The organism is Sphaerotilus microaerophilus, assembly GCF_023734135.1.
Classification (GTDB): domain Bacteria; phylum Pseudomonadota; class Gammaproteobacteria; order Burkholderiales; family Burkholderiaceae_C; genus Sphaerotilus; species Sphaerotilus microaerophilus.
This window is the reverse complement of sequence record NZ_AP025730.1, coordinates 787,803-898,364: the sequence shown is the minus strand read 5'-3', so window position 1 is coordinate 898,364 and position 110,562 is coordinate 787,803. Positions and strand designations below refer to the sequence as shown.

Here is a 110,562-nt window from a genome sequence, read left to right as displayed (position 1 = left end):
CGCTTGAACACCTCCTCGCGCGGCGTCCCAGCCGGCCGCCAGGGGTAGGGGCGCTCGCGCATCAGCTGGGCCGCGAAGGCGATGCTGACCTGCGTGGCACCACCGGTGCGCACCGGGTTCTGGCCCTCGAACATCTTCGTGCCGAAGGGGATCTCGCGGATCATGTCCTCGAACAGGTCCGACAGCTCGCGCTCGGTGCGCAGCGTGTCCAGCCGGCGCTGGTAGCTGCGCCCGTCCGGCGAGGTCTTGGCCATCGCCAGGTCGAACATCACCTTCGGGATGCCGTAGCGCTCGCGCTTCTTGTCGAGTTCGGCCTTGGCGATCTTCGACAACCCGGCCACCGGCGGGTCGGCCTGCCAGGTGGACTCCTGCTCGATGATGGCCGCCAGCGCGCAGACCTTGTGTGGCTGGGCGGGAATCGACAGCGCCGCGAAGCTGGTGGCGATGTCCTCAGCCCAGCCGCGGCGCTGGGCCAGGTTGGGCGGCAGCACGCGCAGCGCCACCTCGAGCACGTCGAACGGGCTGACCTGGGCCGGCGGTGCGGGAGGGGGCGGCGCGGGCGGGAGCGGAGGCAGGGGCGGTGGTGCCGGCACGGGCACCGGAGCGGGCGCTGGCAGCGGGCCCGGGACCGGCGGCGGAGGCAGCGGTGCGGGGGCTGGCGCCGGCACGGGCTGCGGCCCCGGCGGGGGCGGCAGCATCGGCGGCGTGCTGCAACCCGCCAGCACGGCCAGGGCGGCTACAGCGGCCGCAACCGCCCGCAACCTCACGCCAGGCCTTCGGCCTTCAGCGCCGCCTGCACGGCAGGACGCGCACCCACGCGGGCCTGGAAGGCCTGGATCTGCGGGTACGGCGCGAGGTCGAACCCGATCGGCGCCATCCAGCGCAGCACGGTGAAGAGGTAGCCATCGGCCACGCTGAAGCCCTCGCCAAGCAGGTAGGCGTTGCCGGCGCCGAGGTGGTCGTCGACGTGGCGCAGCCGGCGCTCCAGGTTGGCGCGGGCGGCGGCCTTCCAGTCGTCCCGGCTCATCGGGTTGAAGAAGGCGCTGCAGGACTTGTGCAGCTCGGTGCCGATGTAGTTCAGCCAGCCCTGCAGGCGGTAGCGCTCGATCGTGCCGTTGGCCGGTGCCAGCTGGCTGGCCGGCGCCTGGTCGGCGATGTACTGGACGATGGCCGGGCCTTCGGTCAGCAGCTCGCCGGAGTCGAGCCGCAGCGCCGGCACGTAGCCCTTGGGGTTGATGTCGAAGTAGTTGCCGCCGGTGGCGGTGACCTTCTTGGCCAGGTCGACCGACTCGGTCTCGTAGGGCAGGCCGGCTTCCTCCAGCGCGATGTGGGGGCTCAGCGAGCAGGCGCCGGGTTTGAGGAACAGCTTCAGCGTCATCGGGACCATCCTTGTCTCTGGAAATGGGGCCGAATGATTTCACAGGCGCGAAGACCCGGCGCCGGGGTGGACGATGAACGATGGGCAATGGGCCGTGCGCCCCGCGCGTCAGCCGGCCAGCATCGGCTGGCCGTCCTTCAGGCGCAGCCAGCCGCGCGCGACGCGGTAGATGGCCCACAGGCCCAGCAGGAACAGGCCGAGCACCCAGGTGGCGATGCCGACCACGATGATCGCCAGCGGGATCGACACCAGCGTCACCGCCAGGGCCCAGGCCAGCGCCAGCCAAAAGGTGCGGATCGCCCAGGCGTAGTGCGACTCCAGCCAGGTGCCGCGGGCATCGCCGCGCTTCAGGTAGCTGAGGATCACCGCGATGATCGACGGCCAGCCGAACAGGAAGGAGCCCACCACGCTGGCCGCGCCAAAGGCGCCGATGACCAAGCCCAGCGCGTGCAGTGCGTAGATGATGTGCATCGTGCGCAGCGTGCCCTCGGGCGCATCGGTGGTGACGAGCGGGTTCATGGCGGTGTGCCTCCTGGCGCTGTGGAACGGACGTCGGTCTGACGGTACCGGCCAGATGGGGCCGGCGTGCAGATTTCACAAGGTTACGTCATCGCCGGGCGCGTTGAAGCACGCATCCACGCCCGCCTCAACGCCCTCACACGGGCACCTGTGGCTCAGGTACCGCAGAAGGTCTGGTACCGCGCCGTCACGGCCGGTGGGGCCGGCTCGGCGTAGCGCGCGTACGCCGGCCGCTCGTCGAAGGGCTGGCGCAGTGCGGCCAGCAGCCGCTCGAAGGGGCCGAGGTCGCCGTGGTCGGTCGCCGCCTCCAGCGCCTCCTCGACGCGCTGGTTGCGCGCGATCACCCAGGGGTTCACGGCGCGCAGCCGGGCCGCCCGGGCGGTGGCCGCCGCCGCGGGATCCGTCAGGCCCGCTGCCAGGTCGTCCTGCGCGCAGCGTGTGCGCCAGCGCGCCAGCCAGGGCTGCAGCGCGGCCGGCTCGGCCAGCAGCGCGGCCAGAGGTGCATCGCGGCCCTCGGCGGCATCGGCCAGGTGCCGCCAGGCGAGCGTGAAGTCCGCCCCCTGCGCCTGCAGCAGCGCCAGCCAGTCGCGCGCCAGGGCATCGTCCGCCTCGTCGCCCACCACGTCATCAGCGGCGGTGGCCACCTGCAGCCCCAGCTTGGCGCGCTGGCCCTGCCGCAGCGCCTGGGCGTGCCAGCCTGGAAAGGCGTCGATCACCGCCATCGCCTGCGCCGCGGCGCGCTGCAGGGCCGCCTCGTCATCAAGGTCCCTGGGGGCATCCACCAGCAGCGGCAGCAGCGCCTCGGCCAGGCGCGCCAGGTTCCAGCGCGCGATGTGCGGCTGGTTGCCGTAGGCGTAGCGCCCACCATGGTCGATGCTGCTGAACACCGCCGCCGGGTCGAAGGCCTCCATGAAGGCGCAGGGGCCGAAGTCGATCGACTCACCCGAGATCGCCATGTTGTCGGTGTTCATCACACCGTGGATGAACCCCACGTTCAGCCACTGCGCCACCAGCGCCGCCTGGCGCTGCGCCACCGCGCGCAGCAGCCCCAGGTAGCGGGCCGGGCCCTCGTCCATCCCGCCCAGATCGGCCAGTGCCGGGTCGTGGCGGGCGATGGCGTAGTCCGCCAGCCGGCGCAGCGGCTCCACCGCACCGCGCGCGGCGAAGAACTGGAAGGTGCCCACGCGCAGGTGGCTGGCCGCCACGCGGGTCAGCACCGCGCCGGGCAGCGGCCGATCCCGCCAGACCTCCTCGCCGGTCGCGGCCACCGCCAGCGCCCGCGTGGTCGGGATGCCCAGGGCGTGCAGCGCCTCGCCGATCAGCACCTCGCGCAGCATCGGGCCGATCGCCGCCTTGCCGTCGCCGCCCCGCGAGAAGGGCGTGCGCCCGGAGCCCTTGAAGGCCACGTCGCGCCGCTGGCCGCGGCGGTCGATCAGCTCGCCCAACAGCAGCGCCCGCCCGTCGCCCAGCTGCGGCGAGAAGCCGCCGAACTGGTGCCCGGCATAGGCCTGCGCGATCGGCTGGGCGTCCTCGGGCAGCGCATTGCCGGCAAACAGCGCATCCCCCACCGCGCCGCGCCAGGCGGCAGGGTCCAGACCCAGCTCCTGTGCCAGCGGCTCGTTGACGTAGAGCAGCCGCGGTGTCGGCACCGTGGCGGGCTGGCAGGACACAGAGGCGCCCGGCAGGTCGCGGGCGTAGGAATGGTCGAAGCCGAAGCGGGGCATGGGGCAGCCAGAAGGAGAAGGAAGCGGGTGCTGGCAGTGTGCCGACGATCCCCGCGCCGCGCAGGGACACGGTTACTGCGGATCCCACCACCAGGGCTCCCCCCCCGCCGGGCGGCCCGCAACTTGCAGCACGCTGGCACCCACGGCATCGGCCCGACCGGGTGGGACCGTGGGCATCCCAACGAATCCGCACACAAGCGGATCCCCCTGGAGACGACACCATGGTTCTCACCGACGACCTGCCGACCGACTCCGTGCTGCACCGCCACGCCCTCACGGAGCGCAACCGCCGACTCGGCCTGCCGCCCACCGATGCGGTGCTGCGGCGCCACTACGATCAGCTGCAGGCGGCCCTGCTGCAGGGCGGCCGAGCGGTGGACACAGCCACCCGGAACAGCCAGGCGCCGGCCTCGGCGCCAGCGCGGGCGGCGGCCGTGGCCGCAGCGCCGGCTGCCCAGCGGACCGCGCCACCCCGCTCGGCGGCGACCCATGTCACCCCGACCACCACAGCGCCCGCTGCCCCGGCGCCACGCGGCGGTCTGTTCGGCTGGCTGCGCCGGCTGCTGGGCGCCTGAGAGGCCCGACACCGCGCCCTGGGCATCCGTAACACTCTGTGTCGCCTTTGGCGCACAAAGTCATGCCCCCCGGTCGTGGCCGTCAACCCGGACGAGGCGGCAGACATGCCCGCCGTGCCCGATCCGCCCCAGACCAACGTCAAGCCCCTGGCGCGGCCGCGTGCCTGTTCGCTTCCGCACCACGTCGGTGCACGCACACGGGCGCCGTGCTGCCCTTCAGGCAGCGCCCGAACCGGTTGGCGCAGCGCTCAGATCCACCATCCACTCGTTGGCCAGCGCCTCGAGGGCCTGGCGCAGCGTGTGGTCATCGAGCCCGGGCGGCAGCTGCAGCAGCGCACGGGCCTTGAACATCGCCTCGCCCGAGAACGAGCCGCTCGTGCGCTCGGTCTCGAAGTCGGTGATGCTGACCTGCTGCTCGGCCAGCACGCGCGAGATGTCGCGCACGATGCCGGGGCGATCCTGGCCCAGCAGTTCCAGCCGCAGCGTGGTGCCGGCGGTCGCAGCGGCGGCATCCGCAGCGCTCTTCTCGACCACTAGGCGCAGTCCCTGCAACGCCTGCAGGGACTCGACGAGCGCATCGGCCCGCTCCTCGCTCACGCTCACCAGCAGGATGCCGGCGAACTGGCCGGCCAGGCTGGCCATGCGCGCGTCGAGCCAGTTGCCGCCGCCAGCGGTGATGGTGTCCGACAGCAGGCTGACCAGACCGGGGCGATCCGCGGCGATGACGGTGAGCACGAGGTGGATGGACATCGGAATGACTCCTGGAAAGTGCGAGGTGCGCAGTGTGCCGCCGCCTCAGATTGCTCAGATCGGATGGGCCAGGATAAAGGACGCCACCGCCTGCGGGTCATTCAGCGGCAGGACCGGCAGCGGGCAGTCGATGGGGCCGTCGGTGGCCACCGCGACCACATGCGGATTCTCCGGCCACAGCGCAGGGCGACCGAAGGACGGGCGGTGGATCTCGATCTTGGGCACCGCGGCGGCCTTGTAGCCCTCGATCAGCACGAGGTCGCAGGGCGCCAGCAGGCGCAGCTGCTCTTCCAGCGTCGGCTCGGGCGCGCCGCGCAGCTCGTGCATCAGGATCCAGCGGTCGTTGGACAGCATCAGCACCTGCGTGGCGCCGGCCTCGCGGTGCCGCCAGGAGTCCTTGCCGGGCCGGTCGAGGTCGAAGCCGTGGTGGGCATGCTTGATCACCGACACGCTCAGAAGGTGTGAACGAACGTTGGGTCTGAATCGTTAAGCGGGGCATGAGCGCAGCGACGACAAGACCGGAAGAAGAACAACAGGCCCAAACGGGGCTGTTCGGCGAAGGGGAGCTGCTCGAGGTGGCTGCGCAGCAGCCCAGGCAAGAGGCACCGCGCGCCGCGCGGGTGATGTCGGCACAGCGCGATCAGGTCGAATTGCGAGCGTGCGATCTGGATTCGGTACTGGCAGATGACCATGCGGCGCGCACCGTGTGGGCCTTCGTGCAGTCGCTGGACCTGGCGCCGCTGTATGCGCGCATCAAGTCGGTGGACGGGCGCGGGGGCGCGCCGGCCATCGATCCGGCGATCCTGGTGGCACTGTGGCTATGGGCCACCATCGACGGGGTGGGCTCGGCGCGCGAAGTCGACCGGCTGTGCGAGCGCGACGATGCCTACCGCTGGATCTGCGGCGGCGTGGGGGTGAACTACCACTCGCTGGCGGACTTTCGGACCCAGCACGAGGCGTGGCTGGATGCGCAGCTCACGCGCTCGATTGCCGCACTGCTCGATCGCCGGCTGGTCACGCTCAACGTGGTGGCGCAGGACGGACTGCGCGTGCGTGCCTCGGCCAAGGCGTCGAGCTTTCGTCGGCGCGACAAGCTCGCGCAACTGCATGCCCAGGCCCAGGCGCAGGTCCAGGCCCTCAAGCGCGAACTGGCCGAGGACGCCGGGGCCAGTTCGCGGCGCAAGCAGGCCGCCCAGGAACGCGCGGCACGTGAGCGCGAGCAGCGCCTGGCTGCCGCGCTGGCGACGATGGAGCGGATCAAGCCGGCGGCCGAGCCCAAGAAGGCCAAGCCCTCCAAACGACGCGGGCGCGACCACGACGGCGATCCTCCCGCGCCGCCCGCCCCCGAACCCAAGGTGCCGCCCGAGCCGCGCGTGAGCAGCACCGACGCCGATGCGCGCGTCATGAAGATGGCCGACGGGGGCTTCCGCCCGGCCTTCAACGCCCAACTGGCTGTCGATGCGGCAACGCAGCTCATTGCCGCCGTGGACTTGGTCAACAGCGGCTCGGACATGGGGCAGATGGACCCCCTGCATCAGGCCGTGCAGCAGCGCTACGGCCTCACGCCCGACCATTGGCTGGCCGATGGCGGCTACACCAAGCTGGCCGCCATTGATGCGCTCACCGAGCGCGGCACGCAGCCCGTGCTGCCCGCTGCGCGCAGCCGCAACCCCGATATCAATGCACTGGCGCCCAAGCCCTCGGATTCCCCGGCGCAAGCCCAGTGGCGCAGCCTCATGGCCAGCCACTGGGGCAAGGACCTGTACGTCTGGCGCGGTGCCAGCGTGGAGTGCGCCAACGCGCAGCTGCGACGGCGCGGCTTCACGCGCCTGAACGTGTGCGGCCTGGTCAAGGCGCGTGCGGTGCTGCTCTGGCACGCCCTGGCGCACAACCTGATGCGCATGCGAAGCCTGAATTTCGCCTTCATGGCCTGATCTGGCCGCCCAGCAGCACCTGCGCGGCGCGCCAGCCCTGGCTGCCGCGCGCACCCACACGCCCAGCGCGCGCTGCCCACCGCCGTCCGCGCCGCACCGCCCATCTCGCGAAGGCCACGTCTTGCCTGCGTCGGGCTTGCCTCTCTGTGGTTCGTTCACGGCTTCTCAGGCCCCGACCGGTGAACACCGGGATGAGCCGCTCGACCAGCGTGGTCTTGCCCGAGCCGGACCAGCCGGCCATGCCGAATACTTTCATTGCGTCCGTCTCGCGCTGCGCCTGAAGAATGGGCGCCATCATGCCGCGGCACAGGCCGATCGGGCAGCGCCGTTCACAGGGTTAACAAACTCGACCAGACCGGCACAAGACCGCTCATGCCGTTGCAGCTCGCTTCCTAGGATGCCCTGGAGCCGATTCGATCCCTCGATGGCACTTTCCAAGGAGTACCCACCATGAGCATGACGAGAAGAAACCTCCTGAAGACCTCCGTGGCCACTGCGGTGGCTGCCAACGGCGTGGCCTGGTTCGGCGCCAACGAGGCCTTCGGCGCCGACACCACCCTGATCCCCAGCGCCAGCCACTGGGGGCCGTTCAAGGCGGTGGTGAAGAAGGGCGTGCTGGTGGGCGTGCAGCCGCTGCAGGACATCGACGCGATGCCCACCACGATGCTGACACAGGGCCTGATGAGCCGCGTCTACAGCAAGACGCGGGTGAAGTACCCGATGGTGCGCCGCTCCTACCTGGCCAACCCGAAGGGCGACACGCGGCGCGATCTGCGCGGCAAGGAACCCTTCGTGAGAGTGAGCTGGGATGAGGCCCTGGCCCTGACCGCCGACGCCATCCTGCGCACCGCGGAGAAGTACGGCAACGAGGCCCTGTTCAGCAGCAGCTACGGCGGCTGGTCGCACGCCGGCCTGCTGCGTCCGCAGGTGCTGCAGGGCCGCCTGTTCGGGCTGATCGGTGGTCACTCGGTGACCACCGGTGACTACTCGGGTGGCGCCTCGCAGGTGAGCCTGCCGCACATCATCGGCGACATGGAGGTGTATTCGCCTCAGACCTCCTGGGAGGTCATGGCCGAACACACCCAGGTGATGGTCTGGGTGGGCTGCGACCCCTTCAAGAACAACCGCATCGAGTACACGGTGGCCGACCACCAGATGGTCCCGCGCTGGAAGCAGATCAAGGAACGCGGCGTCCAGTTCATCTCGATCAACCCGCAGTACACGCCGACCGACGAGGCGCTGGGTTCGGAGTGGGTGAAGATCGTGCCCAACACCGACACGGCGCTGTTCCTGGCCATGGCGTACCACGTCTACAGCACCGGCAAGCACGACCGGGCCTACCTGGACAAGTACACGGTGGGCTTCGACAAGTTCCTGCCCTACCTGCTGGGCCAGGACGCCGACGGCTCCCCGCCGAAGACCCCGGAATGGGCCGCGAAGATCACCGGCATCCCGGCCGGCAAGATCGTCGAGATGGCCAACCTGTTTGCCAGCAAGCGCACCCAGTTCGCCGGCGCCTGGTCACTGCAGCGCGCCCATCACGGCGAGATGACGCACTGGGCCATCATCAACTTCGCCGCGATGCTGGGCAAGATCGGCAAGCCGGGCGAAGGGGTGGGTTTCTCCTGGCACTATGGCAACGGCGGCATGCCGCAGTCCAACGCCATCGTGCCGGTGGGCCTGTCGCAGGGGCGCAATCCGGTGAAGGCGCGCTGCCCGGCCTCGCGCATCAGCGAAATGCTGCTCAACCCCGGCAAGACCTACGTGCGTGACGGCGCGACGCACACCTACCCGAATGCCAAGCTGATCTACAACGCCGGCAACAACTTCATGTCGCACCAGCAGGACACCAACGAGCTGCTGCGCGCCATGAACCAGCAGGTCGACACCGTGATCTGCCAGGACCCGTGGTGGTGTGCCTCCTCGCGCTTTGCCGACATCGTGCTGCCGGCCACATCCGCGCTGGAGCGCAACGACATCAGCTACGGCGGCACCTACAGCAACGACAAGATCTACGCGATGCGCCAGGTGATCGCGCCCTACGGCGAGAGCCTGGACGACTTCGAGATCTTCCGGCGCCTGGCCGCCCTGATGGGGGTCGAGTACGGCTTCACCGAAGGGCAGACGGTGATGCAGATCCTGGAGAACTCGTACAAGGCCACCGGCCACAAGGTGCCCTTCGCGGAGTTCTGGTCCAAGGGCCTGGTGACCATGCCCATCCCCACCGAGATGCGCCGCTGGGTGCGCCACGGGGACTTCTACACCGACCCGGTGAAGCACAAGCTGCACACCCAGTCCGGCAAGATCGAGCTGTACTGCAGCCAGATCGCCAGCTTCAACATCCCCGACTGCCCGCCGATCCCGAAGTACCTGGAGCCCGCCGAGTTCCTGGGCAACGCCCAGCCCGGCCAGGTTCATGTGGTCAGCCCGCACCCCTACAACCGTGTGCACTCGCAGATGGCACAGGCCGACGTGCGCTTCGAGCAGAACGTCAAGGGCCGCCAGCACATCCGCATCAGCGTGGAGGATGCGCAGGCCAAGGGCATCGTCAGCGGTGACCTGGTCGAGCTCTACAACGAACGCGGGCGACTGATCGCCGGTGCGGTGGTGACCGGCCAGATCATGAAGGGCGTGGTCAGCCTGGAGGAAGGCAACTGGATCTCGCTGGACTCGAAGGGCCGGTGCAACAGCGGTGCGATCAACATCATCACCAGCAGCCGGGCCTCCAGCGGGCTGAGCCAGGCCACCACGGCCAACACCTGCATCGCCAGCCTGAAGAAATGCCTGGACGCCGAAGGCGAGAACCGCGCCTACGAACCACCCGCGGTGGTCAACCGTGCCGGCAAGCTGGGACTGGACATCGGCGCGATGAAGCTGACCGAACGCGCCCAGAAGATCAAGGGCGCCACGCTGGCCACCATGGGCCCGGGCGAAAAGCTGTTCTACGAGCGCTGCACGCTGTGCCACGTGCCACGCGAGCCGGGCGACTTCTCGAAGAACCAGTGGCAGGGCATCACCCCGACGATGTTCCAGCGTGCCGGCCTGGACGAGGCCCAGCGCAAGACGGTGCTCGACTTCCTGCTGAAGAACGCGAAGGACGCCGCCGCGGCTCAGTGACCCGTCGCTCCAGCGACCGCCCGGGCGGGCCCACTCTCAACGCGCCGGCTCGACGCGGAACAGCGGTGCGAAGTTGCTCGGGGGCAGCGAGTCGTCGATGTCCGCGTCGGTCAGCCGGTCCCGGTCGACGATGCGGATCACCGGCCCGACGTGCCGCGCCACGGGCCGCCGCTCCAGCAGGTCCACCGCCTGGTCGATCGACAGGCGGCCCTGCAGCACCGGGGCGTCGGTGGGCGCGGCCAGCACCCGCCCGCGCAGGATGCCGCGGTAGACATCGGGCGTGAAGTAGGTCGAGACGATGCCCACCTGCTCCTGCAGGCCGCGCTCGCGCAGCACACTCACCGCGGCCTCGGCCATCGGCGCGTTGCCGACGAGGTAGCGCAGCTGCGGATGTTCATCGAGGCTGCGCTGCACCAGGTTGCGCTGCACCGCCTTGCCGGTGTCCCCCCAGGCGGTGTGGCGGATCTGGATGCGGCTGCCGGCAATCGCCTCACGAAAGCCCCGGTCCACAAAGGGAACCCAGCCCGCACCGCGCGGCCCCGGGAACCAGGCAATCGGCACCAGCGACATGCCCGGCCCCACCTCTTCGACCAGCCGCCGGCCGGCCGCACGGCCCATCTCCACCCAATCCACCCCCACCTTGGCGGTGATGCCAGGCGGGGCAATGTCGTTCACCGTCGCCAGCACGGGGATGCGCCGGGCGATCTGCGCCAGCAGCGGTGACAGGCCGTCGAAGGACACCGTGCCGATGATCAAGGCATCGACGCGAGGGTCGGCGCCGCAGGCGCGCGCCTGTTCGCGCTGGATGGCCAGGTTGGGGTAGCCACCGGCCTCGAAGAACTGCAGCGCCAAACCCAGCTTGCGCGCCTGCTCGGCCATGCCGTAGTTGACGCCCAGCCAGTAGGCGTCCTTGATGTGGGGGAAGAGCACACACAGCCGCCAGGGGCGCGTCGCAGGCCGCGTCGGCGGCAACCTCACCGGCCGCGCCGTGGTGGCGGCCAGGGGCGGCTCCCAGCGCATCACCTCCCGGGCCGGGAGCGACTCGGCCCCTGCGGATGGGGCCGCCGCGCCCTCCTGCGCTGCAGCGACCCGACCTGCCGGGGCAAGCCCCAGGCCGAACCCCAGCGCCAGCAGCACCGCGGGCGTCGACCGGGAAAGGAACCGTCTTGAGATCACGCCCGGATTGTCGCCGGACCGTCGGCTCCGCCCCTCCCCATCCGAGCTGAACCGACCTGATCCGGCCTGACCCAGGCGCCTGCGGCGGGCACAATGACCTGGCCCGCCTCCTCCTCCGATGGACACCCCGACCGGCCTTTCCCCGCCACGCCCAGACAACGGCGTCGAGCCGGCTTCGCACGCAGCGTCGACCGTTCGGCCAGCCCCTTCGCTGACCGGCTGGCGCCGGGGCCTTGGCAGCGTCCTGGAGCGCCTGGACCAGCGCCTGGGCCTGGGCGGCAAGCTCGCGCTGGTCATGACCGGCGGGGCGTTGTTGACGCTGGCGGTGGCCCTGACGGCCTGGCTGAGTTTCCGCGGGGTGGTTGCGGCGCAGCACGACATCTTCGATGAAGCCCTGCCGGCGATGGAGGCGGTGCAGGCCATGGCGCGGCTGAACACAGGGGTGGTGGCCCTGGTCGAACAGCTCGGCCGTGCCGAATCGGCCGAGGAGGTGACGCAACTGCGCCTCTCGGGCCGCAGCCAACTGGCCGCGCTGAACGGGGTGATGCAACGGCTGCAGGGCCAGCGCTTCGAGCCCCCCCTCACGGCCGAAGCCGGCCGGACGCTGCAGGCCATCGGCGCCAATCTGGAGCAGCAGGCCACCGCCATCGACACCCTGCTCAGCCTGCGCCGGCAGCAACAGTTGCAGCTGGCCGAACAGCGCCGGGCCCTGGACGCACTGGGCAATCTGGCCGAATCGCTGGCCGCCAATGCCTCCACCGCCACCTCGACCACCCTCGCGGCCCTCTACCCCCTGGTGCAGCGCGGCGGGGCGCACGAGCCGGTGCTCGAGTCGCTCGACCGGCTCGCCGAGGTGGATCTCGACCGCATGGAGCGCATGTCCGAGCTGCAACTGCTGTGCTTCACCCTCAAGACCCAGCTGGAACGACTGGAAAGAGAGGAGGTCGCAGCCTCCATCGAAGCGATGCGGCAGTCGTATGGCGAGCAGCTCGGTGTGCTGCAGCGGCGCCTGCAGGACGTGCGCGACCCCCAGCGACGTGCCGATGCGCTGGCCAGGCGGCAGGTACTGCAGCAAGGTGTGGCGCCGTCTGGCGTGTTCGCGGTGCGCAGCGACACCCTGGCACTGGATCGGCGGCTGGCGGCCCTGCGCGGGGAAGGGGCCGTGCTGGCACAGCGACTGGGGGAACTGGGGGCCCTGCTGCTGGGTGCGGGCAGCCGTTCAATCGAGGACGCCACCGGCGCCTCCCGCCTGGCGGTGGACCGCGGCATGGCCGGCTTCCTGGCGGTGGCGGGGCTGTTGTTCGCCGCCCTGCTGCTGTCGCTGTGGCTGATCCTGCGTTCCCACCTGGTCGGTCGGCTGCAGGAGATGGAGTCGCTGGTGCGGGCGCTGGGCCGCGGTGACCTGGACGCGGTGATCCGTCCGCACGGACCGCGTGACCCTCTGGCACCGCTGGCCGATGCGCTGGAGCAGTTCCGCCGCAACGCCCGTGAGCGCGCGCGCCTGGAGCAGGCCCTGCTCGACCACCAGCAGGCCCTGGAGCAGCAGGTGCAATCACGCACCGCCGAACTCAGCCGCAGCAACCTGCTGCTGGAGCGTGAGGTGGCCGAACACGCAGTCGCGCGCCACCAGGCCGAGGAGGCCAACCGGGCGAAGAACGAGTTCCTCGGCACCCTCAGCCACGAGCTGCGCACCCCGCTGGCCGGCGTGGACGGCAGTGTGCAGCTGCTGCGCGACACCCCACTGGACAGCCGCCAGCAGGAGTACCTGCGCATGATCGGCTACGCCAACTCGACGCTGCTGGAGATCCTCGACGACATGCTGAGCTTCTCCCGGCTGGAAGGCGGGCGCGTGAGCGTCGACCCCCTGCCCTTCGACCTGCGCGAGGCGGTGGACGACATGCTCTCGCTGCAGTGGGTCACCGCCCGCGCCAAGGACCTGGCCCTGGTGCGTGACATCGCCGAGGACCTGCCGCAGCGCATCGTCGGCGACCGGCGCAAGCTCAACCAGATCCTGCTCAACATCATCGGCAATGCGGTGAAGTTCACCGACGAAGGTGAGGTCACGGTGGCGGTGTGCAGGCTCCCGGACAGCGAGCCGCCGCAGCTGCGCCTGCGTTTCGAGGTCAGCGACACCGGCATCGGCATTCCCGCAGCCCAGCAGGAGTCGGTGTTCCAGCCCTTTGTGCAGGTCGAGGACACGGCTCACCGGCGCCATGGTGGCACCGGCCTGGGCCTGGCGGTGTGCCGGAGGTTGGTGGCGCTGCTGGGGGGCCGGATCGGGCTGGACAGTGTGGTCGGCCGGGGCACGACCGTGCACTTCGAGCTGCCTTTTGAACCGGCGGAACCGGCACCCGAGGCGGGGGATCCGGTCCCAGCGACTGCGGTGAGTGCAGCGATCACCACACCCGGCTCGGCCGGGCCCGAACTCCGGCGGCCCACACCACTCGACGTGCTGGTCGTCGAGGACGACGAGGTCAACCGCATGGTCTGCCTGCGCCACCTCGAATTCCTCGGCCATCGCCCCCATGCAGCGGCCGACGGCGAGGCGGCCCTGGCGTATCTCCAGCAAGGTGAGCGGCCGATCGACCTGGTGCTGATGGACATCAGCCTGCCCGGCGCCTCTGGCATCGATGTGGCGCGCACGATCCACACGCTCGACGGCGGGCGGTGGCGGTCATTGCCGATCGTGGCGATGTCGGCGCACCTGCCCGAGGGGGCACGCGAGGAGATGGCAGCCGCGGGCCTGGTGGGCTTCCTGCCCAAGCCCTTCCACCGTGCGCTGCTGGCACGGGCCCTGGCCGAAGCCATGGTCGCCGGGCGCACGCCATCGGCCGCGCCGTTGGCACCAGCGGATGCACGGGTGGCCCCAGCACCCGCCGACACCCTGCTGGACGAAGCCTTCCTCGCCGAGGAGCTGGCCAGCCTGGGGGAAGCCACGCTCGCCAAGCTGTCAACGCTGTACCGCGGTACCGCTGAAGAGGCCTTTGCGGCCTTCGACGATTCGCTGGCCGTCGGCGATCGCGCAGAGATCGCCCGCCGCGCCCACAAGCTGGCCAGTGCCGCGGCCAACCTCGGCTTCCAGCACACCGTGGCACTGGCTCGCCAGCTGGAGCGGGACGCGCCGGTGGTGGACGTCACCCCGCCGGCCGCACTGGCCGCCGCGGTCCACACCCTGCGCAACAGCAGCGAGCGCTCGGTGCAGGCACTGGAGCACCGTCTCCTGCCGCCGAAGGGTCAGACGCCTGGGGATTCGGACGCGAGCAGGTAGCCCTCGCCTCGCACGGTCAGGATGCGCTCGGGCTGGCGGGCATCGTCCTCGACCTTCTCGCGCAGTCGCGAGACCAGCACGTCGATGCTGCGGTCGTTCGGGTCCCAGCTGCGATGGCTCACCGCCGGCGCCAGGCGTTCCCGGCTGAGCACGGTGCCGCGGTGGCGCAGCAGCATCTGCAGCAACTCGAACTCGCCGCGCGTCAGGGTCTGCCGCCGGTCTCCCGGGCCCACCAGACGGCGGTGCGCCACATCGAGTGCCCAGGGGCCGATCTGCAAGCCGTCGGGCTGGGGCGACGGCGGACGATGGCGCAGGCCACGCAGCACGATCTTGACCCGCGCCAGCAGTTCTCGCGAGTTGAAGGGCTTGGTGACGTAGTCGTCCGCTCCCGACTCAAGGCCGACGATCTTGTCCACGTCGTCGCTGCGCCCGGTCACCAGAATGATGCCCAGGTGCTCGTCATGCGCACGCAACTCGCGCGCCAGCTCCAGCCCGTCCTTGCCCGGCAGGCCGACGTCCAGCAACACCACGTCCACGCGCTGGCCACGCAGGAGGGGCCACATTTCGCTGCCACTGGCCGCGGCGAAGACGGTGTAGCCCTGCTGCCCGAAGTAGCTCTCCAGGCGAGCGCAGGTGACGGGGTCGTCATCGACGACCAGCAGGCAGGGAGGACGTTCCGCGTTCACGGCAATCTGGCGACACCCGCTCGAAGGAGCTGACTGAAAGTCAGTCGGATTCTAGGGGGCGCCCCGTGGAGCGGGGCGAGCGCGGGAGCGCGCAGGGCGCAAATCACCCCACGCTCCCGTCACTTCACGCTCACTCCACCGTCACGCTCTTGGCCAGGTTGCGCGGCTTGTCCACGTCCGTACCCCGCGCGCAGGCGGTGTGGTACGCCAGCAGCTGCAGCGGCACCACGTGCAGGATGGGGCTGAGCGCACCGTAGTGCTCGGGCATGCGGATGACGTGCACGCCCTCGCTGCTCTCGATCTTGGTGTCGGCGTCGGCAAAGACGTAGAGCTGGCCGCCGCGGGCGCGCACTTCCTGCATGTTGCTCTTGAGCTTTTCCAGCAGGTCGTCGGCCGGGGCGATGGTGACCACCGGCATCTCGGCATCGACCAGCGCCAGCGGGCCGTGCTTGAGCTCGCCAGCCGGGTAGGCCTCGGCGTGGATGTAGCTGATTTCCTTGAGCTTGAGCGCGCCCTCCAGCGCGATCGGGTAGTGGCGCCCGCGGCCCAGGAAGAGCGCGTGCTGCTTGCTGGTAAAGCCGTCGGCCCAGGCCATGATCTGCGGCTCCAGCGCCAGCACGGACTGCACCGCGGCGGGCAGGTGGCGCAGGTTGCGCAGGGCGGCGACTTCGCCCTTTTCCGGCAGGGTGCCGCGCTGCTTGGCCAGCACCAGGGTCAGCAGGAACAGCGCCACCAGCTGGGTGGTGAAGGCCTTGGTGGAGGCCACGCCGATCTCGACGCCCGCATGGGTGATGAAGGCCAGCTCGCATTCGCGCACCATCGCGCTGGTAGACACGTTGCAGATGGTCAGCGTGTGGGTCATGCCCTGGGCGCGGGCGTGCTTGAGCGCGGCCAGGGTGTCGGCGGTTTCGCCGCTCTGGCTGATGGTGATGACCAGCGTGCGCGGGTCGGGCACGCTCTCGCGGTAGCGGTACTCGCTGGCGATCTCGACCGCGCAGGGGATCTTGGCGATGCTCTCCAGCCAGTACTTGCCGGTCAGGCCGGAGTAGCTGCTGGTGCCGCAGGCGAGGATGAGCACGCGGTCGATCTGCGGGAAGATCGCCGCGGCCTTGTCGCCGAACAGCTCGGGCGTGATGGCCTCGATGCCTTCGAGCGTGTCGGCGATGGCGCGCGGCTGCTCGAAGATCTCCTTCTGCATGTAGTGGCGGTAGGGGCCCAGCTCGGCCGCGCCGCTGTGCGCGTGCACGGTCTTGACCGGGCGCTCGACGCGCACGAACTGGTCGCCCGCCTGGCGCGTGGTGATCCAGTACTTGCCCTGCTGGAGGTCGACCACGTCGCCCTCTTCCAGGTAGACGATCTGGTCGGTGACGCCGGCCAGCGCCATCGCGTCGGAGGCGAGGAAGTTCTCGCCCTGGCCCACGCCCAGCACCAGCGGCGAGCCCTCGCGCGCGCCGACCACGCGCTGCGGCTCCTCGCGGCAGAACACCGCGATGGCGTAGGCGCCCTTGAGCTGGACGATGGCGCGCTGCACCGCGTCGAACAGGTCACCCTGGTAGATCGAGTCGATCAGGTGGGCGATGACCTCGGTGTCGGTCTGGCTGGTGAACTCGTAGCCGCGGGCCTTGAGGTCGGCGCGCAGCTCGTCGTGGTTCTCGATGATGCCGTTGTGCACCAGCGCGATGCGGCCGGCCTTGGCGGACTTGGCGTCGTTGCCGGTGCCGTGGCTGAAGTGCGGGTGGGCGTTGTGCACCGCCGGGGCGCCGTGGGTGGCCCAGCGGGTATGGGCGATGCCGACGAGACCTTCAACGCCGTCCTGCTGCACCAGCGCGTCCAGCTCGGCCACGCGGGAGGTGCTGCGCGAGCGGCGCAGTTCGCCCCCCTGGTGCACGGCCACGCCGCAGGAGTCATAGCCGCGGTACTCCAGCCGCTGCAGGCCCTGGATGAGGATGGGGACGATGTTGCGCTGACTGACGGCGCCGACGATGCCACACATAGGAGGGGAGTCCCTTGAACTGCGGTTGGAGGGGGATGCGCAGGCAGCGCATCAGGCTGGGCGCGATGGTAGAGAGCCTCGCATGAAATGAATCATCCAAATGTCACGATTGGCGCAATAATCAGCCACCAAGACGTCGATATGGCGTTATTGTTCTTTGAGTGACGAATTTCGGAATTTTCTTTCATGACACTCTCCATCACGGTGGACGCCATTGACCTGCGCCTATTGGCTGAGCTGCAACAGGACGCTGCCCGCTCCAACCAGGCGCTGTCGGAGGCGGCCCATGTGTCGCCCGCCACCGGGCTGCGGCGCATCCGCCGGCTGGCCGAGGCCGGGGTGATCGAGCGCACGATCGCGGTGCTGTCGCCCGAGGCGCTCGGCCACGGGTTGACGGCGATCGTGGAGGTGACGCTGGACACGCAGTCCGCCGAGCGGCTGGCCGCGTTTGAGGCGCGCGCGGTGGCCGATGCGGGCGTGCAGCAGTGCTACCGCACCAACGGCGGGCCGGACTTCGTGCTGATCGCCCAGGTGGCCGACATGCCGGCCTACCAGGCGCTGGCGCGGCGGCTGTTCACCGACGACGCCAACGTACGCAACGTGCGCTGCTTCTTCAGCGTGCACCGCGCCAAGGCGGGGTTGGCGATCACGCTGCCCGCGCCCGGTCCGGCGGGCGATTAGGCCGGCGCAACTGGACCAGCGCCCTCGCCGCGGTCAGCGCTCCAGCCAGAGCCAGGCCAGGCCCACCGCCAGCAGCGCCACCGGGATGAGCAGCGGCAGCCAGCGCAGCGCCAGGCGCAGCTGGCGGCGCAGCCGGTCCGCCGGCCGGCTGGGCGCCACCCGGGCGAGCCAGCGGCGCTCGCGCACCAGCCAGGCGTCGTAGACGGCCCGGCGCAGCGGGTCACCCAGCACCGCTGCGGCCAGCCGGCGCGGATCGGGCGGCGCTGCCACCGCGGCGGAGGCCGCGGGCGGCAGGGTCAGGTGGTCAACCACCTGCGCGATGGTGACCGCATCGGCGTGTTCGTCCAGTCCCAGCACCGCGTAGTGGGTGGGGTCGAGCGGCACCGGCAGCGTGAGCGGCGCATCTTCGGCCACCGGGCCGTCGGGCAGCGCGCCGCGGTGGCGCTCCACCTCGGCGACGACGTCCTCGGCCTGCGGGCGCAGCGCGGGGTCGATCAACGCCACGACCGCCCCTTGCCGGCACGGCCCGGGCGCGCGCTGCGGCCGCAGCCGCCGTGCCACCCAGGCGCAATCCGCTCGGTCGCCGTCATCACTCGGCCGGCTTCTTCGGCGCCTTGGCCGGGCGGGTCCAGCCGTTCAGGCAGGCCTGGCGGCCACGGGCGACAGCCAGCTGGCCGGCGGGCACGTCCTTGGTGATGGTCGAGCCACCACCGATGGTGGCGCCCGCGCCCAGCGTCACCGGGGCCACCAGCACGCAGTTGGAGCCCACGTGCACATCCGCCTCGATGGTGGTGCGGTGCTTGTTGGCACCGTCGTAGTTGGCGGTGATGCTGCCGGCGCCGTAGTTGACGCGCTCGCCCACCACCGCGTCGCCCAGGTAGGCCAGGTGGTTGGCCTTGGCACCCTTGGCCATCGTCGAGTTCTTGACCTCGACGAAGTTGCCGATGTGCACCTCGGCGCCCAGCTTCGCGCCGGGACGCAGGCGAGCAAACGGGCCGATCAGCGCACCCTCGCCGACCTCGATGCCGGCGGCTTCGCCGTCCATGTGCGTGAAGGGGTGGATCACCGCGCCCGCGGCGATCTTCGCGTTGCGGAGCACGCAGTTGGCGCCGATGCGCACCTCGTCGCCCAGCTCCACGCGACCCTCGAAGACGCAGTTGACGTCGATCTCCACGTCCCGGCCGCAGACCAGCTCGCCACGCAGGTCGAAGCGGGCCGGGTCGCGCAGGCGCACGCCGGCCTCCATCAGCTCGTCGGCGCGCTGGCGCTGGTAGCGGCGCTCCAGGTCGGCCAGTTGCACGGGGCTGTTGACGCCCAGCACCTCGGTCTCGCCCGAGGCGATGGTGGCCACCACCGGCACGCCCTCGGCCTCGGCCATCGCGACGATGTCGGTCAGGTAGTACTCCTTCTGGGCGTTGTCGTTCTTCAGGTTGGCCAACCAGCGCCGCAGGTGCGCGGTGGGCGCGGCCATCATGCCGGTGTAGCCCTCGTTGATGGCGCGCTGTTCCGGCGTGGCGTCCTTGTGCTCGACGATGGCCAGCACGCGGTCACCCTGCACGCCGCCACGCACGATGCGCCCGTAGCCGGTCGGGTCGTCCAGCACGACGGTGAGCAGCACCAGCTTCTCGCCGCCGCAGGCCTCGATCAGCGCACGCGCCGTCTGCGGGCGCACCAGCGGCACGTCGCCGTTGAGGATCAGCGTGGTGCCCGCGTCGGCCAGTTCGGGCACGGCCTGCTGGACGGCATGGCCGGTGCCCAGCTGCGGCTCCTGGCGCACGAAGGCCAGCGGCGCGGCGGGCAAGGCGGCGCGCATTTCGGTCTCGACCAGTTCGGCACCGTGGCCCGTGATCGTGATCAGACGCTCGGCACCCAGGCCGGCACTCATCTCCAGAACATGCTGCAATAAGGGGCGGCCCGCCAAGGTGTGCAGCACCTTCGGCCGGGCCGACTTCATCCGGGTCCCTTTGCCGGCGGCCATGATCACGACGTCGAGGCTCATGCGTTCTTCCTTGGAGTGCGAGCAGATGGTGAAAGTCGCAATTATCGAACCGCGGCGTGTCACCCCCCTGACGCTGCTGCAACGCAGCGTGATCGGGGTCGCATTGCTGCTGGCCGTGCTGCTGCTCACGGGCTGCAGCAATCTGCGCCTGGCCTATGGCCAGGGCCCCACCCTGGCCTACTGGTGGTTGGACCGGTATGCCGATTTCGATGAGACCCAGAAGCCACGCGCCCGGGCCGCGGTCGACCAGTGGTTTGCCTGGCACCGTCGCCAGCAGCTGGCCGAAGACGCCGCGCTGCTCGACCAGATCGCCCAGGAGGCGCTGAAGGACGCCAGCGGCGCCCAGGTCTGCCAGTGGGTGACGGTCTACGAGCGCAAGCGCGACCTGTACCTGACCCAGTTCGCCCCCGCGGTGGCTGACATCGCCGCCAGCCTCGGGCCGGAGAACCTGAAGCAGATCGAGGCGCGCTTTGCCAAGGTCAACGAGAAGTGGCGCGACGAGCACGTCCAGGGCGACCTCAGCGAGCGCGAGGCCGAGGCGGTCAAGCGGGTGCTCGACCGCGCCGAACTGGTCTACGGCCGGCTCGACCGGGCCCAGCGGCAGTTCATCACCCAGGCGGTGCGCCAGTCCCCGCTGGACCCCGAGCGAACCTTTGCCGAGCGCCTGGCCGACCAGCGCGAAGCGCTGGCCGTGCTGCAGCAGCTGGGCCAGCGCACCCTGAGCGGGCCGCAGCGCCAGGAACTGGCCCGCAGCGGCCTGCTGCACCTCGCCCAGGCCAGCGACGAGGCCCAGCGCCAGCTGCGCGACCGGCTCTACCGCTACCAGTGCCAGTTCACCGCCGAGCTGCACAACCGCACGACGCCGGAGCAGCGCCGCCACGCCAACGAGCGCCTGCACGGCTGGGCGCAGGACCTGCGCAGCTTCCTCGGCACGCCCTGAGCCGGGCCGGCCCCAGGCGAACCGTGTCAGTCCGTCACTTCGACGCCGCCGGACTGGCGGCGGGAGCGGCCTCGGGAGTGGGAGTGGGAGCCGGTGTGAGTGCCACGGTAACACGGCGCTCGCCGGCCGGCAGGTTCGGGAAGCCCTGCAGGGCCGCCTCGTACAGCGCCGGCAGCACGTTGTCGCTCACCATGCGGGCCTCGTAGCGCACATGCACCTCGACCAGCGGCTGCCGGGTGGCCCGGTCGAGCAGCTGCAGCGCCACCTCGCGGTAGTCGCGCGTGGCGTCCACCGGCCAGGCGCCGCCGATCGACCAGCCGAAGCTGCCACCGCGGTGCGGCCAGGCCGGCCCGAAGCCGCGCCAGCCGCCGACGCGCCAGCCCCAGTTGAAGTCCGTCCAGGGGTCCACGATGCGCCCCTCGCGGGCACCGACCTGCACCAGCACGTCGGCCACCACCGCACTCGCCGCCGGCTGGAAGCCCGCGCGGCCCAGTGCCGCACGCGCCGCGGCCTCCAGCCGCAGCTGCTCGACGCTGCCCTGGGCCTGCGACAGCAGGCGTTCGAAGGCAAAGCTGCCCGGCGCCCGGCCGGCGGGCCAGGTGCCGAAGCTGGCAACGTCCACGGTGATCTGGTTCATCGCCGCACAGCCGCCCAGCGCCATCAGCACAGCAGCGAGCGCCCCCGCGCCCAGGGTGCGCCGGCGCAGCAGGCCGGGGGCCGTGGACTCCGGCCGATCGGTGGGGGAAGGCAGCGCAGCGGTGTCAGTCATGGCAACTCCTGGAAACCCGGAAACGGAGAGAAACCGGCGGCAGCCGAAAGAGCGCGCCGCCGCCGTCAGCGGCGCGGCATGAAGGCGATCGGCGCCTCGGCAGGCAGCTCGGCGGCCTCGCCGCCAGGCAAGGGGGCGCAGTTCTCGTCCTCCTCCTCCTCGTCGAAGGCGTGGTCGCCGGCCGGATCAGCCACCCCGGTGGGTCGGATCGTCGTGAAGGGGTAGAGGTTCCGGTCCATGAGGTGCGAAGGCACCAGGTGGGAGAAGGCGCGGTGCATGTTGTCGATGCGCCCCGGGTGCTTCTGGTCCCAGTCGCGCAGCATCTGCTTCATCTGCACGCGCTGCAGGTTCTCCTGGCTGCCGCACAGGCTGCAGGGAATGATCGGGAACTGCCGGTGCGCCGCCCAGCGCTCCAGGTCGGTCTCGGCCACGTAGGCCAGCGGGCGGATCACCGTGTGGCGGCCGTCGTCGCTCACCAGCTTGGGCGGCATGCCCTTGAGACGCCCGCCGAAGAACATGTTCAGGAAGACGGTGCCCAGGAAGTCGTCGCGGTGGTGGCCCAGCGCGATCTTGGTGGCCCGGAGCTCGTCGGCCACCCGGTACAGGATGCCCCGGCGCAGGCGCGAGCACAGGCTGCACATCGTGTTGCCCTCGGGGATCAGGCGCTTGACGATGCTGTAGGTGTCCTGGTTCTCGATGTGGAACTCGACACCGCGGCCCTGCAGGTACTCGGGCAGGATGTGCGCCGGAAAGCCCGGCTGCTTCTGGTCGAGATTGACCGCGACGATGGAGAACTGGATCGGCGCGCGCTGCTGCAGGCCCAGCAGGATGTCGAGCAGGCCGTAGCTGTCCTTGCCGCCGGAGAGGCAGACCATCACACGGTCGCCCTCCTCGATCATGTTGAAGTCGGTGATGGCTTCGCCGACCTGGCGGTGCAGGCGCTTGCTGAGCTTGTTGATCTCGTGGGCGGCTTTGCGGGCAGCGACCTTGTCGGCGACCGGCTCGGCAGCGGGATCGGCCACAGGGGCGAGGGACTCGTTGATCGCGTTCATCTCGGGCACTTCGGGGCGGTGTGAGAGCAGAGTGAGGGCAGTCCGGCTCAGGCGGCCGGCTTGATCTGGAAGACTTCCACGCCGACGCTCTCGCAGTCCGGGTAGACGTCGGGCTTCTCGGTGGACACGCGCACCGCACGCACCTTGGGGTGGGTCAGCATCAGCGCGGCGACATCGTCGCACAGCGTCTCCTGCAGGTGGATGTGGCCGTGCGACACGCGCTCGGCGATGCTGCGACGCATGAAGTCGTAGTCGACCACCTCGTCGAGCTGGTCCTTGGCCGGGGTGGTCTCGGCCAGCGCGACGTAGAGGTCCACGTTGATCAGCACGCGCTGCTCGCCACGCTTCTCGAAGTCGTGCACGCCGATGTTGATCCACACCTCGTAGTTGCGCAGAAAGAGGCGGCGGCAGTCCCTCAGCGAGGGATGGGCGAGCAGGCTGAGCATGGCGGAACTTCTTTCAGGTGGCGTGGGGGCAGAGGGGCCGGGGCCGGAATCAGGGTCGGGGTCGGGGTCAGGCCACCGGCACGGCGCCGCCGCCCGCCTGCACCAGGTAAAGCACATCGCGCGGTTGGCCGAGCAGGTGCTGGCCTCCGTCGACCACCAGTATCGTGCCGGTCAGCGCCGGCGATTCGAGCGCGAAGCGCACCGCGCGGGCGATGTCGCGGGGCGTGGAGGAGCGGCCCAGCGGCGTCAGGCGGCGGGCGGCGGCGAACTCGGCCTCGGTCATCGGGCCGGAGGCCAGCGTCACGCCCGGCGACACACCCACCACGCGCAGGCGCGGCGCCAGCGCCAGCGCCAGCATCTGGGTGGCGGACTGCAGGGCGGCCTTGGACAGCGTGTAGGAGAAGTAGTCCGGGTTGAGGTTGGCGAGCTTCTGGTCCAGCAGGTTGACCACGCAGCCCTCGCTGCCCCACTCGGCCAGGTGCTGGTGCAGCGCCTGCGCCAGCAGCACCGCCGGCGCGGTGTTGGCGCGCCAGTGGCGCTCCATCGCGGCATGGCCGAAGCTGGCCGCATCGTCGTACTCGAAGGTGGCAGCGTTGTTCACCACCGCATCCAGCCGCCCGGACCAGGCCAGCACCCGCGGCACCAGGTCGCGGCAGGCCGCCTCGTCGGCCAGGTCGGCCTGGAACAGCTCGACGTCGCCACCGAAGGCACGCAGCTCGGCCGCGGTGGCCTCGGCCTCGGCCTGGGCGCCGCGGTGATGCAGGGCGATGTCGTGGCCGGCGCGGGCCAGTTCGAGCGCGATCTCGCGGCCCACGCGCCTGGCCGCGCCGGTCACCAGGGTGCACGGGCGCAGGGCGGGCGAAGCGGGTTGCGCAGAAGGATCGGCGGGACAGTCGGCAGGACGGTCGGCGGTGGGGGTCAAGACAGGGGGCTCCCTACAATCGGCGGGTGAACCAACAGGCAATCCATCAAGCGTCTCAAGAGCAATCCGCCAGTGTAGCCAGCGCCCCAGCGCCGGCGGATGTGCTGTCCCCGCTCATCCGCAGGGAGATCGCGGCCGGCGGCGGCTGGCTCGGCTTCGAGCGCTTCATGGAGCTGGCGCTCTACGCCCCCGGGCTGGGCTACTACAGCCGCGGCGACCAGCAGTTCGGCCTGATGCCGCGCGCCGACGGCAGTGGCGGCGACTTCGTCACCGCGCCGGAGATGTCGCCGCTGTTCGGTCGCGCGCTGGCACGCCAGGTGGCGCAGGCGCTGCGCGACACCGGCACCAGCGAGGTCTGGGAGTTCGGCGCCGGCACCGGCGCACTGGCGGCTCAGCTACTGACGACGCTCGACGAGCTGGGCTGCGCGCCCGAGCGCTACACCATCGTCGACCTCTCCGGCAGCCTGCGCGAGCGCCAGGCCCGCACGGTGGCCGAGCGCGCGCCCGCACTGGCCGGCCGGCTGCGCTGGGTCAGTGAACTGCCCGCGGCGGTCGAGGGCGTGGTGGTCGGCAACGAAGTGCTCGATGCGATGCCGGTGGCGCTGCTGCACTGGGACGGCGAGCACTGGTTCGAGCGCGGCGTGACGGTGGGTGCGGACGGATCGTTCGCCTGGGCCGACCGCCCCACCGAGCTGCGCCTGCCGGTCGAAGGCCCCTTCGTGCCCGGCACCGTGACCGAGCTGCCGCGCATCGCCGCGGGATTCATCCGCACGCTGGCGCAGCGGCTGCGGCGCGGCGCGGCCTTCTTCATCGACTACGGCTTCCCGGAGCACGAGTTCTACCACCCGCAGCGCACCGGCGGCACGCTGATGTGCCACCGTGGCCACCAGGCCGACGCCGATCCGCTCGTGGCCGTGGGCCTCAAGGACCTGACCGCCCACGTGGACTTCACCGCGATGGCGCTGGCCGCCCAGGACGCCGGCCTGCCGGTGCTGGGCTACACCAGCCAGGCGCGCTTCCTCTTCAACTGCGGCCTGATGGACGACCTGCAGGTGGCCGACCTGCGCGAACGCGCGATGGCGATGAAGCTGGTCACCGAGCACGAGATGGGCGAGCTGTTCAAGGTGCTGGCCCTGGGCGCGCCGGGCAGCGACTTCGAGCCGATCGGCTTCGCGCAGGGCGATCGGTGCCACACGCTCTGAGCCGAGCTCCATGCGCTGGCTGCTGATCACCCTGGCCGCCTTCGTGGTGTTCAACGGCCTGCGCGGCTGGCTGGAGAAGATCGGCCTGGGCCGGCTGCCCGGCGACTTCAGCTTCCGCGTCGGCGGGCGGGAGTGGTACTTCCCGTTCGGCTCGGCGGTGCTGATCAGCCTGATCGCGACGCTGATCGGTCGCTGGCTCTGAACTCGGCTGCGGCCGCAGCCACCGCCTCGCTGCGCGCGGCGTGCAGAGCCTGGCCAATGGCCGGGCCCCGCTGGCCACGGGCCATCACCGCCGCTGCAATCGCCGCGGTGTCGACGCTGCGGGCCGCGGCAAAGGCCGCGCGCAGAAATTCGGCCTGCGGATAGGGCTGATCGGCAAAGCCCAGGCGGCCGCGGGCGTCGCACTCGCAGGCCTGCAGCATCTGCTCGAAGCGCTCCGGCCGGCGCCAGGCGTCGCAGCGGTCCAGCAGGCGCACCTGCGCCGCCGCGCCAATGCCCTCGCAGCGGTGCACGTGGCTGTGCTCGCGCGCCACCAGCTCGGCCAAGCCCTGGCAGTCCACCGGCACACGCAGGCGCTGCGACAGCGGGCCGAGCAGGTCCAGGCTGCGCTGCTCGTGGCCGATGTGGCGCGGCAGCACGTGCGCGGGCGTGGTGGCCTTGCCCAGGTCGTGCACCAACGCAGCCCAGCGCACCGGCAACGCCGTCTGAAGCTGCGCCGCCATGTCGATCACCATCAGCGTGTGCACGCCGGTGTCGATCTCGGGGTGGTAGTCGGCCCGCTGCGGCACGCCGAACAGCGCCTCCACCTCGGGCAGCAGGCGCGCCAGCGCGCCGCACTCGCGCAGCACCTCGATCATGCGCGAGGGCCGGGGCTCCAGCAGCCCGCGCGAGAGCTCCTGCCAGACACGCTCGGGCACCAGCGCGTCGGCCTCGCCCATCGCCACCATGTGGCGGCACAGCGCCATCGTCTCGTGGGCGACGTGGAACTCCGGCCAGCGCGCCGCGAAGCGCGCCAGCCGCAGGATGCGCACCGGGTCCTCGGCAAAGGCCTCGCCGACGTGGCGCAGGCGCTGGTCGGCCAGGTCGCGCGCGCCGCCCCAGGGGTCGACGAGCCGGCCCGCCTCGTCGCGCGCCATCGCGTTGATGGTCAGGTCACGCCGCGCCAGATCGTCCTCCAGCGTCACGCCCTCGCCGGTCTGGAAGACGAAGCCGTGGTAGCCCTTCGCGGTCTTGCGCTCGGTGCGCGCGAGCGCGTACTCCTCGTGCGTGCGAGGGTGCAGGAAGACCGGGAAGTCGCGCCCCACCGGCTGGTAGCCGGCCGCCACCATCTGCTCGGGCGTGGCGCCCACCACCACCCAGTCCCGGTCCCCGGCCGGGCGGCCCAGCAGCTCGTCACGCACCGCGCCGCCCACGAGGTAGGTCTGCATCGCCATCACGTCCACATTCGATCCCGGGGTCAGGGCAGGTCCTTGTTCTCGGCCGGCGCATCGGGGGCCCGCGGGCCGATCGGCACGGCCACGCGCGGGCGCAGCTGCACGGCGGTCCGGCCACCCATCAGCGCGGCGTAGTAGCTGGCGTTGGAGAGCACCTTCTTGACGTAGTCACGCGTCTCGTTGAAGGGGATGTTCTCGGCCCAGGCCGCCACCTCCAGCACCGGCCCCTCGCGCCAGCGCCGCGAGCGGTTCGGCCCGGCGTTGTAGGCCGCGGCGGCCAGCGCCTGCGAGCCGCCGAAGTCGTCCAGCACGAACTTCAGGTAGGCGGTGCCGATGCGCAGGTTGGTCATCTTGTCGGTGATCATCTCCTGCGTGAAGGGCACACCCAGGCGCTTGGCGGTCCATTTCGCGGTGGCCGGCATCACCTGCATCAGCCCGGAGGCGCCGACCGACGAACGCGCATCGGTGACGAAGCGCGACTCCTGCCGGATCAGCCCGTAGACATAGGCCGGCTCGACGCCACGGTCCTGAGCCGCCGCCAGCACGTCGGCACGGAAGGGCGTCGGGAAGCGCTGCGCCATGTCGATCTCGCCGCGGGTGCGCTCGCTGGTGTTGATGCAGCGATCCCAGATCTCCCGGTCGCAGGCCCGCTGCGCAGCGGCGAGCAGCTCGCGGTCGCTCAGCTCGCGCAGGCTGAAGTTCCACTCGCGCACGCCCTCGTTGCGCAGGCCCAGGGCGATCAGCATCAGCGCGCGGCTCAGGCCCGGGTCCTGCTCGGCGCGCTGGCGCTCGGCGGCGCTCAGCGGTGCCGGCCGGGCCGGCAGCACCTGGGTGCGACCGAGCTCCTCGGCCGCCAGCTTGCCGTAGAAGTGGTACTGGCCGGCGATGCGCTCCAGCAGCACCTGCGCGCCCACGCGCCGGGCATCGCCCTCGGGGCCGGCCTCGGCGGTGGCCTGCAGCGCGCGGGCCTTCCAGTAGATCCAGGTGGGGTCGGCCTGCTGCGCCGCGCTCATCGCCTGCACGGCGTCGAGCAGGCGGCGCCAGCGCTGCGCGTCGGTGCTGCTGCGCAGGGCCGCGCGGGCGCGCCAGGCCAGCGTGTCGTCGCTCCATTCCATCGCCCGGCCGCTCTGGCCCGGGGCTGAGAGCGCCGCGGCCTGCTGGAACCACCCGTCCGCCTCGGGCAGCAGCTTCCACGCCGCCTGCTTGGCCACGGCCGACCAGGCCCAGGCGGCGGCCTCGGGCGGCAGCGCGGCCTGCCAGCGTTCCTGCAGCGCCTGGGCGGCGGCGGCCGGGTCGCTGCTGGCCAGGCGCACCAGCGCGATCAGGGTCAGCTCGGCCGCGGGGCGGGTCGCCGCCGAGGCCTTCTTGGCCAGGAAGCGCTGCGGCTGTTCGTAGGCCTCGGTGACGATCTTGTCCGCCGGCGCCTCCGCCTGCAGCAGCGCCACCGCCTGCTTCAACACGCGCGGGCGGCCCGCCTCGGCGGCCTGGCGGGCACGCTGCCAGACGTCGGCCGGCGTGAAGCGCTTGGCCTCCAGCAGCGTGGCGGCCAGGTAGGCACAGCCATCGTCGGCATCGCGCTGGGCGTACCAGGTGCTGCGCGCGCTGCTGCGCACATCCTCGCCGGCCTGGTGGCGCTGCAGCAGCTGGTAGCAGGTGACCTCGCGGTCGTCGTTGAGCTTGAAGCGCGGGAACTCGGCGGCAAAGTGGGCCCAGTCGCGCCGCCGGCCGAGTTCGAGCAGCCAGTCGTTGCGCAGGCGATCTTCCACATAGGTGCCGGGCCAGCGCGCCCAGAAGGCCTCCAGCTCCTCCTGGCGGGCCTCGTTCAGGCGGTGGTTCAGCTCCCAGTAGTCCGCCCAGGCGGCCAGCGGGTGGCGCGCCGCGGCCAGCACGTCGCGCTGCTCGACCAGGCGGGCACGGTCTCGTCTACGCCAGGCGTCCTGGGCATCGACCACGCGGGCGTCCAGGCCAGCCAGCACAGGTGAGGGCGCGGTCGTGGGTGCCGCCACAGGTGCGGCCATGGGCACAGGCACAGGTGCGGAGGCGGCCGGTGTGCCGGCGCGCGACGTGTCCTGCCCCGCGTCGGGGCCGGTGGCCTGGGCCCAGGCGGGGCCGAGGGAGGTCAGCAGGAGCATCGCCGCGCTCCCTGCGCGCAGCCGGATCAGGTTCATCACAGTCATCGTTGTGGTCGTTCTTCAACTCGGCAAGCCCGGTGGCGGCAGGCACCCGGATCGAGGCGCCCACCGCTCACACGGCGGGTGGATCCCCAGGTTGTAGCGCAGTTGCCGGGCCGTGCGGCGCCGAAGGGGTTGCAGCGTGTCACCCGACGCGTGCATTCATCCGCCCAGGACGCCGTTCATCGGCGCAGAACCGCGTTCGTCGCAATCGGCTGGGCCCGCCCGACCCGGCTGCCTACAGTGCCTCCATCGCCACAAGAAACCCCCGGAGCCCCACATGAACGCCCACCTGAACGCCAACCGCCGCAACGACCGCGCCTTCGCCGCCACGCTCGCCGCCATGGCCACGGCGCTGTGCCTGCTGCCGCTGGCCGGCGAGTTCGGGCGCAGCGCCTCGGGCGCAAACCCGGCTCCCGGCGCCGCCACGCAAGCCGTTGCGCAGGCTGGCGTGACAGTGCTGGAGCCGGTGGTCATCACCAGCCAGCGTGCCGCACGCCAGGCCCGGCTGGCGCAGGACGACCGCCCGGCCACGCCGAAGATCTGAGTTCCCTGTGAGCAACACCCGCCCGCCGGGTTCGCTGCCCCCCCGTTGATCGATAGGCTGGCATCTGTGCCGCCTTTCTTGCACGGGCGGTGCCCCAGGGCATCGCCCGTTTTTTCTTGTGCATTCCTTCACGCAGCACAACACCCGGCGGTTTTCGGCCCCGGCAGGTTTGCCCCGGCGAGGCCCGGCCCGCACAATCGGCAGCCATTCGCCCTGCCCTCGCCTGACTGCCATGAGCCTGACCGGTTTCAAACTGCCCGAGCCGCCCCGTGACAAGCTCACCCTGCGCCGCCAGCTGCAGGCCGAGCGACAGGCGATGAGCGACCGCCACCAGCGCAGCGTCTACCTGCAGGAGGTGCTGCGCGTGTGGCTGCTCTCGCGGCCGGAGAAGACCATCGGCGCCTACTGGGCCATCAAGGGCGAGTTCGACGCCCTGCCCGCGCTGTACCGCTGGAGCGAGGCCGACCCCGAGCGGCGCATCGGCCTGCCGGTGATGGACCGCAAGACCAAGCAGCTGCGCTTCCACGTCTGGTACCCCGGCTGCCCGATGGAGGAGGACGCCTTCGGCATCCTCAAGCCCAAGGACACGGAGGAGTTCCACCCGCAGCTGCTGCTGGCACCCTGCGTTGGCTTCGGCGCGCGCGGCATCCGCCTGGGCTATGGTGGCGGCTTCTACGACCGCACCCTGGCCACGCTCAATCCCATGCCCTACACCGCCGGCATCGGCTTCGGCCACGGCTACATCCCCTGGCTCGAAGCCGAGCCGCACGACGTGCCGCTGGACGCGATGCTGACCGAGGACGGCGTGTTCTGGCAGAACGACGCCTGAGCGTCCATCAGCCCCCTGCGTCAATGGCGCGGGGGGGTTGTCGCCGCCACAAAAGAAAACCGGCCGCAACAACCCCCGTTGTTGCGGCCGGCCCTGGTGCAGCACCGCTCACACGAGCGGCGGCCCCCTCCTCGGAAACCTCGGAAAACCTGGGATCAGGCGATCAGAACTTGTAGCCAACGCCCACGCCGAACAGCCACGGATCGACCTTGACGGTGCCCAGGGTGGCGCCACCAGCGCTCACGTCAGTACGGATCTGCACTTTCTTCACGTCGACGTTCAGCGACAGCTTCTTGTCCAATGCGAAGTCCAAGCCAGCCTGAACCGCCAGACCGAAGCTGTTCTTGTCGACTTCGAGGCCACCAAGTTCAACATTCGAGAAGCGGGTGTAGTTCAGACCAGCACCGACGTAGGGCTTGAAGGCACCCATGCCCGCAAAGTGATACTGAGCCGTCAGGGTCGGCGGCAGGTGCTTCAGCGTACCGGCCTTGGCACCATTGATCTTGACATCGTGCTTTTGTGGATAGGTCAGGATCAGTTCCAGGGCGACATTCTGAGCGACGAAATACGTGAAATCGACTTCCGGAATCGTCTTCGTGCTCACGGAAACTTCCGCTCCCGGAATGGTGTCCTTGTCGGCCGGATCGATGTAGACAGCGCGAGCACGCACCACCAGATCGCCAGCGGCCTGGGCGTTCACGGCGGGAGCAACGGCAGCGGCGGCCAGGGCGAGCAGAGCAAGACTGAGCTTCTTCATGGACAACTCCAATGGGGTAGGTGGGAGCCCGGTCGATGTGTCCGGGTCTGGCATGCATTGCACCGCTGCGGGCCTTTTGTCATCTTGCGGAAACGCAAGTCGCGCCAGAGCGACGGTTCACGCGGCCGGCGACTTGACCCAGGTCAGCCCGCACCCGCCGAAGTGATGCGCGCACGCGACATTTCGCGCAAATCCCAGTCCCACCGTGGCGGCCCATCGACAAACCGAGCACAGCACTAGGGAATAACCCATGTCCCGCGGCCGACGGTGCCGACCCCGGGGCGCTCGTATAGTCTCCCCGTCGCTACACTGCAGCAGCACGAGCGAGGACCTTCAACGATGAGCACTGCCTACGAGAACATCCTGGTCGAGACCCGCGGCGAAGGGCCGCTGCGCTACGGCTGGATCACCCTGAACCGCCCCAAGGCGCTGAACGCGCTCAACGACGCGCTGATGGACGAGCTGGGCGCCGCCCTGCTGGCCCTTGACGCCGACGAGGGCGTCGCCTGCATCGTCGTCACCGGCAGCGAGAAGGCCTTCGCGGCCGGCGCCGACATCGCGATGATGAACCCGTTCAACTTCCCCGACGCCTACCGCCGGGGCCTGATCTCGCGCAACTGGGACACCATCCGTCAGGTGCGCAAGCCGGTGATCGCCGCAGTCAGCGGCTTCGCGCTGGGCGGCGGCTGCGAAGTGGCGATGGCCTGCGACATGATCCTGGCGGCCGACAATGCGAAGTTCGGCCAGCCCGAGATCAAGCTGGGCATCATCCCCGGCGCGGGTGGCACGCAGCGCCTGCCGCGCGCGGTGGGCAAGAGCAAGGCCATGGACCTGGCCCTGACCGGCCGCATGATGGACGCCGCCGAGGCCGAGCGTGCCGGCCTGGTCTCGCGCGTGGTGCCGGCTGCCGAACTGCACGCCGAAGCGGCCAAGGCCGCCCAGGCGATGTGCGGCTACTCGCTGCTGGCGCTGATGGCCACCAAGGAGAGCATCAACCGCGCCTACGAGTCCCCGCTGGCCGAAGGCCTGCTGTTCGAGCGACGGCTCTTCCACGCGCTGTTCTCCAGCGCCGACCAGAAGGAAGGCATGGGCGCCTTCCTGGAAAAGCGGGCGCCGAACTTCACGCACCGCTGAACCCCGGGGCGCCTCGTCGCCCTGCTGGAAACACTGGAAACGAAGAAGCCCGGCCGAGCCGGGCTTCTTCACGTCGGGGCCGACGGCTGCGTCAGGACTTGGCCGGCGCGGCCAGGCGCTTCTCGATCTCGGCCGGCGACAGTGCGCCCGGCGCGCGGCTGCCGTCCTCGAACACGATGGCCGGCGTGCCGTTGACGCGGTGCTTGCGCGAGAGGTTGAGGTTGCGCTCCAGCGCGGCGCTGTCGCACTGGCCCATCACCCGCGGCGGGCTGGTGCCTTCGATCATCCAGTTGCGCCAGGCGGCGGTGCTGTCCTTGGCGCACCAGATGGCCTTGGACTTCTCGGGCGAGTCGCCACCCAGGATGGGGATCAGGAAGGTGTAGACGGTCAGGTCCTTGACCGCCTGCAGGTCGCGCTCGAACTTCTTGCAGTAGCCACAGTTCGGGTCGGCGAACACGGCGATGCGGCGCTTGCCGCTGCCGGTCTTCCAGACGATGGCGTCCTTCAGCGGCAGGCTGCCGAAATCGATCGCGCTGAGTTTTTCGATGCGCTCCTCGGTGAGGTTGCGCTTGGCCGCGGTGTCGATGATCGCGCCCTGGATCAGGTAGTTGCCCTTGGCGTCGCTGTACATCAGCTCGGTGCCGAAGCGCAGCTCCCACAGGCCGCTGACCGGCGCCGGGCGGATCTCGTCGACCTTGGGCAGGTTCGGGTAGCGCTCGGCCAGGGTTTTGCGGATGTCGGCCTCGTCGGCGCGCACGGCGCCGATCGCCAGGGCCGCCAACGCCCCCGCAGCGAGCAGGGATCGGGACAGGAGGGAGGGCTTCATCGGGGGTTCCTGGGATCGGGCGGGAGAAGGGACTGGGCGGGGGCCGGGGTCGGATCGGGTCGGGCGTGGGGCGCCGGCTCAGCCGTGCAGCGCCTGCCGGGTCAGCCAGCGCTTGAGCGGCGGCAGCTGATCCACCAGACTCATGCCGCGGTTGCGGAGTTCCTTCAGCGGGGCCTCCTCGCGCGAGAAAAGCTGCCACAGGCCGTCGACCAGGCCGGACATCGCCAGCGTCGGCGCGGCGCGCTCACGCACGTACTCGCGCAGCGTGCGGGCATCGCCCAGGCTGCGCCAGGGGCGGCGCGCCCGCGCGTCGGCCAGCAGCGGCGCCAGGCAGGCCACGTCGGCCAGGCCGAGGTTCAGGCCCTGGCCGGCGAGCGGGTGCATCGCATGGGCCGCGTCGCCCAGCAGCACCCAGCCCTCGCCACTCCAGCGCTCGGCCCGGCCGGTGACCAGCGGCCAGCCCGCGCGCGCCGAGGCCAGCGTCAGCCGCCCGGCCGCGCCGCCGGTGGCTTCATTCAGTGCGGCCTCGAATTCGGCCGGCTCGGCGGCCAGCCAGCGGTGGGCCTCTTCCTGCGGCAGCGACCAGACCAGCCCGTAGCCGTGGCCGGCCTGCGGGCGGTCGAAGGGCAGCAGCCCGAGGATGCCCGGCTGCTGGAACCACTGCCGCGCCACGCCGTGGTGCGGCTGGTCGCTGACGAGCCGCGCCGCCACCGCGGTGTGGTGGTAGGGCTGCTGGTCAAAGGCCACGCCCAGCGCGGCGCGGGTGGCGGAGGCACGGCCTTCGCAGATGGCCTGCAGCGGCGCGGCCACCGGCGCGGCGACCCGGTGCACATGCGGCGCGTAGCGCAGCGCCTCGGCCAGCACCCGGTCGAGCGCGCCCGCATCGACGATCCAGGCCAGCTCGGTCACCGCCTGCTGCCAGGCGGAAAAGCCGATCGCGCCGCCGGCATCGCCCGCCACCGCCATCTCCAGCACGGGCGTGCGGGCATCGGCGGGCAGCGCGTCCCAGACGCGCAGCGCCTTGAGCAGCTGCACCGAGCCGTTGTTGAGCGCATAGGCGCGCACGTCCTCGCGGGCGGATTCCCCGGCGGCAGGGCGGGACAGGCTGGCATCCACCAGCGCCACCGGGATGCCGCGGCGCGACAGGGCCAGCGCCAGACTGGCACCCACGGCGCCGGCGCCATGGATGCACACCTCGTGCACGGCAGCACCGGAAGCGGGATCGAAGGCAGGACTCATGGCGGCGGATTGTAGGCAGCGCACCGCCACCGCCCCGGCAGCCCGGCAGGCCGGCCACCTACAATCCAGGGCTTCCTGCCCGGCACAGCGGCCTGCCCTGCGGCGCCGACCCGCCCCGCCCCCCGTACCCGCCCCGTTTTTCCGAGTACCCCACCATGAGCCTCAAGTGCGGCATCGTGGGCCTGCCCAATGTCGGCAAGTCCACCCTCTTCAACGCCCTGACCAAGGCCGGCATCGCCGCCGAGAACTACCCCTTCTGCACCATCGAGCCCAACGTCGGCGTGGTGGAGGTGCCCGATCCGCGCCTGGACAAGCTGGCCGAGATCGTCCAGCCCGAGCGCATCCTGCCGGCCATCGTCGAGTTCGTGGACATCGCCGGCCTGGTGGCGGGCGCGAGCAAGGGTGAAGGCCTGGGCAACCAGTTCCTCAGCCACATCCGCGAGACCGACGCGATCGTCAACGTGGTGCGCTGCTTCGAGGACGAGAACGTCATCCACGTCGCCGGCCGCGTGGACCCGATCGCCGACATCGAGGTGATCCAGACCGAACTCTGCCTGGCCGACCTGGGCACGGTGGAGAAGACGCTGCAGCGCTCGCTCAAGGCCGCGCGCTCGGGCAACGACAAGGAAGCCGCCGCGCTGGTCAAGGTGCTGGAGAAGTGCCAGGCCGCGCTGGACCAGGCCCAGCCGGTGCGCTCGGTCGACTTCAGCAAGGAAGAGCAGGTGCTGCTCAAGCCGCTGTGCCTGATCACCGCCAAGCCGGCGATGTTCGTCGGCAACGTGGACGAGACCGGGTTCGAGAACAACCCCTTCCTCGACCGCCTGAAGGAGTTCGCCGCGAAGCAGAACGCCCCGGTGGTGGCGATCTGCGCCAAGACCGAGGCCGAGCTGGCCGAGATGAGCGACGAGGACCGCACGATGTTCCTGGCCGAGATGGGCCAGGACGAGCCGGGCCTGAACCGCCTGATCCGCGCCGCCTTCAAGCTGCTGGGCCTGCAGACCTACTTCACCGCCGGGGTGAAGGAAGTGCGCGCCTGGACCATCCACATCGGCGACACCGCGCCACAGGCCGCGGGCGTGATCCACACCGACTTCGAGCGCGGCTTCATCCGCGCCCAGACCATCGCCTACGAGGACTTCATCAAGTTCGGTGGCGAGCAGGGGGCCAAAGACGCCGGCAAGATGCGCGCCGAAGGCAAGGAATACGTCGTCAAGGACGGCGACGTGCTGAACTTCCTGTTCAACGTCTGACCAAGGTCTGACCTTGGTCAGCCCGGCGGCAGGGCCGGGCGGGCAGCAGGCGGTCCTGTGACCGGCCAGGGATGATAGGCTGTGATTTCCGTCACGGCCTGGAGCTTTCACCATGCGGCGCACCCGTCTTGCTTCCCTCGCCCTGTGCACAGCGCTGGGCCTTGCCGTCGGTGCCCCGGCGGCGGCCCAGGGCAACGACAGCGACATCGGCATCGACCTCACCGTCGGCCGCGCGGTGCAGCGCGATGGCGACCGGCTGCTGGCGCTGGGCGTCAACGTCGCCTACCTGCCGGCCGGCTGGTGGATCCAGCCCGAGGTGGGCTACGAGGCCAAGCTCTTCCCGCTCTTCGGCGGCGAGGACAACGAGGTCACCGCCGGCCTGCGCAGCGAGTGGCCGGTGGGCAGCGGGCGGATGTGGGTGGGCGGCGGCTACGCCAAGCTGCGCCGGCACTGGGGCTCGGAGGTCGACCACAGCGAGGGCTGGTATGCCCGCGCCGGCGTGATGTGGCCGGTGGGCCGGGGCGGCTTCCACATGGGCTTCGAGGGCAAGCTGCTGCGTGCGCCGAACTTCGGCACCTACTGGGACAGCGAGTCGGCACGAGCGGGCTCGCAGCGCGTGGGCCTGCTGCTGGGCTGGCGGATCTGATCCGCCGCCGAGCGCGGCGAGCCACGACCGTCAAATCGACGCGGCCGGATCGTCGCTCTGGCACTCCCAGAACAGCTTGATCTGGCAGGTGGCGCAGACCGCCGGGTCGAGCCGGCGGTGAATCGCGGCCAGGGCGCGGCGCTTGTCCGGAAAGACGTGGTCGGCGCCCAGGCGGTCGAGAAAGCCGCTGCGCTGCCAGATCTCGACCACCTGCGAGCGCGGGCGGTGGAAGTACAGGTCGCCGCCACGGGCGCGGCGCTCGCGCAGTTCGTCCTCCCAGACGGCGAGCCCGGCCAGGTCGATCGAGTTCATGCTCTTGGCCATCACCAGCAGGTGGCGCGGCGTGTCGGCCGCAGCGCGCAGCGCGTGCAGCTGGTCGTTCACATGCGAGGCAGCACCGAAGTAGATCGAGCCCTCCATGCGCAGCAGCTGCAACTGCGGGCAGGGAGGCAGCGCGGCGGGGCTGTCGGCCAGCACGACGAGGCGGCGTTCCGGATCGCCCCGGTCGAAGCCCATCAGCCGCATTGCCGGCCGGGCGCTGCGGTACAGGTGCAGCAGCAGCGCCAGGCTGGTGCCCAGCAGGATGGCGCTTTCGAGCCGCAGCGTGAGCGTGGCGAACAGGGTGGTCAGCGCCACGGCATATTCGCTGCGATCGCTGCGCACCACGTGCAGCCACTGGGCGGTGTCGATCAGGCCCCAGGCCACCAGCAGCAACAGGCCAGCGATGGCAGCCCGCGGGATGTGCGCCAACGGCACGGCCAGCACCGCCACCCCCAGCAGCAGCCAGAGCGAGGAAGAGACGGCGGCCAGCGGTGTGCGTGCGCCCGCCTGCAGGTTGGGCAGCGAGCGATTCAACGAGCCGCAGGACAGGTAACAGGAGAACAGCCCGCCGACGACGTTCGACAGCCCCTGGCCCCGAAACTCGCGGTTGACGTCCAGCCGCTGGCCGGAGCGTGCCGCCAGTACCTTGGCGATCGACAGCGACTGACCCAGCGCGATGACCGACAGCGCCAGCGCCTTGTTCAGCAACTCGGGCAGGTGGCTCCAGTCCACCTGGGGCAGGTGCCAGGCCGGCAGCACCGCAGGAAGTTCGCCGGTGACGGTCAGTGGCGCGCCGCTGCGACGCAGCCCGTAGCCGAGCAGGCTGGCCGCCACCAGTCCGATCAGCATGTGCGGCGGGCGCGGCCACAGCCAGCGCACCAGCACCGCGCCAAAGCAGGCGGTCAGTGCCACCGCCACGGCAGCCGGCTGGGCCTGGGTGATGTGCTGAGCCAGCTGCACGGCGGTGCCGATGGCGCCGAGCCCGGAGGGCACCCCGGCCTCCAGGCCGTCGCGCAGCGCGTAGATCGCGATCAGCAGCGCTGCACCGCTGGTGAAACCGAGCAATGCGGCGGGGGAGATGAAGTTGGCCACCGCACCCAGGCGCAGTGATCCGACCGCCAGTTGCATCAGGCCGACCAGCACCGTGATGGCCAACGCCAGCTCGATGTAGGCCGGGCTCCCGGTGGCCGCCAGGGGTGCCAGCATCGACGCCAGCGCCAGCGAGTTGGCGTTGGTGGGGCCGGACATCACATGCCGGCTGGAGCCCGCCAGCGCCGCGACGATGCCAGGCAGCACCGCGGAATACAGCCCGTACTGCGGCGGCAGCCCGGCCAGAGCGGCAAAGGCGATGCCCTGTGGCAGCACCAGCAGCGCGCCCAACAGGCCGGCACTGAGGTCGGCGCGCAGGCTGTGGCGGTCGACTTCGTCGACCCAATCGCCCAGCAGCCACCTCAGGCGGCGGCGCCAGGCGGGTTCGGCAACGACAGGCCCGGTGGCGGATGGGACGGCAGGCGGAGGAGACGACATCGGCGGGGCCGATCGTGCCACAGCCCCCCTTCAGCCGGCCGTGCAAGCGGTCATGTCGTGGGCATGCCGAGGTCACCCCCGGCAGCTCGCACGCGTCTGGCGGCCCGGAGCAGCAGCTCAGTCTTCGAAGGGCAGGCCGACGTAGTTCTCCGCCAGGGCCGTCATGCCGGCGGTGGAATGCACCAGCCAGTCCAGCTCGGCGGTCTGCATGCGGTGGCCCACCGCGCCGGAGTCGCCCGCGCCGGACGGGAACTTGTGCAGCAGGCTGGTCATGTACCAGCTGAAGCGCTCGGCCTTCCAGACGCGGCGCAGTGCCTTGCGGGAGTAGTCGTCGATGCCCGCACGGCTCCGGTCCGCGTAGAACTCGATGAAGGCGCGGCTGAGGTAGCGCACGTCGGCCGCCGCCAGGTTCAGGCCCTTGGCGCCGGTGGGCGGCACGATGTGGGCGGCGTCGCCGGCCAGGAAGAGCGAGCCGAAGCGCATCGGCTCGGCCACGAAGCTGCGCAGCGGCGCGATGCTCTTCTCGATCGAGGGGCCGGTCTGCAGGGCCGCGGCGGCGGCGGGGTCGAGCCGGCTGCGCAGCTCGTCCCAGAAGCGCGCGTCGCTCCAGTCCTCGACCTTGTCGTCCAGCGAGCACTGCACGTAGTGGCGCACGCGCGTCTTGCTGCGCATGCTGCACAGCGCGAAGCCGCGCTCGTGGTTGGAATAGATCAGCTCGTCGGCCACCGGCGGCACGTCGGCCAGGATGCCCAGCCAGCCGAAGGGGTAGACGCGCTCGTGCTGCTGGATGCGCTCGGCCGGCACGCTGGCGCGGCACACGCCGTGGAAGCCGTCGCAGCCGGCGATGAAGTCACAGGCGATCTCGTGGCGCACACCGTCCTTCGTGTAGCTCACACGCGGGCGGTCGCTGTCGAAGTCGTGGATGGCCACGTCGGCGGCCTCGTAGACGGTCGGCTGGGCAGCCGCGCTGCGGGCGTCCATCAGGTCGCGGGTCACCTCGGTCTGGCCGTAGACCATCACCGTCTTGCCGCCAGTGAGTGCACTCATGTCGATGCGGTGGCGCGCGCCGCCAAAGGCCAGCTCGATGCCGTGGTGCACCAGCCCCTCGCGGTGCATGCGCTCGCCGACACCGGCCTCGTCGAGCAGGTCGATGCAGACCTGCTCCAGCACGCCGGCACGGATGCGGCCCAGCACGTACTCGCCGCTGCGCTGTTCGAGGAGGACGTTGTCGATGCCGGCGCGGGCCAGCAACTGGCCGAGCAGCAGTCCGGCGGGGCCGGCGCCGACGATGACGACCTGGGTGCGGGTCGGAATGGGAGTGGTCATGGCAATGGGCGTGAGGGTCGAGAGAAGCAACTGCCGGAGCCGCTACAGCAGGGGCCGCAGGCGCTGCTGGGCGTCGAGCAGGATGGGCAGGAAGCGCTCGCGCAGCGTCTCCAGCGACACGCGCGCCGCGATGGCGCTGACGTTGAGCGCGGCCACCACCTCGCCACGGTGGTTGCGCAGCGGCACCGCCAGGGTGCGCAGGCCGAGTTCCATCTCCTGGTCCACCAGGGCATAGCCCAGGTTGCGCACGCGCGCCAGCTCCTGGCGCAGGGCGTCGGGCTGGGTCAACGTGCGGGGCGTGAGGGGGCGCAGGCCGTGCCGGGCCTGCTGCCGTTCCAGCCAGGCGTCCAGCGCTTCGGCGGGCCCCATCGCCAGCAGCACGCGGCCGTTGGCGGTGCAGTAGGCCGGCACGCGGTGGCCCGGCTGCAGGGTGGTGGACACCACCCGCCCGCCGGTGGCCGCCGCCAGGCTCACCACCTCGGCATCGTCGAGCACACCGGCCGAGGTGGCCTCCTGCATCGCCGCGGCCAGCCGCTGCAACTCGGGCTGAAGCACCCGCGGCAGGCGGGCTGAATGCATGTAGGACTGTCCCAGGCGCAGCACCCGCGGGCTGAGCGCAAAGCCCTTGCCGTCGTGATCCACGTAGCCGAGGTGGGCCAATGTGAGCAGGTAGCGCCGCGCCGCCGCCCGGCTCAGCCCGGCGCGCTGGGCCACCTCGCTGATCGACAGGCGGGCGCGTTCCTGGTCGAAGGCCTCGATGACCAGCAGGCCCTTCTCCAGCCCGCCCACCAGGTCACGGCGGGACTGCGCGCGCCCCTCGTCGGCCAGCTCGGCGGGGTGGCCGGGCGGCAGGTCGGCGACAGCCAGTGCCGGTTCATCCCGCTGCACAGGGCCGGGGGGAAGGAGGTCAGCCTCTTTGTCCATGACGGGCGACGGTTGGGCCGACTTGGCGGCTGCGGAATTTGGGATCGATCAAGCTTAGCGAGCGAATGTTCGTCATACAAACGTTTGGGCGCTATGCGCACAGATGCCACGCGAGGCGAGCCGGCAGCCCGGACCCAGCGCCGAGGCTGCGGCAGCATCCGCGCATGACACCTGACACGCCTTCATCCCCTGCGCCCCAGGCCCCATACGATCACGACCTGGAGCGCGGCATGCGCAACCGACGGCAGATCCTGGGCGATGCCTGGGTGGACCGCTCGATCGGCAACGCCAGCGCCTTCAGTGCCGACTTCCAGGCCTTCATCACCCGCTACGCCTGGCACGAGGTCTGGGGCCGCCCCGGGCTGGAGCTCAAGACCCGCCGCCTGCTGGTGCTGGTGATCACCACCGCGCTGGGGCGCTGGGAGGAGTTCGAGCTGCACTGCCGCGCCTCGCTGGCCGGTGGCGATGCCGCCACCCGGCTGACGCCCGAGGAGATCAAGGAGGCGCTGATCCAGACCGCCATCTACGCCGGCGTGCCGGCGGCCAACACCGCGCACGCGATCACCGCCAAGCTGCTGCGCGAGCTGGGCGCCTCGGACCACCCCGATGCGGCGCTGTTCGCCGCCCAGGTGGCGCCGCGTGCGGCGACCGAGGCGGTCCACACCGGCACGGGCCGGGAGGGCCGCACCACCAGCACCGCAGGCCATCCCGCCATCGCCTACAGCGTGCTGGAGCCACGCCAGCACCGCGACGATGGAGCCGCGCCGCTGACGATCGTGCTCAGCCATGCGCTGGGCTGCGACCGGATGATGTGGGACGGTCTGGCGGCCGACCTGTCCACCGAGCACCGCGTCATCTCCTACGACCACCGCGGCCACGGCGCCAGCGCAGCGCCGCCCGGGGCCTACACGCTGGACGAGCTGGCCGACGACGCGGCCCGCGTCATCGATGCCACCGCGCCGGCGGGCGAGCCCGTGGTCTTCATCGGCCTGTCGATGGGCGGCATGGTCGGCCAGCTGCTGGCGCTGCGACGCCCGGAGCGCGTGCGCGCGCTGGTGCTGGCCAACACCAGCTCGGGCTACCCGGCCGAAGCGCGCGAGGTCTGGCGCCAGCGCATCGCCACCATCGAGGCGCAGGGGCTGGAGGCGATCGCCGACGGCACGATGCAGCGCTGGTTCACCGAGTCCTTCCGCGCCGCGCAGGCCGCCACGGTGGCGCGCGTGCGCCGCCGCGTGGTCAGCCAGGACCCGCTTGGCTACATCGGCTGCTGCCATGCCATCAGCGCGCTGGACCTGACCGACCGACTGCCGGCCATCACCTGCCCGGCGCTGGTGATCGCCGGTGCCGAGGACCCCGGCACCCCGCCCGCGATGGCCGAGACGATCGCCCGCCAGATCCCCGGCGCGCAGTACCTGCTGCTCGCGCAGGCCGCGCACCAGAGCGTGATCGAGCAGCCGGTGGCCTTCACGCTGGCGGTGCGGACCTTCCTGGCCGGCCTGCCCACAGCCTGAAGGACGCAGCCTGCGCGTCACGCGAACAACGCTCACCCGTGGGAGGCCACGCCGAGCCAGGGCTCGAGCGGCGCCGGGTCGTCCAGCAGCGCCTGGCTGGCCGCGCGCAGCACGACGCCGCCGCGGTCGAGCACGATGGCCTCGTCGGTGATGGCCAGCACCATCGCCGGGTGCTGCTCGACCACGATGGCGCTCAGGCCCTCGTCGCGCACCACGCGGCGGATGGCGTGCAGCAGCTCCTCCACGATGATGGGCGCCAGGCCTTCGAGCGGTTCGTCGAGCAGCAGCAGGCGCGGGTTGAGCACCAGCGCACGGGCCACGGCCAGCATCTGCTGCTCGCCGCCGGAGAGCTGGTTGCCCAGGTTGCGGCGCCGCTCGGCCAGGCGCGGGAAGAGCTCGAAGGCACGCTGCGGCGTCCACGCCGCGGGTCCACGGCCCGGGCGGGCGACGGCGGTGAGGTTCTCCTCCACCGTCAGCGACTTGAAGATGTTGCGCTCCTGAGGTACCCAGCCGATGCCGGCCGCAGCGCGCTCCCAGGACGGCAGGCCGTGGATCTCCCGCCCGGCCAGCGTGATGCGCCCGGCGTGCCGGCGCGCCGCGCCGACCAGCGTGTTGATCAGCGTGGTCTTGCCGGTGCCGTTGCGCCCCAGCAGCGCCAGCGAGCGGCCAGCGGCGAGCGAGAAGCTGACCTCGCTGAGCACCACGGCCTCGCCGTAGCCGCAGCGCAGGCCGTCCACCTCCAGCAGGGTCTGTGCCTCAGCCATGGGCCGCTCCTGTCGCCGCCACGGGGGCCGGGGCTTCGTGGCGGGTCCCGGTGAGCGACTCACCCAGGTAGACCGCGCGCACCTGCGGATCGGCGGCGATCTGCTCGGGCGTGCCCTCGGTCAGTACCGCGCCGTTGACCAGCACCGTCATGCGGCGCGCGAAGCTGAAGACCAGGTCCATGTCGTGTTCGATCAGCAGCACCGCCACGTCGGCCGGCAGCGCGGCGATGGTGTCCAGGATGTCCTGGCGCTCGCCCGCGGGCACGCCGGCGGCCGGCTCGTCGAGCAGCAGCACCTGCGGGCGCAGCGCCACGGCCAGGGCGATCTCCAGCAGCCGGCGCTTGCCGTAGGGCAGCTCGGCGGTGGCCCGCTCGGCGTGGTCCTCCAGGCGGAACTGGCGCAGCAGCGCCTCGCACTCGCGCGCCACCGCGGCATCCGCGCCCAGCGCCTGCCACCAGCGCCGCGAGGCCCCCAGGCGGCTCGACACCGCAAGCGCCAGGCTCTGCAGCGGCGTCATGGTGGGCCAGAGCTGGTTGATCTGGAAGGTGCGCACCAGCCCCAGCGCGACGCGGCGGTGCGCCGGCAGCGCGGTGATGTCCTGCCCGGCCAGCTCGATGCGCCCTTCGCTGGGCGCCAGCACGCCGGTGAGCTGGTTGATCAGCGTGGTCTTGCCCGCGCCGTTGGGGCCGATCAGCGCATGGCGGGCGCCGCGCTCGACGCTCAGGCTGACGTCGTGCGTGGCCACCAGCCCGCCGAAGCGGCGCACCAGGTGGTGGGTCTGGAGGACAACATCGCTCATGTCGTGCCTCCCCGCTTGAACCACTGCCGCGGCGAGAACAGCCGCTCGCGCCCGACCAGCATCAGCAGCACCAGGATCAGGCCGATCCAGAAGGTCCAGTACTGCGGCGTGATGGCGGAGATCAGGTCGTGCATCAGCTTGAAGGCGATCGCGCCGATCAGCCCGCCCCAGAGCCAGCCGGCGCCGCCGATCACCAGCGCCAGCATCACGTCGGCGCTGCGGTGGAACTCCAGCACGTCCAGCGAGGCGAAGCCGGTCGTCTGCGCCAGCAGCGCGCCAGCGGCCCCCGCCAGCCCAGCGGCCAGCGTGTAGACCACCGCGAGGCGGCCCTGCACCGACAGGCCGATGGCGGCCACGCGCAGGCGGTTGTCGCGCAGCGCCTTGAGCGACATGCCAAACGGCGTGTGCACCAGCCGGCGCAGCAGGACGAAGGCGACGAAGAGCACCGCCAGCGAGTAGACCGAGGCGGTGCGCGCCGCGAGGTCGAACTCGAAGACACCGAGCAACGGCCCCATGACCACGCCCTGCAGTCCGTCGGCGCCGCCAGTGAGGCCGTCGAACTTGTTGGCCAGCTCCAGCAGGACGAGTGCCACGCCCATCGTGACCATCAGCCGCGTCAGGTCGCTGCCACGCACGATCATCGGGCTGGTCAACGCGCCCAGCACCGCCCCCACGGCGGCACCGAAGGCCAGGCCGAGCAGCGGATCCGGGTGCAGGTGCTTGGCCAGCAGCGCCGCCGCGTAGGCACCGACGCCGAAGAAGGCCGCGTGGCCCAGCGAGACGATGCCGGCGTAGCCGAGGATCAGGTCCAGCGAGATGGCGAAGAGCGCGAGGATGGCGATCTCGTTGATCAGCGCGGCGTGCTGCGGTGCGGCAAACGGCGCCGCCCAGATCAGCGCCCAGACCGCGAGCTCCCAGGGCTTCCAGCGCATCACCCGGGCGCTGTGGGTGGCCAGGGTGGCGGCCAGGTTAGCGGCATCCATCGGTGCGGCAGGGAGGACAGGCGGGCGCGCGCTCATCGCGCCTCCCGGGTGAACAGCCCCTGCGGGCGCCAGAGCAGGATCACGATCATCAGCGTGTAGACGATGAAGCCGCCCAGCTTGGGCAGGTAGTACTTGCCGAACACGTCGGCGATGCCCAGCAGCAGGGCGGCCAGCAGCGGCCCGGTGATGGACTGCGTGCCTCCGACCGCGCAGACGATCAGGAAATAGACCATGAACTTGAGCGGGAAGCTCGGGTCCAGCCCCAGGATGTCCGCCCCCAGCGCGCCGCCCAGCCCGGCCAGCCCCGAGCCCACCGCGAAGGTGAGCAGGAACACCCGGTTGACGGGGATGCCCAGGCCGGCGGCCACCGTGGGGTCGTCCACCGCCGCGCGCAACCGGCTGCCGAAGCGCGTGCGCGTCAGCAGCGCCTGCAGCCCCAGCGCCAGCGCCACGCAGACCACGACGATGAAGAGCCGGTAGGCGCCCACGCCCAGCATGGCCGCGCCGCTGCCAAACTCCCAGCGCTGGCGCAGCCAGTCGGGCAGCTGCAGGTTCTGCTGCGACGAGCCCATCGCGAAGTCCACCGCCGCCACCGCCATGAAGGTCAGGCCGATGCTGAACAGCACCTGGTCCAGGTGCGGCTTGCGGTACATCGGCCGGTAGACCGTGCGCTCCAGCGCCGCCCCGAGCAGCGCCGGCACCAGGAAGCAGACCGGCAGCGCCGCCAGGAAGGGCCAGCCGCCGCGCTGCATCAGCAGCACCAGCACGTAGCCGCCGGCCATCGCGAAGGCGCCGTGGGCCAGGTTGATGAAGTTCATCAGGCCCATCGTCACCGCCAGCCCCAGGGCCAGCACGAAGAGCAGCATGCCGTAGGCGATGCCGTCGAACAGCAGGGTCAGCATCGGTCGGCCCCCGTCAGCACGCGGCGCTCAACGATTCTTTCCGGGATCCTTGACGCCCTTCATCGCGTCGAACTCGACGTTGTAGAGCGCACCATTCACCTTCTCGACCCGGCGGATGTAGATGTCCTGCACGATGTCGCGGGTCTGCGCGTCGATCAGCACCTGGCCGCGCGGGCTCTCGAAGATCTGGCCCTTCATCGCCGCGAGCAGCGCCTCGCCGCTGGCGCCCTTGGTGGCCTCCAGTGCCTTGTAGATCACGCGCATGCCGTCGTAGCCGCCCACGGACATGAAGTTGGGGCGCATCTTCGGGTTGGCGGCCTGGAAGGCCGCGACGTACTTCTGGTTGGCCGGCGACTTGTGCGCCGCCGAGTAGTGGTGCGAGGTGACCACGCCCAGCGCCACGTCGCCCATGTCGGCCAGGATGTCGTCGTCCACCACGTCGCCGGTGCCGATCAGCTTGATGCCGGCCTTGTCGAGCCCGCGCTCGGCGAACTGCTTCATGAAGGCTGCGCCCTGGCCCGAGGGCAGGAAGACGAACACCGCGTCCGGCTGCGCGTCGCGCACCTTCTGCAGCACGGGGGCGAAGTCCGGGCTGCGCAGCGGGGTGCGCAGCTTCTCCGGCACGGTGCCGCCGTTGAGCAGGAAGCGGTCGACGAAGAACTTCTCGGCGTCGATGCCCGGGCCGTAGTCGGTCACCATCGTGACGGCCTTCTTGATCTTGTTCTTGGCCGCCCACTCGGCGATGCCGATCGCGGCCTGCGGCAGCGTGAAGCTGGTGCGGATGATGTACGGGCTGGCCTCGGTGATGCTGGACGTGGCCGCGGCCATCACCACCAGCGGGGTCTTGCCCTGCGTGGCCACGGGCGCGGCGGCCAGCGCCAGCGGCGTCAGGCCGAAGCCGGCCAGCGCCACCACCTTGTCGTTGACCACCAGCTCCTGGGCCAGGCGGCGGGTGGTGTCGGCCACGCCGGCGTCGTCCTTGACGATCAGCTCGACCGTCTTGCCCGCGACCTTGGCGCCGTTCTGCGCCATCCAGAGCCTGGCGGCGGCCTCGATCTGCCGGCCGGTGGAGGCAAAGGGGCCGGTCATCGGCAGGATCAGGCCAATCTTCAGCGCATCGGCCTGGGCAGCGGCGAAGCCGGGAGTCAGCAGGCCGGCGGCGGCACAGGCGATCGTACCGAGGGCCCCGAGGGCGCTGTGGGTGACAAGGCGGCGGGTGGTGGTCATGGCGGTCTCCTCTTTGTGTGGGGAACGGTCGTCCGGGATCGTCAGGCTTCGAACGTCAGGCGTCTTTGGTCAGACATCGGGTCGGCGCAGCAGGGCCGCGCCGGGCACCAGGCTCCAACCGGCGTGGTCGCCCAGGGCGCGCTCCAGGTTGCGGCGGGCCAGGCGGGCGTGTTCGCGCATCAGCGCCTCGGCCCGAGCGCCCTCGCGCAGCTCGATGGCCTCCAGCACGGCGTGGTGCTGCTGCTGGGCCAGGATGAGCATCTCGCGAGCACCGGGCTGGGACAGCTGCACGCCCAGGAAGGCACTCGGCGACGCAAACGGCAGGCTGCGTGCCCGCTCGACCTCGCGCTTGATCACCTCGCTGCCCGGCAGCTCGGACAGCAGCGCGTGGAAGCGCTCGTTGTGGGCGGCGTAGTCGGCAAACTCGGCCGCGCCGAAGCTGGGTGCCGCCAGCGCCTGGTCGATGGCCTGCAGGTGCTCGCGCGCCGCCGCCAGCAGCGGGGCCGGCGCGCCGCGTTCGGCCGCCAGGCGGACAGCCAGGCCCTCCGCGGTGCCACGCAACTCGATGGCGTCGCGCACGTCGTGGTCGCTGAAGTGACGCACACGGTAACCGCCGTTGGGCAGTCCCTCCAGCAGACCCTCCTGTTCGAGCCGCACGAGCGCCGTGCGCACCGGCGTGCGCGACACGCCCAGCCGCTCGGCCAACGGCACCTCCAGGATGCGCGTACCCGCTGGCAGCTCGCCGGAGAGGATCAACTCGCGCAGGCGCTGCTGCGCCAGCACGCTCTGGCTGGCACCGGCCTCGCTGGGGCGATCCGCACCGGCAAGCGAGGGGGGGGTGTCGTGGGGGGCTGCCATCATGTATACATTGTGTCGCCATATTGCATGGATTTCACCCATGCCAGGGGTAATCACCGAGCTTTATGTATCCAGCACAGGCATCAGGGGGGCATCACTCACCACCGCCCAATGCCCCCCACCAGGCGAGTCACCCCCCCATTTTGGGGGTGCCGACCGGGAGACACCCCCCAACAAATCCTCCCTTGGGGTGATACAGCCCAGCAGGCTGGCGGGCCAAGATCCGCTCCATGGCAGCAGACCACTGCCACCGCCCCGCAGCCTCCCCGCCAACCTGCCAGCCACCTCGGAGCACGCCATGACCCCCTTCACCGGCACCGACCTGATCGCCGAGACCGTGCGCATGGATGCCGCCCTGGCGCGCCTGCTGCGGGGCATGCCGACCCGTGCCGCCGAGCCGCGCAGCGAACCGGCCTGGGGCTGGCTGGACGGCGGCCCGAGCGGCGTGGGCCTGGAGATCACCGAACACACCCTGCCGGACGGGGTGGACTTCTTCTCCTTCCAGACCCTGGTGGGCGAGCTGCACTGAACCGTGCCGGCTGCGCTACGCTGCGCAGATGCCCGAGCGTCCCGTCGCCCCCCTTGCACCTCCCCCGGCAGATCCGCCTGGCCCGGCCATCGGCACCACCCACCGGCGGCGGTTGCGCGATGTCTGGCGATCGGCCGGATGGCCCTGCCAGGACGTGATCGAGGCGGAGCTGATCGCCGCCGGGCTGCTGGAGCGCCGCGAGGATGCGGCCGGGCGGCTGAGCGTGCGTGTCAGCGATGCGGGCATGCAGGTGCTGGCACAGACGGCCGAGCGAAACCGTGCGGCGCGCAGCGCACACGAAGCCCTGGTCGGCCAGGTGGCCACGGCATTGGCGCGCGACGGCCGCATCGCCTGGCGCGGCCTGGCGATGCGCGCGCGCGTCACCGACGACACGGGACAGCCGCGCTGGCAGATGGCGATGCCCGACGTCTATTCCGTGCGCCACACCAGCGTGGCGGCCTACCTGCAGCCGGTGGTGCACGAGATCAAGGTGCGCCGCGCCGACCTGCTGGCCGACCTGCGCCGCCCGGCCAAGCGGGCCGCCTACCTGCAGATGGCCGGGGCGCTGTACTACGTGCTGGCCGAGGGCATCGCCGAGGCCGCTGAAATCCCCCCCGAGTGCGGCGTGCTGGTGGCGCGCCGGCCGGCCCTGCCGCTGTCGAGGAGCCCAGGCCCGGACGCCGACGAGGCAGACAACGCGCCGATGCGGCTGGAACTGCTGCGCCCGGCACCGACGCGGGCCCTGCCGCACGAGGCCGGCCTGCCCTTTGCAGTCTGGATGGCGCTGGCACGCGCCACTCCCGTGGCCCAGGCCAGCGACCCCCAGCTCTGGCTTGGCGCCGATGCCGGGCGCGAATCGGACGCGGCCTGACGGGGGTGGCAGGACGGCCACTCTGCGGGTTTGCGCGGGACCTCACCCCCGCAAACCATCGGGGATGCCCCGGGATCGAGGGTAGCGACACCAGCACCGCCACGCTGCACAATTTGCAACGTCATGGCACGCACGTCGAACCGCCCGCCCTCTCCCCGCCCGACCCCGGCCGGCTGGCGCCTGGGTGCGCTGGCGCTGCTGGCCAGCGCGGCCCTGGCGCTGACCAGCGTCGACGCCACCAGCGCCTACACGCCCGCCATCGCCTGGCAGCAGGCACAGCACAGCAGCGATGTGGAGGCCGTCTTCGCCCAGGCCCGGCGCGAGGGCAAGCCGGTGTTCCTGTTCTGGGGCGCACAGTGGTGCCCACCCTGCCAGCAGGTCAAGGCCACGGTGTTCCGGCGCGTGGACTTCATCGAACTTTCGCGCGGCTTCATTCCCCTGTACATCGACGGCGACGCCCCCGGCGCCCAGCGGCTGGGCGAGCGCTTCCGGGTGCGGGGCTACCCGAGCATGCTGCTGCTGTCCCCCCAGGGCGAGGAGCTCACCCGCCTGCCCGGCGAGCTCGACGCCAGCCTGTACGTGAATGCGCTGCGCTCCGCACTGGGCGGCTCGGCCGCCCGCGCCGCCACCCGACCGACAACCGACGTGCTGGCCGCCGCCCTGGCCGGCCAGGCCCTCCCGGTGCACGAATGGCGGCAGCTCGCCTGGTATGCCTGGGATGCAGACGACCGCGACACCCTGCGCCCCGGCGACCGGGCGCGCGCCCTCGCCCACCTGGCCCAGGCCTGCCCGCCGGGCCTGCGGGCCACCCACACCCGGCTGCTGCTCAAGGCGGCCGCGGCGGCGGGTACCGCCGGCACCGCCGCTGCGCTGGACGCCGACCTGCGCAGCGCGGCCGGGGCGGCCTTGCTGCGCCTGCTGGGCGACGGCAGCAGTGCCCGCGAGCAGCTCGACCTGGTCAGCAATGACGCGACGGCGGTGCTGGCCGCCCTCAGCGTGGCCGGCAGCCGCGAACGCCAACAACTGCAGCAGACCTGGGACCAGGCGGCGCGCCGCCTCGCCGCCGATGAAAGCCTGCCCCGTGCCGACCGCCTGACGGCGCTGCAGGTGCGGGTGGAGCTGGCCACCCTCGGCCGGCCGCAGGGCGACGCCGATGTCCCGGCCGAACTGCGCAACGAGATCCGCCAGCTGGTGGAACGCTTCGAGCGGGACACGCCCGACCCTGGCGAGCGCCAGGCCGTGGTGCCCACGGCCGCGCGCCTGCTCGCCGATGCGGGCATGCCCGCCGAAGCCCGTGCCCTGCTCACCGCCAACCTTCCCCGCGCCGCTGCGCCGCACTACCTGATGGGCCAGCTGGCCAGCCTGGCCAGGGCCCAGGGGCAGATGAGCGAGGCGCTGCGCTGGTCCCAGCGCGCCTGGGAAGCCGCCCGCGGCCCGGCCACCCGGCTGCAGTGGGGCGCCAGCCACGTGGCCTGGCTGGTGCAGCTGGCCCCCGAGGACGGCGCACGCATCGAGGAGGCCACGGCCAGCGTGCTGGCCGAACTCTCCCAGCAGCACGACGCCTACCACGTGCGCAATGTGCGCGCGTTGCAGCGCATTGCCGCGGCCCTGCAAGGCTGGCAACAAACCACCGCCGACGGCCCCGCCCGGCTGCACCGTCTGGCCGAACAGCTGCGCCCGGTGTGCCGGCAGCAGCGCGCCGGCAGCAGCGCCCGGACCCAGTGCGAGGCGCTGCTCGACCCCCGCCCAAGCACCTGACGCGTGCCATGTCCGTGCGGCGGGCGTGACCGAAGTCCGCCGGGCCGGGCCCCACGGGCATCGGCCATGGCCGGATTGGTGCCGGAGTCTGCTGCAATCGCGCCAGGCCGGCGCCCTCCGCCGGCCCGTGCCCGACGAGGACCCCGATGCCCCTACCCGCCGCCCTGCGCCGACTCGACGCCGACCTGCCCGCCTGCCCGCGCACGCTGGTCCAGATGCTCGCCCTGCTGGAGCGCGAGGACGCCCCGCTGGGCGAGATGGCCGGGCTGATCGAATCGGACCTCGCCCTCGCCGCCGCGGTGGTGCGCACCGTCAACAGTGCCATGTTCGGCCTGCTTCGTCGCGTCGAGACGGTGGGCGAGGCAGTGCGTTACCTCGGCACGCGCGAGGTGGCGGCCATCACTTACGAAACGGCCCTGCGCGCCGCCTTCACGCCGTCGCCCGCGATGGACGCGCTTTGGCAGCAAGCCAGCCGCAGCGGCCTGCTGATGGGCCGCAGTGCACGCGCCCTCGGGCTCGATGGCCTGCACGCCCACACCGCCGGCCTGTTTGCCCACAGCGGCCAGGCGGTGCTGCTGGCCCATGCCCCGCAGCGCTATGGCGCCCTGCTGGCCGGCCTGGGGCACGACCGCGCCGCCCTGATCGCCGCGGAAACCGAGGCCTTTGGCGTCAGCCACGCCAGCTACGGCAGCGCGCTGTGCGCCGCCTGGGGGCTCGCCAACGACGTGGTGCACTTCGTGCGCGAGCGCGTCCGCCCCACCGACGCCTGGGCCGGACTCGACCCCCGCCTGCGCCGCCTGCTCGGCCTGGGTGCCGTGGTCGACGCCCTGCTGCAGGAGGAGGATCTGGAAGCCGCCGCCGAGCAGCTGGCTCCGGCGGGTGGCTGCCAGCGCGACGAACTGATCGACGCCGTCCAGCCGTCCTGGACCCGCCTGCAGGCCGCCCTGGCCTGATACCGCCCTGCCGGTCTGCTCCTGGCTCCCCCGGCCATGGGGTAGTCGCGCCCGATTCAGCAAAATCGTCAATTCCTGCACAGCCCCAAAGCCCCCCGACCGCGATACTTTGGCCCACAGGCCACATACAAATTGCGCGCGAGCCACCCAAGCGGTGCACCGCGTCCGAACGAAGATCCACAACGCATCGGGGGATGCCTGCATGACCAGCCTGCTCAGCCTGGATGAGCTCGACACCGCGTGCCAGGCGCAATGGCGCGAGGGTGCCCTCGATGCCTGCCGGCTCCTGGCCACCCAGCTGCGGCAGCGCGCCCGCGAGGTCGATGACACCGCACTGGAGGCCCGCGCGCTGCTGCACCTCGCACGCTGCGACCTGCGGGCCTGCAACTACCTGCAGGCGCTGGAATTCACCGACCACGCCACCCTGCTGCTGCGCCAGGACGGCGGCACCGACGGGGAGGTCGAGGCGCTCGCGCTGGGCTGCACGGCGCTCACGGCACTGCAGCGCCTGGACGAGGCGATTGCCACCGGGACCCTGGCGCTGACCTTGGCGCGCCAGGCACCGCAGCCGCTGGCCACCGTGATCGCCGCCGACCCGCTCGGGCTGGCGCTGGCCTGGAGTGGCCAGGTCGAGGCGGCCGAGCAGACCTTTGCAGAAGGCATGGACCGGGCCCGCGAGCGGGGCCGCGGCGACTGGCTGGCCCACCTGGCCATCCACCGCGCCTGCGGCAGGGCGCTGGCCACCGTGCTGACGCTCGATGACGAGCCCCGGGCGCAGCGCGCCAGCCTGCTCGATCGCCTGGGCCAGGGCATCGAAGACGCCCTGAGCAGCTGCGAGCGCAGCCCGGGCGTGCCGAACTCGGTCACCCAGCGCCCGGGGCGCTTCCTGCTCGGCTGGGTACAGGTGCTGCAGGCCTGCTGGGCCGGCGAGCCCGCCCTGGCGCAGCGGCTGCTCACGCAGATTCGCCCGCTGGTACACCGGGAGCGCGGCTGGCTCGACCTGCTGGCACTGTGCGCCAGCGCCGAAGTGGCGCGGGCCGCCGGCAGGCTGGAAGAGGCCGAAGCCACCGCGCGCGGCGTGATCACCGAGGCGCGCCAGCTCTCCCACCTCGCTCTGGCCGACCTCGCTGCCGGCCTGCTCAGCCGCGTGCTCGCGGCCCAGGGACGCCACGCCGCAGCGCTGGAGGTCGAGCGCGAGCGTGCCCGGTCCCGGCGGCAGGCCCGCGCGGCGGGGCTGGCGGCCCAGCGCCGAGGCGCCGAGGTCGACGCCGACCTGCGCACGCGGGCCCTCACCGCCGCCGCCACCGCGCTGCGCCCCAGCGAAGACAGCCTGACCGGCCTGGCCGACCGGCGCCAGTTCGTCCAACGCACGGAGTCCCTGCTGCTGCGCACCGACGTGGAGCGTGCGCGCTGCTCGGTCCTGCTGGTCGCGGTGGCCGACGCACAGGCCATGGCTGCACAGTTCGGCCCGCTGGTGCGCGACCGCGTGCTCTGCGCCGTCGCGGCCATGCTGCGTCAGCAGCTGCGCAGCGGCGACCTGCCGGCGCGCTGGACGCACGACGAGTTCGCCATCCTGCTGCACCGTTCCGGCCGCGAGGAGAGCAGCCGCATCTGCGAACGCCTCACCAGCGCCGTGAATGGGCACGACTGGTCGGCCATCGCCCCGGGCCTGCAGGTGCGGGTGCACAACGGCCACAGCCTGACCCGCTCAGGCGACACCGTGACGGCGTTGATGCACCGCTGTGACGACGCCCTGCACGCCAGCATGCGCAGCCGGCTGCAGGTCGTGGCCTGACGCGGTCCCGGACCGGCTTGGCAGCGCGCCTGCAACCACGCAGGCGGCTCGCTAGAATGATCCGAACCCCTGTCACGCCCCCCGGCCCACCCTGGTTCCTGCATGAGATTGATTGGCTCCCTCACCAGCCCTTACGTACGCAAGGTGCGTGTCGTGCTGGCGGAAAAGAAACTCGAATACAAGCTCGACCTGGATGATCCCTGGTCGGCTCAGCCGAAGGTGGTCGCCAGCAACCCGCTCGGCAAGGTGCCCTGCCTGGTGCTGGAAGGCGGCGAGGCGCTGTTCGACTCGCGGGTGATCGCCGAGTACGTCGATACGCTGTCCCCCGTGGGCAAGCTGATCCCCGAGCGGGGTCGCGAGCGCGCCGAGGTACGCACCTGGGAGGCGCTGGCCGATGGCGTGATGGACGCGGCGATCGCGGCCCGCATGGAGCTGAACTGGCCCGGCCGCCCGGCCGAGCAGCGCTGCCAGGCCTGGGTCGACCGGCAGCTGGACAAGGTCGACACCAGCCTGGCGTCGATGTCGCGCGCGCTGGGCGAGCGCAACTGGTGCGTGGGCCTGTACCTGAGCCTGGCGGACATCGCCTGCGGCTGCGCGCTGGGCTACCTCGACTTCCGCTTCCCGGAAATCGACTGGCGCAGCCGCCACGCCAACCTCGCCCGCCTGGCCGACAAGCTCGCACAGCGGCCCAGCTTCGTGCAGACCGCGCCCCCGACAGCCTGATGGGCTGACGCGGGAACGCCCTCCCTGCCCCCGGCTTGGCCTCGACGCAGGCCCATGTCGTCTTTGCCCCAGGGCCGGTCCCTCGGCCCTTCCGCCTTTCAGCGGCGGCTCGGCAGCGGCAACACCAGGTCGACGGTCCAGCCGCGCGCCTGTGCACCCGCTACCAGCTGCGCCCCCAGTTCCGTGGCTTGACGCTGCAGCCGCGCCCAGCCGAGCCCGCTGCGCAGCGGCGGCTGGGTGGGCGCAAACTCGGTCGGCGCCGGGCCGGGCGGATGGCCGTCGTCGCTGATGGCCAGCCGCAGGTGGCGGCCGGTTTCGCCGTCGAGCAGCTCCAGCAGCAAGCGGGCCTCGCTGGCGTCGCGGGCGTGGCGGGCGATGTTTGACAGCGCTTCCTGGGCGATGCGCTGCAGCTGCAGTGTGGTGTGCGCGCCCAACGTCACCTCCTCCACCGGCCCATGCAGCTCCCAGACCAGGCGGATGCCTGCGTCCGCCAGCATGGGCGCGGCGTGGTCGCGCAGGTCGGCCAGGGCCTGCACAAGCGGGGACCCCGACCCATCTTCGAGGTGGTCCAGCGACAGGCGCAGCTCCAGCAGGCTGGCCTCCACCTGGTGGCGCAGCTCGGCCAGCAGGCCGGGTGCCGCCTCGGGCAGCAGGGCACCGGGCTGGATGGGGATCTGCTGGGCCAGCGCCAGGGCGGCCACCAGCCGTCCACCGACGCTGTCGTGCAACTCGCGCAGCATCCGGGCGCGCTCGGCCCGCCGCGACACCGCCTGGTCATGCTGGAGCAGCCTTGCCCGGGTGGCCTGCAGTGCCGCCTCGGCCACCCGCAACCGCTCGGCCTGGCGACGCCGCCCGTTCGCACGCTGACGCGCCGACGCCTGCCAGCGCCAGGCCAGGTAGCCCAGTGCCACCAGACCGGCCAGCCAGACCAGCGCGAAGCTGGAGGTCGACGCCCGGCTCCATGCCGGCCAGGCGGCCACGCCGGCCAGGAAGACCAGCCCGCCGCCGAGCAGCCAACGCCCCAGCCAGGCCGCACCGCCGGCCGGACCCGCGGCCTGCACCGCAGCCCCGCCGGCCCAGGCCGTCGCGGGGACAGTGTCCTCGTCGTCGGTCGGCAGCGGGGCGACGATGGTCGGCTGCCAGCCAGGAATGGCGCTCATGGTCCGGATCCTTCACCCGTCTTGTCCTCTCCGCCTGTGCGGCTGCCGGTGCTCCGGCGACATCACACCAGCCGCTGACGCGCAGCGCCACGGGGACAAGAGCGTGAAAAGTTTGCACCCTCCGGCCGACCGGGGCCATCCCGGGTTCGTGGGGCGCCACCGCTGCCGAACACCCGGGCGTGCATCTGCCACCCGCCGGCCCCCGTGGCCGGGGGGCTGACCTATACTGCGGACCAGCGCCGATTTGATCCGGCTTGCGGGCGCTCTAGAAATGCCGCTAAAGAGGGGCCAACCGACCCGGTGTCCGCCCTTTGCGATGCCGGGTTGTTTTCTTGGCAGCTGTCCCATGGCATCCCTTGGCCACGTCACCCCCCAGTCCCTGCACTTTGCCGAACCGCTCGCGCTGCAAAGCGGCGCGGCGCTGAGCGACTACACCCTGGTCTACGAGACCTACGGGACGCTCAACGCCGATCGCAGCAACGCCGTGCTGGTCTGCCACGCGCTCAACGCCAGCCACCATGTCGCCGGCACGCACGCCGGCCTGGAGCGCAGCGAGGGCTGGTGGGACAACATGATCGGCCCCGGCAAGCCGCTGGACACCAACCGCTTCTTCGTCATCGGCGTCAACAACCCGGGCTCCTGCTTCGGCTCCACCGGCCCGATGCACCTGAACGCGACCACCGGCCGGCCCTACGGCGCCGATTTCCCGGTGGTGACGGTGGAGGACTGGGTCAACGCCCAGGCCCGCCTGCTCGACCGCCTGGGCATCGAGCGCCTCGCCGCGGTGATGGGCGGCAGCCTGGGTGGCATGCAGGCACTGAGCTGGACGCTGCAGTACCCGCAGCGGATGGGCCACGCGCTAGTCATTGCCAGCGCGCCCAACCTTTCCGCCCAGAACATCGCCTTCAACGAGGTGGCGCGCCGCGCCATCATCACCGACCCCGACTTCCACGGTGGCGACTTCTACGCCCACGGCGTCGTGCCCAAGCGCGGCCTGAGGGTGGCGCGCATGATCGGCCACATCACCTACCTGAGCGACGACTCGATGGAGGAGAAGTTCGGCCGCGCGCTGCGCAGCGCCGAGCTGGCCTACAGCACGCAGGAGATCGAGTTCCAGATCGAGAGCTACCTGCGCTACCAGGGCGACAAGTTCAGCGAGTACTTCGACGCCAACACCTACCTGCTGATCACCCGCGCGCTGGACTACTTCGACCCGGCACGCGCGCACGGCGGTGACCTGGCTGCCGCGCTGGCCCGGGCGCAGGCGAAGTTCCTGGTGGTGAGCTTCACGACCGACTGGCGCTTCTCGCCGCAGCGCTCACGCGAGCTGGTCAAGGCGTTGGTGGACAACCGGCGTACGGTCAGCTACGCCGAGATCGACGCACCGCATGGCCACGACGCCTTCCTGCTGGAAGACCCCCGCTACCACGCCGCGGTGCGCGCCTACCTCGAACACGTCGCCCAGGAGGTGCACGCATGAAGCCCGCCTCGTCGATCGACGCCATCGCGCGTCTGGTGCCGCAGGGCGCCAAGGTGCTGGACCTGGGCTGCGGCGGCGGCGTGCTGCTGGCACGCCTGGTGCAGCAGCAGGGCTGCAGCGGCTACGGCATCGAGCTCGATGACGCCAAGGTGCTGGAGTGCATCCAGCGCGGCGTCAGCGTGCTGCAGCTCAACCTCGAGGAGGGCCTGGCCATCTTCGAGGACGACAGCTTCGACGTCGTGCTGCAGCTCGACACGCTGCAGAACCTGCGCAACACCGAGGCCATGCTGCGCGAGACCGCGCGCGTGGGCCGCATCGGCATCGTCAGCTTTCCCAACTTCGCCCACTGGCCCAACCGGCTGAGCGTGCTGCGCGGGCGCATGCCGGTGACCAAGGCCCTGCCCTACCAGTGGTACGACACGCCCAACATCCGCGTGGGCACCTTCGCCGACTTCGAGGTGCTGGCCGGCCAGTGCGGCCTGCGCATCCTCGAAGCCTTTGGCCTGCACGAGGGCCGCGTGGTGGAGCGGCTGCCGAACCTGCTCGCCAGCACGGCGGTGTTCAAGTTCGAGCGCAGCTGAGGGGCTGCGGGCGCAACGGTGACCTGAGTCCCTCGGGGCCGGCACCGTTACGTGACGAGATGTAGCCGCCCCCGCAGCGTGTTCGTCGGTGCGCCGCCCACGTCAGCGGGGTCATGCACCCCCTGGCCGGGGGCGGTTTCGCACCGCTCGCCTGACCCGTAACTTACACGCCGATACGCGGGCGTCGTGAAGCCGTCACAGGATCCGCCCATCCTGCTGTGGCCACCCGTGACCGATCGCATCGTTCGCATCCCTACCGCAGCCACCCACCGAGGAGTCCGCCGATGCAGCCTGCCGCCCTCCCGCCAATTTCCGCCCTGCGCGCGCCGTCGACGCTCAGTGCGCCAGCGTTCACCCCGCCGCGCGTCGTCTGGCGGGCCGCAGTGAACCCCGCCTCGCCAGCCAGCCCTGCACGCGACGCCACCCCCTGGCTGTGCTGGCAGACCAGCAGCCTGTCGCTGGTGAGCCTGGCGGCCATGGACGGTGATCCGGTGGGCGATGAGCACCCGGCCCGCCGTCTCCCGGTCGACCTGGCCCGGGCCCTGGCCCACCTGCGGGACGCGGCCGCCGCGCTGGACTGGCCCGTCTTCGCCACCCTGCAACCGCGCGACGCCGGCCACCTCTGGCTGGTGATGGGCGCCAGCGCCGACACCACCACGGTGCTGCAACGCGACGACCACGCTGCCATCGAGCTGCCACTGACCCTGCAGCTCAAGCGCCGCCGCGACGGCGGCTGTGAAGCCCGCTGGCATGCCGCAGGCACCCTGACCGGCCGCGGCCTGCCGGACGGCCTGATCGCCCAGGTGGCACGCCTGCCGCGCCTGCTGGACCACGCCTGGCACTGACGAGGCCTTCGGCATGTCGACATGTCGGCATGCCCGGGCCTGGCGGCCTAAACTGGATGCCCCGTGCGGGTCACGCCGCATCGGTTGCCCAGGAGTCTGCCCGCCATGAACGCCCCCGAACGCCTGAAGCTGCCCGCCCTCGACACCGCCGCGCTGGCCGCGCACAGCGCTCGCGCCTGGGACGAGCAGATCGTCGCGCAGCTGGTCGACTACATCGCCATCCCGGCCAAGAGCCCAATGTTCGACCCCGACTGGCGGCAGCACGGCCACATCGAGCAGGTGGTGCGGCGCGCCGCCGACTGGGTGCAGGCCCAACAGGTGCGCGGCCTGACGCTGGAGATCGTGCGTCTGAACGACGAGCGCGGCCAGCCGCGCACGCCCCTGCTGTTCTTCGAGATCGCCGCCACCCGCCCCGAGCCGGATGCCGCCAGCGCGCCCACCGTGCTGGTCTACGGCCACCTCGACAAGCAGCCCGAGTTCAGCGGCTGGCGCAGCGACCTCGGCCCCTGGACGCCCAAGATCGAGGACGGCAAGCTCTACGGCCGCGGTGGCGCCGACGACGGCTACGCGGTCTACGCGGCCATCGCCGCGGTGCGGGCGCTGCAGGCCCAGGGCGCCACGCACCCGCGCATCGTCGGCCTGATCGAGACCTGCGAGGAAAGCGGCTCGGGCGACCTGCCACCCTACCTGGATGCGCTGCGCGAGCGCCTCGGCCAGGTCAGCCTGGTGGTCTGCCTCGACTCCGGCGCGGGCAACTACGACCAGCTGTGGCTCACCACCTCGCTGCGCGGCAACGTCACAGGCGCGCTCAAGGTGGAGATCCTCGCCGAGGGCGTGCACTCCGGCGACGCCAGCGGTGTGGTGCCGTCGAGCTTCCGCATCCTGCGCCACCTGCTCGACCGCCTGGAGGACAGCGCCACCGGCCACCTGCTGCCCGCCAGCCTGCACTGCGAGATCCCCGCCGACCGGCTCGGCCAGGCCCGTGCGACCGCCGCCATCCTCGGCGAGGCCGCCTGGCGCAGCCAGCCCTGGGCCTGCGGCGCCGACGGCGGCCCGACCCTGCCCACCACCACCGACCCGGTCGAGGCGCTGCTCAACCGCACCTGGCGGCCCACGCTGTCGGTCACCGGCGCGGACGGCCTGCCGGCGATCGGCCAGGCCGGCAACGTGCTGCGGCCCTGGACCGCCTTCAAGCTCAGCCTACGCCTGCCCCCGCTGGTGGACGGCCCGCGCGCCGCGCTCGAACTGAAGGCACTGCTGGAGGCCGATGCGCCCTACAACGCCCGCGTGACCTTCCAGCCCGACGGGCGTGCTGGTGCGGAGGGCGCCACCGGCTGGAATGCGCCGACCCTCAGCCCCTGGCTGGAAACGGCGATGCAGGCCGCCTCGCTGGCGCACTGGGACGCCCCGCTGGGCTACGTTGGCCAGGGCGGCACGATCCCGCTGATGAACCTGCTGCAGCAGGGCTTCCCGGCCGCTCAGATGATGGTCTGCGGCGTGCTGGGCCCGAAGAGCAACGCGCACGGGCCCAACGAGTTCCTGCACCTGGACTACGCCCGCCGGCTCACCGCCGCGGTGGCGCAGGTGCTCGCGGCGCACCCCTGAGCGCGCCGCGGCCCACCGCCGTGACATGGCGCGCACGCCATGGCCAGAGCAATGCCTTGCACGGCAGGATGTGCACGATTCGTGCACTGGTTTACGATCCGGTCACACTTGGGCGCCACGCGCTGTACACCGCGTGGCGTGTTCGTTTTCACCCTGAGACTCGAAGCCTGCCCATGATCCATCGCATCGCCTTCGCCGCGGCCCTGGCCGCCTGCACCGCCGCCGGCAGCGCCAGCGCCGCCACCTTCAAGTGGGCCAGCGCCAGCGACATCCCGACCTGGGACGTGCACTCGCAGAACAACGCGCTGGGCAACGGGGTGCACGCGGCGGTGTACGAGTCGCTGTTCTATTACAACAGCCGCACCTTCGCGCTGGAGCCGATGCTGGCCACCGGCTCCAAGCAGGTCAGCCCCACGCAGGTGCGCATCAGCCTGCGGCCGAACGTGAAGTTCCACGATGGTGCGGCCTTCAACGCCGACGACGTGGTCTTCTCGCTCAACCGCGCGATGGCCAAGACCTCCAACTACGGCGTCTACACCCAGGGCATCGACCGCGTGGTCAAGGTCGACGACCTGACGGTGGACATCTTCACCAAGGCGCCCAACCCGGTGCTGCTGCGCCAGCTCACCGAGCTGCGCATGATGGACCGGGACTGGTCCGAGAAGAACAAGTCGGTCGAACCCAAGGACGCCAAGACCAAGGACGAGAACTTCGCCCACCGCAACGCCAACGGCACCGGGCCGTATGTGCTCAAGAGCTGGGAGCAGGACGTCAAGCTGGTGCTGGCGAAGAACCCCAACTGGTGGGGCAAGATGGAAGGCAACGTCACCGAGGTCGTCTACACGCCCATCAAGTCGGAGGCCACCCGCGTGGCCGCCCTGCTGTCGGGCGAGGTCGACATGGTGCTGGACCCCTCGCCGGCCGACCTGCCGCGCCTGCGCAACGCCAGCAACCTGAAGGTGCTCGACGGCGCCGAGAACCGCACCATCTTCTTCGGCATGGACCAGTTCCGCGACGAACTGCCGGGCAGCAACATCAAGGGCAAGAACCCCCTGAAGGACCTCAAGGTCCGCCGTGCGCTCTACCAGGCCATCGACGTGCAGGCGATCGCCAAGACCACGATGCGCGGCCTGGCGCAGCCCACGGGCACGCTGATCGCGCCCCAGGTAAATGGCTGGACCAAGAGGGCCGACGTGCGCTGGCCCTATGACGTCGAGGCAGCGAAGAAGCTGCTGGCCGACGCCGGCTACGCGCAGGGCTTCGAGGTGGACTTCGCCTGCCCGAACAACCGCTACATCAACGACGAGGAGATCTGCCAGGCGGTGGCCGCGATGTGGGCCAAGATCGGCGTGAAGGCCAAGCTGCGCACCCTGCCGCTGACCACCTACTTCCCGATGATCCAGCGCTACGAGGCCAGCATCTACATGCTGGGCTGGGGCGTGCCGACCTTCGACGCGCTGTACTCCCTGCAGTCGCTGGTGCGCTCGCTGGGCGCGCAGGGCGATGGCAACTACAACGTCGGGCGCTACAGCAACCCGCAGATGGACGCGCTGGTCGAGCGCATCAAGAAGGAAGTCGACCAGAAGAACCGCAACGACCTGATCGAGCAGGCCCTGCTGCTCAGCCACCAGGACGTCTCGCACATCCCGCTGCACAACCAGGTGATCCCCTGGGCCGTGAAGAAGAACATCGACATGGTGCACCGGGCCGACAACCGCATCGAGATGCGTCTGGTGAAGGTGAACTGACCGGCCTCGCATGCTCGCTTTCATCCTGCGCCGGCTGGCGCAAGCGCTGGCCGTGATGCTGGCGGTGGCCTTCATCGCCTTCATGCTGTTCCAGTATGTGGGGGACCCGGTCACCAACCTGCTCGGGCAGGACGCCACCGCCGAGGACCGTGCCGCGCTGCGCTCCAGCCTGGGGCTGGATCAGCCGTTCCCGGTGCAGTTCGCCGCCTTCGTCGGCAACGCGGTGCAGGGCGAGTTCGGCATGAGCCTGCGCCAGGGGCGCAAGGTCTCGGCACTGATCGCCGAGCGCTTCCCGGCCACGCTGGAGCTGGCGCTCACCGCCGCGGTGATCGCGCTGGTGGTGGGCATCCCGCTGGGCGTGTACGCCGCGTTGCGGCGCGGGCGCTGGCTGGCCCAGGTGGTGATGATGGCGTCGCTGCTGGGCGTGTCGCTGCCCACCTTCCTGATCGGCATCCTGCTGATCCTGGTGTTCGCGGTGACGCTGGGCGTGCTGCCCAGCTTCGGCCGCGGCGAGGTGGTGCGCCTCGGTGGCTGGAGCACCGGTTTCCTGACGCTCGACGGCTGGAAGCACCTGGTGCTGCCGGCGGTCACGCTGTCGATCTTCCAGCTCGCGCTCATCCTGCGGCTGGTGCGCGCGGAGATGCTGGAGGTGCTGCGCAGCGACTACATCAAGTTCGCCCGCGCCCGCGGCCTGAGCGACCGCGCGGTGTACTTCGGCCACGCGCTGAAGAACACCATGGTGCCGGTGATCACCATCACCGGGCTGCAGCTGGGCTCGCTGATCGCCTTCGCGATCATCACCGAGACGGTGTTCCAGTGGCCCGGCATGGGGCTGCTGTTCATCCAGGCGGTGCAGTTCGCCGACATCCCCGTGATGGCGGCCTACCTCTGCCTGATCGCGCTGATCTTCGTGGTCATCAACCTGGTGGTGGACCTGCTGTACTTCGCGGTCGACCCGCGCCTGCGCATCGAGGGCGGCACCGGAGGCCACGGCTGATGCGCTGCCGACGTCCTGACGCCCCACTGGCTTCGTCCCGCCCATGAAAGCTGCCCTGCAACGCTTCTTTGCCGGCGACGTCTGGTACAGCTTCCGCCACTCGCCGGTGGCGATCGGCGCCGCGCTGGTGGCCGCCGTCTGCGTCTTCTGCGCCGTCTTCGCCGGCTGGGTGGCGCCGCACAACCCCTTCGACCTGGCCACGCTGGAGCTGTCGGACGCCCGCCTGCCCCCGGCCTGGGAGGAGGGCGGCCAGGCCCGCTACCTGCTGGGCACCGACGACCAGGGCCGCGACATCCTCTCGGCGCTGATGTACGGCGCGCGCATTTCGCTGTTCGTGGGCGGTGTGTCGGTGCTGCTGTCGGTGGTGGTGGGCGTCGGCCTGGGCCTGCTGGCCGGCTTCGTCGGCGGGCGAGTGGACGCCTTCATCATGCGGGTGTGCGACGTGATGCTGTCGTTCCCGCCGATCCTGATCGCGCTGCTCATTGACGGCGCCGGCCGCGCGATGTTCCCCGAGGCGGCGGAGCACCTGGCTTTCGCGGTGCTGATCATCGCCATCTCGCTGAGCTACTGGGTGCAGTACGCGCGCACGGTGCGCGGCTCCACGCTGGTGGAGCGCAACAAGGAGTACGTGCAGGCGGCGCGCGTGATCGGCGTGCACCCGCTGCGCATCATGTTCCGCCACGTGCTGCCCAACGTGACCGGCCCGGTGCTGGTGCTGGCCACCATCCAGGTGGCGCTCGCCATCATCACCGAGGCCACGCTGTCCTTCCTCGGCGTGGGCGTGCCGCCCACCCAGCCCTCGCTGGGCACGCTGATCCGCGTGGGCAACGACTTCCTCTTCTCCGGCGAGTGGTGGATCACCGTCTTCCCCGGCGTGATGCTGGTGCTGATCGCCCTGTCGGTGAACCTGCTGGGCGACTGGCTGCGCGATGCACTGAATCCCCGTCTGAGATGAGCGCCGTCACCCCGCCCCCCTTGCTCGACGTGCGCCACCTGCGCGTGGAGTTCCCGACTCGGCACGGCACGCTGCGCGCGCTGGATGACGTGTCCTTCGACATCCGTGCCGGCGAGGTGCTGGGTGTGGTGGGCGAGTCCGGCGCCGGCAAGTCGCTCACTGGCGCCGCGATCATCGGCCTGCTGGAGCCGCCCGGGCGCATCGCCGCGGGCGAGATCCGCCTGGAGGGCGAACGCATCGACCAGCTGCCGCCCGAGACGATGCGGCGCATCCGCGGCCGGCGCATCGGCGCCATCTTCCAGGACCCGCTGACCTCGCTGAACCCGCTGTACACGGTCGGCCAGCAGCTGGTGGAGACCATCCGCACCCACCTGCCGCTGTCCCAGGCGCAGGCCCGCGAGCGCGCCATCCGCCTGCTGCAGGACACCGGCATCCCGGCCGCCGAGGCCCGCATCGACCACTATCCGCACCAGTTCTCCGGCGGCATGCGGCAGCGGGTGGTCATCGCGCTGGCGCTGGCGGCCGAGCCGCGCCTGATCGTGGCCGACGAGCCGACCACCGCCCTGGACGTGTCGATCCAGGCACAGATCATTGCCCTGCTCAAGCGGCTGTGCCAGGACCACGGCGCGGCGGTGATGCTGGTGACGCACGACATGGGCGTGATCGCCGAGACCAGCGACCGCGTGGCGGTGATGTACGCCGGGCGCGTCGTCGAGATCGGCCCGGTGGCGGACATCATCCACCGCTCCGCCCACCCCTACACCGTCGGCCTGATGGGCTCGATCCCCGCGATGCACGAGGACCGCGAGCGCCTGCTGCAGATCGACGGCGCCATGCCGCGGCTGAACGCCATCCCGAGCGGCTGCGCCTTCCACCCGCGCTGCGAGCGGGCCGTGGCGCGCTGCCAGCGCGAGCGCCCCGAACTGGCCGACGCCGGCGCCACCCGGGCCGCCTGCTGGCTGCCCGTGAGCGTGGGCGTGAGCGGGGAGCGGGCATGAACGCAGGATCGACGACGACGATGACTTCGATCTCTGCAACGGCCCTGGCAGCCGCTTCGGCGCCCCCGCTGGTCGAGGTGCGCGACCTGGTGCGCCGCTTCGACGTCTCCGCCCCCTGGTTGAACCGCGTACTGGAGCGCCGGCCGCGCCAGTTCGTGCATGCCGTCGATGGCGTGAGCTTCACCATCGAGCGGGGGCGCACGCTGGCCCTGGTGGGCGAGTCAGGCTGCGGCAAGAGCACCGTGGCCCGCCTGCTGGTGGGCCTGTACCGGCCCTCGGCCGGCTCGGTGCACTTCGACGGCCAGGACACCACCCACGGCTTTGCCGGTGCCGAGGCGCGCACCCTGCGCCGGCGCATGCAGATGATCTTCCAGGACCCCTACGCCAGCCTCAATCCGCGCTGGAAGGTGCTGGACATCGTCGGCGAGCCGCTGCTGGAGCACCGGCTGGCGACCGAGCGCGGCGAGCTGACGCAGCGGGTGGGCGAGCTGCTGAAGTCGGTGGGCCTGGCGGCGGCCGACGTCGACAAGTTCCCGCACCAGTTCTCCGGCGGACAGCGCCAGCGCATTTCGATCGCCCGGGCGCTGGCGACGCGGCCGGAGTTCCTGGTCTGCGACGAGCCCACTTCGGCGCTGGACGTGTCGGTGCAGGCCCAGGTCCTCAACATCATGAAGGACCTGCAGCGCGAGCGGGGGCTCACTTACCTCTTCATCTCGCACAACCTGGCGGTGGTGCGCCACGTGGCCGACCAGGTGGGCGTGATGTACCTGGGCCGGCTGGTGGAGCTGGCCGACAAGCGCGCGCTCTTCGAGGAGCCGCGCCACCCGTACACCCGCATGCTGCTGGACGCGATTCCGGACCTGCGGCGCACGGGCCAGACCCGCACCCCCGTGCAGGGCGAGGTGCCCAATCCGCTCAATCCGCCCAGCGGCTGCTCCTTCCACCCGCGCTGTCCGCTGGCCAGCGCGCGCTGCCGGCAAGAGCGCCCGGCGCTGCAGACGCTCGGCGGCGTGCGCATCGCCTGCCACGCGGTGGAGGAAGGCCGCAGCTGAGCGGCGTTCGCGCGCCCCGGGCGATGGGCTTCAGCGCCCGGGCAGTGACTGCAGCCAGCGCCCAACGATCGCGGCGCTGGCGTGCGAGGCCACCACCTCGATGAAGCGCATGAAATCGACGTGCGCGCTGTCATCGGCGCGGTCGGAGATGGTGCGCAGCACCGCGAAGGGCAGGCCGAGGTCATGGCAGACCTGCGCCAGGGCGGCGCCCTCCATCTCCACCGCCAGGGCGGCAGGCAGGGCCGCCTGCAGCGCCACGCTCTCGCCCGCCGAGGAGACGAAGCGGTCCCCGCTGACGATCAGGCCCTGGTGCAGAGCGGGCTCATGCACGCCCAGGGCATGCACCTCGTCGGAGAGGCCGGCCGCACCGTAGTGCCCCGGCTCGGCCAGGACCTGGGCGGCGGCGGCGGCAAGGGCCTCGCTGAGCGGGGCATCGGCAGCGAATTCGCTGCGCCCGGTGAGCGGCACCTCCCAGCGCGGGAACAGCGGGGAGGCGTCCATGTCGTGCTGCAGCAGGCTGCCAGCCACGACCACGTCGCCCACCCGCACGCCGGGGGCCAAGCCCCCCGCCACGCCGGTGAACACCAGCCTCTGCACACCGTATCGCTCGGCGAGCAGCACCGCCGTGGTGGCCGCCGCCACCTTGCCGATGCCGCAGAGCACCAGCACCACCGGCTCGCCATGCAGCCTGCCGACGTGGAAGCGTCGCCCGGCGTGGGCCTGCACGGTGAAGTCCCCATCAAGGTGGGCCAGCAGCGCGGCCAGCTCCTGCGCCATCGCCGCGACGATGGCCGTGCGCGGCCGTACCGCGGTGGACGGACGCTCTGTCACAGGGACAGCAGGAGCGGAAGCAGGGACAGGGTCAGGAGAGCCGGGATCGGGGGGCGTGGGCGCATGGGTAGGCATGCGCGCAGCTTAGCCGCTGCCAAGACGCAGGGCGCGCTCCACCATGCGGGCGGTGGAATCGCCGCGCACGCGCCGCACCTCGATGAGGAAGGCCCCTGCCACCGCCTCCAGCTCGATCACGTTGCGTGCCCGCTCGATGCGCAGGGTGTAGCGGTAGCCCTTGAGCAGGCCCAGGGTTTCGCGCACCAGTGCGTTCAGGCTGTCATAGAGCTCGCTGTAGTCGAGGCCGGTGCGGCCGACCGGGCGGCCACCCGCGTCCAGGGGCACGAAGCCGGCAGAGTCCTCGCCCGGCCAAGTCGAGGGCGGCACCGACATCACGCCGGCCTCGCTGGCCGCCGCCTTGGCCACCGCCGGCGCACGCGCCACGGCGGACGACGGGCTCGCCACCGCAGCAGGCGCCGCCCGCCGAGGCACAGCACCTGTCGTGGTCGGTGTGGTGCGCAGGCCGGGGCGGCCGAGCGGCGCACCCGACGTATCACCCCAGGTGGAATCCCCCCCCAGCGAAGCCAGCATCGTCGGCAGCGACGCCCCCAGCGAGGCCATGTGACGGGGCTCTGCGCCAGGGGACGGGAGGTCACCCAGCTCGCTGAGCCGCCCCGGTCGGGTCCAGGCGGCGGGCAGCGCCGACGGCACGCCGGACAGGGTCGCAGGCGCCGTCGTCACGCTCAGGCCAGCCAGCTCGCTGTCCCCAGGAGCCCGGCCCAGGCCCGGCTCGATCAGACCCAGCTCGGCCAGCGCAACGGCATCGGCCAGCGAGGCCCCCTGGATCATTCCAACCCAGTCGCGCACGCTGCGCGTCCCGTCGATGATCAGCAGCAGGTTGCGTGCCACACGCGGCAATCCCAACCGGCGTTCGCGCAACTCGCGCCGGCCTGCATCGGTCTTGCGGAAGAACTCAGCCATGGGACGGGATCATGCCTGCAACCGCCTGATCCATGAGCAACATTGCGCAACTGCAAGGCCTCTGAGAGCGCCCCACCCGCCCGCGGGCACGCATGGCCGGGTCAGCCCTGACCCGGCCCCCGCAGCTGCCGGCGCAGCACCTTGCCGACGGCCGTCTTGGGCAGCTCGCTGCGGAACTCGATCAGCCGCGGGCGCTTGTAGCCGGTGAGGTTCTGCTCGCAGTAGGCACGGATGTCCTCCTCGGTGACGCTCTCGTCGCGCCGAACGACCACCGCCTTGACAGTTTCGCCATTGCGCTCGTCGGGCACCCCCACCACGGCGCACTCCATGATGCCGGGCATCTGCGTCAGCACGTCCTCGACCTCGTTCGGGTAGACGTTGAAGCCACCCACCATGATCATGTCCTTCTTGCGGTCGACGATGCGCACATAGCCACGCTCGTCGATCACCCCGATGTCGCCGGTGCGGAAAAAGCCGTCGGCGGTCATCACCTTGGCGGTCTCGTCCGGGCGCTGCCAGTAACCGGCCATGACCTGAGGCCCGCACACGGCGATCTCGCCAGGCTGGCCAGCGGGAACCTCATTGCCCGCGTCGTCGAGCAGCTTCAGCTCGGTGTCGGGCATCGGCAGACCGATCGAACCGGTGAAGGTCGTGCTGTCGGTGGGGTTGCAGGTCACGGTCGGCGAGGTTTCCGACAGGCCGTAACCCTCGCAGATGGGGCAGCCGGTCTTCTGCAGCCAGAGCCTGGCGGTGGCCTGGTGCACCGACATGCCACCGCCCACCGAGATCTTCAGGTTGCTCCAGTCCACCGTGCCGAAATCGGCGTGATGCACCATCGCGTGAAACAGCGTATTGACCGCAGGGAAGCTGTGGAACTTCAGCCCGGCCAGCGCCTTGAACATGGCCGGCAGGTCCCGTGCGTTCGGGATCAGGATGTTGCAGGCGCCGATGCGCATGCCCAGCATCATGTTCGTGTTGAAGCCAAAGATGTGATACAGCGGCAGCGCGCAGACCTGCACGAGCTGTTCGCCGGGCTGCATCTTCTTCAGCGCCGGCTGGAACCAGGCTTCGGACTGCAGCACGTTGGCCACCAGGTTGCGGTGCAGCAGCACCGCTCCCTTGCTCACGCCGGTGGTGCCACCGGTGTACTGCAGCACCGCGATGTCCTCCGGCCCCGGGTTGGCTGGCCGCAGGCTCAGGCGCGCACCCGCGGCCAGGGCCTCCTTGAAGCGCACGGCACCGGGCAGGCTGAAGGCTGGCACCAGCTTCTTGACGTGGCGGACCACGGCGTCGACGAGCAGGCCCTTCGGGAATCCCAGCATCTCGCCCAGCGAGGCCAGCAGCACGGTCTGCACCGGCACCTGGGCGCGGATCTGCTCGAAGGTGTGCGCCACGTTCTCCAGCACGATCAGCGCCTTCGCGCCGGAGTCCTTCAGCTGGTGCTCCAGCTCACGCGGCGTGTAGAGCGGGTTGACGTTGACGACCACGAAACCGGCACGCAGCACCGCGGCCACCGCCACCGGGTACTGCGGCATGTTGGGCAGCATGATCGCCACCCGGTCGCCTCGCACCAGCCCCTGTGCCTGCAGCCACGCCCCCAGCGCGCGCGACGCCTCGTCCAGGCGACGGTAGCTGAAATCCTGCCCCATGTAGCGACAGGCCACGCGGTCAGCGTACTTCGTGAAGGCCTCGTCCACCAGGGCCACGAGGGACGGGGCCACACGGGTGTCGATGTGCATCGGCACTTCGACGGGGTACTGTTTCAGCCAGACGGGTTCCATGGTGGGTTCACTGCTGCGTTGTCAATGATTCTCCCGCAGGGCAGGGCCTTGGATACCCGGGTTTGATCAGGGGAAGACCCTGGGTCGATGTCACCCCATCGACAGATACGAAAGGAAAAGCCGGGCAAGGCCCGGCTTGGGTGGGTGGCGCAGGGACGCGACTCAGGCCCGCAGCGCCGCCAGCACCTCGTCGAGCATCTTCTTGGCGTCGCCGAAGAGCATGCGGTTGTTGTCCTTGTAGAACAGCGGGTTGTCCACGCCCGCGTAGCCCGAGGCCATCGAGCGCTTCATCACGATGGAGGTGCGCGCCTTCCACACCTCCAGCACCGGCATGCCGGCGATCGGGCTGGTGGGGTCGTCCTGGGCAGCCGGGTTCACGATGTCGTTGGCGCCGATGACCATGGTGACGTCCGTGTCCGGGAAGTCCTCGTTGATCTCGTCCATCTCCAGCACGATGTCGTAGGGCACCTTGGCCTCGGCCAGCAGCACGTTCATGTGGCCCGGCATGCGCCCGGCCACCGGGTGGATGCCGAAGCGCACCTTGACGCCCTTCTCGCGCAGCAGCTTGGTGATCTCGAAGACCGTGTGCTGGGCCTGCGCCACCGCCATGCCGTAGCCGGGCACGATGATGACGTTCTTGGCCTCGCGCAGCATCTCGGCGGTCTCCACCGCGCTGACCGGCGACACCTCGCCGGCCGGCTGGGCCGCACCACCGCCTGCGGCCGCCGGGGCCGGGGCACCGCCACCGAAGCCACCGGCGATCACGCTGATGAAGTTGCGGTTCATCGCCCGGCACATGATGTAGCTGAGGATGGCGCCCGAACTGCCCACCAGCGCGCCCACCACGATCAGCAGGTCGTTGCTGAGCATGAAGCCCGTCGCGGCCGCGGCCCAGCCCGAGTAGCTGTTGAGCATCGACACCACCACCGGCATGTCGGCGCCGCCGATGGCCATCACCATGTGGATGCCGAAGAGCAGGGCGATCACGGTCATCACCAGCAGCGGCGTCATGCCGGCCTGGATGTCATGCGCGTGCAGGAACTCGCGGCCGAACCAGATCACCACCAGCAGGCCGGCGAGGTTGAGCCAGTGCCGCGCCGGCAGCAGCAGCGGCTTGCCGCCGATCTTGCCGGAGAGCTTGCCGAAGGCAATGATGGAGCCGGAGAAGGTCACGGCACCGATGAGGATGCCCACGTAGATCTCCACCTCGTGGATCGCCTTCTCGGCCTCGGTCGGGAAGACCGTGGAGGTGTCCACGTAGCTGGCGAAGCCCACCAGGCAGGCCGCCAGGCCGACCAGGCTGTGCATCAGGGCGACCAGCTCGGGCATCTGGGTCATCTGCACCTTCTTCGCCGCGAAGAGGCCGATGGCGCCACCGACGGCCAGCGCAGCGATGATCCAGGTGATGCCTGCCGGCGTGACGCGCGGCCCCAGCACCGTGGCCAGCACGGCGATGGTCATGCCGATGATGCCGAACAGGTTGCCGCGGCGCGCGGTCTCGGGGTTGGCCAGCCCGCCCAGGCTGAGGATGAAGAGGATGGTGGCGCCGATGTAGGAAACGGTGGCCAGGCTGGACGTCATGGTCGTCTCCTTACTTGCGGAACATCGCCAGCATGCGACGCGTCACCGCGAAGCCGCCGAACATGTTGACGGCCGTGAGCGCGAGCGCAAACACGGCCAAGCCCAGGATCAGCGCATTGGGCCGATCCGTCACCCCACCGGTGAGCGGCGGCGCGACCTGGACCAGCGCGCCAATGGCGATGATCGACGAGATGGCGTTGGTCACGCTCATCAGCGGTGTGTGCAGCGAGGGCGTCACGTTCCAGACCACCATGTAGCCGATGAAGCAGGCCAGCACGAACACGGTGAAGTGCGACAGGAAGCTGGCCGGCGCGTACAACCCGACGAGCAGAAAGGCCAGCGCGCCAATGCCGAACACCGTCGCCAGCGACTTGCCGGACATCGGCTCGCCGGCACCGTGGCCATGCCCCTTCGGTGCGGCCGCCGGTGCGGCCGCGGCCTTGGGTGGCGGCGCGGGCAGCTTCAGCGGCGGCGCCGGCCAGGTGACGCTGCCTTCCTTGATGACCGTGAGGCCGCGGATGGCGTCGTCCTCCATGTTGACGTTGATCACGCCATCCTTGCGGCCTTCCTTGTTCTTGCACAGCTCCTCGGTCACGCGCAGCAGGTTGGTCGCGTACAGCGTCGAGGACTGCTTGGCCAGACGGCTCACGAGATCGGTGTAGCCGATGATCGTCACGCCGTGGCGCACCACCGCCTCGCCCGGCACGGTGAGCTCGCAGTTGCCGCCCTGCTCGCCCGCCATGTCGACGATGACGCTGCCCGGCTTCATGCTCTGCACCATTTCGGCGGTGATCAGCTTGGGCGCCGGCTTGCCCGGGATCAGCGCGGTGGTGATGATGATGTCGGCGTCCTTGGCCTGCTGCGCATACATCGCGCGCTGGGCGGCCTGGAAGCCCTCGCTCATCACCTTGGCGTAGCCGCCGCCGCCCGAACCCTCTTCCTCGTAGTCGACCTTGACGAACTCACCGCCCAGAGAGACGACCTGGTCGGCCACCTCGGCGCGGGTATCGTTGGCGCGCACGATGGCGCCCAGGTTCGCTGCGGTGCCGATGGCGGCCAAGCCCGCGACGCCAGCGCCGGCGATGAACACCTTGGCCGGCGGGATCTTGCCGGCGGCGGTGATCTGGCCGTTGAAGAAGCGCCCGAAGGCGTTGGCCGCCTCGATGACGGCGCGGTACCCGCTGATGCCGGCCATGGAGGTCAGCGCGTCCATCTTCTGCGCGCGCGACAACTGGCGTGGCAGCGCGTCGATGGCCAGCACGGTGACCTTGCGAGCGGCCAGCTGCTGCATCAGCTCGGGGTTCTGCGCTGGCCAGATGAAGCTGATCAGCGTGCCGCCCTCGCGCAGCAGTGCAACCTCGTCCGTGCTGGGGGCGCGCACCTTGAAGACGATGTCGCTGCGCGTCCAGATGTCGGCCGCCGTTGGCACCACGGTGGCGCCGGCCGCGCTGTAGGTCTCGTCCGCAAAATTCGCGGCATCGCCCGCGCCGCTTTCCACAGCCACCGCAAAGCCCAGCTTGACGAGCTTTTCCACCACGTCCGGCACAGTGGCCACGCGCTTTTCGCCTGGCGCTGTTTCCTTCGGAACTCCGATCAGCATGTCGTCTCCTCCTCGTGGGCAAAACTCCACGGACCGGGCAGCTTACACGGGTTCCTGGTACAGAACCAACGCGACCGGACCTGGGATCACCCCGGGGTTGCGGCGTGTCAACCCTTACGATCCGGCCATGACCGAGCCCCGCTGGAAGCCCCATGTCACCGTCGCAGCCATCGTCCAGGACGCCGGACGCTTCCTGCTGGTTGAAGAAGAGACACCCGACGGCCTGAGACTGAACAACCCGGCCGGGCACCTCGACCCCGGCGAGTCGCCCTTGGAGGCGGTGATCCGCGAAACGCTGGAGGAAACCGCCCGCGCCTTCACGCCCACCCACCTCGTCGGCCTCTACCTGTCACGTATCGTTCGGCCCGAGCGTTGCGAGGATCTGACATTTTTTCGCGTTGCCTTCACCGGCAGCGTGGGTGATCAGATTGCGGGGCGCCCGTTCGACACGGGCATCGTGCGCACCCTATGGCTGACGCCCGAAGAGATCCGGGCCCGCCACGCCGTGCTGCGCAGCCCGCTGGTGCTGCGCTGCCTGGAGGACCACCTCGCCGGGCAGCGCCTGCCGCTCGGCGCGATCCATACCCACGCCTCGGTGTACGACGGCAAGGAGTCGCGCCTGCGGGGACAATCGGGCCGATGAAACCCTCCCGCGTGGTCGTCGGCCTGTCCGGCGGCGTCGATTCGGCCGTCAGCGCCCACCTGCTCAAGCAGCAGGGACACGAGGTCGTCGGCATCTTCATGAAGAACTGGGAAGACGACGATGACAGCGAGTTCTGTTCGTCGCGCCAGGACTTCCTCGACGCCGCGGCCGTCGCCGACGTGATCGGCATCGAGATCGAGCACGTCAACTTCGCCGCCGAGTACCGTGACCGCGTCTTCGCCGAGTTCCTGCGTGAGTACCAGGCCGGGCGCACGCCGAACCCGGACGTGCTTTGCAACGCCGAGATCAAGTTCAAGGCCTTCCTCGACCACGCCATGCGCCTGGGTGCCGAGAAGATCGCCACGGGCCACTACGCCCGCGCGCGCTTCAACGCCGAGCGGGGACGGCACGAGCTGCTCAAGGGGCTGGATCCGTCCAAGGACCAGAGCTACTTCCTGCACCGCCTGAACCAGGCCCAGATCGCCACCACGCTGTTCCCGGTCGGCGAACTGCACAAGACCGAAGTGCGCCGCATCGCCCAGGAGATCGGCCTGCCGAACGCGAAGAAGAAGGACTCGACCGGCATCTGCTTCATCGGCGAGCGGCCGTTCCGTGAGTTCCTCAACCGCTACCTCGCGCAGGCGCCGGGGCCGATCCGCGACGACCGCAACCGCCTGCTCGGCGAGCACGTCGGCCTGAGCTTCTACACGCTGGGCCAACGCAAGGGGATCGGCATCGGCGGCATCAAGGAAAAAGGCGCCCGGCGCGGCGGTGGCGAGCACGAGCCCTGGTTCGTCGCCCGCAAGGACCTGGCGACCAACACGCTCTACATCGTGCAGGGGCATGACCACCCCTGGCTGCTCAGCCACTCGCTGCAGGCCGATGGCGCGCACTGGTGCGCGGGCGAACCGCCCTCCCGCCTCGCCGTCAGTGCCAAGACCCGCTACCGGCAGGCCGATGAGGCCTGCACGCTCACGCTGGGCAGCGACCCCGATCGGCTGCAACTCCACTTCGACGCCCCGCAGTGGGCCGTCACCCCCGGCCAGTCGGCCGTGCTGTACGACGGCGAGGTCTGCCTGGGCGGCGGCTTCATCGCGACGGTGGATTGAGCCGCGCGCAGGTCCCGCTCCCCATACGCAAAGAGGCGCCCCGCGGGCGCCTCTTTGCTTCAGCAGGCGGGAGGCTGGCAATCAGCCCTTGGCCTGCTGCAGCATCGTCGCTGCATCGCTGACTTCGAACTTGCCGGGGCCTTCGACGTTCAGCGTCTGCACCACGCCATCCTTGACCAGCGCCGAGTAGCGCTGCGAGCGCAGGCCCAGGCCCTTCGCGGTCAGGTCCAGCGTCAGGCCGGCGGCTTTGGCAAAGTCGGCGCTGCCGTCACCCAGCATGCGCACCTTGCCGGCGGTGCCGAGTTCCCGGCCCCAGGCGCCCATCACGAAGGCGTCGTTCACCGACAGGCACCAGATCTCGTCCACGCCTGCGGCCTTCAGTGCCTCGGCGTCTTGCACGTAGCCGGGCACATGCTGGGCCGAGCAGGTCGGCGTGTAGGCCCCCGGCAGCGCGAACAGGGCGATGGTCTTGCCTGCGGCGGCCTTGGCCACGTCCACCGGATTGGGCCCGAGCGAGCAGCCTTCGGTGGGTACGTCGATGAACTCGTACAGCGTGACTTGGGGCAGCTTGTCGCCGACTTTCAGCATGGTGGGGCTCTCCTCGTTGTGACGGTGTGTGGGCCAGATCGCATGAAATGACCGCAGAAAAAGCAAAACCGGCCGCCAGTATCCCAGCGAGCCGGTTTTCACAGCGGCCGTGGTCAGGATGACCCCGGCGCGCAGCGTGCTTTCAGTGCAGCGTCAGACCACGCGGGCCTTCTCGACCATCCGGGTCACGACCCAGTTCTTGGTCTTGGACAGCGGACGGCTTTCGGTGATCTCGACCAAGTCGCCCATCTTGTACTCGCCCTTTTCGTCGTGGGCGTGGTACTTGCGCGAGCGGGCCACGATCTTGCCGTAGAGCTCGTGCTTGACACGGCGCTCGACCAGCACGGTGACGGTCTTGGCGCGCTTGTCGCTCACGACCTTGCCGACCAGGGTACGGACGACCTTGGCGCGGGCCGGTGCAGTGGCTTGCGTTTCTTGAACCTGGGCTTCGCTCATCACGCAGCTCCCTTCTTCTTCTCGGCGAGGATGGTGCGCGCACGGGCGATGTCACGGCGCGTGTTCTTCAGCACCGCGTTGTTGCCCAGTTGCTGGGTCGCCTTCTGCATACGCAGGCCGAAATGGGCCTTCAGCAGATCGCTGATTTCCTTTTCGAGCGCGGCGACGTCCTTGGCGCGGAGTTCGGAGGCTTTCATTGCATTACTCCTTGGGCTCAGGCGCCGAAGCCACGCGTCACGAAGGTGCAACGCAGCGGCAGCTTGGCAGCGGCCAGGGTGAAGGCTTCGCGGGCGAGCGCTTCAGGCACACCGTTGATCTCGTACAGGACCTTGCCCGGCTGGATCTCGGCCACGTAGTACTCGGGGTTGCCCTTGCCGTTACCCATCCGGACTTCGGCCGGCTTCTGGGAGATCGGCTTGTCCGGGAAGATGCGGATGAAGATGCGGCCACCGCGCTTGATGTGGCGCGAGATGGCACGACGGGCCGCTTCGATCTGGCGGGCCGTGATGCGACCACGCTCGGTCGCCTTCAGGCCGAATTCGCCGAAAGACACGTCGGCGCCACGGGTGGCGACGCCGGTGTTGCGGCCCTTCTGTTCCTTGCGGAACTTGCGACGGGACGGTTGCAACATTCCTTATTCTCCTTTCGCTGCCACGCCAGGGGCGGGCGCGCGCACCACGCGCTTCACGCCGGTGCGGTCACCCGCCGGGGCAGCGCCTTCGGCCGGAGCACCTTCACCGCGGGGACCACGGCCGGCACCAGGACCGCCCGGGCCACGCGGGCCACGGCGGTCACCAGGACGGTCGTTGCGCGGACCACGGCGGCGGCGGTCGTCTTCCGGACGGTCCTCACCACGCATCACCGGCGCTTCGCCATTGGCCAGACGGTCACCACGGTAGACCCACACCTTGACGCCGATGACGCCATAGGTGGTCTTGGCTTCCGAGAAACCGTAGTCGATGTCGGCGCGCAGGGTGTGCAGGGGCACGCGGCCTTCGCGATACCACTCGGTGCGGGCGATTTCGATGCCGTTCAGACGGCCGGAGGACATGATCTTGATGCCCTGGGCGCCCAGGCGCATGGCGTTCTGCATCGCGCGCTTCATCGCGCGGCGGAACATGATGCGCTTTTCGAGCTGCTGGGTGATCGACTCCGAGATCAGCTGGGCATCGACTTCGGGCTTGCGCACTTCCTCGATGTTCACAGCGACCGGAACGCCCAGCATCTTGGCGAGCTGCAGCTTCAGGTTCTCGATGTCCTCACCCTTCTTGCCGATCACCACACCCGGACGAGCCGAGAAGATGGTGATGCGGGCGTTCTTGGCGGGGCGCTCGATCTGGATGCGCGACACTGCGGCGTTCTTGAGCTTCTTCTTCAGGAACTCACGAACTTCGATGTCCTCGGCCAGCATGGCAGCGAACTGGCGGTTGCCGGCGTACCAGCGCGACGACCAATTGCGCGTGACCGGCAGGCGGAACCCGGTCGGATGGATTTTCTGTCCCATGACTTTCTACCTGCCTTCTCAGTTGCCGACCGTCACGTAGATGTGCGCGGTGGGCTTGCTGATGCGGTTGCCACGGCCCTTGGCGCGGGCGGCAAAACGCTTCAGCGTGGCACCTTGCTCCACGTAGATCGAGGTGACGCGAAGTTCGTCGATGTCCGCGCCGTCGTTGTGCTCGGCGTTGGCGATCGCGCTCTCCAGCGCCTTCTTGATGATGCCGGCGGCCTTCTTGGGCGTGAACGTCAGGATGCTCAGGGCCTGATCGACCGGCTTGCCGCGGATCATGTCGGCCACCAGGCGACCCTTGTCGCAGGACAGACGCACACCACGGACGATTGCTTTGGTTTCCATTGCGTCGGGCTCCTCAGCGCTTGGCCTTCTTGTCCGCGGGGTGACCCTTGAACGTGCGGGTCAGCGCGAACTCGCCGAGCTTGTGGCCGACCATCTGGTCGGTCACGTACACCGGCACATGCTGCTTGCCGTTGTGCACCGCGATCGTGATACCGATGAACTCGGGCATGATGGTCGAGCGACGCGACCAGGTCTTGACCGGCTTCTTGTCCTTGGTGGCCACGGCCTTCTCGACTTTGGCGAGCAGGTGGTGATCGACGAAGGGGCCCTTCTTGAGTGAACGAGACATTGCTGCGCTCCCCTCTTACTTCTTGCGACGCGAAACGATGAACGTCTGCGTGCGCTTGTTGTTGCGGGTACGGTAGCCCTTCGTCAGGGTGTTCCACGGAGACACCGGGACCTGGCCCTCGCCGGTACGGCCTTCGCCACCACCGTGCGGGTGGTCCACCGGGTTCATGGCGGTACCGCGAACGGTCGGACGGATGCCCTTCCAACGGATCGCACCGGCCTTGCCGTACTGGCGCAGGTTGTGCTCTTCGTTGGACACCTCGCCGATGGTGGCGCGGCAGTCGATGTGGATCTTGCGCACTTCACCCGAACGCAGGCGGACCTGGGCGTAGGTGCCTTCACGCGCCATCAGCGTCACCGAGGTGCCGGCCGAGCGGGCGATCTGCGCGCCCTTGCCAGGCATCATCTCGACGCAGTGGATGGTCGAACCCACCGGGATGTTGCGGATCGGCAGGGTGTTGCCGGCCTTGATCGGCGACTCGGCGCCGCTCAGGATCGTCTGACCCACTTCCAGGCCACGCGGCGCGATGATGTAGCGACGCTCGCCGTCGGCATAGCACACCAGCGCGATGTGGGCCGTGCGGTTCGGGTCGTACTCGACGCGCTCGACCTTCGCCGGGATGCCATCCTTGTTGCGCACGAAGTCCACCACGCGGTAGTGGTGCTTGTGACCACCACCCTTGTGGCGAACCGTGATGTGACCGTTGTTGTTGCGGCCAGAATTCTGCTTCTGGGGTTCCAGCAGCGAAGCCTCGGGCGCGCCCTTGTGCAGGTGCTTGTGCACCACCTTCACCACGGCACGGCGGCCAGGCGAAGTCGGTTTGACCTTGACGACAGCCATTACGCAGTCTCCCCGGAGAAGTTCAGTTCCTGGCCCGGCTTCAGCGAGACATAGGCCTTGCGCACATGGTCACGACGACCGATGCGACCGCCGAAGCGCTTGGTCTTGCCCTTGGTGTTGAGCACCTGGACCGACGCGACCTCGACCTTGAACATCAGCTCGACAGCAGCCTTGATCTCGGGCTTGGAGGCATCCTGCAGCACCTTGAACAGCACCTGGTTGTGCTTTTCACCGACGCTGGTGGCCTTTTCCGAGATGATCGGCGCGACGAGCACCTGGGCCAGGCGGCCCTCATCAAACTTGGCGGCGCTCATGCGAACATCTCCTGCAGCTTGTCGATCGCGCCCTTGGTGACGATGACCTTCTTGTAGAAGACCAGCGACGCCGGATCGGCGTAACGCGGCTCGACCACCAGCACATTGACGAGATTGCGCGAGGCGAGGAACAGGTTCTCGTCCACCTCGTCAGCGATCACCATCACGTGATCCAGGTTCATCGCCTTGAGCTTGGCGGCCAGCAGCTTGGTCTTGGGCGCCTCGACCTTGAGCGAGTCGACCACGGCCAGGCGGCCTTCACGGGCGAGCTGGGAGAGGATCGTCACCATGCCGGCGCGATACATCTTCTTGTTCAGCTTGTGGCTGAAGTTCTCGTCCGGCGAATTCGGGAAGGTGCGACCGCCCCCACGCCACAGCGGCGACGAGGTCATACCGGCGCGAGCGCGGCCGGTACCCTTCTGGCGGAACGGCTTCTTCGTCGAGTGATGGACCTCGGCGCGGGTCAGCTGAGCACGGGTGCCTTGGCGGGCGTTGGCCTGATAGGCCACCACGACCTGGTGCACCAGCGCTTCGTTGTAGTCACGCGCGAAGACGGTGTCAGGGGCATCGACCTTTGCGGCCGCCTGGCCCTGCTCATTCAGGAGCTCGAGCTGCATCAGTTGGCTCCTTGCTTGGCTTTGACGGCGGGACGCACGGTGACGAAGCCACCCTTGGCGCCCGGCACGGCACCCTTGACCAGCAGCAGCTGGCGGGCCTCGTCGACGCGCACGATGTCCAGGTTCTGGGTCGTGACGGTCTCGTCGCCCATGTGGCCGGTCATCTTCTTGCCCGGGAACACGCGGCCCGGATCCTGCGCCATCGAGATCGAGCCCGGCACGTTGTGCGAACGGCTGTTGCCGTGCGACGCGCGCTGCGAGCTGAAGTTGTGGCGCTTGATGGTGCCGGCATAGCCCTTGCCGATCGAGGTGCCTTGCACGTCGACTTGCTGGCCCGCTGCGAACAGGGTCACGGGGACCTGCGCGCCAGCCTTGTACTCGGCCGCCACGTCGGCGCTGACACGGAACTCCTTCAGGAGTTCGCCCGCTTCCACACCAGCCTTGGCCAGGTGGCCCGCCTGGGGCTTGGTCACGCGGGAGGCCTTGCGGGCGCCGAAGGCCACCTGCAGGGCGCTGTAGCCGTCGACGTCGGCGGTCTTGACCTGGGCGACGCGGTTGTTGGACACGTCGAGCACGGTCACGGCATCGCCGTCGTCCGTGAAGATGCGCATCATGCCCACCTTGCGGCCCAGCAAACCGAGGCGCTCGCCCGGATTGGCTGTCGTCATGGTTCTTCTCCAATGCCCGACAACGATTGGTCGGGCTGACTGATTTGCTCCGGCGAGCCACCCCCGAACAGCCCTCTTGACGAGGACTTTCGAGCGCGGCACACCGAAACGACGAAACGGGCGCGGATGGTCCACGCCCGAAAAGCTTGCGAATATAGCACGTTTTACTGGTTGGCACCAAGGCGCAAGCTGCGTGCGGCCTCGTACGAGAACGACGCGTCCTCAGGCCCCATGTCGACCCTCCTCGACCCTCCTGTGAAAGGCGCCGGACACCCCGCGTCCTGACGTTTCGGCGCAGGCCTCGTCCTGGCCTTCAAGTCCCCCGGCACCCACCGGGGCAGACAGACAGCCCAGGTCCCCAATCGAGGAGCACGCCCGTCATGTTCACCCCTGCACGCCATTCACCGGCCCGGCCAGCCGCCACTCGGCCGGCGGTTGCCCAACGCGCGCTGGCCTGCGCCAGTGCGGCCGCCATCGCAGCCGCGGCACTGTTTGGCGGCTGCGCCAGCATGCCAGGCGGCAACAACAGCAGCAGCACCGGCAGCACAGCGGCCGCCCAGGCCGGATGCGAGAAGCTCCCCACCACCTCCAACGCCACCAAGGTGGCAGTGGGCGCAGCGGCCGGCGCCGTGCTCGGCGTCGCGGCCGGCAACGCCGCCGGAACGAAGCACCGCGGGCGCCACCGGGTGCAGGGTGCCCTTGGCGGCGCACTGGTAGGCGCCCTGGCTGGCGCGGCCTTTGCCAATGAGATCGATGTCGAGGAGCAGGAGGACGGCTCGGTGCGGCTGAAGATCCCAGGCTCGGTCATGTTCGCCTCCGGCCAGTCCGCCCTGAGCCCGGGTTTCCAGGACACGCTGACCCGGGTGACCACCACCGTCCGGAAGTACTGCGGCATCACCGTCAAGGCGGTCGGCCACACCGACAACGTCGGCAGCCCGGCGAGCAACCAGGCGCTGTCGGAGGCCCGCGCCCGGTCGGTCGTGCGCTTCATGCAGGCGCAGGGCTTCGACGGCGCGCGCCTCAGCGCGGCCGGCCTGGGCCAGGGCAGCCCGATCGCCAACAACCAGAGCGAGGAGGGCCGCCAGCAGAACCGCCGTGTCGAGGTGTTCGTCCGCCCGCCCGCGAGCTGACCCGCGCACACCCCCTCGCCCTTCGATACGGCCCGCCCCACCCACCCGCTTCCCCGGAGACCCCCATGCCCGCTGCTGCCTCGGCCACCACGGCTCACACGTCCGTCGTCCCCCTCCAGCCCGTACCCGCCACGACATCCGCCACGGCAGCGATGGGGCACCCGCCGCCGCCGGCCGCCAGCCGCGCCCCGCGTCTCCCACAAGGATGGCTCGTCGCAGCCGGCGCCGGCCTGCTCGTGGTCGGCGCCGCCAGCGCCTGGTGGATGCTGGGCCGCAGCTCGCTGGACATCACCGCGGTGCGTGGCGCCCAGCCGGTGCTGGTGGGCAACGGGCAGGCCCAGCCGCTGCGGCTGTCCTACTCCGCCCGCAACAGCCAGATCCGCCGCGTTGACGTGCGCTTCCTGCGCGGCGAAGGCCACTGGTCGCCCACCGCCTGGTCGGTGCCGGTGGACACGGGCGGCAGCAGCGCCCACAACGGGGAGGTTTCCGCCGGCACGATCCAGCAGGTCGTCAGCGCCCCCACCCAGGCCACCTTCGAATACACCCTGGTTGATGCGGATGGCCGGCGCAGCGCGCCCTTCGAGCAGACCTTCAGCCTGCTGCCACCGGTCACGCTGGGTGCGCTGCGCTGGTCACAGCCGCCGAGGCTGGGCCAGCCGCTGTCCGTGCAATTGAGCTGGCGCAAGGGGGCCGGCGACATCGTGCAGGTACGGCAGCGGGTGGTGGAATCAACCCAGCCCTGGCCGGAGGGCGAACAAACTGTCGCAGTGCAGCTGAATGCCGCCAACGGCCACCTCAACCTACCGCTGCAGGCGCCCAGCCAGCCGCTGCGCGCCACCCTCGAGTACGAGCTGGTCGACTCGCTCGGTGTGCACAGCGCGCCCCAGCAGCTGGCACTGAACTTGAACGGCGGGCCGATCACCAGCGGCCCGGCCACGGTGGTGGGCCTCCAGCAGCTGGCCAGCGCCGCCCGGGACGTTCCGGTGGGCAGCGTGGCGGGCGCCCTCATCGGCGCGGGCATCGGCAACCAGTTCGGCCGAGGCCGCGGGCGCGCCGCTGCCACGGTGGCCGGCGGCGTCGCGGGCGCATTCGCCGGCAACGCGATCCAGCAGCGCATCACCGGCCCGGGCCCCTGGCAGACCACGGTGCGCTTCGACGACGGCAATACCCGCCGCCTGACGCATGGCGACGCGCCACGCTGGGCGGTGGGCCAGCGCGTGGTCGTCAGCGCCGCTGGCGCCATCCAGTTGCACTGAACGCAGCGCGTCGCCCCTCTCCTCACGCTGTCAACGGCCCGCAGAGGCCTGCTCGGGGATGGAAGAAGCACCTTCAGGGAGGAACCCGTTCATGACGACCCCGCCCATCGCACTGGCCCCATCGGTCCCATCGAGCCACTACCGGCGCGCATCCATCAACACAAAGGCAGCCCAGTCGTGCGGACGGGCAGCGGAGCCGCCGCCGGCCAGCAGACGCTGCTGGGTGCGCTGCAGCGCCGCCGCCCAATCGGTGCCCTGTGCGGGTGAGCCCGCGCGCCGGCTCTCCTCGTAGAACACCTGCATGAAGCGGGCGGTCGCCTGGTCGTCCACCCGCCACAGGCTGGCCAGCACCTGGCGCGCCCCCGCGCCCAGCACCGCCGCGGCCAGGCCATCGATCTGCCGGCCGTCGGTGGCGTCCCCCGCCGGAGCACCGGTTTCGCAGGCCGACAGCGTGACCAGCTGCTGGCCGCGCAGGTCCAGCCGCGCCACCTCCGCCAGCCCCAGGCGCTGGCCGTCGCCCAGGAGCAGCCAGGAACGTTCGACGTGCCCGGGCCGCAGCACGAAATGGGTGCCGATGTGCAGCAGGCGCGACGGAGCCGCGGCGGGCGCTGCCAGGGCCTGATGCAACCTTGCGGCGGTGAATTGCGCGTTGGCCACCGCCTCACCGGCCACCGGGCCCTGGCCGCGGGTGCCCCCGTCGGCACAGCCGCTCACCGCGGTGGCCGCGGCATCCGTGGACAGCCCCTGCACCGGCCCGCGCACGATGCCGCAGAGCTCACGCGCCACGCCAGGCAGCGCCGGCAGGCCGGCGGCCGCCTCGGTCATGCCGAAGGCCTGGAGCGACAGCGCGCCCACTTGCGCGGTGCGGGCCGCCGGGCGCCCGTCGCTGGCAGCGCCATCGAGCACCGGCGCGGCGTGCAGCAGCGTGTACTTCTGCGCCAGGTACTGCCGGCCATCGTGCAGCGCCGCCAGCGGCAGGTGGCGCAGCGGGCCGTCCAGCCAGAGCACCACCCGGCTCGCCCGGGCTTGGCGGGCGGGTTCGTCGATCAGGCGGCCGATGTGCTCGTACAACCGCGCGCCCAGCTCGTCCCGGCCATTCGCCCCGGCACCCTGCCGGCGCAGCACCTCCAGCCAGCGCGCGATGTCGCGGCTGACCTCCTGCGGCGCCACGCGCCGGGCGCGCACCCAGCTGCGCTCGCGCCCGACCACGACCGAGCGCAGGCCCTGGGGCGACAGCATCAGCCACGCATGCACCACGCCGGCCTCGCGCGGGCGCACCCGCGCCAGCGCGGCCCGCTCGGCGGCGTCGCTCACGGCCGCGGGCGCAGCGCCTTGCCGCGCGCCAGGAGCCGGCGCCGTCGCGGCGGCCACCGTCTGCAGCAGCGCATCGAGCTGGGCCTGCAGCCGCTCGCGTTCCTGGCGGCCCTGCTGCGCCAGCGTGGCCAGGCGGGCCTGCTCGTCGGCGGTGATGGCGCGGGCGGCATCGAGCCGGCGCAGCCGGGCGTACTCATCGGCCAGCGCCTGGTGGCTGGCCAGGGTCTGGGCCAGTTGTTGCTGCAGGCGGCGCTCGGCGGGCGACCAGGGCAGCAACTCGGCCACCTGCTCGTCATCCAGCGCCCCGGCGCCACGCTGGCCCCAGTCGGCCTGCTCGGCGCGCTTGGCCAGGCGCAGCACCGCCAGGGCCTCGGCGATGCGCCCCTGCCCGGCGAGGCGGTCGGCCAGGCTGCGGTAGACCTCGCTGCGGCGCTCCAGGAAGTGCGCCTCGGCAGCAGCCCCCAGCGCCACCACCCGGGCTCGCTGGCGCTGCACCTCGGCCAGCGCCAGCTTGCCGAAGAAGATCGCCTCGTCGAAGCGCCCGGCGTCGGCGCGCACGTCGGCCTGCAGGCCATAGGCCAGGCCGAGCAGCGCCGGCGAGCCAGAACGCACTGCAGCTACGAGGGCTGAGTGCGCAAGTCGGGTTGCCGATGCAGGTTGGCTGCTCTCACGAGCCCGGGCCCCCAGCGCCAGCCTGCCCCGCGCCTCCAGATCGTGCGGCAGCGCTGGATGGTCTGTGTCGCGCCCAGCATCTTCCAACGATTGGACCAATGCCGCGCAGGCTGCAGTATCTGCAGGGCAGGCAAGAACCTTCAATTCCACCTGCTCTGGAGAAACATCCGGGTAGGTAGGTGCAAGCACGTGTGCCGCCTGAGACAAATCCGCCAGCAAGCCAGGCATATCGCCGCCGGCCTGCTTGAGCAGAGCCGACAGACGGAGCAACTCGGCCTGCTCCTTGCGCTGGGCAGGCGCCTTTGCCAACTCCGCCTGCGCACGGCCCAAGACACTACGCGCCTCCTCGTAATCACCCAACTCAAGCAACACCCGCACAAAGCCGGTCAAGCTCCCGATGCGATGTAGCGCCTCCCCGCCACGCCCTCCTGAGTCGATCCAAGTCTCGATGACGCGATATTGCTCAACCGCCGCGCCGAGATCGCCCAAGGCGGCATAAGCCCGCGCCAACAGCCTGCGCGAGTTCATTTCCCGCGCGCTGCCCTTGACTTGCGAGGTCTTGATCAACGCCAGCGCCTCGCGAATCGCTTGCGCGGCTTCCAACGGTCGCCCGCGTTGTAGCAGCAACTCCGCAAGAGATTCGCGCAGGTCGGTCGAGTTATTCTGGTAGTCTGAGGCCGCATCAAATGTCGTTGCGATGGCCGCCCGCATCACGGTCTCAGCCTCGTCATATATACCAAGCCTTGCCAGCGTCAAGGAAAGATTCTGACGCGCCATCAACAACTCAGGCCCTCTTACCTCTCCCAAGGCTTCAAGCCAAGCCACCTCTACGCGCGAATAACTCAACGCTTTGACATATTGTTCACGACGGACCTCCAGGTTGACCAGCCCATTCAGAACCCATGCCTTCAAAAGCGGATTCGGTTTGGGAGACGCGGATTCGATTTCTGCCAGAAGGCCAGTCAGCACTTTCTCAGATCGATCATATTGACGAGCCGCCATCAGGATCGCGCCGAAGTTCTGCGCGATGGTCCAACGCAGTTCGCGGGCATTCGGGTCAGGATCAGAGGCCTGCTCCTGCATGGCCCGCTCCAACTCCGCCACGGCGCGAGGTATGTCCCTACGGAATGTATAAAACCCACCTATCATTCCGGACAATGAGGCAACTTCCAATCGCCCGACTTCGGCCATTGGCATGAGCTGTTCACGTGTAGCCAACAAGATCGGGAAAGCATCGCCCGACCGACCCACCCAGAGCAAACTGGCGGCAATCGTTGCCTGGAATCTGATCGCAGCGATGCTGTCAGCCCGAAACCGCCGGACGGCCGCCCACCATCCCTGGCAAGCCAGTTCCAAATGCCCTGACAGTCTGTTTTGCTGCAAGCGATCCACTTCGCTTTGTGTCCACTGCAAATCCAGGTCTGCCGGCACGCCCGCCTCGTAGGGCGCACACACCGCCTGCACGCGAGCGCGCACCTGCTCGGGCGACTCGGCCACTGGCTCCGCCTGGGCCCAGGCGCTGCCAGCGCCCAGCCACAGCGCGGCAATACCCGCCCCAGCGGTCAAGCCGTTCACGCACCGGCTAACGCGGCCGTCTCTCCTCTTGCTCATCCCGTCCTCCCCCCACCCGGTCAAACTCGATCTGCAACTCATCCGCCTGCGCCGGCAGCGGCGGCCACCAGCCGGCACGCAGCAGCACCTCCGCCACGGCGCGGCGCCGTGCGGCCGGCCACTCCACGTCCAACCCCGGCCGGCCCAGGCGCTCGTAGGGCGCCACCTGGGCACCGGCCGCGCTCAGTTGGCGGCCGAGCAGGTCGCGGCTCACCGGCGGGTCGGCCACGGCCACCCGGCGCAGGGTCGCCGGCGCAGCGGCGCGCAGAGATGCGGCCTCGTCGGCCGGCGGCAGGCCGGCGGCCATCCAGCCACTCACCCCGCCTCCAAACAGGCCGAACCCCACCAGCCCGGCCAGCACCAGCCCACCGAGCGCGCCCGAGCCCAGCCACGATGCCAGCCGCGAACCCAGCCCGTCGCAGACCCGGCAGGCCGAGGCCCCACCGCGCGGACGCATCAGCCCGGCGGCACGGGCGCGCTCGACCAGCCGCTCGCTGCGGCGCCCGGCGTCTTCGGCCCAGCGGGCTCCCGCCGGCGGTAGCGCCACCGCACTGGTGACGATGCGGCGCAGCCCCTGCGCCTCGCGGCGGGTGGCGGCATCGGCCCCGGGTGCCGGACGGCCAGCCAGCAGGTCCAGCCAGGCCTCGTCGTCGTCGGCCCAGGCAGGGGTGGTCATCGCGGGTCTGCGTTGTTGGAGCCACCGGCTGGGGCATCAGGCGGATGGCTGTGGCTGACCAGCGCATGCCACTCGGCCAGGAAGGGCCGGGCCTTCTTGCGGCACTGCGAGAGGAACTCGCGCGTCGCACCCGGTGAGCGGCCGAGCAGCGCGGCCACCTCGGCCGGGCCCAGACCGTCCTCGGCCACCCAGCGCAGCACCTGGGCGTGCTCGGGGTGGGCGGCGGCGAAGCGGGCGTAGCAGCGCTGGTACATGGCATCCAGGACGCGCGTCTCGTGCTCGGCGTCAGGCTGCACCACCCTGTCGGCGGAAAGGTGATGTACCGCCACCTGCACCGCGGGGCGGAGTTCGCCACTCTCATCCTCCAACGGCTCTTCGGGGGTGCGGGCGCGCAGGGTGTCCAGCAGCGCATGGCGCAGGATCTGCCGGACCCAGGCAAAGGGATGGCCCTCGGCGCGGAAGCTGGCGCAACGCTGCCAGACCTTGATGAGCGTGTCCTGCACTAAGTCCTCGGCCGCCCCCAGGTGCTGCAGCACACCAGCGGCCTCGCGGTAGAGCGCGGGGCCGTAGCGGGCGTCGAACTCGCGCAGCCAGCGCTCAATGCGCCGCCCGCCATCACGGCAGGCCAGCCTGAAGCTCTCCCCATCCATCGCCGGGCTCGCCCCCTCCACTGCATCCCCCCACGCACGTCAGCGACTGCGCCACTTATGTCACGAATCCAGTGTAACGGGCACCCAAATCACGCCAATCTGCCCCAGATCAATCGGTTTCCCAACTCCACACCAACTCGACCACCCGGCCCTGCGCAACCCGGAAGGTCAGCGTGTCGTCGTTGGGCCGCTCGGGGTGCAGGGCGTAGACGAGGTCGGCGCCCTGGGTGGACCAGGGCGGGCCGAGGCGGGCCTGCACCGCCTGGGGACGCGTGCCAACGGCGAGATCCGCCGCCAGATCGGGGTGGGGCGCGGTCATCGTCAGCACCATGGGCCGCTCGCGCCCGCCGGCGGCCCGGAAGGTGACCACCTCGAAACCCGGGCAGGCCGTGGTCCAGACGACATCGAGCACCTGCGGGCTGCGCGGGCTGGGCACACGCTCACGCTTGACCGACAGCGGCCGCTTGCAGCGGGCCTGCACGATCTGACGGCCGAGTCGGTCCAGCTCGGGCTGTGCCAGCGAGTGGGTGGCACCCGGCTCCGGCCCCGCCACAGCAGCGGACCACGGCAGCAGGCAGGCGGCGGCAGCGGCAGCGGCAGCAACAAAGGCGCAGGGCAACACGGCAAGCGGCAGTGCAAACACTCGGGCGGGCATGGCACGACCTCCTCGGGACCGTGACATTTTTCACCAAGCACCGCAGCGACGCCAGCCCTGGGCGGCCGATCGAGACCGATCGACACAGGGCTTACCGATCGTCAGGCGGCGGCTCTGCCTCGCGGCCCCAGAGCGCCAGCTTTTCATACAGGGTGGCGCGGGCGATGCCGAGTTGGCGCGCCGCCGCCACCTTGTTGCCGCGCGTGGCCGCGAGCGCCGCGCGAACGGCGCGCCGCTCCAGCTCCGCCACGGCCTGCGGCAACGGCACGGCGAGCAGTTCACCTGCGCCGGGTGCCGTGGACCAGGACGCCCCCTGGAGCGCGTCGCTGGCGAGTGGCCCAGGCACCCCGGCACGGACCCCTGCCGGCAGCACGGCGCGGAAGTGCGCCGCCGTGAGCAGCAGCTCGTCGTTGAGCAGGGCCACCTGCTCCAGCACGTTGCGCAGCTCACGGATGTTGCCGGGCCAGTCATGTGCGGCGAGCAGCGCCAGCGCGTCCTCGCTCACGGCACGGTGCGCCAGGCCGCTGCGGCGGGCGATGTCCTCCAGCAGCGCCTCGACCAGCGCCTCCAGGTCACCCAGGCGCTCGCACAGGGCCGGCAGGCGGATGGGCAGCACGTTCAGGCGGTAGAACAGGTCGGCACGGAACTGGCCCTCGGCCACCATCGCAGTCAGGTCCCGGCTGGTGGCGGCAATCACCCGCACGTCCACCTTGTGCACCTGGTTGCTGCCCAGCGGCTCCACCTCCTGCTCCTGCAGCGCGCGCAGCAGCTTGGGCTGCAGGGCCAGCGGCATGTCGCCGATCTCGTCGAGGAAGAGCGTGCCGCCGTCGGCGAGCTTGAACTTGCCGTCGCGGCCCTTGCGCTCGGCGCCGGTGTAGGCCCCCGGGGCGACGCCGAAGAACTCCGCCTCCAACAGGCTGTCAGGCACCGCGGCGATGTTGACGCCGACGAAGGCCGCCCCCGCGCGGGGCGAGGCCGCGTGGATGGCATGCGCCAGCAGCTCCTTGCCGGTACCGGTTTCGCCGAGCAGCAGCACGGTGGCCGCAGTGGCGGCCACGCGGCGGGCCTGGCGCTTGGCCTCCATCGCCACCGCGCTGGAGCCGATGTAGCCGGCGATGGTGTGCTTGGGCCGGCGCTGGGCGGCCAGCTGCCGGCGCGCGTCCTCCAGCTCGCGCTGCAGGCGGGCGAACTTGAGCATCAGCGGCTGCATCGTCGTTTCCGGGTGGTCCAGCAGCACCAGCCCGACGGCGCCGAGCACCACGCCCTGCGCATCGCGCAACGGCAGGCGGCTGACCAGGAAGCTGCCGGCCTGGTTGGTCAGCAGGTCCAGCAACATGGGCCGGCCGGTCTCGATGACCTGGGCCATCAACGTGTTGGGCACCACCTCCTCGACACGCCGGCCGACGAAGGCCTGCTCGCTGTCGAACCCGAGCGCGGGCAGGAAGCGCTTGTAGCCCTCGCTGATCCAGACGATGCGGTGCGAGCGGTCCACCACCATCATCCCCTGGGCCGCCTGGGCGAAGACGTCGAACATCGACTGGGCCGCCAGCTGCAGCACGGCAGCGGCGTCCTGTGGCAGGCCGGTCGATGGCGCAGGGGACGCGGCGGGCCCAGGCAGGGCGCGCAACGTCAGGGGGTCGTCGTGTTGGGGGGCGGGCATCGGCGGGCGGGGAGTGCGCCGCGGCACTGTAGCGCGGCGGCCTGCCGATGCCCCGGCTGCGAAAGGAGCCGAGGGAGAGCGGCACCCGGCGCTGGAGGGGCCTCCCACCGCCAATCGACTGTCTCTGGCGCACACTGCACCTGAGTCGATTGGCGGTGGGCACGGCCGGCTCCAGCGCGGGTACGTGACCTGGAGGCGGTGCGGCGACTCGCTTGGGCGGGGGTCGCCGCGCTGGGGTGGGCCGGTCAACCGGTGCCGCCGCAGCGCCTGGAACGCATTGGCGCACAGCCACCCCGCCCCCAGGTAACCAGATCTGGCAACCGTGACAGCACGGCATCGCCCCGCTGCCAGGCCGATCCAGGCCTGCGGACCGGGCCTTGCGGCTCGTCAAGCCGCGCCAACGCTCACATTGTGGGAAATTTACCCATTCAACGCAAGGTCATTGAAGCACCGATGGGCTGCCTGCGGTCTTCTGCATCCCGTAACAACCCGGCAGCGGCTTGTTGCAGGAACAGGGCAGGCCCGCCCTCCCCGGCTTGCGGCCCGGCGCTGGTCCCCGCCACGGCGCGTGCCGCTTGGCACACAACCGCCGTCCACGATCGAACTGGCGGCGAAAAGTGAGGTTTTTTCAATTCAAGAAACGACCGCCCCCGGCTCAAGATGGGTCACCCCGGCCCGGCACCCGCACCCAGGTGCATTCCCTGCCGCGCCGCACCCGTTGCGCCACCGAGGAGCCCCATGATCACCACCGCGCTTCGCCGCCTCACCGCCCACCTCGCCTGGAGCGACGTGCTGCGCCCGCGCGTGGCCTGGGTCGCCATGGCCGCCAGCGCCCTGGTGGCGGGCGCGGCCATCCAGCACAGCATCGAGCGGCTGGAAGCCGCCTCGGAGGCACGCGCGCGCCTGGAGCGCCAGAACGCCGGCCTGCACGAGCGCTACCTGGCCACACCCGGGGCCACCACCCCGGCCCTGCAGCAGATCCGCGCGAGCCACGACGAGGCGGTCGCCTCGGCCGCGGCGTGGAGCCACTGGACCGTTTGGGGCTCGCTGGTCTGGATGTTCGGCGTCGGCGCCGCCTCGGCCTGGAGCCTGCAGCGCCGCGCACGCATGGCGGGCACCGCGGTCACGCCCGCTGACACCAGCTGCAGCATCACCAGCAAGGCCGACGAGGCCCACCCCACCGCTGCGACGACACGCCCACCGACCGCCGCGCCCGACTGGCAGGCCGTGCTGCGCGAGATCCAGGCCGTCAGCGAGCTGATCGGCCCCGCCGAAGACCCGCCGTCGGCCGGTGCGGCCCCGGTGGTAGGCCGCATCGAACCCGTCGGGACCGAGCGGGCGACCGAGCGTCCCCTCATGCACCGGCTGCCCAGCGCCGAGATCCACCGCGTCGACCTGCGGCTGGCGGCCTGACCGGCCGGCCGCAGTGCGGCGATCAGACCGCGTCGAGCGCCTGCGCCAGGTCGGCGAGCAGGTCGTCGATGTGTTCGATGCCGATCGACAACCGCACCGTGTCCACCGTGACCCCCGCCTTGGCCAGCTCCGCCTCGCCGAGCTGGCGGTGCGTGGTGGAGGCCGGGTGGCAGGCCAGCGACTTGGCGTCGCCGATGTTGACCAGCCGGGTGACCAGCTTCAACGCATCTTGGAAGCGTGCGCCGCCTTCGATGCCCCCCTGCACCCCGAAGGTCAGGATGCCTGAGGCGCGCCCACCCATGTACTTCTGGACCAGGCCGTGGTCGGTGTGGTCGCCCAGGCCGGCGTAGTTGACCCACTTCACCTTGGCGTGGCCCTTCAGGAACTGCGCCACTGCCAGCGTGTTGTCGCAGATGCGGTCCATGCGCAGCGCCACCGTCTCGATGCCCTGCAGGATCAGGAAGGCGTTGAAGGGCGACAGCGCCGCGCCCATGTTGCGCAGGGGCACCACGCGCGCCCGGGCGATGTAGGCGGCCGCGCCCAGCGCCTCGGTGTAGCAGACGCCGTGGTAGCTCACATCCGGCTCGTTCAGGCGACGGAAACGCGCTTTGTGCTGGGCCCAGGGGAACTTGCCCGAGTCGACAATCACCCCGCCGATCGAGTTGCCGTGCCCGCCCAGGTACTTGGTCAGCGAGTGCACCACGATGTCCGCGCCGTGCTCGAATGGGCGGCACAGGTAGGGCGTGGGTACGGTGTTGTCGACGATCAGCGGCACGCCCGCGGCGTGCGCCACATCGGCCAGCGCCTGGAAGTCGGTGACGTTGCCGAGCGGGTTGCCGATGGACTCGCAGAACACCGCCTTGGTGCGCTCGTCGATCAGCGCGGCGAAGGCGGCCGGGTCGCGCGGGTCGGCAAAGCGCGCCTCGATGCCCAGTTGCGGGAAGGTGTGGGCAAACAGGTTGTAGGTGCCGCCGTACAGGGTGGATGAAGAGACGATGTTGTCCCCCGTCTCGGCGATCGTCTGGATCGCGTAGGCGATCGCCGCCATGCCCGAGGCCACGGCCAGTGCGCCTGCACTTCCAGAATTCGCCCCTTCCAGCTCCGCCAGGCGCTGCTCGAGCACCGCGGTGGTCGGGTTCATGATGCGGGTGTAGATGTTGCCCGCCACCTTCAGGTCGAACAGGTCCGCGCCATGCTGGGTGTTGTCGAAGGCGTAGCTGGTGGTCTGGTAGATCGGCACCGCCACCGCCTTGGTGGTCGGGTCCGGGCCGTAACCGGCGTGCACGGCAAGCGTCTCGAATTTCATGGGGTCTCCTCGGTCGGGTTCTGGCAGGGTGGGCCGTTTCAAAACGGCTCGGCGGATGCTAGCCCAGCACGGGAGGCGCCCCTTGAACCTTGACGAGACAGGCCTTGAAAGCGCGCCCGGGCGACCCTAAGTGACCGGCATGGCGATGCCCGGCATCGCGATTCACCCGCCCACGGAGCCTGACCATGCTGTACCGCAGTCTTTTCCCCCGCGACCTCTTCGCCGACCTGGAGCGCCTGCAACGCGAGTTCCAGGGCGGGCTGGAACCGTCACCGTCGATCCGCGGCCTGGGCCGCGGCGGCTACCCGGCGCTCAACGTCGGCAGCACGCCGACCTCAGTGGAGGTCTATGCCTTCGCGCCCGGCATGGACCCGGCAGCCATCGACGTGAACCTGGAGCGCGGTGTGCTCACCATCGCCGGTGAACGGGGGCGCAGCCAGCCCGCGGCCGACGAGAAGGCCACGCTGCATGTGAACGAACGCTTCGACGGGCGCTTCCGCCGCGTCGTCAGCCTGCCCGACGACATCGACCCCAATGCCGTGGCCGCCAGCTACCGCGACGGCGTGCTGCATGTGAGCATCCAGCGCCGCGCCGCCGCCCAGCCGCGCCGCATCGAAGTGCAGTGACCCCCTGGACCGACCGAAGGACCACGACCATGAACACCGTGACCCATACCCCCGAATCCACCAGCCCGTCCACAGGCCAGTCTGCCCGCCCGGAGCCGGCTTTGCTGCCGCCCGTGGACGTGATCGAGGACGCCACCGGCATCACGCTCTACGCCGACCTGCCCGGCGTGCCGAAGGAGCGCCTGCACCTGCGCATCGAGGGTGACCAGCTCGGCATCGAAGCCGAGGTGGCGCTGCCCGCGCCAGCGGGCATTGAGGCGCAGCACGCCGAGGTGACGCTGTCGCGCTACCGCCGCACCTTCACGCTGAGCAAGGAGCTCGACCCCGAGAAGGTCAGCGCCGAGTTGGTGCAGGGCGTGCTGCGCGTGCGCATCCCCAAGGCAGACCACGCCCAGCCGCGCCGGGTGCAGATCCAGGTGCAGTGACCCCACTGGGCAGGCCGGGCCCTGCTGCGGCCTGAGCCGGGGGAGCGGGTCAGAAAAAGACCACGTTGGAGTTGTCCGCCGGCACGCCAGGCGGTGCCGCGGCGGGTGCGGCAGCGGCGACAGGCGTGGCGGCCACCACCCGCTTCGGCCGCGGCGCCCCGCCATGCGACGGCAGCAGCGGCTGCGCCCGTTGTGGTGCTGCGGCGGCCGTGGCCGACGGGGTGCGCGCCGCCATCGCAACGGGCGGCGCATCCGCAGGCGCCTGCGTGTCGGTGCCGAGCTGGAAGGCGCCCAGCACCTCCTCCAGCATGCGGCTCTGGGTCTGCAGATCGTCGGCAATGCGGCGGGAGGTTTCCGCCACCGCGACGTTCTGGCGGGTCATCTCGTCCAGGTCGCGCACTGCGGCGGTGACTGCATCGATGCTGCCGGCGTGTTCGGTGGTGTCGGCCGACAGGTGCTCGAAGGCGCCGCCGACCTTGCGAGCCGAGGCCACGATCTCGGCCATCGTCCGCCCGGCCCGCTCCACCAGGGCGTTGCCACTGGCCACCGTGGCCGTCGAACGCTCGATCAGCGTCTTGATCTCCCCGGCGGCGGTGGCCGATCGCAGCGCCAGTTGCCGCACCTCTGCAGCCACGACGGCAAAGCCACGCCCCCGGTCACCGGCCCGGGCCGCCTCCACCGCGGCGTTCAGGGCCAGGATGTTGGTCTGGAACGCGATGCCCTCGATCACACCGATCACCTCGGTGATGCTGCGCGAGGCGGCATCGATGTCGCGCATGCGGGCGCGCACCTGGTCGAACAGCTCACCGCCCTGCTCGGCCTGTGCGGCGGCCTGCACCGCCATCGCCCGGGCATCCAGGGCTGCCTCGGCGCTGGTCTGCACGATCAGGTTGATCTGCTCCAGCGTCATCGCCGCTTCGCGCAGGCCGGCGGCGCTGCGCTCGGTGCGCTGGCCCAGCTCCTCGCCACTGTGCTGCAGCTCGCTCGAAGCCGCCTGCACCCCGTGGGTGGCCCGGCTGACCTGGCGCAAGGTGCCAGCCATGCGCTGCTGCACGTCCTTGAGCCGCTCACCCAGCGCCGACTCGGCCCGTACAGCATCCAGGCTGAGGCGGATCGGCCCCTTGATCCCCATGGCGCGGACCAGGAAATGCATGTCGAAGCGCTCCCTGGCACGGTAGGCATTGGCCCGCGCCGTGAGCGCGAGCAGCAGGGTGTGCACCGCCATCGCCACGCCGTACGCGAACAGGGACCCGTCGGCTTGCAGCCACGCGGACTGCAGCGGGCCTCGCGCCAGCCCCTCGTGCAACAGCCAGGGCGCCGCCGCTGCCGCCACGCCGCCCGCCACCACCAGGCCGGGCCGCCGCAGGTTGGGCAGCAGGCTCAGCACCAGCAGGCTGTTGAGGAGCAACAACGGCACCGCCGCTCCCGCCACCGCCATCTGGGCCACCAGCAGGGTCACCAGCACGGTGGCTGATCCCCACGACGCCAGGGCCCCCTGCGGTGGCTGGCGCATGCACCACAGCCCGACCAGGCACAGCAGGCCTGCGGCGAGCGTCGCCCCGGGGGCCTCACCCGCCCCGCGGGCCTGGGACCAGGCAAGCCCCGCCAGCAGGGCTGCATTCGCCAGCACCGCCACGGGCAGTGCGGCGTCCAGACGGCGCTCGGCGGGCATGCTGCGCTGTGACGGGCGCATCGACGGGAAGGGCAACTTCATGAACCGGGATCTCCAGCCCGCACCTTAGGGGGCCTACGGAACGGGCAAAGAAGGAGATGAGCAGCCACACCGGGCCTATTGCGGCGAACAGTCCGCCCCAGACTACCCAAGATGCGCAACACCCCAGACCACCTGCACCGGGCAAGGCGCAGGCCGCCCCATCCCGCCGTCACCATGAAACGCATCCTCATCGTCGATGACCAGCCCGACATCCGGGAACTGGTCCGCATGACCCTCGAAATCGACGGCCACGAAGTGCATGAGGCCGAGGACGGCGCCAGCGCGCTGCAGGCGGTGCGCCGGCTGGCGCCCGAACTCGTGCTGCTGGATGTGATGATGCCCGGCGGCATGGACGGCCTGGCGGTGTGCCGCGCCCTGCGCAGCGACCCCGCGCGCCGCCGCACGCGCATCGTGATGCTCTCGGCACGCGGCCAGAAGACCGACATCGAGGCCGGGCGCGCCGCCGGTGCGGACGCCTACCTCGCCAAGCCGTTCAGCCCGCGGCAGGTGCTCGACGTCGTCTCCCGCATGCTCTGACGCGGCGGGCAACCGGCTGTGGAGATCATCGAGCACCACCGGCTGCCGCGGCCCGGTGCATCACCTGCGCCACGTCTGGCCGATCGGCTGGAGGCCTGGCTGCACCGGCCCGGCATCGCCCTGGCCATCCTGATCGGCTCGCTGCTGCTGACCGGCGCGGCCTGGTGGGCCGCGCGGCTGTTCGCGCTGGACGACGCCAGGCAGCGCTTCGAGCGCCGCACCGACGAGGTGCATGCGCGCATCGAACGCCGCATGGTCTCGTACGAGGCGGTGCTGCGCGGTGGCGTGGCGATGCTGGCGGCCTACCCCGATTTCGACCGCAGCGCCTGGCGCCGCTATGTGGACACCGTGCAACCCGGGCGCCACTATCCCGGCATCCAGGGCTTCGGCATCGCCAGGCTGCTGGCGCCGGCCCAACTCGCCGAGCACGAACGCAGCGTGCGCGCCGAAGGCTTTGCGGGCTACGGCGTGCGCCCGGCAGGCCCACGCGAGCTGTATGCCCCGATCGTCCAGCTGGAGCCCCTGAGCGGGCGCAACCTGCGCGCCTTCGGCTACGACATGCTTTCCGAGCCCACCCGGCGCGAGGCCATGCTGCGCGCACGCGACAGCGGCCTGCCGGCGATGTCGGGCATCGTCACGCTGGTCCAGGAGGACGGACGCAACGTGCAGCGGGGCTTTCTGGTCTACTTGCCCGTCTACCGCGACGCCCTGGGCCACCTGGCCGGGCCGGGCCCCCAGGTCGAGCCCGCCCGCCTGTGGGGCTGGGTCTACGCCCCTTTCCGCGTGCAGGACCTGATGAAGGGCATCCTGGGTGCCGACACGGGCAGCATTGCCTTTCGCCTCCATGACGGCGTGGTCGACGCCCGGGCCTCGCGCAGCGCGGCCACGTTCTACAACAGCGACATGGCCCAGAGCGAGCCCAGCGCAGCGCGGCCCGATGCGATGCACCAGGCCCGCTCGCTGGTCTTCGGCGGGCGCACCTGGACCATCGCCTACACGGGCAGCGACGCCGAGTCAGCCGCCGACACCTGGCAGTCCAACCTGGTGGCGGTGTGTGGTGTCTCGATCGACCTGCTGCTGTTCTGGAGCATCGCTGCACTGGCGCGCCGCAAGGCCCAGTTCGAGCGCGAGATGCGCGCGCAGAGCGACCAGTCGCAGGGCCGGCTGGTCACGCTCACGGCGGTCAGCGGCCTGTCGCCGGACGCCGTGCTGGTGTTCGAGCGCGGTGACGCCGGCCTGCACCGACTGGTCTTCACCAACCCGGCCTTCAGCCGCTGGTTCGGCCTGCGCCCCGAGGACCTGCTGGGCCTGAGCGAGACCGCCGTCGACGAGTGGCTCGACGGCCTCACCCACGCCGACGAGGTCATGCCGGCCCTGCAACAGGGCGACGCCCACATCGTGCTGGCCGGCCCGCCGCGCCGCGTGCTGGAGCGCCGTTGCCGCGAGGACAACCGCCAGCGGGTCTACTACTTCCGCGACATCACCTATCAGACCGAGGTGGAGCGGCTCAAGAACGAGTTCCTCACCACCGCCGCGCACGAACTGCGCACCCCGCTGGCCAGCGTCTACGGCTTTGCCGAGTTGCTGCTCGACGCCCGCATCGAGGAAACCAAGCGCCAGCGCGCGGTGCAGATCATCCACCGGCAGGCCACCGTGTTGAAGCACCTGGTCAACGAACTGCTCGACCTGGCCCGCATCGACTCCCTGCGCGGGCGCGACTTCGTCGCCGAGGAGGTCGATCTGCGCCGCATCGCCGAGCTCTGCACCGAGGCACTGGCCCAGCCCGACGCCCCGCACCGGCTGCGCCTGGAGTCAGCGGACATGTCGGACCTGCCAGCACTGGTGCAGGTCGACCCGGCCAAGCTGCAGCAGGCGCTGACCAACGTGATCGGCAACGCCCTGAAGTACTCGCCTCCCCACACGGCGGTGGTGATCGGCCTGCACCGGCGCCAGGAACAGGGGCGGGACTGGATCGGCCTGCGCGTCAGCGACCAGGGCATCGGCATGTCCGAGGACGAGATCGAACACGCCTTCGACCGCTTCTACCGCGCCGACCCCTCCGGCCACGTGCTCGGCGCCGGCCTCGGCCTGTCGATCGTGCGCGAGATCATGGAGATCCACCAGGGCCGGGTCGAGCTGCAGAGTGCCTCAGGCGTGGGCACCACCGTGACCCTGTGGGTGCCGGCCATGCCTCCAGCGTCGGCCAACGCCACGCCCGCGCCAACCACCACCCGGGATGCCGAGCCCGCCGAGGCGACCCTGGCCTGATCCCGGTGATCCCGGTAGAGCGCTCCACCTAAAAGCAACGCCCACGGCGCCGTCCGGCCCCGTCCCTAGGGTTTGCCTGCGGCGACCGCGGGCACGCCGATGCCTATACTGGCCCGATGCCTGCGAGCAACCGCTCGCGACTCCAAGCACCGAGGAGACCCCGGATGAAGCACTTCAGGATCCGCCTGGCGGTCTGCGCCGCCGCCGCATTGATGGCCGCCTGTGGCGGCGGTGGCAGCGACACGACAACCGACACCCAGATCACCTCCGTCAAGGTCTTCGGCGACAGCCTGGCCGACAGCGGCACGTTCGGCGTCAAGTTCACCGTCCAGGGTGCCAGCTCGAAGATCTACCCGGAGCACATCGCCGCCGCCTACGGCGCGCCGGCCCCCTGCCCGGTGTTCCTCTTCAACGGCACGACCTTCGTCGCCAACCCCACGGCGGGCTGCAGCAACTACGCCATCGGCGGTGGACGCATCAACAATGTCACCGCCCCCACCTCCCCGGTATCGATCACGACACAGCTCAGCCTGGCCGCCGCGGCAGGCAGCTACAAGGCGACCGACCTGCTGGTGATCGACGGCGGCGGCAACGACGCGGCCGACCTGATCGGCGCCTACCTGAAGGCCGGCAGCGACAGTGCCGCCAGCTACCTTGCGCTGGCTGGCAGCATGCTCGACGCCGCGACCGTCACCGCCACGTTGACGCAGCCCAACGGCACGGCCCTGCTCGGTGGCGTCTACATGCAGGCGCTCGCCAACCGCTTCTACGCGTCGATCAAAACCAACGCGCTGGACAGGGGGGCGGTTCACGTCGTGCTGGTCAACATCCCCGGCATCACCAACACGCCGCGCTTCCAGATGGTGCTCGACGGCATTGCCGCGGCCTATGGCGGTGGCACGGCCGGGGCGACGGCACGGGCGCAGTCCGAGGGGCTGTTCAAGTCCTGGATCGAGGCCTTCAACACGGCCCTGGCCGCCAACGCCAAGGGCGACAGCCGCGTCGTGCTGGTCGACATCTACACCGTCTTCAACAACGAGGTGGCCAACCCGAAGCAGTATGCGCTGCAGAACGCCAAGGACACGGCCTGCCCCGCCACCGGCCTCGGCACCGACAGCCTGCCCGTCTACGACTTCCCGACCTGCACCGACACGGCGCTGTCGGCGACGACGCCCCCGAGCGGTGCCACGGGTGGCACCAACTGGTGGAAGAGCTACCTGTTCTCCGACGGCTTCCATCCCACGCCCTACGGCCACCAGCTCGCCTACCAGCAGATCTCGATCGACCTGGCCAAGAGCGGCCGCCTGTGAGCACGCGTCGACCGAAACCGGAGATCCAGTCCATGACCACGCATCCCGCGTCGAACTTCGCATCGGCCCTCGCGTCGATGCCCCGGCTCCTCCTGCTGGCCGGCCTCGCGCTGGCCGGCACCGCCCAGGCCCAGAGCGCCGGCAGCCTGACCCTGCGCGCCGGCGCCACGCAGATCCGCCCGCAGGTGGACAGCGGCGACCTCTCCGCCCCCAGCCTGCCGTCCACCCAGGTGGACGTGCGCTCGGCCACCTCGCTCAGCGGCGGCATCACTTATGCGGTCACCGACCAGCTCAGCCTGGACCTGCCGGTGGCGCTGCCCTTCAAGCACGACATCGTCGGCGCCGGTGCCATCGCCGGCGTGGGCAAGATCGGCGAGGTGAAGGCGCTGCCGATCACCCTGCTGGCGCAGTGGCGCTTCTTTGACGCGCAGTCGGCGCTGCGCCCCTACCTGGGCGCCGGCCTGACCTACGCGAAGTTCTTCAAGGAGCGCGGCAACGCCACGCTCACAGCCATCACCGGCGGCTCGCCCTCCACGCCGACCACGCTGAAGGTCGACTCGCGCTTCGGCGCCAGCTTCCAGCTCGGTGCGGGCTACGCCTTCGACAGCCGCTGGTCACTCGATGCCCACGTCGTGAAGACGCTGCTGAAGACCACCACGCAGCTGTCCACCGGCCAGAGCATCGACCTCAAGCTCGACCCGCTGAGCCTCGGCCTGGGCGTCGGCTACCGCTTCTAGCGTCACGCCGCGCCCGGCCGTCAGGCCAGCCAGGCCCGCAACACCGCGGCCACCTCCGGGTGGTCGAGCAGGTCCCAGTGGTTGGCGCCGGCCACCACGTGCTGGTTGGCCGCGGGCACGGGCAGGACCTTGGCCGGGTCGCTGTGCCGGCCCAGGGCACTGGCAAGCGGCACCAGCCCGTCGCCCAGCAGGTTGGCGCGCAGGCCGCTGTCGCTCTCCGTGGTGATGGCGGCCGCCACGTAGACCGCCACCCCGGCGGGCAGCGGGGTGGGCACGCGGTCGTCGCGCTTCTGCGCATGGCGGTCACGGCCCTGCCAGTCGGCGTCCTGCAGGTTGCCGTAGCGCAGGTCGGTGATGCCCGCGCTGCGGGCCCGCCCCAGCCGGGCAAAGGGCCGCACATAGGGGCTCAGGCCCAGCGCCACGTCCACCAGCCGCCCGCCACGCTCCAGCGGCGCGCCGTGGTGGGGGGTCCCCAGGAACACCACCCTCCTGAGCTGGCCCAGCCAGGCCGCCGAGCCGTCCTGCGCAGCTTCCTGTGCCACCTCCTGCGCCACGTGGCAGGCACTGCGCGCCACCAGCCCGCCCATGCTGTGCGCGACGATGACGATCTCCTCGGCCAGCACCGGCCACTGCGCGACCAGCCGATCCAGCAGGGCAGCCAGCTCGCGCCCGTTCTGCGACACATGCCGGCCGCTGTTGTAGTGCAGGTAGAGCGGGGTGGCATCGAGCGCCGCCGCCAGCATCTGCCCGTGGTCATGGCCGCGGCGCGACCACTGCAGGTCGTTCATGCACAGCCCGTGGATCAGCACCAGCAGGCGGCCGGAAGCCGGCGCCTGCAGTTGCGCTGCGAGCGGTGCCGACAGGTCAAGCGCCCGCCCGTCCCTGCGCAGGCTCATCGGGATGGCCAGCGGGTTGCCACTCTCGGCCAGGTGGTCGCCCCACACGCCGTTGAGCACCGCGCGCAGCGCCTCGCGCTCGGGCGTGGGAAGCACCTCGGCGGCCTCGGCGGCCTGCGCAGGCAGCAGCCGCTCGACGAGGCTGCCCAGCAGCCCGTCCAGCCCGTGCCCGACCAGCCGGGTGGTGCCGCGCACCGTGCGGTAGACCAAGCCGGTGATGCCGGAGGTGCGGCCGGCAGGGCCCGGGCCTGCCACGCCGATGGTCGATTCGATGGTGTGGTGCATCGCCTCCACCAGGTCGGTGATCCCGACGGTGGCGTCCACGCCCAGGCGGGCATAACCCCGCAGGTCCGCGACGTGGAAGGCGCGGGCGAGGGGCCCCACCGCACGGGCAACACGGGCAGCGCGGGCAGCAGGGGCCGGGGGCGGCTCGGCACGCTCGGTGGCCGCAGGCTGCGGCGTTTCGACAAGTGCCTTCACGCGGGCTCCTGGAGTGAGAGTCCAGGCTAGCACGCCCCCCGCCGGGCGATTGGGCGGATCGCTCTAGTTCCGCCGGCGTCCACCGCTCCGCGGCACGCCGAGCCCCACCCGGATCAGAGCGTCACCGCCAGCCGCCAGGCCTCGTCAATGGCGCGCTTGGCGTCCAGCTCGCCCGCCTCGCGCGCGCCGCCGATCAGGTGCACGCGCGCACCCTGCGCCTCCAGCGCATCGGCCAGCTCGCGCTGCGGCACCTGGCCGGCGCAGAGCACCACGTGGTCGCAGGCGATCCAGGTCGGGTTCTCGCGCTGCGGGCCGTGGGTGATGAGCAGGCCCTCATCGCCGATGCGCTCGTAGTTCACCCCACCGAGCATGCGCACCTGCTTCATCTTCAGCGCCGTGCGGTGGATCCAGCCGGTGGTCTTGCCCAGGCCCGCGCCGGGCTTGCCGCTCTTGCGCTGCAGCAGCGTCACCTGCCGCGCTGGCGGCGTGACCTGCGGGCCGTCGGCAGCCAGGCCGCCTCGCGCCAGCGCCGGGTCGGCCACGCCCCACTCGGCGCGCCAGGCCGCGGCGTCCAGCGTGGTCGAGTGCCCGCCCGCGACCAGGAACTCCGCCACGTCAAAGCCGATGCCGCCCGCGCCCACCACCACCACGCGCTCGCCCGGCAGGCGGCGCCCGCTCAGCACGTCCAGGTAGCTCAGCACCTTGGGGTGGTCCTGGCCCGGGATCCGCGGGTCGCGCGGCAGCACGCCGGTGGCCAGCACCACCTCGTCGTAGCCGGCCAGATCCGCGGCCTGCACACGGCGGTCCAGCTGCAGCGCCACGCCGGTGGACACCACCCGGCGCGTCAGGTAGCGCAGCAGCTCGTCGAACTCCTCCTTGCCGGGCACCCGCCGCGCCAGGTTGAGCTGCCCGCCCAGTTCGGGCGCGGCGTCGAACAGGTCCACCGCATGGCCCCGCTCGGCCGCCAGCGTGGCCGCCGTCAGCCCGGCCGGCCCGGCGCCCACCACCGCGATGCGGCGCCGCTGCGCGGCCGGGCGCACGGCCAGCTCGCTGAGCGTCTCGTGGCAGGCGCGCGGGTTGACCAGGCAGCTGGTCATCCGGTTCTGGAAGATGTGGTCCAGGCAGGCCTGGTTGCAGGCGATGCAGGTGGCAATGTCCGCCGAGCGGCCCTGCGCCGCCTTGCGCACGAAGTGGGCGTCGGCCAGCAGCGGGCGCGCCATCGACACCATGTCCGCACAGCCATCGGCCAGCACCTGCTCGGCCACCTCCGGCGTGTTGACGCGGTTGGACAGCACCAGCGGCGTGCCGATGCCCGCGGCGGTGAAGGCCGCCTTCATCTTCTGCGTCACCCAGGCGAAGGCCGCGCGCGGCACGCTGGTGGCGATGGTCGGCACCCGCGCCTCGTGCCAGCCGATGCCGCTGTTGATCAGCGTGGCGCCGCTGCGCGCCACCGCCGTGCCCAGCTGCACCGTCTCCTCCCAGGAGTTGCCGCCGGGCACCAGGTCGATCATCGAGAGCCGGAAGATCAGGATGAAGTCCGGCCCCACCGCCTCGCGCGTGCGCTGCACGATCTCCACCGGCAGGCGCATGCGCTGGCTGTAGTCGCCGCCCCAGGCGTCGTGGCGCTGGTTGGTGGCGGCGGACAGGAACTCGTTGATGAAGTAGCCCTCCGAGCCCATGATCTCCACGCCGTCGTAGCCCGCCTCGCGGGCCTTGCAGGCGCAGTTGACGAAGGCGCGGATCTGGCGCTCCACCCCCGCGCTGCTCAGCGGCAGCGGCTTGAAGGGCGAGATCGGCGACTTCAGCCGCGACGGCGCCACCGCCAGCGGGTGGTAGGCATAGCGCCCCGCATGCAGGATCTGCAGCGCCACCTTGCCACCGGCTTCGTGCACCGCACGGGTGACCACCTGGTGGCGGCGCGCCGCGGCCGAAGTGGCCAGCGTGCCGGCGAAGGGCTTGGTCTGCCCCACCAGGTTGGGCGAGAATCCACCCGTCACGATCAGCCCCACGTCGCCCTCGGCCCGCTCGCGCAGGAAGGCCGCCAGCCGCGTCAGGTCCCGCCCGTCCTCCAGCCCGGTGTGCATCGAGCCCATCAGCACGCGGTTCTTCAGTTGCGTGAAGCCCAGGTCGAGCGGGCGCAGCAGGTGGGGGTAGGTGGCGAGGGTCATGGCAGCAGGCGTCGACAACAGGGTCACCAGCGTACCGCGCCGCGCGCCGCCCGCCCAGCCGGAGCGGAGCTCAGCTGTCGCGCATCAGACAGGGGTCGCCCGCCTGCGGCCGTCCACCGGCCGCCACCGCCGATCCACCCGGCGCCTCACTTCAGCGGCGAGAACGCCAGCGGCGCGCACAGCGTCGAGACCATCCTGGTCAGGTTGGCCGGCCCGCCCACCGGCGGCCAGACGCCCTGCTTGACCGCCTCGGCGCGGATCTGCGCGCGCGCGTCCACGCTGTGGTAGGCCCAGATGTTCAGGAAGCGCGGCTGCTCGCCATCCAGCGCGGTGAAGGCGCCGACCATGGGCGACAGCGCGGTCCGCTTGGGCACGGCATCCTTCCAGGCCTCGATGGTCTGCGCCAGCACGCCCTGGCGGAGGCTGTAGGTGCGGAACTCGTACCACTTGCCGAAGGCGCCCGGCTGCGGGTCGGCCAGGAAGGGGAAGAGCGCGAAGCTCTGCGACTGCAGCTTGACCAGCCACTCGCCGCAGCCCAGCGGGTCGGTGGCCATCAGCATCGCCAGGCGGGCGTCGGCCAGCGCATCGGCGCTGTCGAAGCGGCGCAGCAGCAGCACCTGGCTGAGTTCGCCGATGTCCGAGGCAAAGGCGCCGACCAGGGTGCCACCGGCAGCGGGAAGGCTGCGCTGCAGGGCCTCGTAGACCTTGGCGTTGCTGAAGACCTTGATGTCGAGGGTGGTGAGTTCGTAGACGGTGGGCATGGGAATCTCCGGGACGGGAAGACAGGAAGAAGGGAACGCCGGCGGCTCGCTCAGGCGGCCGGACGGTACAGGGCCAGGTAAAAATCGACCAGCCGCTCGCGCACCGCCTCGAACATGCCGGCGCCGGTCATCGTGGCGCAGCCAAGCTCGCGGGCTGCGGCGATCAGCGGCGGCACCACCGGCTGGGTCACGACGCAGCCGACGAAGGTGCCCGGCACCAGCCGCTCCACCTGCACCGGCAGCAGGTCGCCCTCGCGCATGCCCATCGGCGTGGCATTGATGACCAGGTCAAAGCCGCTCGGGTCGGCGCTGCCGACCTCGGGCACCACCGGGCCGTAGGCGCGCAGCTTGGCGGCCAGGGCCTCGCGCCGCTCGACATCGGCCTCGTGCAGCGCCAGCGAGGACACGCCCGCGTCCACCAGCGCGTGGGCGATGGCCGAGCCGGCCCCGCCCGCGCCGACCAGCAGGGCACGCCGGCCGCGCGGCTCGCAACCGGCCTTGCGCAGGCCGGCGACGTAGCCCTCGCCATCGCACATGTCGCCGAACCAGCCACCGCCGGCGCTGCGGCGCACCGCGTTGGCCGCGCCGATGGAGTGCGAGGCAGGCGTGGCGTCGTCGCACAGCGCCAGCGCCGCGAACTTGTGCGGCACGGTGACGATGATCCCGTCGACGTTGGGCATGCGCCGGCACATCGCGAAGAAGTCCGGCAGGTCGGCCGGCGCCACATGGGCCGGCACGACGATGGCGTCCGCCCCGGCCTCGCGCAGCGGGCGGGTAACGCCCGCGGGCGATTTGACCTGGGCAATGGGGTCGCCGACGATGAAGAGCACGCGCGTGGCGCCGCTGTAGGTATCCAGCATGGAGCAGCTCGATGGGAGGGCGGTGGCGGGGCGCGATCCAGACCGCCCGGCGTGCCGACAGGGTCAGCACGGGGTTGTGGGATCGCTCAATATCGGAATACTATTCCAATATGGAAGCAACGTCCACGATCAAAACCCTGCGCCGCGCGGCTTGTGCCCGGTTGCCTGGGGGCAGGCGCGCGTCGGGATCAGAGCACCGCACGCAGGGCCTGCGCCGCCTCGCGCAACGGCGGCAGCAGGCGGGTGAGCATCGCCTCCTCGCTGTACTGGCTGGCGATCACCGTCATGCCGATGGCGCCGTGGCAGCGGCCCTTGCGGTCGATCAGCGGCAGCGACAGGCCCTGGTACACCGCATCGAGCTGGCCGGTGGTGAACCAATAGCCCTGCCGGCGTGCGCGCTGCACCTCCTCGACAAAACCAGCGGGGTCGGTCACGGTGCGGGCGGTGAAGGTGGCGAAGCCATGCGCAGCCACCCACTCCGCCAGCGCCGCCTTGCTCCAGGTGGACAGGATCACCGGCCCGGGCGTGACCACGTGCGCCGGCACGCGCACCCCCACCTGGTAGCCCACCGACACCCAGCGTGGCGGACTGCTGCGCGCCACGTAGACCACCTCGTGACCATCCAGCACGCTGACGTTGACGGTCTCGCCGGTCTGCGCCGACACCTGCTGGATGAAGGGCTGGGCGATGCGCGGCAGCCGCGCCGCCCCCAGGTAGCTCTGCCCCAGCCGCAGCACCCGCGGCGCCAGCCAGAACTGCTTGCCGTCGGTGGCGGCGTAGCCGAAGTGGACCAAGCTGAGCAGGTAGCGCCGGGCGGCGGTGCGCGTCAGCCCGGTCAGCTCGGCGGCCTGGCTGGGCGTCAGGCGCGGCTGGTCCTCGCTGAAGGCCTCGATCACACGCAGGCCCTTGCCCAGGCCCTCGATCAGGTCACGGGCCTGGATGGACGGGCTGGCTTCGTCGTCACTCACTGGGATGAACCCTCGTTTCGTTCGATGATCGCGCTCAATGCGCGATCATCGCGCAAATCAGCCGATTTCCAATTGCTCGACAACCCGCGGCTGCCTATCGTGCCGCCCATGGACATCACCGGCCGCACCCGCGTCTTCATGATCCTCGGCGATCCGATCGCCCAGGTGCAGGCGCCCGCGCTCTTCAACCCGATCTTCCGCGCCCAGGGCATCGACGCGGTGCTGGTGCCCGCCAACATCAGCCCGGCCGACCTGGGCGGCTTCGTGCAGCAGGTGCTGCGCGCCCGCAACATCGACGGCCTGTGGCTGACCATCCCGCACAAGGCCGCGGTGCTGCCGCTGCTGGACCGCTGCGACCGCCTGGGCCGGATTGCGCAGGCCGTGAACGCGGTGCGCCGCAACGCCGACGGTACGCTGGAAGGCGCACTGTTCGACGGCGAGGGCTTCGCCAAGGCGCTGGACCGCTTCGAGGTGCCAGTGCCCGGCCGGCGCGCACTGATCGTTGGCACCGGCGGTGCGGGCATGGCGATCGCCGTGTCGCTGGCCGAGCGCGGCGCGGCGGCGATCGCCCTGTTCGACCCGGACGCCTCGCGCAGCACTGCCGCTGCCGAGCGGATCAACGCCGCCTTTGGCAGCCAGCCTGCGCGGGTGGCCACGACCGCGGATGCCGCCGGCTTCGACCTGGTGGTGCAGGCCTCGCCGCTGGGCATGGACAGCCGTGACGCGCTGCCGCTCGACCCGGCCTCGGTGCAGCCCGGCGCGGTGGTGGTGGACATCCTGATGAAGAACCAGCCCACCCCGTTGCTGCGCGCCTGTGCGCAGCGAGGCGCGCGGGTCTACCCCGGCTTCGAGATGCTGAACCAGCAGATCCCCGACTACCTGCGCTTCTTCGGCCTGCCGGTGCCGGCTGACCTCACCGACCGGTCGAGTGCCGCGGGGGTGGGGATCTCCATGCCCGTGCCACCACCGATCGGGCGCTAGAGTCCTGCGCCTGCCGGCCATCCCCGTTTCATTGCCGACCCAACCCCTGCCCCAAGAGGAGACAACATGCCCATCATCCGTCGCACCCTGATCGGCGCCGCCTGCGCCGTCGCCCTGACCCTGCCGATGCTGGCCCAGGCCCAGGCCATCAAGATCGCCGGCCTGTACGAGCTCTCCGGCGCCGGAGCCAGCGCCGGCACGATGTTCAAGAACGGCGTCGACCTGGCGGTCAAGGAGATCAACGCCGCCGGCGGCATCCTGGGCAAGAAGATCGAGCACTCGATCGCTGACACCCAGACCAACCCGGGCGTGGCCAAGGGCCAGGCCGCCAAGGCGATCGACGATGGCGCCTTCGCGGTGTTCGGCCCGGTGTTCTCCGGCTCGATCATGGTGAGCATGGCCGAGACGCAGCGCGCCGAGGTGCCCAACTTCACCGGCGGCGAGGCGGCGGCGATCACGCAGAAGGGCAACCCCTACATCTTCCGCACCAGCTTCACGCAGACCACGGCGATGCCGAAAGTGGCCAAGTACATCGCCACCGGCCTGAAGGCCAAGACGGTGGCGGTCATGTTCGTCAACAACGACTTCGGCAAGGGGGGCCGTGACGCGATCACCAAGGCGCTGGAAGCCAACGGCGTGAAGGTGGTGGCCGACATCTCCACCGACAGCGGCCAGGTGGACTTTTCTGCCCCGGTGCTCAAGGCCAAGAACGCCGGTGCGGACGCACTGTTTGTTTACACCAATGAAGAAGAGTCCGCCCGCGCGCTGCGCGAGCTGCGCAAGCAGGGCTTCACCAAGCCCGTCGTCGGCGAGACCACGCTGACCGGCCAGAAGGTGATCGACCTGGCCGGCGAGGCCGCCAACGGCGCCACCGCGCACGTCGGCCTGACGGTGGACGCCCCGAACCCGCTGATGCTCAAGTTCAAGGCCAAGTTCTACCAGGAGACCAAGACCATTGCCGACCACAACGGCATCAAGGGCTACACCGGCGTGTACGTGCTCAAGGCCGCCATCGAGAAGGCCGGCAAGCTCGACCGCAAGGCCGTCGCCCAGGCGATGAAGGGCCTGAGCGTCAGCGCCGCCAAGCAGCCCGGCGTGCTGCTGGACGTGAGCTTCGACGACAAGGGCGACCTGGACCGCGAGAGCTTCCTGGTCGAGGTGAAGGACGGCAAGCAGGTGGTCAAGGAAGTGCTGCCCCCGCTGTCCAGGAAGTGACCTGACGCTGCCGGCGACAGCGGGCTGCCTCGCCCCTGTCGCGACCCGACGGCCCTCCGGCCGCCCGGCCGACCCCTTGCCCGCAGCCTCCCGAGGCCCGGGCCGGGGGAAGGCCAACCCGCTCGCCCCCCGACGGGAGTTCCGATGACCGATTTCCTCCAACTCGTCTTCTCCGGCTTCGCCACCGGCAGCATCTATGCGCTGGCGGCGCTGGGTTTCACGCTGCTCTGGCAGGCCTCCGGCACGATCAACTTCGCCCAGGGCGAGTTCGTGATGCTGCCGGCCTTCATGATGCTGGCCTTCGGCGCCGCCGGGCTGCCCCTGCCGCTGGCCTTCATCGCCACCTGCGTGGTCGCGGTGGGCGTGCTCGGCTGGGCCTTCAAGCGCGGCATTGCCGACCCGCTGCTCAAGCACGGCCTGATGCCCATCGTGGTGGCCACCATCGGCCTGGCGATCGCCGCGCGCAACGGCATCCGCGCCGGCTACTCGGCCGAGGCGCACCCCTTCCCCGGGCTGTTCGCCGACAAGCTGTTCAACGTCTTCGGCGTCACCGTGACGCTGGCCGACGTCGGCACCCTGGTGCTGGCGCTGCTGCTGGTGCTGGGCACGCAGGCCTTCCTGAACAAGACGGTCACCGGCCGCGCGATGCAGGCCGTGGCGCAGAACACCGAGAGCGCCACCGTGCTGGGCATCAACGTGCCGCGCATGATCTTCTACACCTTCGCGATCAACGCGCTGCTGGCCTGCGCCGCCGCGCTGCTGATCACGCCCACCTACCTCGCCAAGTTCGACATGGGCGAGGGCCTGGGCAACAAGGCCTTCTTCGCCGCAATCATCGGCGGCTTCAACAACAGCCGCGGCGCGCTGCTGGGCGGGATCCTCGTGGGCGTGTGCGAGAACCTCGCCGCCGCCTACATCTCCCCAGCCTACAAGGACGCGGTCGCGCTGGTGATCTTCATGGCCGTGATCCTGTTCAAGCCGCAAGGGCTGCTCGGGAAAAAGGTCGAGCGCAAAGTCTGACGAGGCACCGATCATGAAGAAACTCCCCCTGATCTCCGGCCTCGTGATCGCAGCGATCCTGCTGGCCGCCCCGCCCTTCCTGAAGAACTACGGCATCTACCTGTTCAGCTACTGGATGGTGTTCGTGATCGCCACGATGGGCCTGAACCTCACCGTCGGCTACGCCGGGCAGAAGAGCCTGGGCCATGCGGCCTTCTTCGGCATCGGCGCCTACAGCGTGGCCATCCTGATGCAGGCCGGCCACAGCTTCTGGCTGGGGCTGGCGCTGGCGGTGATTGCCTGCTTCGTCATCGGCCTGGCGCTGGGCTTCCCGGCGCTGCGGGTGCAGACGATCTACCTGGCCTTCGCCACGCTGGGCTTCAACACCGCCATCTGGCTGGTGATGCGCAACGAGGAATGGCTGACCGGCGGCACCTTCGGCATCAACAACATCGGCCGCCCGAGCCTGTTCGGCCTGAACCTGGATGGCCCGCTGGCCTACTACTACTTCGTGCTGGGCGTGACGGTGGTGATGGGCCTGGTGCAGTGGAAGCTGCTGTCCTCGCCCTGGGGCAAGGCCTTCACCGCGCTGCGCGACAACCCGATCCGCGCCGAGAGCCTGGGCATCCACATCCAGGGCTACACGCTGCTGAGCTTCGCGATCGGCGCGGCCTACGCCGGGGTGGCCGGTGCGCTGTTCGCCTCGCTGGTGCAGTTCATCGAGCCGGCACCCTTCACGGTCGGCGCCTCGATCATGATGTACCTGATGGTGGTGGTCGGCGGCCCGGGTTACTTCTTCGGCCCGCTGCTGGGTTCCGCCGTGGGCGTGCTGCTGCCCGAGTGGCTGCGCTTCGCCCAGGCCTGGTACCTGTTCATCTTCGGTGCCGCGGTGATCCTGCTGATGCTCTGGCTGCCCGACGGCCTGCTGAGCATCCCCGCCCGCCTGACCGCCAAGCGCCAGGCCCGTGAAGCCTCGGCCGCCCGCGCTGCGGCGGCCGCCAAAGTCGGAGGTGCCCAATCATGATCGGCCCCGTCCTCAAGGTCACTGACCTCAAGAAGGCCTACGGCGCCATCCAGGCCGTCGGCGGTGTCTCGTTCGAGGTGATGCCCGGCGAGATCTTCGGCGTGATCGGCCCGAACGGCTCGGGCAAGACCACGATGTTCAACAGCGTGCTGGGCCAGATCACGCCGGACGCCGGCCGGATCGAGCTCAACGGCCAGGACATCACCCACAAGTCGCCGCAGCAGCTCAACCAGCTCGGCGTGGGCCGCACCTTCCAGACCCTGCAGGTCTTCGGCAAGATGACCGTGCGCGACAACCTGCTGGTGGCCGCGCAGGAACACCAGGGTTCGATGTGGAGCCGCCTGTTCGCCCCCGGCGACTCCGGCCTGGGCGACCGTGCGGACGCGCTGATCGACCAGTTCCGCATCCGCCACGTCGCGCACAAGAAGGCCGGCGAGCTGAGCTACGGCCAGCAGAAGCTGGTGGACATCGCGATGGCCTTCATGAGCGAGCCGGACCTGGTGCTGCTCGACGAGCCCTGCGCCGGCGTCAACCCCAGCCTGGTGGGCGGCATCAGCTCGCTGCTCAAGCAGCTGAACCAGACCCGCGCATCTGGGAAAAAGGCCAGCTCGTTCGTCGTCATCGAGCACAACATGGACTTCGTGATGGACCTGTGCCACCGCATCCTGGTGATGGTCGAGGGCAAGGTGCTGGCCGTCGGCACGCCCGACGAGATCCGCGCCAACAAGGCCGTGCTCGACGCCTATTTGGGGAACTGACCATGTCCAACGACATTGCCATTGAGTTTGACGACGTGGTCGCCGGCTACGGCGAGTTCATGATCCTCAACAACCTGAGCCTGCAGGCCAGGCGCGGCAAGATCACACTGCTGCTGGGCCCCAACGGCGCGGGCAAGAGCACGGTGCTCAAGACGCTGTTCGGCCTGCTGAAGGTGCGCAACGGCCGCAT

The 110,562-nt window shown here is 70.6% G+C and carries 104 protein-coding genes, 1 pseudogene and 1 riboswitch (2 of these 106 running past the window's edge); of the genes and pseudogenes, 46 read left to right on the top strand and 59 right to left on the bottom strand.

Annotation, left to right across the window (positions count from 1 at the left end; translation table 11 throughout):
- From NGK70_RS03885 to NGK70_RS03870, 4 genes are all read right to left on the bottom strand, one after another.
- A protein-coding gene (locus NGK70_RS03885; protein ID WP_251972061.1) for a DUF1615 domain-containing protein crosses the window boundary here: on the bottom strand, positions 1 to 698 show its 5' portion. 574 nt of this gene lie to the left of the window's left edge; only the first 698 of its 1,272 coding nucleotides appear in the window; the start codon lies at positions 696 to 698; its stop codon lies beyond the left edge, outside the window.
- Positions 699 to 763: 65 nt separating this feature from the next.
- On the bottom strand, positions 764 to 1,372 hold the full coding sequence (gene gstA, locus NGK70_RS03880; protein WP_251973672.1) for a glutathione transferase GstA: 609 nt from the start codon (positions 1,370 to 1,372) through the stop codon (positions 764 to 766).
- A 114-nt stretch (positions 1,373 to 1,486) separates the two neighbouring features.
- On the bottom strand, positions 1,487 to 1,897 hold the full coding sequence (locus tag NGK70_RS03875; RefSeq protein WP_251972060.1) for a DUF4870 family protein: 411 nt from the start codon (positions 1,895 to 1,897) through the stop codon (positions 1,487 to 1,489).
- A 155-nt stretch (positions 1,898 to 2,052) separates the two neighbouring features.
- The gene (locus tag NGK70_RS03870; RefSeq protein WP_251972059.1) at positions 2,053 to 3,621 is read right to left on the bottom strand and encodes a protein adenylyltransferase SelO; all 1,569 of its coding nucleotides are present in this window, start codon (positions 3,619 to 3,621) and stop codon (positions 2,053 to 2,055) included.
- Between the two features lie 221 nt (positions 3,622 to 3,842).
- Between NGK70_RS03870 and NGK70_RS03865 the strand changes: the two genes are divergently transcribed.
- Positions 3,843 to 4,196 (top strand): hypothetical protein, encoded by a 354-nt coding sequence (locus NGK70_RS03865; protein WP_251972058.1) that lies wholly within the window; start codon positions 3,843 to 3,845, stop codon positions 4,194 to 4,196.
- Between the two features lie 216 nt (positions 4,197 to 4,412).
- Here NGK70_RS03865 and NGK70_RS03860 read toward each other — a convergent pair whose 3' ends face one another.
- Entirely contained in the window at positions 4,413 to 4,946 is a 534-nt protein-coding gene (locus NGK70_RS03860; RefSeq protein WP_251972057.1) for a glycine cleavage system transcriptional repressor, read from the bottom strand.
- A gap of 54 nt (positions 4,947 to 5,000) precedes the next feature.
- Positions 5,001 to 5,405: pseudogene (gene mobB, locus NGK70_RS03855) on the bottom strand (molybdopterin-guanine dinucleotide biosynthesis protein B); the annotation flags it as partial.
- 161 nt (positions 5,406 to 5,566) lie between these two features.
- Here mobB and NGK70_RS03850 point away from each other — a divergent pair.
- On the top strand, positions 5,567 to 6,880 hold the full coding sequence (locus NGK70_RS03850) for an IS1182 family transposase (RefSeq protein WP_251973671.1): 1,314 nt from the start codon (positions 5,567 to 5,569) through the stop codon (positions 6,878 to 6,880).
- Here NGK70_RS03850 and NGK70_RS26605 read toward each other — a convergent pair.
- Positions 6,870 to 7,178, bottom strand: coding sequence for a molybdopterin-guanine dinucleotide biosynthesis protein B (locus NGK70_RS26605; protein ID WP_428985570.1), 309 nt, complete (start codon positions 7,176 to 7,178; stop codon positions 6,870 to 6,872). The two genes, NGK70_RS03850 and NGK70_RS26605, sit on opposite strands and share 11 nt — an antisense overlap.
- 152 nt (positions 7,179 to 7,330) lie before the next feature.
- On the opposite strand from NGK70_RS26605, the gene NGK70_RS03840 reads away from it, so the two are divergent.
- Entirely contained in the window at positions 7,331 to 9,997 is a 2,667-nt protein-coding gene (locus NGK70_RS03840) for a molybdopterin-dependent oxidoreductase (protein ID WP_251972055.1), read from the top strand.
- 36 nt (positions 9,998 to 10,033) lie between these two features.
- Here the strand turns inward: NGK70_RS03840 and torT are convergent, their stop codons facing one another.
- The gene (torT, locus tag NGK70_RS03835) at positions 10,034 to 11,173 is read right to left on the bottom strand and encodes a TMAO reductase system periplasmic protein TorT (RefSeq protein WP_251972054.1); all 1,140 of its coding nucleotides are present in this window, start codon (positions 11,171 to 11,173) and stop codon (positions 10,034 to 10,036) included.
- 118 nt (positions 11,174 to 11,291) lie between these two features.
- Between torT and NGK70_RS03830 the strand changes: the two genes are divergently transcribed.
- Entirely contained in the window at positions 11,292 to 14,441 is a 3,150-nt protein-coding gene (locus tag NGK70_RS03830; protein ID WP_251972053.1) for an ATP-binding protein, read from the top strand.
- Here the strand turns inward: NGK70_RS03830 and NGK70_RS03825 are convergent.
- Entirely contained in the window at positions 14,408 to 15,127 is a 720-nt protein-coding gene (locus NGK70_RS03825) for a response regulator (protein WP_251972052.1), read from the bottom strand. The genes NGK70_RS03830 and NGK70_RS03825 overlap by 34 nt on opposite strands.
- Positions 15,128 to 15,257: 130 nt before the next feature.
- Positions 15,258 to 17,120 carry a glutamine--fructose-6-phosphate transaminase (isomerizing) gene (gene glmS, locus NGK70_RS03820; RefSeq protein WP_251972051.1) on the bottom strand — a complete coding sequence of 621 codons (1,863 nt, stop codon included), beginning with the start codon at positions 17,118 to 17,120 and terminating at the stop codon, positions 15,258 to 15,260.
- Between the two features lie 186 nt (positions 17,121 to 17,306).
- On the opposite strand from glmS, the gene NGK70_RS03815 reads away from it, so the two are divergent.
- Complete coding sequence (locus NGK70_RS03815) at positions 17,307 to 17,801, top strand: Lrp/AsnC family transcriptional regulator (protein WP_251972050.1); 495 nt, start codon at positions 17,307 to 17,309, stop codon at positions 17,799 to 17,801.
- 33 nt (positions 17,802 to 17,834) lie between these two features.
- Here NGK70_RS03815 and NGK70_RS03810 read toward each other — a convergent pair whose 3' ends face one another.
- On the bottom strand, positions 17,835 to 18,305 hold the full coding sequence (locus NGK70_RS03810) for a hypothetical protein (RefSeq protein WP_251972049.1): 471 nt from the start codon (positions 18,303 to 18,305) through the stop codon (positions 17,835 to 17,837).
- Between the two features lie 85 nt (positions 18,306 to 18,390).
- Positions 18,391 to 19,800, bottom strand: a complete 1,410-nt coding sequence (glmU, locus tag NGK70_RS03805; protein WP_251972048.1) for a bifunctional UDP-N-acetylglucosamine diphosphorylase/glucosamine-1-phosphate N-acetyltransferase GlmU — start codon at positions 19,798 to 19,800, stop codon at positions 18,391 to 18,393.
- On the opposite strand from glmU, the gene NGK70_RS03800 reads away from it, so the two are divergent.
- A complete protein-coding gene (locus NGK70_RS03800) occupies positions 19,799 to 20,740 on the top strand; it encodes a DUF6279 family lipoprotein (RefSeq protein WP_251972047.1) in 942 nt (313 codons plus the stop codon). The two genes, glmU and NGK70_RS03800, sit on opposite strands and share 2 nt — an antisense overlap.
- A gap of 34 nt (positions 20,741 to 20,774) precedes the next feature.
- Here the strand turns inward: NGK70_RS03800 and NGK70_RS03795 are convergent, their stop codons facing one another.
- The 4 genes from NGK70_RS03795 to NGK70_RS03780 form a co-directional block, all read right to left on the bottom strand.
- Positions 20,775 to 21,509, bottom strand: a complete 735-nt coding sequence (locus NGK70_RS03795) for a DUF4136 domain-containing protein (RefSeq protein WP_251972046.1) — start codon at positions 21,507 to 21,509, stop codon at positions 20,775 to 20,777.
- Positions 21,510 to 21,574: 65 nt separating this feature from the next.
- The gene (gene ttcA, locus NGK70_RS03790; protein ID WP_251972045.1) at positions 21,575 to 22,561 is read right to left on the bottom strand and encodes a tRNA 2-thiocytidine(32) synthetase TtcA; all 987 of its coding nucleotides are present in this window, start codon (positions 22,559 to 22,561) and stop codon (positions 21,575 to 21,577) included.
- Positions 22,562 to 22,608: 47 nt separating this feature from the next.
- Positions 22,609 to 23,007, bottom strand: a complete 399-nt coding sequence (locus NGK70_RS03785; protein WP_251972044.1) for a dihydroneopterin aldolase — start codon at positions 23,005 to 23,007, stop codon at positions 22,609 to 22,611.
- Positions 23,008 to 23,074: 67 nt separating this feature from the next.
- Positions 23,075 to 23,929, bottom strand: coding sequence for an SDR family oxidoreductase (locus tag NGK70_RS03780; protein WP_428985569.1), 855 nt, complete (start codon positions 23,927 to 23,929; stop codon positions 23,075 to 23,077).
- A 104-nt stretch (positions 23,930 to 24,033) separates the two neighbouring features.
- Between NGK70_RS03780 and NGK70_RS03775 the strand changes: the two genes are divergently transcribed.
- Positions 24,034 to 25,131, top strand: a complete 1,098-nt coding sequence (locus NGK70_RS03775; RefSeq protein WP_428985602.1) for a class I SAM-dependent methyltransferase — start codon at positions 24,034 to 24,036, stop codon at positions 25,129 to 25,131.
- Positions 25,132 to 25,141: 10 nt separating this feature from the next.
- Positions 25,142 to 25,333 (top strand): DUF2905 domain-containing protein, encoded by a 192-nt coding sequence (locus NGK70_RS03770; RefSeq protein ID WP_251972042.1) that lies wholly within the window; start codon positions 25,142 to 25,144, stop codon positions 25,331 to 25,333.
- On the opposite strand, the gene NGK70_RS03765 is transcribed toward NGK70_RS03770, so the two are convergent.
- Positions 25,296 to 26,558 carry a multifunctional CCA addition/repair protein gene (locus NGK70_RS03765; RefSeq protein WP_251972041.1) on the bottom strand — a complete coding sequence of 421 codons (1,263 nt, stop codon included), beginning with the start codon at positions 26,556 to 26,558 and terminating at the stop codon, positions 25,296 to 25,298. The two genes, NGK70_RS03770 and NGK70_RS03765, sit on opposite strands and share 38 nt — an antisense overlap.
- 29 nt (positions 26,559 to 26,587) lie before the next feature.
- Positions 26,588 to 28,582, bottom strand: a complete 1,995-nt coding sequence (locus NGK70_RS03760) for a lytic transglycosylase domain-containing protein (protein WP_428985601.1) — start codon at positions 28,580 to 28,582, stop codon at positions 26,588 to 26,590.
- Between the two features lie 433 nt (positions 28,583 to 29,015).
- On the opposite strand from NGK70_RS03760, the gene NGK70_RS03755 reads away from it, so the two are divergent.
- Both NGK70_RS03755 and NGK70_RS03750 read left to right on the top strand, forming a co-directional pair.
- The gene (locus NGK70_RS03755) at positions 29,016 to 29,282 is read left to right on the top strand and encodes a hypothetical protein (protein WP_251972039.1); all 267 of its coding nucleotides are present in this window, start codon (positions 29,016 to 29,018) and stop codon (positions 29,280 to 29,282) included.
- Positions 29,283 to 29,514: 232 nt separating this feature from the next.
- Positions 29,515 to 30,111, top strand: coding sequence for a 5-formyltetrahydrofolate cyclo-ligase (locus tag NGK70_RS03750; protein WP_251972038.1), 597 nt, complete (start codon positions 29,515 to 29,517; stop codon positions 30,109 to 30,111).
- Positions 30,112 to 30,274: 163 nt separating this feature from the next.
- Here the strand turns inward: NGK70_RS03750 and NGK70_RS03745 are convergent, their stop codons facing one another.
- Positions 30,275 to 30,868, bottom strand: coding sequence for an OmpW/AlkL family protein (locus NGK70_RS03745; protein ID WP_251972037.1), 594 nt, complete (start codon positions 30,866 to 30,868; stop codon positions 30,275 to 30,277).
- Positions 30,869 to 31,207: 339 nt separating this feature from the next.
- On the opposite strand from NGK70_RS03745, the gene NGK70_RS03740 reads away from it, so the two are divergent.
- Complete coding sequence (locus tag NGK70_RS03740; protein ID WP_251972036.1) at positions 31,208 to 32,002, top strand: enoyl-CoA hydratase; 795 nt, start codon at positions 31,208 to 31,210, stop codon at positions 32,000 to 32,002.
- Positions 32,003 to 32,093: 91 nt separating this feature from the next.
- Here NGK70_RS03740 and NGK70_RS03735 read toward each other — a convergent pair whose 3' ends face one another.
- Both NGK70_RS03735 and NGK70_RS03730 read right to left on the bottom strand, forming a co-directional pair.
- The gene (locus tag NGK70_RS03735) at positions 32,094 to 32,828 is read right to left on the bottom strand and encodes a DsbC family protein (RefSeq protein ID WP_251972035.1); all 735 of its coding nucleotides are present in this window, start codon (positions 32,826 to 32,828) and stop codon (positions 32,094 to 32,096) included.
- Positions 32,829 to 32,906: 78 nt separating this feature from the next.
- Positions 32,907 to 34,067, bottom strand: coding sequence for an FAD-dependent monooxygenase (locus tag NGK70_RS03730; protein ID WP_251972034.1), 1,161 nt, complete (start codon positions 34,065 to 34,067; stop codon positions 32,907 to 32,909).
- A 155-nt stretch (positions 34,068 to 34,222) separates the two neighbouring features.
- Here NGK70_RS03730 and ychF point away from each other — a divergent pair, with 155 nt between their 5' ends.
- A complete protein-coding gene (gene ychF / locus NGK70_RS03725; protein ID WP_251972033.1) occupies positions 34,223 to 35,317 on the top strand; it encodes a redox-regulated ATPase YchF in 1,095 nt (364 codons plus the stop codon).
- A 112-nt stretch (positions 35,318 to 35,429) separates the two neighbouring features.
- Entirely contained in the window at positions 35,430 to 35,963 is a 534-nt protein-coding gene (locus NGK70_RS03720; RefSeq protein WP_251972032.1) for a hypothetical protein, read from the top strand.
- A gap of 30 nt (positions 35,964 to 35,993) precedes the next feature.
- On the opposite strand, the gene NGK70_RS03715 is transcribed toward NGK70_RS03720, so the two are convergent.
- The 3 genes from NGK70_RS03715 to NGK70_RS03705 form a co-directional block, all read right to left on the bottom strand.
- Positions 35,994 to 37,811 (bottom strand): SulP family inorganic anion transporter, encoded by a 1,818-nt coding sequence (locus NGK70_RS03715; protein ID WP_251972031.1) that lies wholly within the window; start codon positions 37,809 to 37,811, stop codon positions 35,994 to 35,996.
- Between the two features lie 117 nt (positions 37,812 to 37,928).
- A complete protein-coding gene (gene pobA / locus NGK70_RS03710) occupies positions 37,929 to 39,137 on the bottom strand; it encodes a 4-hydroxybenzoate 3-monooxygenase (protein ID WP_251972030.1) in 1,209 nt (402 codons plus the stop codon).
- Between the two features lie 42 nt (positions 39,138 to 39,179).
- A complete protein-coding gene (locus NGK70_RS03705) occupies positions 39,180 to 40,061 on the bottom strand; it encodes an IclR family transcriptional regulator domain-containing protein (protein ID WP_251972029.1) in 882 nt (293 codons plus the stop codon).
- 164 nt (positions 40,062 to 40,225) lie between these two features.
- On the opposite strand from NGK70_RS03705, the gene pcaCD reads away from it, so the two are divergent.
- Positions 40,226 to 41,572, top strand: a complete 1,347-nt coding sequence (gene pcaCD / locus NGK70_RS03700; protein ID WP_487391327.1) for a bifunctional 4-carboxymuconolactone decarboxylase/3-oxoadipate enol-lactonase PcaCD — start codon at positions 40,226 to 40,228, stop codon at positions 41,570 to 41,572.
- A gap of 32 nt (positions 41,573 to 41,604) precedes the next feature.
- On the opposite strand, the gene NGK70_RS03695 is transcribed toward pcaCD, so the two are convergent.
- The 6 genes from NGK70_RS03695 to NGK70_RS03670 all read right to left on the bottom strand — a co-directional run bounded on the left by NGK70_RS03695 (position 41,605) and on the right by NGK70_RS03670 (position 47,105).
- Entirely contained in the window at positions 41,605 to 42,336 is a 732-nt protein-coding gene (locus NGK70_RS03695; protein WP_251972027.1) for an ABC transporter ATP-binding protein, read from the bottom strand.
- Positions 42,329 to 43,135 (bottom strand): ABC transporter ATP-binding protein, encoded by an 807-nt coding sequence (locus NGK70_RS03690; protein WP_251972026.1) that lies wholly within the window; start codon positions 43,133 to 43,135, stop codon positions 42,329 to 42,331. Before NGK70_RS03690 ends, NGK70_RS03695 begins: the two co-directional genes overlap by 8 nt.
- A complete protein-coding gene (locus NGK70_RS03685) occupies positions 43,132 to 44,118 on the bottom strand; it encodes a branched-chain amino acid ABC transporter permease (RefSeq protein WP_251972025.1) in 987 nt (328 codons plus the stop codon). The genes NGK70_RS03690 and NGK70_RS03685 overlap by 4 nt, the downstream gene beginning before the upstream one ends.
- Positions 44,119 to 44,150: 32 nt before the next feature.
- Complete coding sequence (locus NGK70_RS03680; protein ID WP_251972024.1) at positions 44,151 to 45,020, bottom strand: branched-chain amino acid ABC transporter permease; 870 nt, start codon at positions 45,018 to 45,020, stop codon at positions 44,151 to 44,153.
- 27 nt (positions 45,021 to 45,047) lie between these two features.
- On the bottom strand, positions 45,048 to 46,247 hold the full coding sequence (locus NGK70_RS03675; RefSeq protein ID WP_251972023.1) for an ABC transporter substrate-binding protein: 1,200 nt from the start codon (positions 46,245 to 46,247) through the stop codon (positions 45,048 to 45,050).
- 69 nt (positions 46,248 to 46,316) lie between these two features.
- Positions 46,317 to 47,105: a GntR family transcriptional regulator gene (locus tag NGK70_RS03670; protein ID WP_428985600.1), complete on the bottom strand. Its 789-nt coding sequence runs from the start codon at positions 47,103 to 47,105 to the stop codon at positions 46,317 to 46,319.
- A 298-nt stretch (positions 47,106 to 47,403) separates the two neighbouring features.
- On the opposite strand from NGK70_RS03670, the gene NGK70_RS03665 reads away from it, so the two are divergent.
- From NGK70_RS03665 to NGK70_RS03640, 6 genes are all read left to right on the top strand, one after another.
- The gene (locus tag NGK70_RS03665; RefSeq protein WP_251972021.1) at positions 47,404 to 47,634 is read left to right on the top strand and encodes a hypothetical protein; all 231 of its coding nucleotides are present in this window, start codon (positions 47,404 to 47,406) and stop codon (positions 47,632 to 47,634) included.
- A gap of 28 nt (positions 47,635 to 47,662) precedes the next feature.
- Positions 47,663 to 48,505, top strand: coding sequence for a hypothetical protein (locus NGK70_RS03660; protein WP_251972020.1), 843 nt, complete (start codon positions 47,663 to 47,665; stop codon positions 48,503 to 48,505).
- A gap of 123 nt (positions 48,506 to 48,628) precedes the next feature.
- Entirely contained in the window at positions 48,629 to 50,263 is a 1,635-nt protein-coding gene (locus tag NGK70_RS03655; RefSeq protein WP_251972019.1) for a thioredoxin fold domain-containing protein, read from the top strand.
- A gap of 146 nt (positions 50,264 to 50,409) precedes the next feature.
- Positions 50,410 to 51,216, top strand: a complete 807-nt coding sequence (locus tag NGK70_RS03650) for an HDOD domain-containing protein (RefSeq protein ID WP_251972018.1) — start codon at positions 50,410 to 50,412, stop codon at positions 51,214 to 51,216.
- 202 nt (positions 51,217 to 51,418) lie between these two features.
- Positions 51,419 to 53,011: a sensor domain-containing diguanylate cyclase gene (locus NGK70_RS03645; RefSeq protein WP_251972017.1), complete on the top strand. Its 1,593-nt coding sequence runs from the start codon at positions 51,419 to 51,421 to the stop codon at positions 53,009 to 53,011.
- 102 nt (positions 53,012 to 53,113) lie between these two features.
- On the top strand, positions 53,114 to 53,734 hold the full coding sequence (locus NGK70_RS03640; RefSeq protein ID WP_251972016.1) for a glutathione S-transferase N-terminal domain-containing protein: 621 nt from the start codon (positions 53,114 to 53,116) through the stop codon (positions 53,732 to 53,734).
- A 98-nt stretch (positions 53,735 to 53,832) separates the two neighbouring features.
- Here NGK70_RS03640 and NGK70_RS03635 read toward each other — a convergent pair whose 3' ends face one another.
- Entirely contained in the window at positions 53,833 to 54,894 is a 1,062-nt protein-coding gene (locus tag NGK70_RS03635; protein ID WP_251972015.1) for a sensor histidine kinase, read from the bottom strand.
- A 226-nt stretch (positions 54,895 to 55,120) separates the two neighbouring features.
- Positions 55,121 to 55,196: riboswitch (SAM riboswitch) on the top strand.
- Between the two features lie 44 nt (positions 55,197 to 55,240).
- Between NGK70_RS03635 and metX the strand changes: the two genes are divergently transcribed.
- The 9 genes from metX (at position 55,241) to NGK70_RS03590 (ending at position 65,155) form a co-directional block, all read left to right on the top strand.
- Entirely contained in the window at positions 55,241 to 56,374 is a 1,134-nt protein-coding gene (gene metX / locus NGK70_RS03630) for a homoserine O-succinyltransferase MetX (protein WP_251972014.1), read from the top strand.
- Positions 56,371 to 56,955 (top strand): methionine biosynthesis protein MetW, encoded by a 585-nt coding sequence (metW, locus tag NGK70_RS03625; RefSeq protein WP_251972013.1) that lies wholly within the window; start codon positions 56,371 to 56,373, stop codon positions 56,953 to 56,955. Before metX ends, metW begins: the two co-directional genes overlap by 4 nt.
- Positions 56,956 to 57,239: 284 nt before the next feature.
- A complete protein-coding gene (locus NGK70_RS03620; protein ID WP_251972012.1) occupies positions 57,240 to 57,800 on the top strand; it encodes a hypothetical protein in 561 nt (186 codons plus the stop codon).
- 105 nt (positions 57,801 to 57,905) lie between these two features.
- On the top strand, positions 57,906 to 59,405 hold the full coding sequence (locus tag NGK70_RS03615; protein ID WP_251972011.1) for a M20/M25/M40 family metallo-hydrolase: 1,500 nt from the start codon (positions 57,906 to 57,908) through the stop codon (positions 59,403 to 59,405).
- Positions 59,406 to 59,578: 173 nt separating this feature from the next.
- Entirely contained in the window at positions 59,579 to 61,153 is a 1,575-nt protein-coding gene (locus NGK70_RS03610) for an ABC transporter substrate-binding protein (protein WP_251972010.1), read from the top strand.
- Between the two features lie 10 nt (positions 61,154 to 61,163).
- Complete coding sequence (locus tag NGK70_RS03605) at positions 61,164 to 62,150, top strand: ABC transporter permease (RefSeq protein WP_251972009.1); 987 nt, start codon at positions 61,164 to 61,166, stop codon at positions 62,148 to 62,150.
- Between the two features lie 43 nt (positions 62,151 to 62,193).
- Positions 62,194 to 63,105 (top strand): ABC transporter permease, encoded by a 912-nt coding sequence (locus tag NGK70_RS03600; protein ID WP_251972008.1) that lies wholly within the window; start codon positions 62,194 to 62,196, stop codon positions 63,103 to 63,105.
- On the top strand, positions 63,102 to 64,103 hold the full coding sequence (locus tag NGK70_RS03595) for an ABC transporter ATP-binding protein (protein ID WP_251972007.1): 1,002 nt from the start codon (positions 63,102 to 63,104) through the stop codon (positions 64,101 to 64,103). The genes NGK70_RS03600 and NGK70_RS03595 overlap by 4 nt, the downstream gene beginning before the upstream one ends.
- Before the next feature lie 20 nt (positions 64,104 to 64,123).
- Positions 64,124 to 65,155: an ABC transporter ATP-binding protein gene (locus tag NGK70_RS03590; protein ID WP_251972006.1), complete on the top strand. Its 1,032-nt coding sequence runs from the start codon at positions 64,124 to 64,126 to the stop codon at positions 65,153 to 65,155.
- Positions 65,156 to 65,185: 30 nt separating this feature from the next.
- On the opposite strand, the gene NGK70_RS03585 is transcribed toward NGK70_RS03590, so the two are convergent.
- The 5 genes from NGK70_RS03585 to NGK70_RS03565 all read right to left on the bottom strand — a co-directional run bounded on the left by NGK70_RS03585 (position 65,186) and on the right by NGK70_RS03565 (position 71,926).
- Entirely contained in the window at positions 65,186 to 65,932 is a 747-nt protein-coding gene (locus NGK70_RS03585) for a 5'-methylthioadenosine/adenosylhomocysteine nucleosidase (RefSeq protein ID WP_251973669.1), read from the bottom strand.
- A 138-nt stretch (positions 65,933 to 66,070) separates the two neighbouring features.
- The gene (locus NGK70_RS03580; RefSeq protein ID WP_251972005.1) at positions 66,071 to 66,964 is read right to left on the bottom strand and encodes a hypothetical protein; all 894 of its coding nucleotides are present in this window, start codon (positions 66,962 to 66,964) and stop codon (positions 66,071 to 66,073) included.
- 101 nt (positions 66,965 to 67,065) lie between these two features.
- Positions 67,066 to 68,745 carry a long-chain-fatty-acid--CoA ligase gene (locus tag NGK70_RS03575; protein ID WP_251972004.1) on the bottom strand — a complete coding sequence of 560 codons (1,680 nt, stop codon included), beginning with the start codon at positions 68,743 to 68,745 and terminating at the stop codon, positions 67,066 to 67,068.
- A gap of 162 nt (positions 68,746 to 68,907) precedes the next feature.
- Complete coding sequence (gene pntB / locus NGK70_RS03570) at positions 68,908 to 70,326, bottom strand: Re/Si-specific NAD(P)(+) transhydrogenase subunit beta (protein ID WP_251972003.1); 1,419 nt, start codon at positions 70,324 to 70,326, stop codon at positions 68,908 to 68,910.
- A 10-nt stretch (positions 70,327 to 70,336) separates the two neighbouring features.
- Complete coding sequence (locus NGK70_RS03565) at positions 70,337 to 71,926, bottom strand: Re/Si-specific NAD(P)(+) transhydrogenase subunit alpha (protein WP_251972002.1); 1,590 nt, start codon at positions 71,924 to 71,926, stop codon at positions 70,337 to 70,339.
- A 127-nt stretch (positions 71,927 to 72,053) separates the two neighbouring features.
- On the opposite strand from NGK70_RS03565, the gene NGK70_RS03560 reads away from it, so the two are divergent.
- A complete protein-coding gene (locus NGK70_RS03560; RefSeq protein ID WP_251972001.1) occupies positions 72,054 to 72,569 on the top strand; it encodes an NUDIX hydrolase in 516 nt (171 codons plus the stop codon).
- Positions 72,566 to 73,678: a tRNA 2-thiouridine(34) synthase MnmA gene (gene mnmA, locus NGK70_RS03555; RefSeq protein ID WP_251972000.1), complete on the top strand. Its 1,113-nt coding sequence runs from the start codon at positions 72,566 to 72,568 to the stop codon at positions 73,676 to 73,678. The genes NGK70_RS03560 and mnmA overlap by 4 nt, the downstream gene beginning before the upstream one ends.
- 81 nt (positions 73,679 to 73,759) lie before the next feature.
- Here mnmA and NGK70_RS03550 read toward each other — a convergent pair whose 3' ends face one another.
- The 11 genes from NGK70_RS03550 to rplC all read right to left on the bottom strand — a co-directional run bounded on the left by NGK70_RS03550 (position 73,760) and on the right by rplC (position 79,302).
- Complete coding sequence (locus NGK70_RS03550; protein ID WP_251971999.1) at positions 73,760 to 74,266, bottom strand: peroxiredoxin; 507 nt, start codon at positions 74,264 to 74,266, stop codon at positions 73,760 to 73,762.
- A gap of 153 nt (positions 74,267 to 74,419) precedes the next feature.
- Complete coding sequence (rpsQ, locus tag NGK70_RS03545; protein WP_251971998.1) at positions 74,420 to 74,722, bottom strand: 30S ribosomal protein S17; 303 nt, start codon at positions 74,720 to 74,722, stop codon at positions 74,420 to 74,422.
- The gene (gene rpmC, locus NGK70_RS03540; RefSeq protein ID WP_251971997.1) at positions 74,722 to 74,919 is read right to left on the bottom strand and encodes a 50S ribosomal protein L29; all 198 of its coding nucleotides are present in this window, start codon (positions 74,917 to 74,919) and stop codon (positions 74,722 to 74,724) included. The genes rpsQ and rpmC overlap by 1 nt, the downstream gene beginning before the upstream one ends.
- Positions 74,920 to 74,936: 17 nt before the next feature.
- On the bottom strand, positions 74,937 to 75,353 hold the full coding sequence (gene rplP, locus NGK70_RS03535; protein WP_251971996.1) for a 50S ribosomal protein L16: 417 nt from the start codon (positions 75,351 to 75,353) through the stop codon (positions 74,937 to 74,939).
- Between the two features lie 3 nt (positions 75,354 to 75,356).
- On the bottom strand, positions 75,357 to 76,226 hold the full coding sequence (gene rpsC / locus NGK70_RS03530; RefSeq protein WP_251971995.1) for a 30S ribosomal protein S3: 870 nt from the start codon (positions 76,224 to 76,226) through the stop codon (positions 75,357 to 75,359).
- Positions 76,227 to 76,244: 18 nt separating this feature from the next.
- On the bottom strand, positions 76,245 to 76,574 hold the full coding sequence (rplV, locus tag NGK70_RS03525; protein WP_251971994.1) for a 50S ribosomal protein L22: 330 nt from the start codon (positions 76,572 to 76,574) through the stop codon (positions 76,245 to 76,247).
- Positions 76,575 to 76,587: 13 nt separating this feature from the next.
- The gene (gene rpsS / locus NGK70_RS03520) at positions 76,588 to 76,863 is read right to left on the bottom strand and encodes a 30S ribosomal protein S19 (RefSeq protein WP_251971993.1); all 276 of its coding nucleotides are present in this window, start codon (positions 76,861 to 76,863) and stop codon (positions 76,588 to 76,590) included.
- A 15-nt stretch (positions 76,864 to 76,878) separates the two neighbouring features.
- A complete protein-coding gene (gene rplB, locus NGK70_RS03515) occupies positions 76,879 to 77,703 on the bottom strand; it encodes a 50S ribosomal protein L2 (RefSeq protein ID WP_251971992.1) in 825 nt (274 codons plus the stop codon).
- Positions 77,703 to 78,017 carry a 50S ribosomal protein L23 gene (gene rplW / locus NGK70_RS03510; protein ID WP_251971991.1) on the bottom strand — a complete coding sequence of 105 codons (315 nt, stop codon included), beginning with the start codon at positions 78,015 to 78,017 and terminating at the stop codon, positions 77,703 to 77,705. The genes rplB and rplW overlap by 1 nt, the downstream gene beginning before the upstream one ends.
- Positions 78,014 to 78,634, bottom strand: a complete 621-nt coding sequence (rplD, locus tag NGK70_RS03505; protein WP_251971990.1) for a 50S ribosomal protein L4 — start codon at positions 78,632 to 78,634, stop codon at positions 78,014 to 78,016. The genes rplW and rplD overlap by 4 nt, the downstream gene beginning before the upstream one ends.
- Positions 78,634 to 79,302 carry a 50S ribosomal protein L3 gene (rplC, locus tag NGK70_RS03500; RefSeq protein ID WP_251971989.1) on the bottom strand — a complete coding sequence of 223 codons (669 nt, stop codon included), beginning with the start codon at positions 79,300 to 79,302 and terminating at the stop codon, positions 78,634 to 78,636. The genes rplD and rplC overlap by 1 nt, the downstream gene beginning before the upstream one ends.
- Positions 79,303 to 79,682: 380 nt before the next feature.
- Here rplC and NGK70_RS03495 point away from each other — a divergent pair, with 380 nt between their 5' ends.
- Both NGK70_RS03495 and NGK70_RS03490 read left to right on the top strand, forming a co-directional pair.
- Positions 79,683 to 80,432, top strand: coding sequence for an OmpA family protein (locus NGK70_RS03495; RefSeq protein ID WP_251971988.1), 750 nt, complete (start codon positions 79,683 to 79,685; stop codon positions 80,430 to 80,432).
- A 65-nt stretch (positions 80,433 to 80,497) separates the two neighbouring features.
- A complete protein-coding gene (locus tag NGK70_RS03490; protein WP_251971987.1) occupies positions 80,498 to 81,688 on the top strand; it encodes a glycine zipper 2TM domain-containing protein in 1,191 nt (396 codons plus the stop codon).
- Positions 81,689 to 81,826: 138 nt separating this feature from the next.
- Here the strand turns inward: NGK70_RS03490 and NGK70_RS03485 are convergent, their stop codons facing one another.
- The 5 genes from NGK70_RS03485 to NGK70_RS03465 all read right to left on the bottom strand — a co-directional run bounded on the left by NGK70_RS03485 (position 81,827) and on the right by NGK70_RS03465 (position 88,926).
- Complete coding sequence (locus NGK70_RS03485) at positions 81,827 to 83,614, bottom strand: CHAT domain-containing protein (RefSeq protein WP_251971986.1); 1,788 nt, start codon at positions 83,612 to 83,614, stop codon at positions 81,827 to 81,829.
- A gap of 1,642 nt (positions 83,615 to 85,256) precedes the next feature.
- The gene (locus NGK70_RS03480; protein ID WP_251971985.1) at positions 85,257 to 85,961 is read right to left on the bottom strand and encodes a hypothetical protein; all 705 of its coding nucleotides are present in this window, start codon (positions 85,959 to 85,961) and stop codon (positions 85,257 to 85,259) included.
- Positions 85,958 to 86,611 carry an RNA polymerase sigma factor gene (locus NGK70_RS03475; protein ID WP_251971984.1) on the bottom strand — a complete coding sequence of 218 codons (654 nt, stop codon included), beginning with the start codon at positions 86,609 to 86,611 and terminating at the stop codon, positions 85,958 to 85,960. Before NGK70_RS03475 ends, NGK70_RS03480 begins: the two co-directional genes overlap by 4 nt.
- Before the next feature lie 109 nt (positions 86,612 to 86,720).
- The gene (locus NGK70_RS03470) at positions 86,721 to 87,266 is read right to left on the bottom strand and encodes a hypothetical protein (RefSeq protein ID WP_251971983.1); all 546 of its coding nucleotides are present in this window, start codon (positions 87,264 to 87,266) and stop codon (positions 86,721 to 86,723) included.
- A 91-nt stretch (positions 87,267 to 87,357) separates the two neighbouring features.
- Complete coding sequence (locus tag NGK70_RS03465) at positions 87,358 to 88,926, bottom strand: sigma-54 interaction domain-containing protein (protein WP_310742578.1); 1,569 nt, start codon at positions 88,924 to 88,926, stop codon at positions 87,358 to 87,360.
- Positions 88,927 to 89,664: 738 nt separating this feature from the next.
- Here NGK70_RS03465 and NGK70_RS03460 point away from each other — a divergent pair.
- Positions 89,665 to 90,339: a hypothetical protein gene (locus NGK70_RS03460; protein WP_251971982.1), complete on the top strand. Its 675-nt coding sequence runs from the start codon at positions 89,665 to 89,667 to the stop codon at positions 90,337 to 90,339.
- Positions 90,340 to 90,361: 22 nt separating this feature from the next.
- Here the strand turns inward: NGK70_RS03460 and NGK70_RS03455 are convergent, their stop codons facing one another.
- Entirely contained in the window at positions 90,362 to 91,645 is a 1,284-nt protein-coding gene (locus tag NGK70_RS03455; protein ID WP_251971981.1) for an O-acetylhomoserine aminocarboxypropyltransferase/cysteine synthase family protein, read from the bottom strand.
- A 185-nt stretch (positions 91,646 to 91,830) separates the two neighbouring features.
- Here NGK70_RS03455 and NGK70_RS03450 point away from each other — a divergent pair, with 185 nt between their 5' ends.
- A complete protein-coding gene (locus tag NGK70_RS03450) occupies positions 91,831 to 92,271 on the top strand; it encodes an Hsp20/alpha crystallin family protein (protein WP_251971980.1) in 441 nt (146 codons plus the stop codon).
- Between the two features lie 29 nt (positions 92,272 to 92,300).
- Positions 92,301 to 92,696 carry an Hsp20/alpha crystallin family protein gene (locus tag NGK70_RS03445; RefSeq protein WP_251971979.1) on the top strand — a complete coding sequence of 132 codons (396 nt, stop codon included), beginning with the start codon at positions 92,301 to 92,303 and terminating at the stop codon, positions 92,694 to 92,696.
- 49 nt (positions 92,697 to 92,745) lie between these two features.
- On the opposite strand, the gene NGK70_RS03440 is transcribed toward NGK70_RS03445, so the two are convergent.
- Positions 92,746 to 94,410 carry a methyl-accepting chemotaxis protein gene (locus NGK70_RS03440; protein WP_251971978.1) on the bottom strand — a complete coding sequence of 555 codons (1,665 nt, stop codon included), beginning with the start codon at positions 94,408 to 94,410 and terminating at the stop codon, positions 92,746 to 92,748.
- Between the two features lie 174 nt (positions 94,411 to 94,584).
- Here NGK70_RS03440 and NGK70_RS03435 point away from each other — a divergent pair, with 174 nt between their 5' ends.
- From NGK70_RS03435 to NGK70_RS03420, 4 genes are all read left to right on the top strand, one after another.
- Positions 94,585 to 94,947: a response regulator transcription factor gene (locus NGK70_RS03435; protein WP_251971977.1), complete on the top strand. Its 363-nt coding sequence runs from the start codon at positions 94,585 to 94,587 to the stop codon at positions 94,945 to 94,947.
- Positions 94,948 to 94,965: 18 nt separating this feature from the next.
- Positions 94,966 to 97,215: a CHASE domain-containing protein gene (locus tag NGK70_RS03430; protein WP_251971976.1), complete on the top strand. Its 2,250-nt coding sequence runs from the start codon at positions 94,966 to 94,968 to the stop codon at positions 97,213 to 97,215.
- A 164-nt stretch (positions 97,216 to 97,379) separates the two neighbouring features.
- A complete protein-coding gene (locus NGK70_RS03425; protein WP_251971975.1) occupies positions 97,380 to 98,525 on the top strand; it encodes an SGNH/GDSL hydrolase family protein in 1,146 nt (381 codons plus the stop codon).
- Between the two features lie 32 nt (positions 98,526 to 98,557).
- On the top strand, positions 98,558 to 99,262 hold the full coding sequence (locus tag NGK70_RS03420; protein WP_428985568.1) for an OmpW/AlkL family protein: 705 nt from the start codon (positions 98,558 to 98,560) through the stop codon (positions 99,260 to 99,262).
- Between the two features lie 20 nt (positions 99,263 to 99,282).
- On the opposite strand, the gene NGK70_RS03415 is transcribed toward NGK70_RS03420, so the two are convergent.
- The 5 genes from NGK70_RS03415 to NGK70_RS03395 all read right to left on the bottom strand — a co-directional run bounded on the left by NGK70_RS03415 (position 99,283) and on the right by NGK70_RS03395 (position 105,395).
- The gene (locus NGK70_RS03415; protein ID WP_251971974.1) at positions 99,283 to 100,638 is read right to left on the bottom strand and encodes a lipase family alpha/beta hydrolase; all 1,356 of its coding nucleotides are present in this window, start codon (positions 100,636 to 100,638) and stop codon (positions 99,283 to 99,285) included.
- Between the two features lie 113 nt (positions 100,639 to 100,751).
- Complete coding sequence (locus NGK70_RS03410; RefSeq protein ID WP_251971973.1) at positions 100,752 to 102,806, bottom strand: NADPH-dependent 2,4-dienoyl-CoA reductase; 2,055 nt, start codon at positions 102,804 to 102,806, stop codon at positions 100,752 to 100,754.
- Between the two features lie 146 nt (positions 102,807 to 102,952).
- A complete protein-coding gene (locus NGK70_RS03405; protein WP_251971972.1) occupies positions 102,953 to 103,567 on the bottom strand; it encodes an NIPSNAP family protein in 615 nt (204 codons plus the stop codon).
- 50 nt (positions 103,568 to 103,617) lie between these two features.
- Positions 103,618 to 104,427: a shikimate dehydrogenase family protein gene (locus tag NGK70_RS03400; protein ID WP_251971971.1), complete on the bottom strand. Its 810-nt coding sequence runs from the start codon at positions 104,425 to 104,427 to the stop codon at positions 103,618 to 103,620.
- Positions 104,428 to 104,615: 188 nt separating this feature from the next.
- Positions 104,616 to 105,395 (bottom strand): IclR family transcriptional regulator domain-containing protein, encoded by a 780-nt coding sequence (locus NGK70_RS03395; protein ID WP_251971970.1) that lies wholly within the window; start codon positions 105,393 to 105,395, stop codon positions 104,616 to 104,618.
- A 108-nt stretch (positions 105,396 to 105,503) separates the two neighbouring features.
- Between NGK70_RS03395 and NGK70_RS03390 the strand changes: the two genes are divergently transcribed.
- The 6 genes from NGK70_RS03390 to NGK70_RS03365 all read left to right on the top strand — a co-directional run.
- On the top strand, positions 105,504 to 106,376 hold the full coding sequence (locus NGK70_RS03390) for a shikimate dehydrogenase family protein (RefSeq protein WP_251971969.1): 873 nt from the start codon (positions 105,504 to 105,506) through the stop codon (positions 106,374 to 106,376).
- A 66-nt stretch (positions 106,377 to 106,442) separates the two neighbouring features.
- Positions 106,443 to 107,591, top strand: a complete 1,149-nt coding sequence (locus tag NGK70_RS03385; RefSeq protein ID WP_428985567.1) for an ABC transporter substrate-binding protein — start codon at positions 106,443 to 106,445, stop codon at positions 107,589 to 107,591.
- Positions 107,592 to 107,735: 144 nt separating this feature from the next.
- Positions 107,736 to 108,611: a branched-chain amino acid ABC transporter permease gene (locus tag NGK70_RS03380; protein WP_251971968.1), complete on the top strand. Its 876-nt coding sequence runs from the start codon at positions 107,736 to 107,738 to the stop codon at positions 108,609 to 108,611.
- A 13-nt stretch (positions 108,612 to 108,624) separates the two neighbouring features.
- Positions 108,625 to 109,614 carry a branched-chain amino acid ABC transporter permease gene (locus tag NGK70_RS03375; protein WP_251971967.1) on the top strand — a complete coding sequence of 330 codons (990 nt, stop codon included), beginning with the start codon at positions 108,625 to 108,627 and terminating at the stop codon, positions 109,612 to 109,614.
- Positions 109,611 to 110,372 (top strand): ABC transporter ATP-binding protein, encoded by a 762-nt coding sequence (locus NGK70_RS03370; RefSeq protein ID WP_251971966.1) that lies wholly within the window; start codon positions 109,611 to 109,613, stop codon positions 110,370 to 110,372. Before NGK70_RS03375 ends, NGK70_RS03370 begins: the two co-directional genes overlap by 4 nt.
- 2 nt (positions 110,373 to 110,374) lie before the next feature.
- A protein-coding gene (locus tag NGK70_RS03365; RefSeq protein WP_251971965.1) for an ABC transporter ATP-binding protein crosses the window boundary here: on the top strand, positions 110,375 to 110,562 show its 5' portion. 571 nt of this gene lie beyond the right edge of the window; the window shows 188 of its 759 coding nt (coding positions 1–188); it begins with the start codon at positions 110,375 to 110,377; its stop codon lies off the right edge, out of view.

Bases quoted from the DNA above. Each gene is read 5' to 3' on its own strand.
- NGK70_RS03655 (WP_251972019.1), top strand. From the start codon at position 48,629: ATGGCACGCACGTCGAACCGCCCGCCCTCTCCCCGCCCGACCCCGGCC.
- NGK70_RS03410 (WP_251971973.1), bottom strand. From the start codon at position 102,806: ATGACCCTCGCCACCTACCCCCACCTGCTGCGCCCGCTCGACCTGGGC.
- NGK70_RS03785 (WP_251972044.1), bottom strand. From the start codon at position 23,007: ATGCTCAGCCTGCTCGCCCATCCCTCGCTGAGGGACTGCCGCCGCCTC.
- NGK70_RS03670 (WP_428985600.1), bottom strand. From the start codon at position 47,105: ATGGCAGCCCCCCACGACACCCCCCCCTCGCTTGCCGGTGCGGATCGC.
- rpsS (WP_251971993.1), bottom strand. From the start codon at position 76,863: ATGTCTCGTTCACTCAAGAAGGGCCCCTTCGTCGATCACCACCTGCTC.
- NGK70_RS03465 (WP_310742578.1), bottom strand. From the start codon at position 88,926: ATGCCCGCCCCCCAACACGACGACCCCCTGACGTTGCGCGCCCTGCCT.
- NGK70_RS03605 (WP_251972009.1), top strand. From the start codon at position 61,164: ATGCTCGCTTTCATCCTGCGCCGGCTGGCGCAAGCGCTGGCCGTGATG.
- NGK70_RS03720 (WP_251972032.1), top strand. From the start codon at position 35,430: ATGCGGCGCACCCGTCTTGCTTCCCTCGCCCTGTGCACAGCGCTGGGC.
- ttcA (WP_251972045.1), bottom strand. From the start codon at position 22,561: ATGAACGCGATCAACGAGTCCCTCGCCCCTGTGGCCGATCCCGCTGCC.
- NGK70_RS03860 (WP_251972057.1), bottom strand. From the start codon at position 4,946: ATGTCCATCCACCTCGTGCTCACCGTCATCGCCGCGGATCGCCCCGGT.
- NGK70_RS03665 (WP_251972021.1), top strand. From the start codon at position 47,404: ATGACCCCCTTCACCGGCACCGACCTGATCGCCGAGACCGTGCGCATG.
- NGK70_RS03745 (WP_251972037.1), bottom strand. From the start codon at position 30,868: ATGAAGAAGCTCAGTCTTGCTCTGCTCGCCCTGGCCGCCGCTGCCGTT.
- NGK70_RS03620 (WP_251972012.1), top strand. From the start codon at position 57,240: ATGCAGCCTGCCGCCCTCCCGCCAATTTCCGCCCTGCGCGCGCCGTCG.
- NGK70_RS03740 (WP_251972036.1), top strand. From the start codon at position 31,208: ATGAGCACTGCCTACGAGAACATCCTGGTCGAGACCCGCGGCGAAGGG.
- NGK70_RS26605 (WP_428985570.1), bottom strand. From the start codon at position 7,178: ATGATGGCGCCCATTCTTCAGGCGCAGCGCGAGACGGACGCAATGAAA.
- NGK70_RS03615 (WP_251972011.1), top strand. From the start codon at position 57,906: ATGAACGCCCCCGAACGCCTGAAGCTGCCCGCCCTCGACACCGCCGCG.
- NGK70_RS03445 (WP_251971979.1), top strand. From the start codon at position 92,301: ATGAACACCGTGACCCATACCCCCGAATCCACCAGCCCGTCCACAGGC.
- NGK70_RS03770 (WP_251972042.1), top strand. From the start codon at position 25,142: ATGCGCTGGCTGCTGATCACCCTGGCCGCCTTCGTGGTGTTCAACGGC.
- NGK70_RS03705 (WP_251972029.1), bottom strand. From the start codon at position 40,061: ATGGACAAAGAGGCTGACCTCCTTCCCCCCGGCCCTGTGCAGCGGGAT.
- rplP (WP_251971996.1), bottom strand. From the start codon at position 75,353: ATGTTGCAACCGTCCCGTCGCAAGTTCCGCAAGGAACAGAAGGGCCGC.
- NGK70_RS03600 (WP_251972008.1), top strand. From the start codon at position 62,194: ATGAAAGCTGCCCTGCAACGCTTCTTTGCCGGCGACGTCTGGTACAGC.
- rplW (WP_251971991.1), bottom strand. From the start codon at position 78,017: ATGAGCGCCGCCAAGTTTGATGAGGGCCGCCTGGCCCAGGTGCTCGTC.
- NGK70_RS03830 (WP_251972053.1), top strand. From the start codon at position 11,292: ATGGACACCCCGACCGGCCTTTCCCCGCCACGCCCAGACAACGGCGTC.
- NGK70_RS03730 (WP_251972034.1), bottom strand. From the start codon at position 34,067: ATGAGTCCTGCCTTCGATCCCGCTTCCGGTGCTGCCGTGCACGAGGTG.
- ychF (WP_251972033.1), top strand. From the start codon at position 34,223: ATGAGCCTCAAGTGCGGCATCGTGGGCCTGCCCAATGTCGGCAAGTCC.
- NGK70_RS03765 (WP_251972041.1), bottom strand. From the start codon at position 26,558: ATGCAGACCTACCTCGTGGGCGGCGCGGTGCGTGACGAGCTGCTGGGC.
- NGK70_RS03660 (WP_251972020.1), top strand. From the start codon at position 47,663: ATGCCCGAGCGTCCCGTCGCCCCCCTTGCACCTCCCCCGGCAGATCCG.
- NGK70_RS03760 (WP_428985601.1), bottom strand. From the start codon at position 28,582: ATGGCCGCACCTGTGGCGGCACCCACGACCGCGCCCTCACCTGTGCTG.
- NGK70_RS03490 (WP_251971987.1), top strand. From the start codon at position 80,498: ATGCCCGCTGCTGCCTCGGCCACCACGGCTCACACGTCCGTCGTCCCC.
- mnmA (WP_251972000.1), top strand. From the start codon at position 72,566: ATGAAACCCTCCCGCGTGGTCGTCGGCCTGTCCGGCGGCGTCGATTCG.
- NGK70_RS03750 (WP_251972038.1), top strand. From the start codon at position 29,515: ATGAGCCTGACCGGTTTCAAACTGCCCGAGCCGCCCCGTGACAAGCTC.
- NGK70_RS03560 (WP_251972001.1), top strand. From the start codon at position 72,054: ATGACCGAGCCCCGCTGGAAGCCCCATGTCACCGTCGCAGCCATCGTC.
- NGK70_RS03645 (WP_251972017.1), top strand. From the start codon at position 51,419: ATGACCAGCCTGCTCAGCCTGGATGAGCTCGACACCGCGTGCCAGGCG.
- NGK70_RS03375 (WP_251971967.1), top strand. From the start codon at position 108,625: ATGAAGAAACTCCCCCTGATCTCCGGCCTCGTGATCGCAGCGATCCTG.
- NGK70_RS03460 (WP_251971982.1), top strand. From the start codon at position 89,665: ATGATCACCACCGCGCTTCGCCGCCTCACCGCCCACCTCGCCTGGAGC.
- NGK70_RS03715 (WP_251972031.1), bottom strand. From the start codon at position 37,811: ATGTCGTCTCCTCCGCCTGCCGTCCCATCCGCCACCGGGCCTGTCGTT.
- NGK70_RS03420 (WP_428985568.1), top strand. From the start codon at position 98,558: ATGACCACGCATCCCGCGTCGAACTTCGCATCGGCCCTCGCGTCGATG.
- NGK70_RS03735 (WP_251972035.1), bottom strand. From the start codon at position 32,828: ATGAAGCCCTCCCTCCTGTCCCGATCCCTGCTCGCTGCGGGGGCGTTG.
- NGK70_RS03455 (WP_251971981.1), bottom strand. From the start codon at position 91,645: ATGAAATTCGAGACGCTTGCCGTGCACGCCGGTTACGGCCCGGACCCG.
- rpmC (WP_251971997.1), bottom strand. From the start codon at position 74,919: ATGAAAGCCTCCGAACTCCGCGCCAAGGACGTCGCCGCGCTCGAAAAG.
- NGK70_RS03380 (WP_251971968.1), top strand. From the start codon at position 107,736: ATGACCGATTTCCTCCAACTCGTCTTCTCCGGCTTCGCCACCGGCAGC.
- metX (WP_251972014.1), top strand. From the start codon at position 55,241: ATGGCATCCCTTGGCCACGTCACCCCCCAGTCCCTGCACTTTGCCGAA.
- NGK70_RS03370 (WP_251971966.1), top strand. From the start codon at position 109,611: ATGATCGGCCCCGTCCTCAAGGTCACTGACCTCAAGAAGGCCTACGGC.
- NGK70_RS03480 (WP_251971985.1), bottom strand. From the start codon at position 85,961: ATGACCACCCCTGCCTGGGCCGACGACGACGAGGCCTGGCTGGACCTG.
- NGK70_RS03650 (WP_251972018.1), top strand. From the start codon at position 50,410: ATGCCCCTACCCGCCGCCCTGCGCCGACTCGACGCCGACCTGCCCGCC.
- NGK70_RS03580 (WP_251972005.1), bottom strand. From the start codon at position 66,964: ATGGCTGAGTTCTTCCGCAAGACCGATGCAGGCCGGCGCGAGTTGCGC.
- NGK70_RS03800 (WP_251972047.1), top strand. From the start codon at position 19,799: ATGCGTTCTTCCTTGGAGTGCGAGCAGATGGTGAAAGTCGCAATTATC.
- pcaCD (WP_487391327.1), top strand. From the start codon at position 40,226: ATGACACCTGACACGCCTTCATCCCCTGCGCCCCAGGCCCCATACGAT.
- NGK70_RS03390 (WP_251971969.1), top strand. From the start codon at position 105,504: ATGGACATCACCGGCCGCACCCGCGTCTTCATGATCCTCGGCGATCCG.
- rpsQ (WP_251971998.1), bottom strand. From the start codon at position 74,722: ATGAGCGAAGCCCAGGTTCAAGAAACGCAAGCCACTGCACCGGCCCGC.
- NGK70_RS03495 (WP_251971988.1), top strand. From the start codon at position 79,683: ATGTTCACCCCTGCACGCCATTCACCGGCCCGGCCAGCCGCCACTCGG.
- NGK70_RS03405 (WP_251971972.1), bottom strand. From the start codon at position 103,567: ATGCCCACCGTCTACGAACTCACCACCCTCGACATCAAGGTCTTCAGC.
- NGK70_RS03550 (WP_251971999.1), bottom strand. From the start codon at position 74,266: ATGCTGAAAGTCGGCGACAAGCTGCCCCAAGTCACGCTGTACGAGTTC.
- NGK70_RS03610 (WP_251972010.1), top strand. From the start codon at position 59,579: ATGATCCATCGCATCGCCTTCGCCGCGGCCCTGGCCGCCTGCACCGCC.
- NGK70_RS03865 (WP_251972058.1), top strand. From the start codon at position 3,843: ATGGTTCTCACCGACGACCTGCCGACCGACTCCGTGCTGCACCGCCAC.
- NGK70_RS03590 (WP_251972006.1), top strand. From the start codon at position 64,124: ATGACTTCGATCTCTGCAACGGCCCTGGCAGCCGCTTCGGCGCCCCCG.
- NGK70_RS03440 (WP_251971978.1), bottom strand. From the start codon at position 94,410: ATGAAGTTGCCCTTCCCGTCGATGCGCCCGTCACAGCGCAGCATGCCC.
- NGK70_RS03475 (WP_251971984.1), bottom strand. From the start codon at position 86,611: ATGGATGGGGAGAGCTTCAGGCTGGCCTGCCGTGATGGCGGGCGGCGC.
- NGK70_RS03695 (WP_251972027.1), bottom strand. From the start codon at position 42,336: ATGGCTGAGGCACAGACCCTGCTGGAGGTGGACGGCCTGCGCTGCGGC.
- NGK70_RS03575 (WP_251972004.1), bottom strand. From the start codon at position 68,745: ATGGAACCCGTCTGGCTGAAACAGTACCCCGTCGAAGTGCCGATGCAC.
- NGK70_RS03470 (WP_251971983.1), bottom strand. From the start codon at position 87,266: ATGCCCGCCCGAGTGTTTGCACTGCCGCTTGCCGTGTTGCCCTGCGCC.
- NGK70_RS03675 (WP_251972023.1), bottom strand. From the start codon at position 46,247: ATGACCACCACCCGCCGCCTTGTCACCCACAGCGCCCTCGGGGCCCTC.
- rplC (WP_251971989.1), bottom strand. From the start codon at position 79,302: ATGACGACAGCCAATCCGGGCGAGCGCCTCGGTTTGCTGGGCCGCAAG.
- NGK70_RS03870 (WP_251972059.1), bottom strand. From the start codon at position 3,621: ATGCCCCGCTTCGGCTTCGACCATTCCTACGCCCGCGACCTGCCGGGC.
- NGK70_RS03795 (WP_251972046.1), bottom strand. From the start codon at position 21,509: ATGACTGACACCGCTGCGCTGCCTTCCCCCACCGATCGGCCGGAGTCC.
- pntB (WP_251972003.1), bottom strand. From the start codon at position 70,326: ATGACGTCCAGCCTGGCCACCGTTTCCTACATCGGCGCCACCATCCTC.
- NGK70_RS03385 (WP_428985567.1), top strand. From the start codon at position 106,443: ATGCCCATCATCCGTCGCACCCTGATCGGCGCCGCCTGCGCCGTCGCC.
- rplD (WP_251971990.1), bottom strand. From the start codon at position 78,634: ATGCAGCTCGAGCTCCTGAATGAGCAGGGCCAGGCGGCCGCAAAGGTC.
- NGK70_RS03685 (WP_251972025.1), bottom strand. From the start codon at position 44,118: ATGGATGCCGCTAACCTGGCCGCCACCCTGGCCACCCACAGCGCCCGG.
- NGK70_RS03565 (WP_251972002.1), bottom strand. From the start codon at position 71,926: ATGCTGATCGGAGTTCCGAAGGAAACAGCGCCAGGCGAAAAGCGCGTG.
- pobA (WP_251972030.1), bottom strand. From the start codon at position 39,137: ATGACCACTCCCATTCCGACCCGCACCCAGGTCGTCATCGTCGGCGCC.
- NGK70_RS03585 (WP_251973669.1), bottom strand. From the start codon at position 65,932: ATGGCGCAGGAGCTGGCCGCGCTGCTGGCCCACCTTGATGGGGACTTC.
- NGK70_RS03595 (WP_251972007.1), top strand. From the start codon at position 63,102: ATGAGCGCCGTCACCCCGCCCCCCTTGCTCGACGTGCGCCACCTGCGC.
- NGK70_RS03690 (WP_251972026.1), bottom strand. From the start codon at position 43,135: ATGAGCGATGTTGTCCTCCAGACCCACCACCTGGTGCGCCGCTTCGGC.
- NGK70_RS03680 (WP_251972024.1), bottom strand. From the start codon at position 45,020: ATGCTGACCCTGCTGTTCGACGGCATCGCCTACGGCATGCTGCTCTTC.
- NGK70_RS03635 (WP_251972015.1), bottom strand. From the start codon at position 54,894: ATGAGCGCCATTCCTGGCTGGCAGCCGACCATCGTCGCCCCGCTGCCG.
- NGK70_RS03815 (WP_251972050.1), top strand. From the start codon at position 17,307: ATGACACTCTCCATCACGGTGGACGCCATTGACCTGCGCCTATTGGCT.
- glmU (WP_251972048.1), bottom strand. From the start codon at position 19,800: ATGAGCCTCGACGTCGTGATCATGGCCGCCGGCAAAGGGACCCGGATG.
- NGK70_RS03640 (WP_251972016.1), top strand. From the start codon at position 53,114: ATGAGATTGATTGGCTCCCTCACCAGCCCTTACGTACGCAAGGTGCGT.
- metW (WP_251972013.1), top strand. From the start codon at position 56,371: ATGAAGCCCGCCTCGTCGATCGACGCCATCGCGCGTCTGGTGCCGCAG.
- NGK70_RS03875 (WP_251972060.1), bottom strand. From the start codon at position 1,897: ATGAACCCGCTCGTCACCACCGATGCGCCCGAGGGCACGCTGCGCACG.
- rpsC (WP_251971995.1), bottom strand. From the start codon at position 76,226: ATGGGACAGAAAATCCATCCGACCGGGTTCCGCCTGCCGGTCACGCGC.
- NGK70_RS03425 (WP_251971975.1), top strand. From the start codon at position 97,380: ATGAAGCACTTCAGGATCCGCCTGGCGGTCTGCGCCGCCGCCGCATTG.
- NGK70_RS03400 (WP_251971971.1), bottom strand. From the start codon at position 104,427: ATGCTGGATACCTACAGCGGCGCCACGCGCGTGCTCTTCATCGTCGGC.
- glmS (WP_251972051.1), bottom strand. From the start codon at position 17,120: ATGTGTGGCATCGTCGGCGCCGTCAGTCAGCGCAACATCGTCCCCATC.
- NGK70_RS03840 (WP_251972055.1), top strand. From the start codon at position 7,331: ATGAGCATGACGAGAAGAAACCTCCTGAAGACCTCCGTGGCCACTGCG.
- rplB (WP_251971992.1), bottom strand. From the start codon at position 77,703: ATGGCTGTCGTCAAGGTCAAACCGACTTCGCCTGGCCGCCGTGCCGTG.
- NGK70_RS03435 (WP_251971977.1), top strand. From the start codon at position 94,585: ATGAAACGCATCCTCATCGTCGATGACCAGCCCGACATCCGGGAACTG.
- NGK70_RS03450 (WP_251971980.1), top strand. From the start codon at position 91,831: ATGCTGTACCGCAGTCTTTTCCCCCGCGACCTCTTCGCCGACCTGGAG.
- NGK70_RS03755 (WP_251972039.1), top strand. From the start codon at position 29,016: ATGAACGCCCACCTGAACGCCAACCGCCGCAACGACCGCGCCTTCGCC.
- rplV (WP_251971994.1), bottom strand. From the start codon at position 76,574: ATGGAAACCAAAGCAATCGTCCGTGGTGTGCGTCTGTCCTGCGACAAG.